The following is a 111,553-nucleotide window of genomic DNA, read 5'->3' on the forward strand; positions in this document are numbered from 1 at the left end:
CTGCTGCACTGGACCCGCCGCATGATCGAGATCCGCAAGCAGAACCCCGCCTTCGGCCTCGGCACCTACACCGAACTCCCCTCCTCCAACCCGGCTGTTCTGGCCTATCTCCGGGAGTACGAGGACGACTTGGTGCTCTGCGTGAACAACTTCTCCCGCTTCGCCCAGCCCACCGAGCTGGACCTGCGGGCCTACGACGGACGCCATCCCGTGGAGCTCATCGGCGGGGTGCGCTTTCCCGCCATCGGTGAACTGCCCTATCTGCTGACCCTCGCCGGGCACGGCTTCTACTGGTTCCGGCTCACCCGAGTCGCATCCCGCATCGGCCACCGGTCTTGAGCGTGAGCCGAGGAAAGGACGCGTCGCCATGACGACGAAGACCGCATCGCTGAGCCCCAGACGCAGTGTCGTCACCGGGCCCATGGCCTCGCTCGCCGGGCTGCTGCGCACATGGCTGCCGCGCCAGCGCTGGTTCGCCGGCAAGGACCGGCCCGTCACGGACCTCGCTCTGCTGTCCTTCACCGAGCTCTTCCCGGGCTGTCTGCATCTCCTGGTGCACGCCGGTCAGTCCGGAGTGCCCGTCCCCAGTGGTGCCGCGCCCGTCGGAGACTGCTACCAACTGCTGCTCGGCGTACGCAAGAACCCCTCGCCGAGGCTCGGACGCGCCCTGATCGGCCGGGCCGAAGTGGGGCCGCTCGCCGGTCTGCTGGTGTACGACGCGCTGCAGGACCCTCGTTCCGCGCAGCTCCTCCTGGAGCGGCTGCGGCAGCCCGGTGCGGCCGGCCCCCTGCGCTTCGAGGCGAACCCGTCCGTGCGCGTGCCCGCGGGCCTGGTGCCGCGGGTGCTGGAGGCCGAGCAGTCCAACTCCTCGCTCGTGTACGGCGACGAGTTCATCCTGAAGGTCTTCCGGCGCATCCAGCCCGGCGTCAACCCCGACCTGGAGGTGCCGGAGGCGCTGGCCGCGCAGGGGTGCGGCCGGGTGCCGGCGCCCGTGGCGTGGTTCCGTACGACGCATCCGCAGGAGGCGACGCTCGGCGTGCTGCAGCCGTTCCTGCCCGGCGCCTCGGACGGCTGGGCGCTGGCACTGCACGCGCTCGCCTCCGGTGACGACTTCACCGTGCAGGCCCGCGAGTTGGGCCGGGCCACCGCGGACGTGCATGTCGCGCTGGCCGCCGCGTTCCCCGCCGGGACCCACGACGAGAACGGGCGGACGGCGGCGGCGATGACCGAGCGCCTGGTCTCCGCGGCGCACTGCGTGCCCGCGCTCCAGCCCTATGTGGCGGGCCTGCGCTCCGCCTTCGGCGCGCTGATCACGTGCGACACCGGGCCGTCCGCCCAGCGCATCCACGGAGACCTGCACCTTGGACAGGTGCTGCGAGCCGGCCGGGACTGGTTCGTCATCGACTTCGAGGGCGAGCCGTCCCGCCCCCTCGCCGAACGGCGCAGCGCCCAGTCCCCGTTGCGGGACATCGCGGGCATGCTGCGCTCCTTCGACTACGCAGCGCGGCAGCGCCGCCCGTGGCGCCCGGAGTGGGCGCGCCGCTGCCGCGAGGCGTACTGCGCGGGCTATGCCGACCGGGCAGGTTGGGACCCACGCAAGAAACACGCGCTGCTGCGCGCCTACGAGACCGACCGAGCCGTGTACGAGGTCCTGTACGAAGCCCGGAACCGACCGGACTGGCTCCCCGTACCGATGGCGGCGATCGAGCGTCTCGCCGTGAGAGGAGGCTGAACCCCGTGGCCCTGCGTGACACCTCACTTCCCGAGCCGTCCGGCCCGCCGACCACCGGATGCGGGATCGCGCCCGCCCTGGATCCGGGCGACCGCGAACGCCTGCTCTCCGGCCGCCATCACGATCCGCACGCCCTGCTCGGCGCCCATCCGGTGCCGGGCGGCATCGCCTTCCGGGCCCTGCGCCCGTACGCCCGCGCGGTGTTCGTCGTCGTCGACGGCGAGCGGCAGACGCTGGTGTCGGAGGGCGACGGTCTGTTCTCCGGTGTGCTGCCACTCGGCTCGATCCCCGACTACACGCTGGTCGTGCGGTACGCGGACGGCGAGCACGAGACGGCTGACCCGTACCGCTTCCTGCCCGCGCTCGGCGAACTCGACCTGCACCTCGTCCGCGAGGGCCGGCACGAGGAGCTGTGGAAGGCGCTGGGCGCGCACCCGATGACCCACGACGGCGTGACCGGCACCCGGTTCACCGTGTGGGCGCCGAACGCCCAAGGCGTCCGGGTGGCCGGGGAGTTCACCTGCTGGGACGGCACGGCGCTGCCGATGCGGTCCCTGGGCGCGTCCGGGGTGTGGGAGCTGTTCGTGCCCGGCATCGGCGAAGGCGCGCGCTACAAGTTCGAGATCACCTCGCGGTACGGCGGCCGCTTCCTCAAGGCCGACCCGATGGCCCGCCGTACGGAGGTGCCGCCCGCGACGGCGTCCATCGTGACGTCCTCGGACTACGAGTGGAGCGACACCGAGTGGATGGCGCACCGCGGGGACACCCCGGTGCACGAGGCGCCCTTCTCGGTCTACGAGGTCCATCTGCCGTCCTGGCGACCGGGACTGACGTACCGTCAAATCGCCGACCAGCTGCCGGAGTACGTCAGGCGGCTCGGCTTCACCCATGTCGAGCTGATGCCGCTCGCCGAGCATCCCTTCGGCCCGTCCTGGGGGTATCAGGTCACCTCCTACTACGCACCGACCTCGCGGCTCGGCACCCCGGACGACCTCCGGTACCTGATCGACTCCCTGCACCGGGCCGGCATCGGCGTGATCATGGACTGGGTGCCCGCCCACTTCCCCAAGGACGACTGGGCGCTGGCGCGGTTCGACGGCGATCCGCTGTACGAGCCCGGGGACTCGCGGCGGGCCGAGCATCCCGACTGGGGCACCTACGAGTTCGACTTCGGGCGCGTCGAGGTGCGCAACTTCCTGGTGGCGAACGCCGTCTACTGGTGCGAGGAGTTCCACATCGACGGCCTGCGGGTGGACGCCGTCGCCTCCATGCTCTACCTGGACTACTCGCGGGACTCGGGCCAGTGGGTGCCGAACGTGCACGGCGGGCGCGAGGACCTGGACGCGATGAAGTTCTTGCAGGAGATGAACGCGACGGTGTACCGGCGGGCGCCCGGTGTGGTGACCATCGCCGAGGAGTCGACGGCGTGGGGCGGCGTGACGCGCCCCACCGACAGCGGCGGCCTGGGCTTCGGGCTGAAGTGGAACATGGGCTGGATGCACGACTCGCTCGGCTACGTCGAGCACGAGCCGGTGCACCGCAAGTACCACCACAACGAGATGACGTTCTCGATGATGTACGCGTACAGCGAGAACTACGTCCTGCCCATCTCGCACGACGAAGTCGTGCACGGCAAGCAGGCGCTGGTGTCGAAGATGCCCGGCGACTGGTGGCAGCAGCGGGCCAACCACCGCGCCTACCTCGGCTTCATGTGGGCCCATCCGGGCAAGCAACTCCTCTTCATGGGACAGGAGTTCGCCCAGGGGTCCGAGTGGTCCCAGGAGCATGGGCCCGACTGGTGGCTGGTCTCCCCCGGTTACGGCGCCGAGGCCGACCACCGCGGGGTCAGGGACCTGGTCCGCGATCTCAACTCGGTCTACCGCGGCACTCCGGCGCTGTGGCAGCGGGACACCGACCCGGGCGGCTTCCAGTGGGTGCTGGGGGACGCCGCCGAGGACAACGTCTTCGCGTTCCTGCGGTTCGCCGCCGACGGCGCCCCGCTGCTGTCGGTCTCCAACTTCTCCCCCGTCGTCCGCCACGGCTACCGCCTCTGGGCACCCGACGCCTTCCCGGCCTGGCGGGAGGTCCTCAACACGGACGCCGCCTGCTACGGCGGCGGGGGCGTCACCAACCCGGAGGACATCAAGGTCGAGGAGGAGCGGATCACGCTCACCCTGCCGCCGCTCGCCACCGTCTGGTTCACCCCGTTCCAATGACGATCAGCGGGGTACCCGGTGACATCGCAGCGGTGTGATGTCACAGGGAGGCAGCTTCGGTGCGGACCGTCGGCGTGGAGGAGGAACTTCTCCTGGTGGACCCGGAGACCGGTGAACCAAAGGCACTGTCGGGCGCGGTGCTGGCCCGGGCGGAACAGGACGACCCGGACCAGGAGGTGTTCGAGAAGGAGCTCTACGGCCAGATGCTGGAGTTCGCCACGCATCCCCAGGCCGAGATGGCGGAGTTGAGCGCGGAGATCGTCCGCTGCCGTAAGGAAGCGGCCCGGCACGCCGGGGAGATCGGGTGCACGGTGGCGGCCCTGGCCAGCTCTCCGCTGCCGGTGAACCCGTCCGTCGGAAAGGGCAGCCGGTATCAGTGGATGGCGGAGCAGTACGGCCTCGCCGCCCAGGAGCCGCTGGTGTGCGGCTGTCACGTGCATGTGGCCGTCGACTCCGACGAGGAGGGCGTCGCGATCCTCGACCGCATCCGGCCCTGGCTGTCGGTCCTGGCGGCGCTCAGCTCCAACTCCCCTTACTGGCAGGGCAAGGACACCAGCTACCACAGCTACCGCAGCCGGGTGTGGCAGCGCTGGCCGTCGTCCGGTCCGACCGAGGTGTTCGGCTCGGCCGAGCGCTACCACCGGCGGGTGGCGCACATGGTCGCGAGCGGGGTGATCCTCGACGAGGGAATGGTCTACTTCGACGCCCGGCTCTCGCAGCAATATCCGACGGTGGAGATCCGGGTGGCCGACGTGTGCCTGCACGCCTCGACCGCGGTGCTGATCGCCATGCTCGCCCGGGGGCTCGTGGAGACCGCGGCCCGGGAGTGGCGGGCCGGGCAGGACCCGGTGGACCACAGCGTGAGCCTGCTCCGGATGGCCGCCTGGCGGGCGGCGCGCTCCGGGCTCGCGGAGGAGCTGCTGCACCCGGCGACCATGCGCCGGCTGCCCGCCGAAACCGTGGTGGAGGCGCTGCTGGAACACACCGGGCAGGCGCTCGCCGACAGCGACGACCTGGACCGGGCCCGGGTGGGTTGCGCCCAACTTCTCGACGGCGGCACGGGCGCGCAGCTCCAGCGGGGGCTGCTGGAGCAGACCGGGAGTCTGCGCGAGGTCGTCACGGCGTGCGCGCGGCACACCCAGGCGTGACGCGATGAGCTCAGTGGGCCCGTTATTGACGGGAGTTCACATTCCCGGTACATCCCGAGATCATCACGGGTGTGCAACTTCACAAGTTCTGGTCACCATCCGCTCTGAGCTGGGCTAGATTCGAGCACCGTCGACAACGGAAATCGTCGGCGTGCTCACCCTCCGTACAGTCCAGGAGCAGCGCATGCGCGACTTCGCCCTCGCTCCCCCCACCGTCTCGTCCCTGACCGGCGGCCTGGCCGACAGCGTCTTCGAGACGGCGGCCCGGAACCCCACCCTTCCGCTGCTCGCACGCCGTACGGACCCCACCTCCACCACCTGGGAGGAGGTGACCGCCGTAGAGGTGCGCGACCAGGTGGTCGATCTGGCGAAAGGCCTGATCGCGTCCGGCATTTCACCGGGCCACCGCGTGGCGATCATGGCGCGGACCCGTTACGAGTGGACGGTGCTCTCGTACGCGCTGTGGGCGGTGGGGGCCGAGATCGTCCCGATCTACCCGACGTCCTCGCGCGACCAGGTGGAGTGGATCCTCAGGGACTCCGGCTGCGTGGCCGTGGTGGTGGAGGACGAGCAGGCGGTGATGACGGTCGGCTCCGTGTGCGGAGTGCTGCCGCAGTTGCGCCACGTCTGGCAGTTGGACGCGGGGGCGATGAAGGAGCTGGTGGAGCGCGGCGCGTTCATCCCGTTCACCACGGTCGATTCGATGCGCCGCATCGTGCTGCCGGACTCGACCGCCGCCGTCACCTACACCTCGGGCACGACCGGCCACCCCCTGGGCTGCGCGCTCAGCCACCGCAACCTGGCGAGTCCGTGCGACACCCTGCTCGCGGGCTGGGGCCACACGGTGATCCCGCCGGGCGCGCAGCAGGGGACGGTCCTCGCCTTCCTGCCGTTCTCCCACGTCTACGGTCTTCTCGTCCAGGGTCTGTGCATCCGCGGCGGCATGATGCTGGGTCATGAACCCGACCTGAGCGAAGAGGCGCTGGCCGCCTCGCTGAAGTCCTTCCGGCCCACCTACATCTGTGCGGTGCCCTCTCTCTTCGAACGGATCTACAAGAACTTCCTGCGCGCCGCCCAGGAGACCGGCCGGGGCGCGCTGTTCGAGCGGGCGGCGGACACGGCGCGGGACTACGCCGCGGCTCTCGAACGGCACCGGCTGGGTGGCGGCTCGGGCCCCGGTTTCGATCTGCGGCTGCAACACGCCCTGTTCGAGCGGACGGTGTACCGCAAGCTGCGCGCCGCGCTCGGCGGCCGGGTGTGCCGCGCCTCGTCCGGGGGCTCGACCCTCAGCCGCGAACTGTCCCTGTTCTTCGAGGGGATCGGGATCTACGTCAACGACGGCTACGGGCTCACCGAGACCGGGGGCGGCGTCACTGCGCAGCCGCTGGGCCGGGAGATGTCGGGCACGGTGGGACAGGCTCTGCCCGGCACGGACGTCATGGTGGCCGACGACGGCGAGATCCTGGTGCGCGGGCCGTCGGTGTTCCAGGGCTACGTCAACGACGAGCCGGCGACGCGGGCGGCGCTGCGCGGCGAGTGGCTGGCCACCGGAGACCTGGGGCGGCTGGACTCCGAGGGCTATCTGACGATCACCGGCCGCAAGAAGGACATCATCGTCACCAGCGGCGGCAAGAGTGTCGCCCCGGCCGCCCTCGAGCAGCGGCTGAGGATGCATCCGCTGGTCCACCAGGCGGTCGTCGTGGGCGACAACCGCCCCTGCGTGGGGGCGCTGATCACCCTGGACCCGCAGTTCCTGGCGTACTGGCGCGGTTCGCTGGCCCTGCAGAGCGACACCCCGAGCCGGGAGGCCCGCGAGGAGAACGCGCTGCGGGAGGAGATCGGGCGCGCCGTGGCCGCCGCCAACAGCGCGGTCTCGCGCACGGAGTCGATCCGGGTCTTCCGCGTGCTCCCGTCGCAGTTCGACATGGCGAGCGGACTCATGACGCCGTCGATGAAGCTGCGCCGGGACGCGATCGTGCGCCACTACGCCTTCGAGATCGACGCCATGTACCAGGCCCGTACACACCCTCCGCGGCGGAGCGTTCCGGACGAGTTGTCGAGCTGGGACGATGGGGACAACGTGTTCCGGTGAGCGAGTGTTTCCGTGAGCGTGTGTGACGTTCCGTGTCGGATACAGCGGCAATGCTTCAGCGGATGCGTAGCCCTCACCGACTTGGGAACGTGGACACTCCCGAAACACAAGTGCCCACGACGACAGGGCTGTAGACACGGGGTGGAAAGGTGAGATGCCGACCGAGCCGCGTTGGAACATGACACTCACACCAGGGGAGATCCCGGAACGGGTCACTCGCTTCCCCGGCGAGCTGAGCGATGTGACGGACGCCCGCCTCGACGCGGAGCGTTTCCTCGACGACCTCTCGGAGGTGACACCTCCGGCCACGCCGGAGCACTGGGACGACATATTGCTGGTGGTCACGGAACTGGCCGCGAACGCGATCCAGTACGCACCGGGCCCCTTCGAACTCAGGATGCGCAGGACCTTCGACGGCATTCACGTGGTCATGCACGACACGAGCCAGGTTCCGCCTGCGCCACGCCCCTTCCATCCCGACGGCGGGGGCGGCGGGGTGGGCTGGCATCTGCTCCATGCGCTGTGCGAGCAGATCAGCGTCGCCACGAGCGAGAGCGGGAAGGACATTCACGTCTTCCTACCCTGGTGAGACACCGGTGCCTCACGCCGGCTGCTCGGCCTCCGCGGCGGAGCGCCGGTCCGTGGCCTTCAGGGGGACCAGCATGCTGATCGTCTTGCCGCCCACGGGGCGTCTCTCGATCGAGATCTCCCGCGCCAGCCGGATGATCAGCGGCCAGCCGTAGCCGTTGCCCGCGTGCACCACCGGCAGGGCGCCGGATCCGTACGCCGTCTCCGGCACCAGGTCGCTGTTGTCCTGGACGCGGATCCGCAGACCGCCCAGGGCCGGTGCGACCTCGAACCCTGCCAGGCCGTCGCCGTGCCGGATCGCGTTGGTGACGAGTTCGGACACGACGAGGAGCAGATCGATGAGATCTTCCTCGCGGGCCGTGCCGTACGCCGTCTCCCACTGCTCACGTACCACCGACCGCGCGTGGGCGCGTGCCGCCGCCGCGGTCGTCACCTGGACCGTTGCCCGGGTCCCACCGGGCCGGCTCACCACTCCTCCACCTCAAACTGCCTTCCATGCCTTGGCCGAACGGTCCCGCCCCACACAGTGAGATCGGCTCCCTGTCCCACAGCAGCAGTTACCCGATTCGCACGATCACATTCGGTCCGGCTTTGTCACAGGAGTGCAGCAGGTGACCTGGTGCATGGCGAGCGCGATCAGGGGTAATCGCGCAGCGCTGTCGTAGCACCCGTCGTTTTGGAGGAAGTCGTGTCCATTGCCCAGAACCCCCTGTCCGTCGAGGTCACCCTGCCCGCCCAGGACGTGGCCGTGATCACCGCCGAGGGCTACTTGGACGTCGACACCGCGACGGAGCTCCAGCACCATCTGGCCAACCAGCTGCACCACGGCCGGCGGCACTTCCTGCTGGATCTGTCGAAGGTGCCGTTCATGGACTCCTCCGGGATGAGCATCATCCTGCGCGCCTATCAGGAGGCCCGTGATCTGCCTGGGAGCGTCCACATCATCTCGCCCACGCCCGCCGTACGCCGGATTCTCGACCTCACGGGCGTCAGCATCACCGTGCCGGTGTCGGAGAGCGTCGAGGAGGCGATGGCGCGCATCATCCAGGAACAGGGGTGACTCGGGTCATCGTCTGCCCGGAGGGAAGCAGGCGGGGCAGGGGGTGCGGCTGCCGGAAGGGATCATTGGGCCGGACGGGGCCCCGGGCCGCCCCGGACCATGGTTAAGGTTGTCGTCCGGCAAGGGCTTCACCCCCGCATCCTGCGGCGGGTTCGCCCGACGCGACAAGGACGACTCGGACGAGGAGTGAACAGAACAGGTGCCGGATCACGAAGCGGCTGGAACGAACGGATCGCCCACGGGACAGGTCGCGGAGTTCCTCCGCCGCCGCCGCGAGCAGCTCGCCCAGCGCTGGGCCGACGAGTCCCTGTTCCGCACCGTGTTCACCGTGTCCAGGGACGAGGCCGTCGAGGCGGCGCGGCACGTCCTCGACGCGCTGGCCGATGTCGCGGACGCCGAGCGGATGCACGACACGGACGCCGCCGGATTCACCGTGGTGCGCGAGCAGTTGTCCCGCATGGGCGCCTCCCGCTCCCGTGCCGGGTACACCACCGCGCATGTCTCGACCGAGGTGGACGCCCTGCGCCCGCCCACGGCGAACCTGCTGCTCGCCGATCTCGCGGATGCACCCGCCGAACGGGCGCGGGAGTCCGTGATGGCACTGACCGTGCTGATGGGGACGCTGCGGCTGGTCGTCCTGGACACGGCGCTGACGGAGGGCCACGCCCTGATCGAGCGGCAGCAGCTGCAGCTGCTCGAAGTGGCCACCCCTGTCATCAAGTTGTGGGACGGCATCGTGGCCGTACCCCTGATCGGAACGCTCGACAGCGCGCGCAGCCAGGTCGTGATGGAGACGCTGCTGGAAGCGATCGTCGAGCAGCACGCGCGGTTCGCGATCCTGGACATCACCGGCGTGCCGACGGTCGACTCGCTCGTGGCGCAGCACCTGATGAAGACCGTGGCGGCAGCCCGGCTGATGGGCGCCGAGTGCGTCGTCTCCGGCATCCGCCCCGCGATCGCCCAGACCATCGTCCATCTCGGCCTGGACCTCGGCACCGTGATCACCCGGTCCAGCCTGGCCGACGCCCTGCGGTACGCCCTGCACGAGCTGGGTGCGGGCATCGTCAACGCGCCTGCGGACGGTGCGGGTTCGCGGTGAGCGACTTCGGCCATTACGCCTCCGCCCATGTGCCGGTGCTCCGGCTGGGCAACATCTTGCTGGTCACCCTGCAGGGAGACCTGTACGACAGCACGGCGCAGCAGCTGCAGCAGGACATCGCCGACACCATCTCGAGCAGCGGGGTGACCGGGGTGGTCATCGACATCTCCGGCATGGAGATCGTCGACTCCTTCCTCGGACGCGTACTGGCGGAGATCGCGGCGCAGTGCTCGCTGCTGGCCGCCCGGACCGTGGTGGCCGGCATGCGCCCGGCGGTCGCGATCACGCTGGTGGAGCTGGGCCTGACGCTGCCCGGACTGCTCACCGCCCTGAACACGGAAGCGGCCATGGACCTGCTCGGCCGCCAGACGCCCGCGTCCCGTCCCGGCCCGCAGTCCGCGGAGCCTCGATGATGCCGACCTCCGCAGGCGTGGAGGCCTGCCTGCCGATCCAGTCCGACATGGACCTGGTGTGGGTCCGGCAGCACGTACGACAGGCCGCAGGCTTGCTCGGATTCGGCCTGGTGGAGCAGACGAAGCTGGTGACCGCCGCCAGCGAGCTGGCCCGCAACACCCTGGTGCACGGCGGGGGCGGCCGGATGGACTCGTCCCGGGAGACCCGCGGCCGGGCGGTCGGCCTGCGGCTGACCTTCTCCGACAAGGGCCCCGGCATCCTCGACCTGGAACGGGCCCTGAGCGACGGCTACACGTCGAGCGACGGGCTGGGCATGGGGCTCGGCGGAGCCAAGCGCCTGGTGCACGAGTTCTCCGTGGAGAGCGCACCGGGCGAGGGCACCGCGGTGACGGTGATCTCCTGGCCGTCCGCTCCGCCGCGGCAGCGCAGGGGGATCTGATGCCCCGTGTGTGGGACGTACCGGTGCACGACTCGACCCGGGTGCGTGACGCCAGGGTCGCCGCGGAAGCCGCGGCGACCCTGGCCGGGCTCGACTCGGCGCGCACGGCGGCCGCCTCGCTGGTGGCCACCGAGCTGGCCACCAACCTGCTCAAACACACCGGGGGCGGACAGCTCCTGGTCGAGATCGTGCCCGCGCCGGCTCCGGCCGACGCCCGCTCCCCCGTGTGGTTCGTGCAGATAGCGGCGATCGACCACGGTCCCGGTATCGCCGACGTCCCCGCCGCCCTCAGCGACGGGTTCTCCACGGCGCGCTCCCTCGGCGCCGGCCTGGGCACCTGCCGGCGCGTGGCGGACGACTTCGCGCTGCACAGCCTGCCGGGACGGGGCACTGTCGCCCTGGCCCGGGTCGGTGCCCGCCCGCGGGCGGTCGTGCCGCACGGACTGCGCGCCGGCGGGGTCAACGTGCCCTTCGGCGGCGCGGAGACCTCCGGCGACGCCTGGGCCTGGGTCCGGTCGGGCGAGCGCGCCACCCTGATGCTGGCCGACGGACTGGGGCACGGGCCGGAAGCCGCACGCGCCTCGACGGCGGCGGTGGACGCGCTGCACGCCTCGGCCCACCTCACCCCCGCCGAGTGTCTGCGGCACCTCGACACCGCGCTGAAGGGCACCCGCGGGGCGGCCGTCGCCGTGGCCCAGGTCGACAGCGGCGCGGGGCTCCTCCGCTTCGCCGGTATCGGCAACATAGGGGCCCGGCTGCAGGTCGGAGACACCTGGCGCGCCCTGCTGTGCCGCCCCGGCATCGTCGGCGTCCACCGGCCCGGGACCCTGCGCGAGGACCGGATGCCCTGGGCGGCCGGCCAGCTGCTGATCATGCACAGCGACGGCCTGCCCAGCCGCTGGACGCCACCGGCCGATCCTGGTGTGCTGTCGGCCGACCCGGCCGTCGTCGCGGCGGTGACCCTGCGCGACGCGGGCAGCGCCGCCCGACCGGTCCGGGACGACACCGCCGTGGCCGTACTGGCCCCGACACCACGGGACCGCCGATGAAGCGCACCTGGGACATCACCACCGTCACCGACGCCGCCCGGGCCCGTATCGCCACCGCCCGGCTGGCCGCCGCGTACGGTGTCGCCGCCCTCGACCGCACCCGTCTGACCACCTCGCTCAGCACCCAGCTGCGCCAGTGCCTGACCAAGGGCGGCACCTGGCGGCTCACGATGGACCTCGTCACGGACGAGGCGGAGCCGAGGGCGCTGCATCTGTCGCTGGCCGCCCGCGATCCCGCGGAGTCCGCCGCCCACGCCCCGTGGCGGGCCTCGGTCGTCTGCCCCGAGCCGTCGGCCGCTGCGGCCGGCACCACGCCGCCGGACGCCGCGGCGGAGCTGGCGGAGTCCCTGCTCGGTGCCGACGAGGACACGGCCCTGGTGCTGGAGAAGCTGTCCGACCAGGAGGAACTGGTCGCCTTCCACCGCGAGGAGCTGCACCAGACCAACCAGGGCGTGGTGGCCCTGCACGCGGAGCTGGACGCGGCCGGAATCGCCCAGCAGGAGGCCTTCGCCGCCGAGCGCAAGGCCCGCACGGAGGCGGAGAGCGCCCGCCGCCGGCTGACGTTCCTGGCCAACGCGAGCGCGGTCCTGACGTCCTCGCTCAACCACGACGAGATCGTGCGCAGGCTGCCCGAGCTGCTCGTGCCCGAGTACGCGCGCAGCGTCGACGTCTGGCTCTTCGACGGCGACGACGAGCAGGCACCGCCCTCGCCCCACCCGGCCGCCGCGGTCGTGGCGGCCCGCACCGGCCGCCCTCAGTACGCCGCGCGCCGCCCGGGCGGGCTGCCCGGCGTCGACGACCAGCCGCCGTCGGCCCTGGATCCCGAACTGCCCCTGCTGTGCATCCCGTTGCCGACCCGCCGGGCTCCGCTGGGCGTGCTCACGCTGGCTCCGCCCGCCGGCGACGGCTGGGACCCGGACGACGCGGTCATGCTGATCGAGATCGCCCGGCGGGCCAGCATCGCCATAGACAACGCCCGGCGCTTCGAGCACAACCGTGACATCGCCGAGACGCTGCAGCGCGCCCTGCTCACGGACCTGCCGACGACACCGGGCCTGCGGCTCGCGGCCCGCTATCTGCCGGCCACCCACGGGCTGAACATCGGCGGTGACTGGTACGACGCCTTCCGTCAGCCCGACGGCGGCCTGATCGCGGTCATCGGCGACGTCACCGGCCACGGGCTGCACGCGGCCGTGATGATGAGTCAACTGCGCACCGCGCTGCGCGCGTACGCGGTGGACGGCGGCAGCCCCGGCACGCTACTGACCCGGCTGCACACGTTCCTGCACCATCTCCAGCCGGATCTGTACGCCACGGCCGTCATCGCCCGCTTCCACCCGGACGAGACCACGCTCACCTGGGCCGCGGCCGGGCACCCGCCGCCCGTGCTGCGCACGCCGGACGGGCAGGTGCACACGCTGGACGCGAAGCCCAGCGCCATGCTCGGCATTCCGCTCAGCCAGCAGATCCACGACCACACGATGGAGATGCCGCCCGGTTCGACGCTGGCGCTCTATACGGACGGTCTGGTCGAGCGGCGAGCCCTCGGTATAGACCCGGGCATCGAACGCCTCGCGCAGGCGCTCGGCTCCCTCGGGCCGGCGCAACTGGAACTGGACCTGGACGGTTCGGCGGACCGGATCCTGGACCCGATGCTCAGCGACTCCGAACGCGACGACGACGTCTGCCTGCTGCTCTGCCACATCGCGGCGGACCGCGGCTAGTTCCGCGACCTCGATCGAATTCTTTCCCTTCTCCCGGTGCGTTTGGGTACCCGGGCGGGCATGGTGGTGCTCAACGCGTTCGTCTGCCTGCCGCACCCAGCTGGCGGAACGGCTGGAGGCACGGTGGGATCGGTGTGGTGCACACAGCGATCCAGGGCATGCGAGAGGCGTTGGATGCACACCGCCTGGAGCCGCAGAGAGGGATGGACACCGTGACACGACCCAGGATCCTGGTGGTAGGCGCGGGCTTCGCCGGCGTTGGATGCGTACGCCGGCTGGAGCGGAAACTCGCGCCCGACGAGGCGGACGTCACCTTGGTGACGCCGTTCTCCTACCAGCTCTACCTGCCGCTGCTGCCACAGGTCGCCTCCGGCGTGCTGACTCCCCAGTCGGTCGCCGTGTCACTGCGACGCAGCAAGAGGTACCGCACCCGGATCATTCCGGGCGGAGCGATCGGCGTCGACCTGAAGTCCAAGGTCTGCGTGATCCGCACCATCACCGACCAGATCATCAACGAGCACTACGACTACATCGTGCTGGCCCCCGGCAGTATCACCCGCACCTTCGACATCCCGGGGCTGACCGAGCACGCGTACGGGATGAAGACCCTTGCCGAGGCCGCCTACATCCGCGACCACGTCATCTCCCAGCTCGATCTGGCCGACGCCAGCGACGACCCGGCCGAGCGGGCCTCGCGCCTGCAGTTCGTGGTGGTGGGCGGTGGATACGCCGGCACCGAGACCGCCGCGTGTCTGCAGAAGCTGACGCACGCCGCGGTCAAGCGCTACCCGCGCATCGACCCGGGGCTCATCAAGTGGCACCTCATCGACATCGCCCCGAAGCTGATGCCCGAACTGGGCGACAAGCTCGGCCGCAGCGCGCAGGAGATCCTGCGCCGGCGCGGCATCGAGGTCTCCCTCGGCGTCTCCATCGCCAAGGCGGGACCCGAGGAGGTCACCTTCACCGACGGCCGCGTGGTGCCCACCCGCACCCTGATCTGGACCGCCGGCGTCGTCGCCAGCCCGCTCATCGCCACGCTCGGCGCGGAGACCGTGCGGGGCCGGCTCGCGGTGAACGCCGAGATGAACCTGCCGGGCCACGACGGCGTCTTCGCGCTCGGCGACGCCGCGGCCGTGCCCGACCAGGCCAAGGGGGACGAGGGCGCCGTCTGCCCGCCCACCGCCCAGCACGCCATGCGGCAGGGCACGCACGTCGCCGACAACGTCGTGGCTACGCTGCGGAACAGGCCGGTGACGCCGTACGTGCACAAGGACCTCGGACTCGTGGTCGACCTCGGCGGCACGGACGCCGTCTCCAAGCCGCTGGGCATCGAACTGCACGGCCTGCCCGCCCAGTTCGCCGCCCGCGGCTACCACTGGTGGGCGCTGCGCACCAACGTCGCCAAGGTCCGCGTGGCCACGAACTGGACGCTCAACGCGATCGCCGGCGACGACTTCGTGCGCACCGGCTTCCAGGCGCGCAAACCCGCCCGGCTGAAGGACTTCGAGTTCACCGACGCCTACATGACGCCGGAACAGGTGCGGGCCCAAGCCGAGGGGACGGACCGCAAGGAAGTCTGAGCCGGTGCGCACGCTCCGGACGCGTCATGCGATCCTGAGAGCCTGATCATGACGTGAAGCGGGAGTGAGTACGGCAGCGTGAGGGCAGCGGGTGGGTCGGTCCGGGATCGGCTGAGCGATCGCGTCGCGGCGTCCGATCCCGGACTGCTGCGGCTGGCCGCGGGCCTGAGAACGGTGAGCTCCATCGCCTTCACGCTGCTCGTGCTCTCCCTGTTCGGCGCCGACGTACGGCTGCTGGTGGCGGGTGCCATCGCGGCCATGGTCTCCACCTTCGCCATCCGTGAGAAGCAGCGCGCCCAGCAGGCGGTCACGCTGGCGCTCGGCCTTCCGGTGGCGCTGGCCTCCGTGTCACTTGCCGCGGTCCTGCACTCCCGGGTGGTGGGCGGCGACCTTTTCTTCGTCGTCCTCATCTTCTGCGCCGTCTACGTCCGCCGCTTCGGCGACCGGGGCACCGCGCTCGGCCTGATCGGCTTCCAGGTCTACTTCATGGCTCTGTTCGTCGGCGCCAGTGTGTCGACGCTGCCGACGCTGTGGGGGGTGGTCGCCGCCGCCTTCGCCTCCAGTGCCGTGGTGCGCTTCGCGCTCGTGTACGAGACGCCCGCGGGCATCCTCGAGCGGCTGCGCGAGGCCTTCCGCGCGCGGCTGGCGCAGCTGGTGACTGCTCAGCTCGCCCTGCTCGACGCGGGTCCCGGCGAGATCGACAAGGCGCTCGAGGATGTACGTGACGGAACCTCACGCCTGCACGAGACGGCCATGATGATCCAGGGCCGGCTCGACGAGGGAACCGCGGACGAGGCCACTGCGCGGCTGGTACAGCGCCGCATCGCGGACGCCGAGATCGCCGCCGAGCGCCTCGGACTGCTCCTGCTGAACGCCCGCAGCGCCGAGCGTGCGGACACGCTGACCCTGCATCTGCCGGGCGCGCCGGTCCCGCCGGGCGGTCATCTGCCCGTTCGGGACGAGGCGAACGTCACGCTGCGCCGCGATCTGGAGGCGCTGCGCCTGCTGGTGCTGCGGCCCGTGTCCGCCGGAACCGGGACCGGCCTGGCCCAGGTGCGCAACCGGCTGCTCGGTTACCGGGACGAGGAGAACCTGCCCAAGGCCTCCCCCGCCGTCCAGGACGTCTTCCGCGGCATCGGCGAGGCGGCCCGCGCGGTACTGGGCCTGCGGATCGCGCTCGGAGCGGCGCCGGACGACACGGACGACAGCCCCTCGACGGCTCGTTCGCGCGAGGAGCTGGACGCCGAGGACGCGGCGATCGACGCGGGCGAGGAGGCCGCGGAGGAGCCGCGGGCGGGGCTCGAGCGACCCACCACGCGCGCCGCCGTGCAGGTCGCGGTGGGGTCCTCACTCGCCATCATCGGCGGGGAGTTCCTCTCCAGCCAGCGCTGGTACTGGGCGGTGCTGACCTGCTGGATCGTCTTCATCAACACCGCCTCGACCGGCGAGATCCTGGTCAAGGGCTACCGGCGGCTGCTGGGCACCGTGCTCGGCGTGGTGGCCGGTCTGCTGCTCGCGGGCCTGGTCGGGCACCACACGTGGACGGCGTTCGCGCTGGTGCTGCTGTGCGTGTTCGCGATGTTCTACACGGCCCCGCTGTCGTACACGCTGATGTCGTTCTTCGTCACCGCCGCGCTGGGCGTGCTCTACACCCTGCTGCACACCTACAGCCTGTCGGTGCTGGTGCTCCGTGTGGAGGAGACGGCGCTCGGGGCGGCCTGCGGAATCATCGCGGCGGCGTTCGTGCTGCCGGTACAGACGGACAGCCGTACGAACGAGCTCCTGGTCACCGTGCTGGACCGGCTCTCCGACGTCACCGAGGCGGCCGTCGACCAGCTCAGCGGCGGCGACCCGGCCGACCTGCTCGACAAGGCGCGCGATCTGGACCAGGCGCTCGCCGACCTGCGGGCCGCGACACAGCCGCTCACCCACCCCGTCACCCCGATGCGGACGCGACGCAACACCGCGCGCTACGTCGTCGCGCTCCTGGAGACCTGCGCGTACCACGCACGCTCGCTGGCCGCCATGGCGGAACTCCTGCCCACGCACCCCTCGATCGCCGCGGATCCACGGCTCCGGCGGGCCGGACAGCGCATTCTGCGCAACATCGAGACCATCTCGGCACGCGTCGCGGACGAGCGGGCCGCCGTCGAGGTCCAGACGGGCGCGAGCATCGCCGCGCTCCTGGAGACCGACCAGCCCGGCACCTCGCGCTACGGCCGCATCACCGACCGGGTGCTCAGGCATCTCCAGCGCCTGGACGAGGCGGTGGTGGGCCTCGCCCGGCCGCTGAAGGTGCCGGTGGCGCAGCCGAAGCGGTGACCACCCTCAGAAGTCGGTGGGCAGTCCGCTCGCCTCGGCGATACCACGCAGCTCCTCGTCCTGGCGATGGCGTTCCTTGATGTAGTCGGCGATCTCGCCCAGCCGTTCCGGGTCCGAGGCGGTGTCCGCGTCGGTGATCACCCTGACCGGACCACTCCCCTCGAGGTCGATCTCGACGACCTCGTTGTCGAGGCGGCCGGTGACGGCGGCCGCGATGACCAGCGCGGCCTCGTCGCGGACCTCCTGGGACAGGCCTTGCCCGTCCTCCCCGTCCAGTGCGAAGTCGACGGCGGGCAGGCGGTGTTCTTCCAGCGCTCGCAGGACCGGTTCGACGACGTCGAGCAGTTGCCGGTAGTCCTCCGTGTCCATCCGGGCGCGCAGGAGACCGAGGTAGAGGTCGACGGGCCGGTGCTCCGGTTGAAACTCGGATTCGCTCATCCGGACCGTGTTCCCCGTCCCGCGCGGCTCAGACGCGACACCACCTCGCCAGTGCGAAGGAGAACAGGCCGAACAGGATGAGACCGGCCGCGACGCAGGCCAGCAGCGAGGGGCCGAGCGGGGTGTGGGCGAAGGAGCGCAGGGTGTCGTCCATGCCCTTGGCCCGGTCGGGCTGGTAGTCGACCGCCGCCCGCACGGCGAAGGCACCGGCCGCGGTGAAGACCAGGCCGCGCGCCACACCGCCGCCGACGCCGGTGACGTCCACCAGCCGCCGGCTCCACCGCGACATCGCGCCCAGCTTGAGATCCTCGTGGTACTTGCGCCGTACGGACTGGACGGCGATCCACACGCCCGCCACGACGACGCCGGCCCCGACCGCGCCGACGAGCCACTGCCCGGCGGGCAGGCCCAGCGCCCGCGCCGTGACGTCACGGGACTGCCGGTCGCTCGATCCGCCGCCGCTGTGCGGGCCGACCGCGAAGCTCAGCACGGAGTACGCGACGCACGCGTAGAAGACGCTGCCGCATGCCGCCATGAGCCGCTTGCGCGCCTTGCGGCCGTCCGGCCCGACCGAGCCGAAGACCGCCACCGACAGGCGCCACACCGCCATGCCGGCCAGCCCCGCGCCGAGCGCCCACAGCAGGACCACGCCGAGGGGCTTTCCGGCCAGCGTTTCGAGGGCGCCGCCGCGGTCGGCCTGACGGTGGGTGTCGCCGAAGGCGACCTGCAGGGCTAGTACGCCGACCAGCAGGTAGATCGCGCCGCGCGCGGCGAGTCCCATCCGGGCCGCGCCCTCGGTCACCGAACCGCGCGCGGCCCGCTCGGCTCCCAGCCGACCGGACCGCGGCATGGCGTTCGCGTTCATCAGCACCTCCCCAAGGCCGTACGGCCCGGCTGCCACCGGGCCGTACGACGCGCTGTCATTGCCTGCGCAACCTTGTGCCCCGCATCCGGCGGCCGACTCCGTGCAGATGTTCCAGCGCGTCCACCACGACCGTGCTGTCGTGCCACGCGAGCCACCGGCCGCCGTCGGCGCCCACCACGTCCAGTGCCTTCAGCTGGGTCTTCGTCAGCCCCTGGAACGTGCGGTCGAGGTGGGCGGAGACCATCCCCACGCACCGGCCCGACGTGGTGGTGAGCGGGACGCTGTGACAGGCCCTGCTGCCCGCCGCGAGGATCGCCGCCCGGGCGGGCTCGTCGAAGACGGGGTCCGTCTCCACGTCACGGACGGTGACCTGGACACGCTCGCGTGCGGCTTGGGCACAGGCGGTGCCGTCCGCACCGACGTAGGCGAAGAACTCGACGAAGTCGACCGGCAGACCGGTGTGCTTCTCCAAAACCAGACCGCGGCCCGCCCGGTCGGTCACCTGGACGTTGCCCATCCCGGTGCCGACCACGGCGAGCGTCTGGCTCAGTACGGCACCCAGGACTCCGCCGCGGTTGTGCGTGTCCGGCCGGTGTTCGGGCTCCAGACGCAGGTCCGGCTCCGGCTGCCGCAGTCGTCGCGGGAACCACAGCTGTTCCCGTGGGTCCGGGCCCGGCACGGTCGCGACGAAGTCGGCCAGCGTGCGCATCCTGATGTTGAACCGCTGCGAGGCCCGCTGCATCAGCACGAAGGCGCTGTCCGCGTCGGGCAGCCGGTAGCGCTCCTGCACGATGCCCTGCGCCTGCGAGATCAGCGGGTAGACCCGGGCGCGGGCGCGCAGGTCGCGCGCCTCGGCCCGGAGCCGCTGGAGCTCGTCGCGCTCCGCCTCCTCATCCCCGGTGCAGTGCCCCGGATCCGTCATGGAATTGCGATCTCGGTCGTGTCCGGACGGACGGCGGGTGCGCTCGGCGTGCGTGGCCCCGGCGTCTCCGGGCCGGCCACGGACATCGCGGTGAGCATCCGGCGCGCCGCCCGCAGGGCGTGGCTCACATCGCGCGTGCCGGTCGACACGCACAGCGTGTACGCCAGATCCTGCGCCCGCGTGCTCGCCCGGGCCTTGCCCGTCTCGGCGTCCTCGGCCACCACGGCCTCGTACTCCTCGACCAGCCTGCGCAGCACGGCGGGATGAGGTATCAGCATCCTCTGTCTCTCCTCGTTGACTTGTGGCCGCTCAAGCCGAGGTGTTCCGGCGGCGGGTGTTCCGCTGGCCCATCGCCTCCGCCCGTACCCGGGCGCAGCTGCGGCTGATGAGACGGGAGACGTGCATCTGGGAGATGCCGAGCTGGTCGGCGATGCGGCTCTGCGTCATGTCCTCGAAGTAGCGCATGTAGAGGATGGCGCGCTCCCGCTCGGGCAGGTGCCGCAGGCCCTCCTTGGCGGACTCGCGGTCGATCACGATGTCGAACGAGGAGTCCGAGGAGCCGAGGGTGTCCGCGAGGCTGTAGCCGTCCTCGTCGCCGGAGAGCTCGGCGTCCAGGGACAGGGTGCTGAAGCTCTCCAGGGCCTCCAGTCCGGTCTTCACCTCGTCCTCGGTGAGTCCGGTGTGGGCGGCGATGTCCGCGGCGGTGGGTTCGGGGGTGCCCGGTGTCTGGATGAGGTCCCGGCGGGCCACCCGGACCTTGTTGCGCAGTTCCTGCACCCGGCGGGGCACCCTGAGCGCCCACATCCGGTCGCGGAAGTGACGCTTGACCTCGCCGGTGATGGTGGGAACGGCGTAGCTCTCGAAGGCGCCCCGTTCGGGGTCGAACCGGTCGATCGCCTTCACCAGGCCGAGCGCCGCGACCTGGCGGAGGTCCTCGACGGACTCTCCGCGGTCGCGGAAGCGGCCTGCGATCCGGTGGGCCATGGGCAGCCAGGCCGTGACGAGTTCGTCGCGTACCGCCTCCCGCTCCGGGCCGTCCTCCAGGACAGCGAGCCGAGCGAAGAGGTCGGCCGTGTCGGGGGCGTCGTCGTGCCGCCGCCCCGAGGGGGCGGCCGTGCGGGTTTCCTGCGTGCCGGGGGCGCTTGCAGACGTGTCGATGAGCATGCGGAATCGCTCCTGAACGTGGGTTTCAGGGACATACCGCGGGACCGTCGACGCCCGGACCGACTGAGGGCCCGGGGAGCCATACCGCTCCCGCTGGCGCGCCTCCGGTCCGAAGCACGAACCTCCGTATGCCCTGACCCCGCCGGGCCAAACACCGGTGAGCACGAGGAGAAAAAGGATTTCAGCTGAAGGGGACCACGGCAGTGATGCACTTGCCGCCCGTGGGCAGCTCGACCACGTGGACATCACGGGCCAGCCGGCACACGATGGGCCAGCCGTGGCCGCCGATGCGCTGGCGCCGTCGCAGATCCGTGGCGTTCCTCGCGACGGGCAGCCGGTCACTGCGGTCGCACACCGAGACGCTCACGTTGGTGTCGACGACGTCGACGCGGAAGTCGGTGACCCCGCCGCCGTGCAGGATCGCGTTGGTCATCAGCTCCGAGGCCACGAGCAGAGCGTCGCCGAGGGCGGCCGGATCGCAGGGGATGTGCGTGGTCCGGCAGCGTTCGGTCACCGCTCTCTCGACGGCTTGTCGCGCCTCGGCGGGTTTGCACGAGCGTGACGGGGTGGTCCGCTGCGCGCCCGGCCGCTCGTGGACGGATGGGGTCCTGTGCTCCTCGCACATCGCCTGGCTCCCTGGTCGGTGAAGCTCCGGCCTCCACGTGCGGGGGGAGGGAGGCCGGATCGGTCACACCTGCGGTCGCCGTGTCCGGGCGGAGCCTCGCCGACACGGCCTTCCCCCGCCCGTTTCGCGGCGATTCCACCGTCCGCCGCGCGAGCGCCGCAGGTCTCTGTGTTACAGCTCACCTGCCCCGGCCCCCTCAAACCTCCTGCCGGGATCCGGAAGCCGCGGTCATCTCATGGCGCAACGCGGGTACGCGGATCGTATGACCGATGTCGTGGACTCAGACGAGCTGCTGAGGCGCATCCAGCGGGCACGTGCCTGTGCGCAGCAGGAGGAGGAGACATGGCGGGAGCGCGGTGAGGGCCTGCGCGCGACCGATCCGGAGGCGGCACGCGAGGCGGGCGTACGGACACTCGCCTACGAGGTGGTGCTGCGGGTGCTGGACGAGATCCTGAACCCGGGCGAGCGCGCCGCACAGGGCTGACGGCGGGATCACCGCCTTTCACCGGATCCGCCCGATTGACGTCACACGATGCCGGGAACCCGGGTGCGCATGGCTGTCGATCACAATGAAGCACCCGTGCTGGAAGCCCTGGTCGAGTATCACCGCCGCGGGCGGTTGGGGTTCACGCCGCCCGGCCACAAACAGGCACGCGGCGCCGACCCCGCCGTGCGCGAGGTGCTGGGTGACGCGGTGTTCCTGGGTGACGTGCTGGCGTCGGGCGGGCTGGACGACCGGCTCACCCGGGGACAGGTCCTGGAACGTGCCGAGCGGTTGCTGGCCGACGCCGTGCACGCCGACCACACGTTCTTCACCACCTGCGGCAGCTCCCTGTCCGTCAAGGCGGCGATGCTGTCCGTCGCGGGACCGCACGAGAAGCTGCTGATCGGGCGGGACGCTCACAAGTCGGTCGTGTCGGGCCTGATCCTGTCCGGCATCGAGCCCGTCTGGGTCGAGCCGCGCTGGGACCCGCGGCGCCATCTCGCGCATCCACCGTCCGCCGATGCCTACGAGTCCGCCCTCGCCGCCCATCCCGACGCCAAGGGCGCGCTGGTCACCAGCCCGACGCCGTACGGTGCCTGCGCCGACCTGCGGGCCATCGCCGACGTCTGCCACCGCCGGTCCGTCCCGCTGATCGTGGACGAGGCCTGGGGTGCGCATCTGCCGTTCCACCCCGACCTGCCGTCGTGGGCGATGGACGCGGGCGCCGACATCTGTGTGACCAGCATCCACAAGATGGGCAGCGGGCTGGAGCAGGGCTCCGTCTTCCATCTCCAGGGCGACCTCGTCGCACCGGATCTGCTGAAGACGCGGGCGGACCTGCTGGGCACCACCAGTCCCTCGGTGCTGATCTACGCCGGACTCGACGGCTGGCGCCGCCAGATGGCTCTGCGCGGGCGGGAACTCATGGGTGGTGCCCTGGACCTCGCGGCCGAGGTCCGGGCCGCGATCGAGGAGATCGAAGGGATGCACGTCAACGACCGGGACGACTTCTGCGGCCCGGACCTGGCCGACGACTTCGACCCGCTGCCCGGGATCATCGACATCGACCGGCTCGGCGTCACGGGCTTCCGGGCCGCGGACTGGCTGCGCGACGAGCGGGCCCTGGACACCCATGTGGTCGACCACCGCCGCATCGGCGCGCAGATCACGCACGCCGACGACCGCGAGACGACCGGGGAGCTGCTCGCCGCGCTGAAGGACCTGGCCCGTGCCGCGCCGGGGCTCGGATCGGGTCCGCGGGTCGACGTGCCGTCACCGGCCGAACTGCGCATGGAGCAGGCCGAACTGCCCCGGGACGCCTTCTTCGGCCCCACCGCGTACGTGTCGACCGAGAAGGCGGCCGGCCGCATCGCGGCGGAGATGATCACGCCGTACCCGCCCGGTATCCCGGCGGTCCTGCCCGGCGAGCGGCTGACCGAGCCCGTACTGCGGTATCTGCGCACCGGTCTGGAGGCGGGGATGAACCTGCCCGACGCCGGCGATCCCGAGTTCAACACGATCAGGGTGGCCGCCTCAGGCAAGGAGGCCGCAAAGTGAATCAGGTCACTTGACCCGCTTCTGATTGGGCGAAACCCCCGTGGATGGTTTAGCGTTCATGCATACGTGGTGACGGAGTCGACCGTACCGTCCTCCGCCGCCACCGCTTACGGCCCTGGCTGGTCTCCCCCGTCCAGCCAGGGCTTTTTCATGTCCGCGGGTATTTTGCGGGAACTGCCGTACGCCAAGGTGCTCAGGGCGGCCGTAGCGGCTGAAATGGGCGTAGGGAAAGCAGCGCATCCGAACCTCGGCGAGGAGCCCCGCGTCATGACCAAAGCGACGAAACTGCTGACCGCCCTGCCCCCTCCGCAGCGCCGGAGCCTGATGGCGCTCGCGCAGGAGGTCTCCTTTCCGGAGGACACCCGGATCTTCGAGGCGGGCGGCCGGGCGGACCGCTTCTGGGTCATCCGCTCCGGCGCGGTCACCCTCGACCAACGGGTCAACTCGCTGCAACGGGTCACCGTGGCGAGCCTCGGCGCGGGCGATCTCCTCGGCTGGTCCTGGCTGTTCCCGCCGCACGAGTGGGACTTCGGCGCGGAGGCCTTCAGCCCGGTCCGCGCCTACGAGTTCGACGCGGCGGCGGTGCTGCGGCTGTGCGAGGAGGACACCCAACTCGGCCTCTCCCTGGTGCGCAGCGTCGCGGAGATCCTCGCGCACCGGCTGGAGACGACCCGCGGCAAGCTGATGGAGAACGCCCGCCGGGGACGGAGCGTGCTGTAGGGGCGTCAGATCCGGTATCGCCGCAACGCCGGAACCGCCGCCGCCAGCGCCAGCATCACGGCGACCACCAGGACGCCGCCGCCCGCCACCGCCGCACCGGGGCCGAAGGCGGAGCCGGCCGTGCCGTGCAGGACGTCGGCGAGACGCGGGCCGCCTGCGACGACGACGGTGAAGACACCCTGCATACGGCCGCGCATCTCGTCCGTGGCGGCGGAGAGCAGGATGGCGCCGCGGAACACCATGGAGACCATGTCCGCCAGGCCTGCCAGGGCCAGGAACGCCGCAGCGATCCAGAGGTTGCCGCTCAGGCCGAACCCGGTGATCGCGACGCCCCAGGCGACGACCGCGCCGATCACCATCCAGCCGTGCCTGCGGGCCCGGGAGAAGGTGCCGGAGAACAGGCCGCCGAGGACGGCGCCGATGGGGATCGCAGCGAACAGCAGCCCCAGGGCGAAGCCTTCGCCGTAGGACCCGTAGGTCTCGGCGGCGAGCTGCGGGAACAGGGCGCGCGGCATGCCGAAGACCATGGCAACGATGTCGGCGAGGAAGGACAGCAGCAGCACCTTGTGCATGGAGATGTAGCGGAAGCCCTCCACGATCTCGCGGACGCCGGCGCGGCGCTTGGCGCCGCTCGCGAGCGGCGGCAGGGCGGGCAGCTTGTAGACGGCCCACACCGTGACGCACAGCGCGAGCGCGTCGATCAGGTACAGCTCCGGGAGACCGATGACCGGTATCAGCACGCCGGCCAGCAGCGGTCCGACGACCTGGCCGGTCTGCATGACGGTCGAGCCCAGGGCGTTGGCTGCGGGGAGTTGCGCCTCGGGCACCAGGCGGGCGATGGAGGCCGTGCGGGCGGGCGCGTTCAGACCCCAGAACGCCTGCTGCATCGCGAGCAGGACCATCAGCGCGGCCACCGACTCCAGGCCGGTGAACGCCTGGACCCAGAACAGCAGCGAGGTGACGGCGATGCCGGTGTTCGTGATCAGGAGCAGCTTGCGCCGGTCCATGCTGTCGGCCACGGCCCCGCCCCACAGCGCGAACACGATCAGCGGCACGAGCCCGGCGAGGCTCGCGGCGCCGACCCAGGCCGAGGAGCCGGTGATGTCGTAGATCTGCTTGGGGACCGCGACCGCGGTGAGCTGGCTGCCGACGGCCGTGACGATCGTCGAGGACCACAGCCGGCGGTAGGCCGGGATGCGCAGTGGCCGGGTGTCCATGGCCCAGCGGCGCCACCCGCTCCGGGGCGGGTCGGCCACGACGGGCCCGGGCTCCGGTGTCTGCGGTTCCGTGCTGCTCTCGCTGGTGTCCACGACCGTCCTGGTTGCTTGCTACATCTACAGAGTTTCAGCGTCCACTATGGCAGCACCGCCAGGGAGTTCGGTACGGGGCCGGTCGGTTCTCACAGCTCATGCGCGGACGGCTCATGCCCGGACGGCCAGCAGCGTGCCGAGCGTGATCATCGTCGCGGCCACCAGTCCGTCCAGCACCCGCCAGGCCGCGGGCCTCGCCAGGAAGCGGCCCAGCGCCCGTCCCCCGAAGCCGAGCGCCGCGAACCAGCAGAGGCTGGCGAGGGCGGCGCCGAGGCCGAACGTCCAGCGCAGCTCGCCCCGGTGGGCGGCGATCGACCCGAGCAGGAACACCGTGTCGAGGTAGACGTGCGGGTTGAGCCAGGTCAGCGCCAGGCAGGTGAGCACGGCCCGCCGGCGCGAGCCCGCCGCCTCGCCCTCCGTGCGGAGGGCGGCGTCGCCCGGCCGCAGCACGCGCCGGGCCGCGAGGACGCCGTAGCAGAGCAGGAAGGCGCCGCCGATCCAGCCGACCGCGGTGAGCGCCTGCGGGTACGCCACCACCACCGCGCCGACCCCGCCGACGCCGAACGCGATGAGCAGGGCGTCGGACAGGGCGCAGATGCCGACCACCGCGAGGACCGCGTCGCGGCGGATGCCCTGGCGCAGGACGAAGGCGTTCTGGGCACCGATGGCGACGATCAGCGAGAGGCCGGTGCCGAATCCGGCCGCGGCGGTGGTCAAGGCGTTTGTCATGCCATTGACGCTAAGCAAGCGCCCTTCTGACGTACAGCTAAAGATTCTTACGTATCCTTAGCCCTCGTGAAGTCTGAGCTGACGGAGCTTCCCCTCGACCAGGTGCGGACGCTGCTCGCGGTGGTGGACGAGGGCACGTTCGACGCGGCGGCCGCGGCGCTGCAGGTGACGCCTTCGGCGGTCAGCCAGCGGGTCAAGGCGCTGGAGCAGCGCACGGGACGGGTGCTGCTGATGCGCACCAAGCCCGTGCGGGCCACCGAGTCGGGCGAGGTCGTCGTGCGGTTCGCCCGCCAGCTGGCGCGGCTGGAGCGCGACGCGCGCGCCGAACTCGGCATGAGCGGTGCCGGGGAGCCGACCCGGGTGTCGATCGCGGTGAACGCGGACTCCCTCGCCACCTGGTTCCTCCCCGCGCTCACGCGGGTCGGGCAGGAGCCGCGGCTCTGTTTCGAGCTGCGCCGCGAGGACGAGACCCGCACCGCGAGCCTGCTGCGGGAGGGGCTGGTGATGGCCGCGGTCACCTCGTCGCCCGAGCCTGTGACGGGCTGCTCGGTGCGGGCGCTGGGGAAGATGCGCTACGTCCCTGTCGCCCACCCCGACTTCGCCCGCGAGCATCTCGGCGGACCGCTGCGGGAGGTCCTCGCCACGGCGCCGACCGTGGGCTTCGACCGCAGCGACGACCTCCAGGACGCCTTCGTCCGCCGGCTGCGCCAAGACCGGGTCGGCGCGAGCCGCGAGCGGCACTACGTGCCGACCTCGGAGGGCTTCGCGGAGTCCGTCGCCGCGGGTCTGGGCTGGGGTCTGGTGCCCGAGGTACAGGCCGAACCCCTGCTCAACGCCGGCCGCGTCGTCCTCCTCGCCCCGGACCTGGCCCTGGACGTACCCCTGTACTGGCAGCAGTGGAAACTCGACTCGCCGGCACTGGCTGCGGTGGCGGAAGCGATACTTATGGCTGCGGCGGAGGCGCTGAGGTGACTTGAAGCGCGGGGCGGCCGGGTGTGGGTGGAACGCCACCTGGCTCGTCCCCGTGCAGGGCCGCGCTCGGCAAGGTCGCGGAGCCTGCCCCTCAGCGCAACGGCTCCAGCTGTGCCGCCGCGCTGTGCTTGGCGCGGAGCAGGCGGGCACAGGTATAGCCCGCCCCATGGCTCCCTCCGCGGGCGGCGCCGCGCTCGCCGAGGCCAGGGCGGCGAGTTCAGAGCGCCGAAGGCGGAAGCGCTCGCGTGACCTCGAGCGGAGCCTGCCCCTCAGCGCAGCGACTCCAGCTGTGCCGCCGCGCTCTCCAGCAGCATTTCCAGGGCCGTCGGGTAGGCGCTTGTGGTCATGCGGGTCGCCAGGAGGGGGGCCGCCTCGGCGATGCGGGGGTGGGTGGTGCGGGGCAGGCGGGCGTAGGTGGAGCGCCACATGGCCTCGTCGGCGTGCAGGGCCGCGCTCGGCAGGGCCAGGGAGGCGGCGTCCAGGGCGGCGAAGGCCAGGGTCTGGTCGATGAATGCGTGGTAGATGCGCACCGTGTCGGGGAGGGGGAAGCCCGCCGTGCGCAGGACGTCCAACACCGCCTCGTCGGCGGCGAGTTCGTTCGCGCGGCCCGTGACGCGGCTCGTGGTCAGTACCGCCGCCTGCGGGTGGCCGACGTAGGCGGCGTGGATACGCAGGCCGACGGAGCGCAGGTCCGCGCGCCACTCCCCCGTCGGGCGCCAGCCGTCCAGGGCCTGGCCGATGAGCGCGTCTCCGATGGCGAGGGTGAGGTCGTCCATGCCGCGGAAGTAGCGGTAGAGCGTGCTCGGATCGGCGTCCAGGGCGAGACCGAGGCGGCGGGCGGTCAGGCCCGCGCTGCCGTGCTCGCGCAGCATGCGCAGCGCGGTCTCGACGATCAGGTCCTCCGACAGCACCGTGCCGCTCTTCGTGGGCCGGCGCCTGCGCCGCTTCTCCTCGGGGACCACCGGTTTGGGCACGACACGCCTTTCGCCTTATGCCAACGCCATTGACCTTACGTGACCCGCGGCGTTGTATCTGCGGCGGGGCCCCTCGTCACCGATCCTCAGATCAGGGAGATCTGTCATGCGTGTACTGCTCGTGGGTGCCGGCGGCGTCGGCACGGCCATCACCCGGATCGCCGCCCGGCGGCCGTTCTTCGAGGCGATGGTGGTCGCCGACTACGACCCCGCGCGCTCCGAGGCGGCGGTCGCGGCGCTCGACGACGACCGTTTCAGCGCCGAGCGCGTCGACGCGGGCGACGAGGCCGCCGTGGCGGGCCTGTTGCGCCGGCACGAGTGCGACGTGCTCCTCAACGCCACCGACCCGCGCTTCGTGATGCCGCTGTTCCGCGCGGCCCGGGCCGCCGGCGCCACCTATCTCGACATGGCGATGTCGCTGTCCCACCCACACCCCGAGCAGCCGTACGGCACCTGTGGCGTCAAGCTCGGAGACGACCAGTTCGCGCAGGCCGAGGAGTGGGAGAAGGCGGGTGCGCTGGCCCTGGTCGGCATGGGCGTGGAGCCGGGTCTGTCGGACGTCTTCGCCCGGTACGCCGCCGACGAACTCTTCGACGAGATCGAGGAGATCGGCGTCCGCGACGGCGCGAACCTCACCGTCGACGGCTACGACTTCGCCCCGTCCTTCAGCATCTGGACCACCATCGAGGAGTGCCTGAACCCGCCGGTCGTCTACGAGGCCGACCGCGGCTGGTTCACCACCGAGCCGTTCAGCGAGCCGGAGGTGTTCGACTTCCCGGAGGGCATCGGCCCCGTCGAGTGCGTGAACGTCGAGCACGAGGAGGTGCTTCTCGTCCCGCGCTGGGTGAAGGCGGACCGGGTGACGTTCAAGTACGGCCTGGGGCGGGAGTTCATCGAGACGCTCAAGACGCTGCACCTGCTGGGCCTGGACCGCACCGAGCCGGTGACCGTGCCGAGCGCGGCGGGACCGGTGCGGGTCTCGCCCCGCGACGTCGTCGCCGCGTGCCTGCCCGACCCGGCGACGCTGGGCGAGCGGATGCACGGCAAGACCTGTGCGGGCGCCTGGGTGCGCGGCGTCAAGGACGGTGCGCCACGTGAGGTGTACCTGTACCACGTGGTCGACAACCAGTGGTCCACGGCGGAGTACGGCAGCCAGGCGGTGGTGTGGCAGACCGCCGTCAATCCGGTCGTCGCCCTGGAACTCGTCGCCACCGGCGCCTGGTCCGGCTCGGGCGTGCTCGGCCCCGAGGCGTTCCCGGCCGGTCCGTTCCTGGATCTGCTGACCGCGTACGGCTCACCGTGGGGTATGCGCGAGCAGTGAAAGGGGCGCCCGGCGGTCTTCTCAGAACTCCGTTGTTTCACTCACGCATCGACAGGTGACCCGCAATCGAGTAAGCCATCCGCGAGGGCACGTACGAATTCGATCGCAGGTGACATTGATGGACGACTGGCGAGACCACGCCGCGTGCCGCAACGAGGACCCCGACCTCTTCTTCCCGATCGGCACCTCGGGCCCGTCCCTGATGCAGACCGAGAAGGCGAAAGCGGTGTGCCGGCGCTGCCCGGTCCTGGAGGAGTGTCTGCGCTGGGCGCTGGACACCACGGAGTGCATGGGCGTCTGGGGCGGCACGAGTGAGATGGAACGGCGCGCGCTGCGGCGGAGGCAACGCGCGTCGGCACGCCACTGACGACCCGGACCCGGGCGCGAACACTCAGCCCTGTGGCTCCGGGACGCCGGGCATGCGCAAGGTGAACTCGGCGCCGGAGCCGGGTTCGCAGGCCGCCACGGCGCTGCCGCCGTGCGCGGCGATCAGATGACGGACGATCGGCAGGCCGAGCCCGCTGCCGCCGGTGCGGCGGCTGCGGGACTTCTCGGCGCGCCAGAACCGTTCGAAGACGTGCGGCAGGTCCTCCGGGGCGATACCGGTCCCGGTGTCCGCCACGGTGAAGACGACCTCGTCGCCGTCGCGGCGGGCCGCCAGGGTGACCGTGCCGCCCGCGGGTGTGTGCCGCAGCGCGTTGGAGACCAGGTTGCCGAGCGCCTGCCGCATGCGCACCGGGTCGGCGTCCACCCATGGCTTGCCGCCGTCCTCGGTGCGTACGGTGACGCCGGCCGCGTCGGCGGCGACGCGGTGGGCTGCGGCGACCTGGTCCAGCAGGTCCTCGGCGCACACCGGTTCGCGGTGCAGATGCAGGGTGCCCGCGTCGGCGGCCGCAAGATCCTGGAGGTCGTCTATGACGCGCTGGAGCACCAGCGCCTCCTCGTGCAGCGAGGCGAGCAGCGCGGCGTCCGGTTCGACGACGCCGTCGCGGGTGACCTCCAGCCAGCCGCGGATGTTGGTGAGCGGGCTGCGCAGTTCGTGTGCGATGTCGCTGACCATGGCCTTGCGCTGGGACTCCAGGCGTTCGCGCCGCTCGGTCAGGTCGTTGAACGCCTCGGCCAGGATGCCGGTCTCGTCCCGTGTGGTCACCGGCACCCGTACATGCATGTCGGGCGGTTGCTGCGCGGCCTCGGTCAGCGCCCGCAGGGGCCGTACCAGCCGGGTGGCGACGACGGCCGTCACGACGACGGTCACGGCGAGCACGAGACCCGCGGCGCCGACGATCTTCGCCTTGTTGGCCGGGGACATGTCGAAGCGCGGCGGGGCGGTCTCGTCGTCCCCGAGGTAGAGCTCGGCCACGGGTGCGACGTAGGGGTCTAGTTGGGCGCGCAGGGCGTCGTCCGCGCAGCTCTGCGCGGTCTTCATGGCCGAAGTGTCGCCCATCTTGGCGTACTTGCCGATGACGTACCGGCTCGATGCGGCCCTCCCGTTGGGATTGAGCATGAGGTACAGCGGTCCGTCGGAGCCGAGGCCCTGGCGGTCGAGGCAGCCGCGGGCCCCCGTGGTGAGCGCGTCCAGGGCCTTGGTCTCGGTGCGGGTGGGGGTGGCGACCTGTCCGTAGCCGCACTCCTCGGGCACGTAGTCGGGGGCGGTGGTCCCGTCCGGATTGAGGATGACGGGGCGGCCGCTCGGCATCGTCTCGATCTTCGTGTCGATGCTGAACCGGGAGTAGCAGGACCGCTGCTTCTCGGCGATCGCCCGCAGCCTGTCGCGTTCGCCCGCGGTGAGCCGGTACGGGCCGACCGCCCGCGGATCGATGCCGGTGAGCTGCGCGCCGGACTCGCTGTAGGTGTCGCTGTGCAGGGGGTCGACGGTGGCTGCCGCGCCGAGCGGGAGGGCGGTGCCCTTGCGGGCCGAGTCGGCGATCGGCGTGCGGTCGGCGGTCGTCAGCGCGATGCGCCGGCCGGTCCGCGCGGCCAGGTCGCGGACGAGGGGCTGGACGCCGTTCCACCGGGGGTGCGTGGCGGCGTAGCCGCTGAGCTCGGCGAGGATCTTCATGTCGTCGGCGAGGTCCTGCCCCTGTTCCTCGCGCAGGGCGCGGGTGGTGGTCTCCACCGCGAGCCAGGCCGTCGCCGCCACGGAGCACACCGCGATGAGGACCGACGCGATCAGCAGCCGCACCAACAGCCGCTTGCGCAGCGGGATACGGCGTTTCACGGCCGGCCGCCGCTGAGCTTGTAGCCGACCCCGAACACGGTCAGCAGCCGCACCGGGCGCCGCGGGTCGGCCTCGATCTTCCGGCGCAGGTTCATGATGTGCACGTCGACGGCGCGCTCGGTGGAGGCCCGGTCGAAGCCGCGGGTGCACTGCAGCAACTGCCGCCGGGAGAAGACCCGTTCGGGCTCGGCCGCCATGGCGAGCAGGATCTGGAACTCGGCCGGCGTGCACTCCACCGGAGCGCCGTCGCAGCGCACCTCGTGCCGCTCCGGGTCGACGGCCAGCCCGGCCGCCCGCACGACGGGGTCCTCCCGTACGCCGACGGCACGGCCGCTGCGCCGCAGCACCGTGCGGATGCGGGCCATCAGCTCGCGGGGGCTGTACGGCTTGGTCATGTAGTCGTCGGCGCCCAGTTCCAGACCTAGCAGGACGTCGTCCTCGTCCGAGCGCGCGGTCAGCATCAGCACGGGGATGTCACCGTCGGGCTGGTCGGCGCCGCGCAGGACCCGGCAGACCCCGAACCCGTCGACGAGGGGCAGCATCAGGTCGAGGACCACGAGATCGGGTCTCAGCCTGCGGGCCGCGTCCAGCGCGGCCGCCCCGTCGTGGACCACCGTGGCCGTGTGTCCCTCCGCCAGCAGCGAGCGGCGTATGAGTTCGGCCTGCATCTCGTCGTCCTCGGCGACCAGCACATGTGCGCACACGCGGCGGATCCTAAGCGGTCAGCGGGCCAGGGACGGAGCGTCGCCCATGACGACGACGGGGTGGAGTCCGGGGTCCAGCGTGTGCAGGAGCTCCTTCATGTGCTGCTCGGAGATGCTCACGCAGCCGTGCGTGGGGCCGCCGTGGTCGACGTGGAACCATATGCCGCCGCCGCGGTTCGGTCCGAGCGGGCGGGTCCAGTCGAGGGGTGAGGTGCCGGCCTTGCGGTTGTAGTTGATCGCGACCACGTAGTCGAAGGCACCCGCGAGCGGTTCGCCCTCGAACCCCGTGCCGGGTGAGGTGAATCCGCCGGAGTGGTGGTACGGGAGCCGCGAGCCGGGGTCGCGCAGGAGGCCGCCGGCGTCGGTGAGGCCGAAGACGCCGATGGGCGAGCGCAGGTCGTTGCCCACGTGGTGCTCGGACCAGCCCTTGAGCGCGTTGTGCGCGGGCCAGGCGGCGCCGGCCTGCCAGCCCTCTTCGGTGCGGCGGTACAGGACGGCGGTGGACTGCGGGGAGTTCTTGCCACGGCCGGTCACGACGACCGCCTGGCGGGCGTCGGCGGGGATCTCGGCCAGGGTCTTCGGCCCCAGGCCGGGCAGGTGCAGCGGAGCGCCCTGGGCGGACATCTCGGGCGAGGCCGAGACCGGTGAGCCGGCGGCGGGAGCGCTCGACGGCGGCACGGCGCCCGGCCCGTGGCCCGGCGACGCCACGGCCCCGCCGCCGCATCCCGTGAGGAACAGGGAGGCGGCGAGCAGGGCGACACGGGGTCTATTCATGATCACGGATCGACTGTGACCGACACATGTGAGGAACTCGTCAGGTTTTAGGTGTTGTTCGACCGCCCCAGACCCTACATCCACGTGGTGAACAGCGAGTTGAGCCCGACACCGGTACGGCTGGGGCCCGCGGGGCGCCCTGCCACAGGTGCCCGCGCGCCCCCGGGCCATTCCTCGTTCGGGCCATGTCACGCTGCGTCACGCGACACCGCCGCTCTACGCTCGACAGCATCTGTTCTCCATGGGAAGGACCGGTCATGAGCGTGCGCGTGCGGCGTGTGTACGAATCGCCCGAGGCGGACGACGGTGTCCGCGTCCTCGTCGACCGGCTGTGGCCGCGCGGGCTGTCGAAGGACGCGGCGCACGTGGACGAGTGGCCGAAGGCACTCACCCCGTCGACCGACCTGCGCCGCTGGTTCCACGCGGGCGAGGGCTCCTACGAGGAGTTCTCCGACCGGTACGAGGCGGAACTGGACGTCCCGGAGGCGGCCGAACTCCTGGCTCACGTCCGGGAGTTGGCCGCCAAGGGGACCGTGACGCTGCTGACCGCCTCCAAGGAGCCGGACACCAGTCACGCCGCCGTGCTCGCCCGTCTGCTGGATGACGGTTCGAGGTAGTTCTCGGTGACGGCCAGCGCGGCCGCCATGATGCTGAGCTGCGGGTTCACCTCCGGACACCCCGGCAGCACGGACGCGTCGACGACGAGGACCCCGTCGACACCACGCAGCCGTCCCTCGGGATCGGCCGGCGCCCGCAGCGGGTCGCCGCCGGCGGCGACGGTGCCGGTCGGATGGAAGGCCGACAGGTGCAGATCGCGGGGGGTGATCCCGGCGAGCAGAGCATCGAGTTCGTCGAGGGTACGGGCGCGCGGCGCGCACGGGATGCCGGTGAGGACCTCCTGGGCGCCCGCGGCGAACAGGACGCGGCCCATGGCCTGTACGGCCGTCATCAGCCGGTCGCCGTCCCGGGGGTCCAGGCGGTAGCGGACGAGGGTACGGTCGCGGCCCAGTACCCGGCCCGAAGGCCGGTCGGCGATCATGGCGCCGAGGACCGCCAGCCGGTCGGCTCCCTCCAGTTCGCGGCGCAGGGAGCGACCGAGGCCGGGCAGGACGAAGCTGCTCATCCCGGGCGGGCTCGCGGTCGCCTCGATCAGGATGCCACGGTCGTGCAGCTCCTCGACTCCTGCGCTCTGCAGGACGCCCTCCCAGGAAGTGACCGGTTCCTCGAAGCGGCCCGCGACGCTGGTGGCCGGGTGGACGCTGAGGTTGCGGCCGAGACGGGGATGGCCGCCGAGGCCGGAGCGGCGCAGCAGCGGCGGGCTCTGCAGTGCGCCCGTGGCCGTGACGACGAGGGGGCTGAGGATCTCCAGCTCGCTGCCGTCCGCCCGGCACGCCAGGACGCCGGCCGCCCGCGGCGGGCCCGGCCGGGCGGGGTCGAGCAGGATCCGCAGGACCCGGGCGCCGGTGACGATGCGCGCCCCGTCGGCGCAGGCCTCCGGCAGGACGGAGAGCTGCACGCTCTGCTTGGCTCCGGTGGGGCAGCCCACCACGCACTGGCAGGAGCCCTTGCAGCCCGGTGCGTTGCGGCGCAGCGGCCCGGCCCGCCAGCCGAGCCGCTCGGCACCGGCCAGGGCGAGCAGGCCGTTGCTGCCGAGGACGTCGAGGGGCTGGGTGGCGACGCGCAGCGTGCGTTCGATCTCGTCGAGCCGGGCGGGGAATCCGTCGGCCAGGTGGAAGCCGTGGCGGCTGCTCCACCGGTCGAGGACGTGGTCCGGAGTGCGGTAGCAGGTACCGGAGTTGACGACTGTGGTGCCGCCGACGGCCCGCCCGACCGGCAGCAGGAGGGGCGGGTTGCCCACGGCGGCGGTCGCGCCGCCGTCCCGGTACAGGTCGGTGAAGCGGTCCAGTGGGGCGCGGCGCCCGAAGGACGCCGTGGTGTGATGCTCGCCCTCCTCCAGCACGACGACGCAGAGCCCGGCGCGTGCCAGGGTGCGCGCGGCCACCGCTCCCCCGGCGCCGGAGCCCACCACGACGGCGTCGGCGGTGGCGCGGTCGGGCCACTCCCCGGCGGGCGTGCAGTCCAGCGGCGGGTCCTCGGGGGCGCGCGGCGCCCGTGGGGCCGGGCTCCGCTCGGTGGCCGCGGCGAGCAGCACGGGTACCTTGAGGAGGTCGAGCGCCGGTACGAGTCCGGGGCGCGCCGCGAGCGAGCCGAGCACCGTCTCGCGCTCGTCCGGGGTGAGGCGGGCCAGCCGGCGCCCGCTGTGCAGGACGGCGTACGCGTCCACGGCGGTGGCGGCGGCCCGCACTCCGGCCCGCACGGGTGCGGGCAGTGCGGACAGGAACGTGTCGAGCCTGCCGGGCACGCGCCTGAGCCACTCCTCGTCCCCGGTGTCGGCGAGCAGGGCGGCCACCAGTCCGGGCGCGGTCACCGGTTCCCCACCTCCGCGTGCGCGGTGCCCTGCAACGTCCATGAGGCTTCGCTGCGCCAGCGTCCCCACCAGCGCTCCAGCAGGACCGTCGCGTCGGCGCTCTCGCTGTTGCGGCACACCGCCTCGGCGCCGTCCGGGTCGCGGTAGTCCAGGGTGAGCGTGCGGTCCCCGGGCTGGGTGACCTCGATGCGGATACGCCGCAGCAGCGTGCGGCCGGTCACCGACCAGAGGGGCAGTCCGATCCGGGCCCGGAACCGGCCGATCCCGAGCAGGCCGACCGCCGAACGCTCGGCCCGCCGCGGCCAGGTGCGGCCCCGGTGCCGTAGCCGCAGGAAGACCAGCGGGGGCAGGCGCCGCAGCACGGGCCGTGTCGACACCGCGGCGACCACCTCCAGGACGTCGGAGTCGCCCAGGTCGGCGTGGAGCCAGGCCCAGCGGTGGGCGTTGCCATGGCCGTGGATGCGGGCGGAGGCGCCGGGGGCGGCGCGCAGGGTCAGGGTGTTCCTGCCGTCGCTGAAGGTGCCGTCGTACGTGGCGCGGGCGGCCGGGAGCATGTGGGCGGCGGGCAGGAGGGGGCGCTGCCAGGACCAGCGGGGGAAGGTGAACAGCGGCTCGGACAGGGGCTGTTCGGTGAGGTCCCAGTCGAAGTCACCGGCGCTGCCGGTCAGTCGTCCCGGAGAGGCGTCGACTCCGGCTGCCGAGAATCCGTGCGCCGGTTCGTTCCAGGGCGCCGGTCCGAAGCGGACATGGCGGACCTCCCCCTCCGGCGGGAAGACGGCCGCCCAGCCGTGGGCCACGGGCGTCGATCCGTCGGTGGGCGCGACCAGTTCGTGATGCAGCCAGATGCCCGTGCGCGTCGCGGGGTCGGTGAGGGTCGTGTACCAGACCTCGGTACGGCCGGGGGTGCCGTCCCAGCGCGGCGCGGCGTACTCGGCGGGGTCCTCACGGCGGGGGAAGCGGAAGCTCAGCAGGAAGGGCGCGAGACCGGTCGTGACGGGAAAGCGGAGGGTGCCCTGCCCGGCCCTCGTGCCGTCCTCGTACAGCGTGAACGGCAGCACGGTCATCGACTTCACCGGATGGCGCGGGGTCACCGACTTCCAGCCGTCCAGGGTGAAGGAGCGGCCCCCGGCGGTGAAGGCCAGCCGGTAGCGGATGCGGCGGCGGGCGAGGGGCGAGATCTCCAACTCGCCCGTGGCGTCCGGGTCGTCGGCGAGACCGGTGATGCGCACCCGGCCGCCGAGCCGGGCCTGGGTGGTGCGGTGCGGCCGCAGGACCTCGTCGGACCCGGCGCGCAGGTCGAGGCGGATCCGGCGGACCCGGTCCCCGCCGTCGAGCCGAACCGTGCCGAGCATGATCTCCGTGAACGTCGTACCCCTCATGCCAGTCCCCCCAGCATGACCTTCTCGGTGTCGCGCAGATAGGCGTCGGCGGCGGCGTGCGCCCGGCGGGCGTCGCCGGACGTCACGGCCTCCACGACGGGGGCGAGTCGACGGTGGGCGGCCTCGGGATCGGTGAAGGGGCCGCGCAGGGCGGCGCGTACGGGGAGGTAGGCGTTGAAGAGCGTGTTGGTCAGCAGGACGTACACGCGATTGCCGGTCGCCCGGGCGAGGGCGCGGTGCACCTCGACGTCGGCGAGCTGCACGGCGTCGGCGCCGTCCGCCTCCCGTACGGCGTCCAGGAGGCGGCCCAGTTCGGCGTGCTGCTTGCGGGTGGCCCGCGCCGCGGCCCGCTCGGCTATCAACGCGCCCACGGAGCGCCGTACTTCGAAGATCTCCCGGACCCATTTCGCGTCGTGGCGCACCAGCATCGGCAGGAGGTCGGCGCCGCCCAGGCGGGTGTAGTCGCGCACCTTGGTGCCGACACCGTGCCGAGTCTCCAGGAGGCCGGCCTGGACGAGGCGTCCGAAGGCGTGCTTGAGGGTGGTGCGGGTGACGCCGTACCCGTCGGCCAGTTGGCGCTCGGGGGGCAGGTAACTTCCTGCCGGATGGCGTCCGTCGAGGATGTCGTCGCGCAGCTTGGCTTCGAGGACGTCCACGATCGTCTCGCGGGGCAGTGCCTCCACGGATGCCTCCTGAGGGGGTGGATGAGTGGCTGAGCCACTCAACCAGCGGCTGCCACCGGCGGTCAACCCCCGTGCGGCGACGGGTTGTTCGCACGGCGACGTGGGGGGGGGGGGGGGGGGGGGGTCGCCCCCCCCCCCCCCCCCCCCACGTCGCCGATCAGCAGGTCAGGCGCTCTGCCGCGCCGCCGCCCGTCCGGCCGCCCGGCCCGAGAAGAGGCAGCCGCCGAGGAAGGTGCCCTCCAGCGCGTTGTAGCCGTGGACACCGCCGCCGCCGAAGCCGGCGACCTCGCCCGCCGCATAGAGACCCTCGATCGGGTCGCCGTCGCCGCCCAGGGCACGGGAGTCGAGGTCGGTCTGGATGCCGCCGAGGGTTTTGCGGGTGAGGATGTTGAGCTTGACGCCGATGAGCGGGCCCGCCGCCGGATCGAGGATGCGGTGCGGGGCGGCGACGCGGCCGAGGCGGTCGCCGATGTAGCGGCGGGCGTTGCGGATGCCCTGGATCTGGGAGTCCTTGGAGTACGGGTTGGCCATCTGGAGGTCGCGGGCCTCGATCTGGCGGCGCAGTTCGGCCGCGTCGAGGAGCGGCTTGTCCGTCAACTCGTTCATCTTCGTGACCAGTTGCTCCAGCGTCGGCGCGGTCACGAAGTCGGCGCCCTTGCGCAGGAAGGCGTCGACCGGTCCCGGCGCGCCCTTGCCGAGGCGGTTCTTGAGCACCGCGGCCTTGTCCTTGGCGGTGATGTCCGGGTTCTGCTCGGAGCCCGACAGCGCGAACTCCTTCTCGATGATCTTCTGGGTGAGGATGAACCAGGAGTGGCCGTAGTCGGCGATGTCCTCGGTGGTGCGCAGGTACTTGAGGGTGCCCAGGGTGTCGTAGCCCGGCAGGCAGGGGTCGGGCAACCGGCGGCCGAGGGCGTCGAACCACAGCGAGGACGGGCCGGGCAGGATGCGGATGCCGTGCCCCGGCCAGATCGGGTCCCAGTTGCGCAGGCCCTCGGTGTAGTGCCACATGCGGTCGCGGTTGACCAGCCGCACGCCCGCCCCGGCACTGATGTCGAGCATGCGGCCGTCGACGTACGCGGGGACGCCGGTGACCATCTCGGCGGGCGGGGTGCCGAGGCGCTCGGGCCAGTAGCGGCGGACGATGTCGTGGTTGGCGCCGATGCCCCCGGTGGTGACGACGACGGCCTGGGCGGTGAGCTCGAACTCGCCGACGCCGTCGCGGTTGGAGGCGACGCCGCGGGCGGAGGTGTCCTCGGCGAGGACCGTGCCGCGCACCCCGCGCGCCGCACCCTCCTCGATGACCAGCTCGTCGACCTGGTGGCGGTGGTAGAAGGTCAGCAGTCCGTCGCGGGCGGCCTTCTTGGCGTGGTCCACGAAGGGCTCGACGACCCCGGTGCCGGTGCCCCAGGCCACATGGAAGCGGGGCACCGAGTTGCCGTGCCCGTCGGCCCTGAGGTCTCCGCGCTCGGCCCAGCCGACCGTCGGCAGCAGCTTGATGCCGTGCCCCTCGAGCCAGGACCGCTTCTCCCCCGCCGCCCACTCGACGTACGCACGCGCCCAGCGCACCGCCCAGGAGTCCTCGTCGTCCGTGCGGTCGAAGCGGGCGCTGCCCTGCCAGTCGTTCCAGGCCAGGTCGAAGGAGTCCTTGATGCCCAGGCGCCGCTGCTCCGGGGTGTCGACGAGGAAGAGGCCGCCGAAGGACCAGAAGGCCTGGCCGCCGAGGTTGGCGGCGTTCTCCTGGTCGACCAGCGCGACCCGTCGGCCCCGGCTGGTGATCTCGTGCGCGGCGACCAGGCCCGCGAGCCCCGCTCCGACGACGATGACGTCCGCATCCATGGCGACCGATCCTTCTCTCAGTGAGGGTCAGGTTGGGGGGAGCTGCCGTCGGTCAGCAGCGCCGTGAGCAGTTGCTTGAGCCAGGCGCGGGCGCTCTCGACGTCCTTGTCCAGCAGCAGTTGGGTGGTGACGCCGTCGTAGGCGGCGACCACGGCGTGGGCCGCGCCGTCGACGTCGCCGAGCACGGCGGGCAGTTCCCCGAACCCCCGTGCCCGGCCGAGCCGTCGGGCGATCGCCGAACGCAGCCGCGCCCGATGCTCCAGCAGTGTCCCGGCGACCCGCTCGTCGCGGGCGGCGTGCACCAGGAAGTCGGTCTTCACCAGGAGCCAGTCGAGGTCGAGGAGCAGCACCTCGGTGACGCGGTCGACGGCGGCGGGCACGTCGAGGTCGGGGCCGTCCTGGGCGAGCGCCCCGGCGACCTGGTCCGCGATCAGGTCGGCGCGCTGCCGGTAGAGGGCGAAGAACAGCTCGTCGAGGCTGTCGAAGTTGGAGTAGAAGGCGCCCCTGCTGTAGCCCGCGGCGACGCAGACCTCCTCGATCGAGACCCGCCCGAAGCCCTTGGCCGCGAACACGGCGAAGGCGGCGTCGAGGAGGTTGACCCGGGTGCGGACCCGGCGCCGCGTCACGCGCCGTTCCGTTCGCTCCTCGACCGCCATGACCGCTCCCTCGTTCGATACGCGAATGTATCCGATACAGCGATGTATCGAAAGAGTCCGCGGAAGCCTCGCAGCGATGGGAACACATTTTCGAATAGAGGAGTACGCTGGTCTCATGACCACGCACCTCCAGGGCTCCCTCTTCGACCAGACCGACCAGCTGCGGCTCGGGTCCCTCGACGGGATCCGCCGGACGCGGCTCGGCCTCGGTGCCTGGATCGACGTCCTGCCCGGGTGGCTCGGCGGCTCGGACGGCCTGTTCGAACAGCTGGCGGCCGAGGTGCCGTGGCGTGCGGAGCGACGCAAGATGTACGACCAGGTCGTGGACGTACCCCGGCTGCTGGCGTTCTACGGGGCGGGCGACGTCCTGCCGCACCCCGTGCTGGACGAGGCCCGCGCCGCGCTGTCCGCGCACTACGCCGGCGAGTTGGGCGAGCCCTTCACCACGGCCGGGCTCTGCCACTACCGCGACGGACGCGACAGCGTCGCCTGGCACGGCGACCGGATCGGGCGGGGCGCCCGCGAGGACACGATGGTCGCGATCCTCTCCGTCGGCGCACCCCGCGATCTGCTGCTGCGTCCGGTGCGGGGCGGCGAGAGCGTCCGGCGCCCGCTGGGGCACGGCGACCTGATCGTGATGGGCGGCTCCTGCCAGCGGACCTGGGAGCACTGCGTACCGAAGACCACTCGCGCCGCGGGACCGCGCATCAGCGTCCAGTTCCGCCCGCACGGCGTGCAGTGAGGCGGAGAGGCGGCCGCTTCGGCTGCGCGCAGGGGGCTGCCTCCGGCGGACGGTGCCGGAGGCAGCCCTTCCCTCTGTGCGCGGTGCGCCGGACACCGTGCCCGGTGCGCCGCATGCGCCTACTGTTCGGATTGCGCCCCTGAGCTCCCACATTGGCCCGGACCCGCCGCCTCCGCCGCGGTCCGGGTCTGCTTTGCTGGTGCCGTCGGGCAGGGACCACATCACCACGCGGGGCAATCATGCGGGCAAACGTGCGGCAAGTCGCGGACAGCATCCACCTGGTGCACGGCAGCAACACCAACTGGGTGATCCTCACCGAGGGGAACGAGATCACCCTCATCGACACCGGCTACCCCGGCGACCGCGAGCAACTGCTCGCCTCCCTGGAGGCGGTGGGCGGTGCGCCCGAGGCGGTCGCGGCGGTGCTGATCACGCACGCGCACAACGACCACCTCGGCTCGGCCGAGTTCCTGCGCTGCACCTACGGCACGCCCGTCTACCTCCACCAGGCCGAAGTACCGCACGCCCGGCGGGAGTTCCTGCACCAGGTGAGTATCGGGCAGGTGCTGAGGAACAGCTGGCGGCCGGGCGTACTGCCCTGGTCGGTGCATGCCCTGCGCTCCGGCGGCACAACCCATGTGCCGGTCGCCTCGCCCGAGCCCTTCCCCACGGTGGGTCCGCTGGACCTGCCCGGCCGGCCCGTGCCGGTGCACACCCCCGGCCACACCGACGGGCACGCGGCCTTCCATCTGCCGGGCGCCGGGGTGCTGATCTCGGGCGACGCCCTGGTCAGCGGCCACCCCACCTCGCGGATCGAGGGACCGCAGCTGCTGCCCGACATGTTCCATCACGAACGCGTCCGCGCCGTGGCCTCGTTGGACGTCCTGGCCGCGCTCGACGGCGATCTGATGCTGCCCGGACACGGCCCCGCACACCGCGGTCCGGTGGGTGACGCGGCACTTCTGGCCAAGGAACGCGCCCTTTAAGGTGAGGTGACGATCACCGCGAGGGCAAGGACACGCGAGCCATGGCACTGCAGATCAGCGCGACCAACCCGGAGCATCCCGCGCTCCTGCTGGCCCTGCCGTGGCAGCTGCCGCTGGAACAGTGGCCGGACGAGTACCTGGTCCCCCTGCCGCGCGGCATATCCCGGCACGTCGTGCGCTACGCCCGCGACGAGCACCGGAGGTGATCGCCGTCAAGGAACTCGCCGAACGGCCCGCCCTGCGCGAGTACGAGCTGCTGCGCGACCTGGACCGGCTCGGCATCCCCGCGGTCGACCCGCTCGCAGTGGTCACCGGCCGCGTCGACGGCGAGGACCAGCCGCTGGAACCGGTGCTGATCACCCGGCACTTGCGCGGCTCGCAGCCGTACCGCTCGATGTTCGAGACGACGATGCGGCCGGCCACCATGCACCGCCTCATGGACGCCCTGGCCGTCCTGCTGGTCCGGCTGCACCTGGCCGGGTTCGCCTGGGGCGACTGCTCACTGTCCAACACCCTCTTCCGGCGCGACGCGGGCGCCTACGCCGCCTACCTGGTGGACGCCGAGACCGGCGACCTGCACGCCCGACTCAGCACCGGACAGCGGGAGTACGACCTCGACCTGGCCCGGGTGAACATCAGCGGCGAGCTGCTGGACCTGGAGGCGTCCGGGGCGCTGCACCCGTCCGTGGACCCGATCGAGTTCGGCATGGAGATCTGCGCCCGCTACCGCGGTCTGTGGGAGGAGCTGACCCGGACCTCGGTGTATCCGGCGGGCAAGTACCAGTACATCGAGCGCCGGATCCGCCGGCTGAACGACCTCGGCTTCGACGTGGCCGAGATGCAGATCGGGCACTCCTCCAACGGCGACACGGTCACCTTCGTGCCCAAGGTCGTCGACGCCGGCCACCACCAGCGCCAGCTCCTGCGCCTGACCGGACTGGACGCCGAGGAGAACCAGGCCCGGCGGCTGCTGAACGACCTGGAGAGCTGGATGGCCACCCAGGACGACTACGCGCCCGGCGACCCCCTGGCCGCCCGCCCCGAGGTGCTGGCGCACCGGTGGGTCCGGGACGTCTTCCGGCCCACCGTGCGCGCCGTACCCGCCGACCTGCGCGGTTCGATGGATCCGGCGGAGATCTACCACGAGCTGCTGGAGCACCGCTGGTACCTCTCCGAGCGCGCGCAGCACGACATAGGGCTGGACACGGCGGTCGAGGACTACATCACCAACATCCTGCCGAAGGCCCGCGAGACGCTGCAGCCCACCTCCGCCGAGTGACTCAGGTGTGCGGGACCACGGCGACCGGGCAGGGCGCGTGGTGCAGCGCTCCGTGCGCGACCGATCCGATGCGCGCCCCCACGGCCGTACGGCGTGCGCGCCGGCCGACGACCATCAGCTGGGCCCGCGCGGCCACCGACAGCAGCACCTGGCCCGCGCTGCCGATCTCCACGTGCTCGACCACGGGCACGTCGGGGAACTGCTCCCGCCACGGCTGCAGCGCGGCGGCGAGCGACTTCCTCTCGAACGGCTCCAGACCGCGCGCCTCGTCGAGCAGCGCCATCGAACCCGGGCTGTAGGCGAACACCGGCGGCAGCGACCAGGCCCGCACCGCCCGCACCCCGGCGTCGCGGGCGGCCGCCGTCTCGAACGCGAACCGCAGAGTGTCGGCGCTGTCCTCCGGCTCGCCCTGCTGGCCGACGACGATCTCGCGGCCGGCCGCCTCCGCCGTCGGCTGGTCCCCGGCGCGTACGAGCACCACGGGCCGCGTCGACCCGGCGATCACCTGCCGGCCGACGGAGCCGAGCAGGAAGCCCACGACGGGGCCGTGCCCGCGCGAGCCGAGCGCCAGCATCTCCGCCTCCGCGGCCGCCGCGACCAGTGTCTCGGCCGGGTCCCCCGACACCACGTCGGTGACGACGTCCAGGTGGGGATTGCGCGCGGTGACGCCGCGGACCGCCTCGTCGAGCGCGTCGCGCACCCATCCCGCCTGGGTGTCCGGGTCGGCCGCGTCGATCGCCTCGTACGGCTGGTAGCGCCAGGCCTGCACCACGCGCAGCGGCAGCCCCCGGCGGACCGCCTCCCGGGCCGCCCAGTCCAGTGCGGAGAGGCTCTCCTCGGTTCCGTCGACTCCCGCGGTGATCGGGCGCGTCATGGTGGGTGCCTCCCAGTGGCGTGGTCACGTCGCTCGGGAGCAGTCTTCACTACGCTGCTGCCATGGCCTTGGAATGGGAGCAACTCAATGTCGACGCCGCCGACCCCGTGGCGCTGGGACAGTGGTGGACCGAGGCGCTCGGCTGGGTCGTGGTGAACGACGCGGCCGACGAGTACGAGATCCGGCCGGACAAGGACCGCCTGCCGGGCCTCCTCTTCGCCCCGGTCCCGGAGGGCAAGACGATCAAGAACCGCCTCCACCTGGACCTGCGCCCCGACGACCAGGAGGCCGAGGTCGCCCGGCTCCTCGCGCTCGGCGCGCGGCACGTGGACGTCGGGCAGGGCGACGTGACATGGGTGGTGCTCGCGGACCCCGAGGGAAACGAGTTCTGCGTGCTCTCCTCACGCCGCCGCTGACCGGGCGCCTGCCTTATAGCGGAGCGAAGCGGGACGATCGAACATACGATGGGCGGGAGCCGGCGCGGCGACCGCCTCAGCGACAGGGCTCGTCGTGCCGTCGGTCCGACCACTCGGGGTGGAGACGTATGGCACAGGCGTCCGACGCAGCGCGGACCGTCATCATGACCGTGGACGACGATCCGGGCGTGTCCCGAGCCGTCGCCCGGGACCTGCGGCGCCGCTACGGCGAGTCGTACCGGATCGTCCGCGCGGAGTCCGGGGAGTCGGCGCTGGACGCACTGCGGGAGCTGAAGCTGCGCGGTGATCTCGTGGCCGTGATCCTGGCCGACTACCGCATGCCGCAGATGAACGGCATCGAGTTCCTGGAGCAGGCCCTCGACGTCTATCCGGGCGCGCGCCGGGTCCTGCTGACCGCGTACGCGGACACCAGCGCGGCGATCGACGCGATCAACGTCGTCGACCTCGACCACTACCTGCTCAAGCCCTGGGACCCGCCCGAGGAGAAGCTCTACCCCGTCCTGGACGACCTCCTGGAGGCCTGGCGGTGCAGCGACTTCCGCCCGGTGCCCAGCACCAAGGTGGTCGGGCACCGCTGGTCGGCGCGCTCCTCGGACGTGCGGGAGTTCCTGGCCCGCAACCAGGTGCCCTACCGCTGGTACTCCGCCGAGGAGCCCGAGGGGCAGCGGCTGCTGGCCGCGGCCGGGCAGGACGGGCAGCGGCTGCCGCTGGTGATCACGCCGGACGGGTCGCCGCTGGTCGAGCCGGAGGCACCCGAACTCGCCGCGCGCGTGGGCCTCGCGACGACTCCCGCCGCGGACTTCTACGACCTCGTCGTGATCGGCGGCGGGCCCGCCGGGCTCGGCGCCGCGGTGTACGGGGCGTCCGAGGGGCTGCGCACGGTGCTCGTGGAGCGCTCCGCGACCGGCGGCCAGGCGGGGCAGAGTTCGCGGATCGAGAACTACCTCGGCTTCCCGGACGGCGTGTCCGGCGCGCAGCTCACCGACCGGGCCCGGCGGCAGGCGGCGAAGTTCGGCGCCGAGGTCCTCACCGCGCGCGAGGTGACGGGCCTCGAGGTCAACGGAGCCGCGAGGACGGTGCGGTTCTCCGACGGCTCCGCGGTCGCCGCGCACAGCGTGATCCTCGCGACGGGCGTCTCCTACCGGCAGTTGGAGGCGCCGGGCTGCAACGACCTGACCGGGTGCGGGGTGTTCTACGGCTCGGCCCTCACCGAGGCGTCCTCCTGCCAGGGGCAGGACGTCTACATCGTCGGCGGCGCCAACTCCGCGGGGCAGGCGGCCATGTACCTGTCCCGGGGCGCGAAGTCGGTGACGCTGCTGGTGCGCGCCTCCGACCTGTCCGCGTCGATGTCGTACTACCTGATCCAGCAGATCGGCGAGGCGCCGAACATCTCCGTCCGTACGCGCACCGTCGTCGAGTCCGCGCACGGCTCCGACCACCTGGAGCAGCTCACCCTGCGCGACATGGACACCGGGCAGACCGAACTCGTCGACGCGCAGTGGATGTTCGTGTTCATCGGCGCGGCCCCGCTGACCCACTGGCTGGACGGCACGGTGCTGCGCGACGACCACGGGTTCATCCTCGCGGGGCCCGACCTCACCGCGGACGGGCGGCCGCCCGCGGAATGGGAGCTGGACCGGCCGCCTTATCACCTTGAGACCAACATTCCCGGCGTGTTCGTGGCGGGCGACGCACGCGCCGAGTCCGCCAAGCGCGTCGCGTCCGCCGTCGGAGAGGGAGCCATGGCCGTGATGCTCGTCCACCGGTATCTGGAGCAGTCGTGAGCGGGCAGTTGATGCCCTGCAGCCCGCAGGAGATCAGTTCGCTGTTCCTGTTCGAGAAGCTCACGCCCGAGCAGCTCGGACGGCTGTGCAGCGAGGGGCGGGTGGAGCAGTTCGAACCCGGACCCGTCTATACGGAGGGGGACCCGGCCACCTGCTTCTACGTGATGGTCGAGGGCACCGTCGTGCTGTCCCGGCGGGTGGGCGCCGACGACGTGGAGGTCACCCGCACCTCGCAGCCCGGGGTGTACTCGGGGGCCATGCAGGCCTACATCGGGGACCGGGTCCGCCAGGTCTACAACAACTCCATGCGCGTCACGGAGCCGACGCGGTTCTTCGTGCTGCCCGCGGACACGTTCGCGGCCATCATGCAGGAGTGGTTCCCGATGGCGGTCCACCTGCTGGAGGGGGTGTTCTTCGGTTCGAAGAGCACGCAGCGTGCCGTCGGCCAGCGTGAACGGCTGCTGGCGCTCGGCTCGTTGTCCGCCGGACTCACGCACGAGCTCAACAACCCGGCCGCCGCGGCCGTACGGGCCACCGCCACGCTGCGGGAACGGGTCGGCAAGATGCGGCACAAGCTCGCCATCATCGCCCAGGGCTCGTACACCCCCGAGGTGATGGCCAACCTCATCGACATTCAGGAGCGCACGGCCGAACGCGTCGCCAAGGCACCCACGTTGAGCCCGCTCGAGGCCTCGGACCGGGAGGACACGCTCTCCGACTGGCTGGACGACCACGACATCCAGGATGGCTGGCGGATCGCGCCCACCTTCGTGCAGGCCGGTCTCGACGTCGACTGGCTGGACCAGGTCGCGGCGGCCGTGGACGAGGAGCTCCTGCCGAACGCGATCGGCTGGCTCAACTACACCGTCGAGACCGAGCTGCTGATGGACGAGATCAACGACTCGACCACCCGTATCTCGCATCTCGTGGACGCCGCCAAGCAGTACTCGCAGCTCGACCGCGCCCCCTACCAGAACGCCGACATCCACGAACTCCTCGACAGCACCCTGCTGATGCTGTCCGGCAAGATCGGCTCGCGCATCGAGGTCGTCAAGGACTACGACCGCACGCTGCCGAAGGTCCCGGGCTACCCGGCGGAGCTCAACCAGGTGTGGACCAATCTCATCGACAACGCGGTGTCGGCCGTCAACAGCGTCGGCGGAGAAGGCACGTTGACGGTCCGCACGGCGCTGGAGCGCGACATGCTGCTCGTCGAGTTCCGCGACACCGGACCCGGCGTGCCGCAGGAGATCCGCGGCCGTATCTTCGACCCGTTCTTCACCACCAAGCCGGTGGGCGAGGGCACGGGGCTGGGGCTGGACATCTCGTGGCGGATCGTCGTCAACAAGCACCACGGCAGCCTCCAGGTCGAGTCCGAACCCGGCGACACCCGCTTCCAGGTCCTGCTCCCGCTGACCGCCCCGGCCGACGAGACCCCCGAGGAGCCCGCATGACCAGCGCCAACGGAATCGACCCCAGCGTTCCACCGAGCGGCGCCGGATGCGTCGAGTGCGACGAGGCCGGCGGCTGGTGGTTCCATCTGCGGCGGTGCGCCCAGTGCGGCCACATCGGCTGCTGCGACGACTCCCCCGGCAAACACGCCACCGCCCACTACCGGGCCACCGGCCACCCTGTGATCCAGAGCTACGAGCCGGGCGAGGGCTGGTTCTGGGACTTCGGCAGCTCGCAGCTCTACGACTCCGGCCCCGGCCTCGCACCGCCGGAGAGCCATCCGGCGGACCAGCCCGCACCCGGCCCGGCCGGGCGGGTACCGGCTGACTGGACGAAGACGCTGCGGTCCTGAGGGGCTGACCGACAGGTGCGTCACCGGGCGGTGCGGGGCCCCGCACCGCCCGGTGACGCGTGCCGACAGCTCTGTCAGTGCTCCGTGGAAGGATGAATGCGTGTCCGAAACCCCGCTCACCACCCCTCTGGTCGGCCGCCGCGAGGACCTCGCCCGACTTGCCGACGTGCTGCAGCGTGCCCGCGGCGGCGAGGCGGCAGCAGTACTGGTGGCGGGGGACGCGGGAGTGGGCAAGACGCGTCTGCTGGACGAGGCCGCCCGGCGGGCAGCCGGCGCCGGCATGACCGTGCTGACCGGGCACTGCGTCGACCTCGGTGACGTGGGCCTGCCGTATCTGCCCTTCACCGAGATCCTCGGTCTGCTGGCGGGTGACGAGCGGTTCGCCCCGGTGCTGGCCACACATCCCGCGGTGGACCGGCTGCTCGGCTCGGGGACGGACGCGGCGCGGGACCCGGGCGGGCGGCTGCGGCTCTTCGAGGGCATGGCCGGGCTGCTGGCCGACGTCGCCGACGCAGCTCCGCTGCTGCTGGTCCTGGAGGACCTGCACTGGGCCGACCAGTCGTCCCGGGACCTGCTGCGCTTCCTGCTCAGCCGGGGTGTCCTGCAGCGACCGGCGGGCGGCGCCCCCACCCACCGTCTCGCCGTCCTCGCCTCCTACCGCGCGGACGACCTGCACCGCCGTCATCCGCTGCGCCCGCTGCTGGCCGAGCTGGTGCGGCTGCCCGCCGTTGAGCGGCTCGAACTGCGGCCGCTGGCCGACCGGGAGGTGACCCGGCTGGTGCGGTCCCTCCAGGACCGCCCGCTGCCGGACCTCACGGTCCGGCGCATCGTCGAGCGCGCCGAGGGCAACGCCTTCTACGCGGAGGAACTGCTCGCCGCCACCGACCCGGCCGCGGGCGGCGTGCCCAGCGGGCTGGCCGACGTGCTCCTCATCCGCGTGGAGCAGCTGTCCGAGACCGCGCAGCAGGTGCTGCGTACGGCAGCGGTCGCCGGGCGTCGCGTGGAGCACGACCTGCTGCGGGACGCGGTCGGCCTCCCCGAGGACGAACTGGAGGCGGCGCTGCGCGAGGCGATCGGCCGCCAGCTCCTCGTCCCCGGGGGCGGCGACACGTACGCCTTCCGGCACGCGCTGGCCCGGGAGGCGGTGTACGCGGACCTGCTGCCGGGCGAGCGGGCCCGGCTGCACGGCGCGTTCGCCCGCCTGCTCGCCGAGCGCGGCCGTTCCGCCGAGAGCGCGGCCGAGCGCGCCCATCACTACCGCGAGAGTCACGACCTGCCCGAGGCGCTGGCCGCGTCCCTGGAGGCGGCCGACCACGCCCAGCGGGTGGGCGCACCCGCCGAGGAGCTACGGCACCTGGAGACCGCCCTCGACCTGTGGGCGTCGGTCGAGCCGGCGGCGCGGCCCTCGGGCGACGGCGTCGACCGGGTGACGCTCACACTGCGCGCCTCGGCTGCGGCCGCACACGCCGGCGAGTCGCACCGGGCGGTGTCCCTGACCCGCTCCGCGCTCGCGAGCACCGGCCAGGACACCGACTTCGAACTCGGGGCCCGCGTCCGCTACACGCTGGCCGGCAACCTCATGAGCGTCGACAGCCTGACGGCCGCGTTCGCCTACAGCAGCGAGGCGCTCGCCATGATCCCCGCCGAGCCGCCGACCCGGACTTGGGTGTGGGCGGCGGCCACCCATGTCCTTGCGGCCCGCCACATCGGGGAGAACGAGACAGCACGCCGGGTCGCCCGCCAGGCCCTGCGCGTCGCCGAGCAGTTGCGGGTCACGGACGCACAGGCCGACCTCCTGATCTCGCTTGCCGTCCTGGAGAGCGGCGGCCGGCGCAGCGCCCGGGGCCGGGAGCTGCTGACGGAGGCCCGGGAGCTGGCGAGGCAGGCGGCGAACGCACCGGTGGAGATGCGCGCCCTGTTCAACCTCGCCGTCGGCACCTTCGAGGCCGGCGATCTCGAGGGCTGTCTGCCCTGGGTGACCGAGGGCCTGGACCGCGCCCGCCGCGCCGGGCTGCTGTCGTCGCCGTATCCGCTGGAGATGCGCTATCTGCATCTGCTGGTGCTGTACACGCTGGGCCGCTGGGACGAGTGCGCGCGGGCCGCGGCGGCCGACGAGGCCGTGCTGCCCGCCGCGGGCGGTTACACCGTGGGGCCCGCGCTGTATGTGGCGCTGGCCCGCGGCGACCTGCGCGCCCTCGAGCGGGCCCGGCGTCTGCTGGAGGGTCCCTTCGACTGGATGGCGACGCTGGTCGCGGGCATCGCGCTGACCGAGGCCGCCGTGCTGCGGGGTGAGCCGGAGGCGGCCGTGGAGCGGACGCGCGCCACGATGGACGCGCTGACCGACGACGCGGGCCACCGCCCCGACCTCACCGTCCGGCTGGCGGCGCTCGCGCTGTCGGCGGTCGCCGACGCGGCTGTGGAGCTGCGGACGGCCGGCGGCGAGGCCGGCCGCTGGAAGGACACCGCGGACGAACTGGTCGAGCTGGCCCGGGAGACGGCCCTGCGCGACGACGACGGCAACCCGCAGGGGCCCGAGGGACTGGCCTGGCTGGCCCGCGCCGAGGCGGAGTGGCTGCGCGCGGTGTCCGGGCCGGACGCGGCGGCCTGGGAGAAGGCGGTGGCCGCATTCGGCTACGGCGATGTGTACGAGCATGTGCGGAGCCAAGTGCGGTTCGCCGAGGCGCTGCTGGTGGCCGAGCGGCGTGAGGAGGCGGCCGTCCAGGCGCGCGAGGCGAGAGCGGTGGCCGAGCGGCTCGGCGCGGTTCCCCTCCTGGAGCGGATCGACGGCCTGATACGCCGCGGCCGCCTCGCCGACACCCCGCCGGACCGGGAGCGTGCCTCACCGCTGACCGCCCGCGAGCAGGACGTGCTGCGGCTGCTCGCGCGCGGCCGCAGCAACCGGCAGATCGGCGAGGAGCTGTTCATCTCGGGCAAGACGGCCAGCGTCCACGTCTCCAACATCCTGGGCAAGCTGAGCGCCGCCAGCCGTACGGAGGCGGTGGCGATCGCCTACCGGCAGGGTCTGATCGCACCGGAGCCGACGACGTCGGGCTGACCTCAGCGGCCGGCGCAGTCGAGACTTTTCAGGTCGACGGCGTCGGCCATCGCCTGCATACCCTTGTCGTCGGGGTGCAGATGGTCGCCGCTGTCCAGGGCGGGCAGCATGCGCTCGGGGTCGTAGGGGCTGCGCAGGATGTGATCGAGGTCGGTGACGGCGTCGAAGTCCCCACTGGTGCGGATGAACTGGTTCACGTCCTGGCGTACCTCCTCGCCGGCCGCGTCCCATTCCGACCAGCCCTTGTACGGGCCGACGGTGGCGGCGACGACGCACTTGCCGGCCGCGTGGACCCGCTCCGCGATCTGCCGGTAACCGGCGATCAGGTCCTGGGCGGTGGCCCCGGGGTGGGCCTTGATGTCGTTGACGCCCTCGAAGAGGAAGACGGTACGGACGCCGGGCTGGGACAGCACGTCGCGCTGAAGGCGCTTCAGCGCGCTCGGTCCGCCGCCGTCCGCCAGGACCTTGTTGCCGGAGATCCCCTCGTTCGCCACGCCCTGCACATCGGTGTCGGCCGAAAGGAGCCGGCGGGCGAGGTAGTCGGGCCAGCGGCGGTTGAGGTCGCTGGAGGACGCCCAGCCGTCGGTGATGGAGTCCCCGAGGGCGGCGACGGCTCCGGTTCCCGCGAGCGTGCGCACGGAGACGGCGTCCAGGTAGAACCAGGAGCCGAGCACCTCCGTCCAGGGTTCGCCGCCCTCCTCGGCGGTGTGGTCGCCCTGGGCGGCGTAGGACGTCTGCATGGCCATCCAGTGTCCGGTCGCGGGGCCCGCCGCGTCCGGGGAGTGGATGCTGACGACGAGGTCGGTCGCGGCGGGGAGCCGGCCGGGCAGGGGGTCGCTCAGGGTGGCGCCGCCCGCGGGGACGGTGACGGAGCGGGCGCCGTCGAAGGTCAGCGGGCGGTTGCTGCCGTGGACCAGTTCGGCGCCCTGCTTCTGGACGCCGGCGTAGACGCTGTCGAAGGTCACCGGCCGGTCCCCGAAGGCGTTGGAGAGCCGGATCCGCATGTCCCTGCCCGCCGCGCTGGTGTGCACGACGAGCCGGTAGGCGCGCCCGGCCACCGCCGCGCCCATGCGGTCGGCGCTCGCGGCCCAGGTGACGACGTCACGCCGGTCCACCGGCGCACCGGTCACCACGAACTTGGGGTGATCGGCGGACGCGTGCACCGGGGTTGCCTGGACGGCACCGGCCAGCAGCAGGAGGGCGCCGAGGCGGCCGGCACGGGCGAGACGGGCCGTCACCGGGCGAAGTCCCTCAGCGTGACGGAGCCGCCGGGTTCCAGGGTGACGGACCTGGAGGTGCCGCCGTGGGCGACGGTCGTGGTGCGGCCGCCGACGCTGCGGATGCGCGCCTCGGTCGGCTTCCCGTCCCGCCAGCTCAGGTCGACGACGAAGCCGCCGCGGGCCCCGACGCCCCGCACCGAGCCCGACGCCGCCCAGGCGCCTGGCAGCGCCGGCAGGAGTTCGAGGTGGCCCGGGCGGGAGTACAGGAGCATCTCGGTCACGGCGGCCGGGGTGCCGAAGTTGGCGTCGATCTGGAAGACGCCGTCGCCCGGACCCAGTTCGTAGATGTCGAACAGGTTGGGGGCGGTGCCGTTGCTCCCGCCGGACGAGGGGCGCAGGTTGTTCACGATGAGCTGGTAGGCCTTGTCGGCGTTCTTCAGGCGGGCCCAGCACAGGCTGCGCCAGGCGTTGGCCCAGCCGAAGCTGTTCATGCCGCGCGCGGTGAGCAGGGCGGTGGCACCGGCCACGATGTCGTCCGGGGTGGAGCCGTCGGGGCGGATGCGGTCTCCGGGGAAGAGCCCTACAAGGGGCGAGAGGTGACGGTGGGTGGTCTCACCGAGGTTGTCGGGGCTCATCCACTCCTCCAGCCAGCCGGTCTTCGGGCTCACCTGCGGAAGGTACAACCGCTTGCGGAGGCCGGAAACCGTCGCCGCATACCTATTGTCACACTTCAGCTCTGCTGCCGCAGTGCAGAAATGGCCGAACAGCGCCCACACGAGTTCCTGGGCGTAGGTGATGCCCTTGGCGTCCAGCGGGCCCTGTTCCGGCGACCAGTCGCTGTCGGCGATCAGGACCTCGCGGGAGCTGCCCGGGAGGGTGGTGGTGAGCAGCCGCGCCTCCCAGAACTCGCAGGCGCCCTTGAGGAGGGGATAGATCCTCTTCAGATGGGCCCGTGACTGCGTGTACTCGTAGTGCTCCCACAGGGTGTTGCACAGCCAGGCGTTGCCCGCCGGGTGCCACCACCAGCCGCCTCCGCCATAGGGATTGGTGGAGATGGCGAGGGTCCAGCCGGCGCTCCTGCCGCTGGAGTTGCGGTAACGGTTGCGGGAGTCGTTGAACAGGCGGCGGGTCAGGTCGGTCCAGGACGGGAGCTGGGCGACGCAGTAGTCGGTGAGCGCGTCGAAGCAGGGGGACAGGCCCGCCCGGTCGGCCATCCAGTAGTTCATCTGGATGTTGATGTCGGTGTGGTAGTCGCCCATCCAGGCCGGGTCGTTGCCGTCGAGCCAGAGTCCCTGGAGGCCGAGCGGCAGGCTGCCGCGCGAGCCGGAGATCATCAGGTAGCGGCCGAACTGCACGTAGGCGGCCTCGAGTTCGGGGTCGGGATCGCCCGTCTCCGTACGTGCCCTGATCCGCTCCCAGGTGTCCAGGGCACGCTGCCCGGTGGACGACGTGCCGAGCGCGATGTCGAACTGCCCGAACAGGGCGCGGTGGTCGGCGACATGGGTGCGCAGCAGGGTGTCCGCCGAGTGGGCGGCGGCGTCGCGGACCTTCGTGCGCGCCAGCCGCTGGGGGTCGTGGGAGGGGGCGCGGAAGCCCTTGGCCGCGTCCGGCGCGTAGTTGGTGCCGCCACTCACCACCACGGTGAGGTCCTTGCAGCCGGTGAAGCCGATCTGCGCGCCGGCGACCGTGACGCGGCCGCCCGTACCGTGGGCGGTGACGGCGGCTCCGTACTTCAGGCCGTTGGGCAGCGCGGCACCGAATGCGGTCGAGGCGCCCTCGCCGTGCGTGCCCTCCAGCGTGACGGTCCCGGTGTAGCGGCCGCCGCCGCTCTGCGTGAAGTGCAGGACGAGCACGTCGTCGGGGCGGCTGGCGAAGATCTGCCGCTCGTACGTCACGCCTGAGCGGACGTAGGAGGTGGTCACCACGCCCCGCGCGAGATCGAGGGTGCGGCGGTAGCCGGAGACGGCGCCCAGGTCGTGGTCGGGGATGTCCACCGTCAGCCGGCCGAGGAGCGTGAAGGACCCGAAGTCGTCGCGGCCGTAGGGGAATTGACCGTCCGCGTCCAGCTCGTCGTTGAGGCCGCCGGTCCACATGGTGGCGTCGGTGATGAGCAGCAGCTCGCGTCCGGAGTCGTTGCTCGCGAGGGCGCCGAGGCGGCCGTTGCCGACGGGTAGCCCCTGCTCGATCATTGAGTTGTCGTCGGCGGGTGCCTGCCACCAGAGCGTGTCGCGTGAACTGCTCGTGTTCGAGGCCGAGTTGTCGGGACGCTCCGGTGCGGCGTGGGCCGTGAAGGCGGGCAGGCCGGCCAGGGCCAGGCCGGCGGTCGTGGCGAGGGCGAGCAGGTCGCGTCTGGGCAGCGGATGGGACGGATCGGTGTTCATGGCGGCTCCTACGAAGGGGGTCAGGAGGACTTCGGTACGTCGATCCGGTCGATGTCCGGCGCGTAGCCGCTGCCGCTGTCGAAGGTGATCGTGTTGGAGCCGGCCTCGAGGGTCAGCGGGATGCTCACCGTCTCGGCGGTTCCCCAGTCGCCGGTCGACGGGAACTTGTGGTCCGTCCCGCCACCGTCGTTGGCGGAGACGGCCACGGAGCGGGCGTCGCCGCTGACGTAGGCGATCTTCACCTGGTAGGTGCCCGCCTTGGGGACGGAGATGTCGTTGAAGGTGAGCTTGCCGCCGAGGTAGAGGTTGCCGACCTTCTTGGCTCCGGAGCAGGCGGCGCAGTCGGCGACGGTGGCGTTGCCCGCGAGGGTGTTGGCCGAGGACTCGGCCTCGTAGCCGGTGAAGTCGAGGGCCTGGCCGCGCGGGGTGACGGTGAACAGGCGCGAACCGTGGGCCGGCAGCGCCTCGGTGACCTTGTCCTTGAGGGTGCCGAGGCTCTCGTGGTTCCACAGGTCGCGCACGGCGGCCTTGCCGGTGAAGCCGAGGGAGGCCCAGGGGGCGGAGACTGCCGCGGGCTTGCCGGCGAGGTTGAACAGGGCGACGGTGTAGCTGCCGTCGGGGTTCTTCGCGGCCCACACCTGCTGCGGGTCCGAGGGCGTGATCGGGCGGGCGGGCGGGCTGTCGCCCTGGTCGACGGCGATCACCTCCTTGTTGGTGAGGAGGGACAGGCCGTAGGAGTCGAGGCGGGTGAGGTCGTCGCCGGTGAAGAGCGGGGACTTGGCGATGGCCCACAGGGTGGCGTAGCTCTGCCGCTCGGCCTTCGTCAGGCCGTCCATCTCGCCGCTGCCGACGTCGAGGGAGTCAAGGTCGTTCCAGCCGCCGGGGCCGGCCTGCCGGGTCCAGCCGGGGGTGTCGTCCCAGCGGTCGTCGACGGAGTTCTCCCAGCTGACGAGGGTGTTGCAGTAGCACTCGACGTCGGTGTCGATGCGCCAGCCGTTGGAGTACTTCTTCCAGTCGGCGGCGTGGCCGATGTCGAGGGACCAGGAGAGTTCCAGGTGGATCGGGCGGCCGGTGGCGGCGATCGCCTTGTTCCAGGCGGCCACGTCGGCAACGTTGTCGTACTGGTCACCGCTCTTTCCGGAGCCGGGGCCGACACCGTCGAGCTTGAGGAAGTCGTAGCCCCAGCCTGCTATCAACTGCGCCTGGGAATCTATGTACTTCTGCGTGCAGGGGCGGGAGAAGTCGAGCTTGTAGGAGCTGTCCCAGCCGTTGGTGGTGCGCAGGTCGCCGTAGACGATGTCGGCGGTGGTGCAGCCTTCGGCGTTCCAGATCGGCGACCTGCCGTCGTTGTACGCCTCCTTCTCCAGGCCGGCGGGCAGGTAGATGCCGGCCTTGAGACCTTTGGAGTGGATGCGGTCGGCGACGGGCTTCATGCCGTCGGGGAAGCGCTTCGGGTCGGCCTTCTGGCGGCCGTACTCGTCGTATTCGGGCTTCCAGCCGTTGTCGCGCCACCAGCCGGCATCGATGTTGACGTACTCGTAGCCGTACTTCTTCAGCTTGGCGGCCAGGGCGTCCGTCTGCTTGGCGACGTTGGCCTCGGTGAGGTAGCTGTAGTCGCCGTCCGGGTTGAGGCCGGGGTACTTGGACGACTGCATGCTCCAACTCGACCAGCCCATATAGGGCTTGGCGGCGAGAGCTGCCGGCGCCGAGGGCACGGTGGTCTCGGCGTGGGCCGTGGGGACGGCCGCGACGGCACCGGCGGCGAGGGCCAGGACCACCAGGGCTCTCAGGGTGCGTGCGGGCATGGCGGAGTACGAGGATGACCGCATGGGTCGTACCTCCAGGGGGAGTCGGTTCAGCGGCTCGGGGGCGGGTCGTCGGGGGTGATGAAGGACTGGATCGCGGTGGCGGCGGCCCCGCGTGCCCACTCCTCGAAGGCGAGCGGGCGGGTCTGTACGTCACAGTGGGCGGCGGAGCCGAAGGCGGCCGCGGCGAAGGAGTCGCGGATCTGCCCGGCGAACAGGTCGTAGGCGGCGAGGCCCTCGCCGGAGATGATCACGCGTTGCGGGCCGAACAGGTTGGCCACGGTGGCGATGCCGCGGCCGATCGCCTCACCCGCCCTGGCGTACGCCTCGCGGGCTCCGGCGACTCCCCGGTGGGCCAGCGCCACGGCCTCGGTGGTGCCGGCGACCTCGGCTCCCGTGGTCTCGCGGATCCGGCGGACGATCGCGGCGTCCCCCGCGATCGCCTCCACGCAGCCGCGGTTGCCGCAGTGGCAGGGCGGTCCGGCCGGGTCGACGGTGACATGGCCGATCTCGCCTGCCACACCGTGCGCGCCGGAGACCACGCGGCCGTGCACCACCAGTCCGCAGCCGATACCGGCGCCGACGGTCACCACGGCGAAGTCGGACAAGCCGGCGCCGGCCCCGAACCACTGCTCGGCGACGGTCAGGGCACGGACGTCGTTGTCGACGGTGACCGGCAGCCCGGTCTCCTTTGCGGCGAGTTCGGCGAGGGCAACGTCCCGCCAGCCGAGGAACGGCGAATAGCGCACGACCCCTTCGGCGCGGTCGACGTCGCCGGAGACGGCGACACCGAGGCCGAGGACCGGCGCTCCGAAGTCCTCCGCTGCGGTGTGCAGTTCGTGCACGAGCTTCGTCATCGAGGCCAGTACGGAGGTGTCCTGGCGGTCCGTCAGCGAGGTGCGCAGGGCCAGGCGGATGCGGCAGCGCAGGTCCGTCAGTACGCCGATGAGCTCGCCCGCGGTCACTTTGACGCCGATGAACAGGGCCCGGCCGTCGTTCACCTGGACCAGGTTCGCGGGCCGTCCGAGGGTCGGGGGTGCCTCCTCGGCGGCGGTCTCCACCAGGTAGCCGGCCGCCAGCAGCGGACGGACCGCCTTGGTGACGGCCGCCGCCGACAACCCGGCCCGCCGGGCGGCCTCCAGCCGGGTCAGCGGGCCCTGGGACAGGACCGTGGTGAAGATCTGCGAGGCGGCCGGCGTGTGCGCCGGGAACGTCTCGGCAGGCGGGGTCGAGCGCATGGCTCGGGAACCTATGGCCCTTAATTTCCGCTGTCAATAAAAGAGACAGGATTCGCCTGAAGGTCACCTGTGAGGTTCCGGTGGCCTTCCCGTGCCGTCAACTGCCCCGCGCAGTAGGCGATCAGCGGTTACACCTGCCCTCCCGCGGCACGGCGTCCACCGTGCCGCGGGAGTCGGCTGCCGCCCGGTCAGTGATGCGCGGCCGGGGTGTTGGCGGTGGTGACGTCGACCGCGGACCAGGCCTGGTCGACCGTCTTGTACTCGGTGCTGCTCTGCCCGTAGAGGTCCTTGGCCGCCTTCAGCGTCGCGACGCGCGCGCCGTGGAAGTCGGTCGTGGAGACCATGTAGCGGGTCAGGGCGCGGTAGAAGATGGCGGTGGCCTTGGTACGGCCGATGCCCTTCACCGTCGAGCCGTCGAAGGTCGGCGAGTCGTACTTGACCCCGCCGATCGTCTTGTGGCCGCTGCCCTCGGCGAGCAGGTAGTACGCGTGCGAGGAGACACCGGAGCCGGCGTGCACCTCGGCGTCGTAGACCTGGGGCGACCAGTAGTCGATCGTGCCCTCGAGCTTGTCCAGCGACGGGTGGTCGAGACGGCGCAGGAACTTCTGGTCCAGGCCGAGCTTCTCGCCGATGAGGTAGTCCGGCTTGTCCTTCGCGTTGTTCGTGAAGAACTCGACGTTGGAGCCGAAGATGTCCGCCAGCGACTCGTTGAGCGCGCCCGGTTCACCGTATTGGTTGCCCTGCGCGTCGACGCGGGTGGGCTCCAGTTTCGCGGTGGCGTCCACGACGCCGTGGGTGAGTTCGTGGCCGGTGACGTCGAGGACGACGAGCGGCTTCTTGAACATGTCACCGTCGCCGTCGCCGTAGAGCATGCAGTCGCAGGTGGAGTCCCAGAACGCGTTGGCCACCTTCTTGCCGAAGTGGACCATGGCGTGGGCGCCCTTGCTGTTGTTCTCGATGCCCTTGCGCCCGAAGGTCTTCTTGTAGAAGTCCAGGGTCTTGGTGACGCCGTACTGGGCGTCGGCTGCGGCGCTGTTCCTGCTGGTGGTGGCGCCGTTGCCGAAGACGTCGTTGCTCGTGGACATCTTCTTGCCGCGACCGAAGCTCTCCAGCTCCTGGCCCTTGGCGTCCCGGGTCTCGGTGCCCCAGTGGGTGGGGTCCTTGAGCAGGTAGCTGGTGCGCGCCGTCCGGGTGGTGGTCAGCGGTATCTGGCCGACGAAGAGGGACTTGCCGGTGCCGTGGGCCGTCGACGGGTAGCGTGCGGCGGCGGACGCCGACGACGACGCCAGAACCCCGGCGGCCTGCGAGCCGGCGCCGGTGGCGGGGTCGAGCTTCTCGCCGTGCTGGCGCAGCTTGTCGAGCAGTCCGGGCGACATGAACGCGTCGCTGTCGGGCGTGTTGCTGCGCACCTTGCCGGTGACGGCGTCGATGACGACGGTGCTGGAGCCGCCGCTCTCGGTGTCGGCATCGCTCACGCGCACCTGGTAGGCGAGCGCGGACCCGCCGTCGCGGGCGTCCACGACGAGTTCGGCGGTTCCGGCATCGCCCTTGGCGGCCGCAGCCGCCTTCTGCTGGGCCTGGCCGGCCGACAGCTTGGCGGAGGTGGCGGCAGTCGGCTTCACGGTGTGGCCGGCGGCGCGGGTGACACCCGCGTACGCCAGCTTCTCGGTGAGGTGGACGACGAGGTCGCCGCCGAGGACCGCCATGCCCTGATGGGTGCGGGTGAACCGGACGTGCCGGGCGCCCTCCGGGTCGATCATGACGTCCTCGGCCTGCAGTTCGTCGCCCTGGGCGACACCGGTCGCCGAGGCGTGGGCGACTGCGGCGGCTCTCGCTGCGGACACCACGGACGCGTCGGAGGCGTCGGCGGTGGCGGCATGGTTCGTCCCCGTGGCGGGGCCCGCGAAGGCGGTACCCGCCAGGCCGGTGGCGGCCGTCGTCACGGCGACGGCGACCGCCACGTTGCGTATATGCGGCCTACGCACAGATGAGGGTCCTTCCTTGCAGGGCGGCCGGGTTCGCCAACCGCCCTGACGCATGGCGCCGTTGAGCACCATGGGGGCTGGTCGGGCCCCGTACGAACCCTTTCGGACGCGTCATGTCCATGTAAAGACTAAAAACCTGGTTTCCGTGCGATACATGGCAATACTTCGCAAATCCCTGTCGATCGGTGATCAGTGAGTGACCAACCGTGCGTCGACTGTGGAGATGTGACGGGACGGAAGAAAGTTGCCTCGTGTGAATGTGACCCATCTCGCATCCAAGGGCGCGCTCCTCGGAACGGTCGTGCTCTCCCTCCTCGCGGCCCCGGCGCACGCCGCGCCGGCCCAGACGATGCCGAAGCCCGACCTCAACGGCCTCAAAGACGTGCTGCGTACCGCGCTCAAGCAGGGCGCACCCGGCGCGACGGCCCGGATCGACGACCACGGCTCGGTCGCCTGGGCCGCCGTGGGCGTCGCCGACCGCAAGAGCGGACGGGCCATCAGCAACGCCGACCGGTTCCGCATCGGCAGCGTCACCAAGACCTTCTCGGCCGTCGTGCTGATGCAGCTGGCCGACGAGGGCAGGCTCAGGCTCGACTCCTCGGTCGACCGCTATCTGCCTGGTCTGCTGCCCGACCGCACGATCACCGTGCGCCAGCTGCTGGGCCACCGCAGCGGTCTGTACGACTACACCAACGACATGTTCGCGAGCGCGATCCCCGGCTTCGAGGCGGTCCGCTCCAAGGTCTTCACCTACCGCCAGCTGGTGGACCGTTCGCTGCGGCACAAGCGCACCAACGCGCCGGGCGCCGCGTACGCGTACTCCAACACCAACTTCGTCGTCGCCGGAATGCTCATCGAGAAGCTGACCGGCCACTCGGTGAAGACCGAGTACCAGAACCGCATCATCGAGCCGCTGAAACTGCGTGACACCCTCTACGTCCACCCGGACAAGAAGATCCCCGGCCGCCACGCCGACGGCTACCTCACCCCGGACAAGGCGGGCGCACCCCTCGTCGACGCGACCGACCAGACGGTGTCCTGGGCGCAGAGCGCGGGCGCGGTCATCTCCAGCACGCGGGACCTGAACACCTTCCTCTCCGCTCTGCTCGGCGGCCGGCTGATGTCTCCCGCGCAGCTCAAGCAGATGGAGCGCATGGTGCCCGTCAACAGCAGCCAGTCCTACGGGCTCGGACTGCGCAGCCGCCATCTGTCGTGCGGCGTCTCGGTCTACGGGCACACAGGGGCCGTGCAGGGCTACTACACGTACGCGTTCGCCACGAAGGACGGAAGGCGGAGCATGACGGCGCTCGCCAACGTGTCCAACAACGGCCGCGTGCTCAACACGATGCTGGGCACGCTGGAGTCCGCGTTCTGCGGCAAGAAGGCGAAGGACGTACGGCCCACCGCGGCGCCCGACGAACGCCAGGAGGCGGGCACTCCCCGACTCGCCCGGGACTGACCGGCGGGTTCCCGGCCGGCACCGGCCTGCCGGGAACCCGGCCGCCCTGGCGGACGTTGTCCGGACGAGCCCACCGAGGCGGGACGACGACACCAGGGTGGCGCGATGAGCGAGTTGGTCTCCGGGGGCAACATGCCCCTTCCGGACGGTGCCGTGACCGTCCGGGTGCCCGGCCCCTTCGACGTGTGCGCGCTCATCACGGACGACGGCGGCAAGGTCGGGAGCGACGCCGACTTCGTGTTCTACAACCAGCCGTCCGCCCCGGGCGCCCGGCTGGACGGTGACACCCTCACCGTCGACCCGCCCAGGCTCCGCCCCGGGGCCACGAAGGTCACGGTCGTCGTCAGCCCGGCCGACCCCGCCACTCCCCTGGGCCGGCTCCCCGCCCCGATCCTTCAGGTCTCGGCTCCGGGCGGCCCCTCCCTGGCCCGGTTCGCCCCACCGCGCCCGCGGCAGGAGACGGTACTGCTGCTCGCGGAGATCTACCGGCGCGGCGGGGCCTGGAAGCTGCGGGCCCTCGGGCAGGGGTACGCCGACGGACTCGCCGGTCTGGCAAGGGACTTCGGCGTGGACGTCATCGACGACGCGGCTGCCGGGGCGGCGTCGACGCAGCACGCGCACGTGCCGGGCTCGCCGCCGGCCCACGCGCCTGCCTCGCCGGCTCCCCCGTCGCCCACGAGCCGATCCGTCCTCCCTACGCCCACGCTCGTCGACCTCCACCCCGCCGGCCCGGCACCTGCGACCGACCCCGACGGCTTCCTCGCCCTGGTCAACTCCGCCCGTACCAGGGCCGGTTCGCCACCCGTCCTCCCCGACACCCGTCTGGCGTCCGCGGCCCGTGCGCATGCCTCCGCCATGGCCGCCGCAGGGCAGCTCGGCGTCGAAGGTGCGGACGGTGTCTCCGTCTACCAGCGCCTGACGGCCACCGGATACGCGTATCTGACCGTCGGCGAGCACCTGGTCTCCGGCCCGCGCACGCCCGCCGACTTCGTCGAGTACTGCCTGGGCGACGAGAAGGCGCGCCGCACGCTCTGCGACCCGGCCTATACGCACGCGGGCCTCGGATACGTCGGTGACGGCCGCTTCGGCGACCTGTACTGGACCGCGCTGTGGGCCAGGCCGTTCACGCCGGGCGACCTGGCGCGGACGGCGGCCGAAGTCGTCGACCTCACCAACCGGGAGCGTGCCAGGGCCGGTCTGCCCGCGCTGGCCGCCGACGCGCCGCTGACCACCGCCGCGCAGGCGCACAGCGCGGACATGGTGGCACGCGCCTTCTACTCGCACACCTCGCCGGACGGCAGCCGGCCCTGGGACCGGGCCGCCGCCGCGGGCGCCCGCCGGCGCTCGGTCGGCGAGAACATCGCCTGCGGCCAGCGCTCCCCCGCCGAGGTCGTCGACGGCTGGATGAACAGTCCCGGCCACCGGGCCAACATTCTGGGGCCCGACTTCACGCACATCGGGATCGGCCTCGCGGGCGGCGGCGCGGCGGGCACGTACTGGACCCAGCTGTTCGGCGCCTGACCGACCGGAACCAGGCGGAGATCGCCCGCCCCGCGATCTTGGCGGAACGCAATCTTCCGGGACAGGATGCCCGCATGAAGGGTTCCCTCTTTTCCAGCGACCACATGGTCCAGCCGGCCACCGAACCGGGTATGACCGTCGAGAACGCCAAATCCATCAAGTACGCGGTGAACGGCGAGATGCTCGCCCGCCAGGGCGCGATGGTCGCCTACCGCGGCAACCTCCAGTTCGAGCGCAAGGGCCAGGGCATGGGCGGCATGCTCAAGCGCGCGATGACCGGGGAAGGGCTGCCGCTGATGGCGGTGCGCGGAACGGGCGAGGCCTGGTTCGCGCACGAGGCGCAGAACTGTTTCATCGTCGAGGTCGACCCCGGCGACGAGTTCACCGTCAACGGCCGCAACGTCCTTTGTTTCGACGCCTCGTTGTCGTACCGGATCTCGACGGTGAAGGGCGCGGGCATCGCCGGCGGCGGCCTGTTCAACAGCGTCTTCACCGGCCAGGGGAGACTTGGCCTGGCGTGCGAGGGCAACCCGCTGGTCATCCCGGTCTCGGCGCAGTACCCGGTGCACGTCGACACGGACGCGGTGGTCGGCTGGACCGCCGGTCTCCAGACCTCGCTGCACCGTTCGCAGTCCATCGGATCGATGCTGCGCGGCGGCTCCGGCGAGGCCGTGCAGCTGATGCTCCAGGGCGAGGGCTACGTCGTCGTACGGCCGAGCGAGGCGACGCCGCAACGGGCTCAGCAGCACTGACTCCCGGAAGTGATCTGCGCCTCAGGAGCAACCTCCCCTGCGGCCACGACGTCTTGATCCCCAACAGGTGATGCCCTGGCCCTTCGGGCCGGGGCGTATTTTCGACACGCTATACACGCTATGTATACACAGGCTGTAGACCCATCGCGTATACACCAAGCGTATACACGGCGTGCATACGGACCGAAAGGGATCCATGTACGGCAAGGCATTCGCCCCGGAGTACCAGGGCGCGCTCACCACACTCTCCGTGAACTCCTCGCTGACGGACGTACTGGCCGCCGGCACCCGGGAGTTGAGAGCGGCGGAGCGCTCCGGACAGCACGGGGAGGCGGCCCGCTCCGGGCTCGCGGTCGCCGAGGCGCACCGCAGGCTCGGGCAGGTCGGGGAGGCCGAGCAGGCATGGAAGGCGAGCTACCGCGCGGCCCGGGAGGCCGGGGACACCGCGGCCATGGCGTGGGCGCTGTGGAGCGGCGGCACCCTGGCCCGGCAGCGGGGCGCCTTCCCGCTGGCCTGGCGGCTGCTGGGCCTCGCGGCCGAACTCGGCGAGCGCGGCGGCGACGTCGTCGTGCGCGGCTACTCGCTCGCCGGACTCGCCGAGACCGGCCGCATCCAGGGCGACTACGAGGCCGTCCGCAGGCTGCACGAGCAGCTGCTGGCCGAGGCACGGCGGCGCGGCGAGGCGCGGCACACGGTGTGGGCGCTGGAGGGCATCGCGCAGATCCATCGCAACACCGGCGAGTACGACACCGCGTTCGCGTTGTTCGAGGAGGCGGCCGGGATAGCGGCGCGGGCCGAGGACCGGCGCGGGCACGCCTGGGCGCTGCGCGGTCTCGCCGACATCGTGTCCGTGCGGGACGGCGACGCCGAACGGGCACTCGGGCTGCTGTCCGAGGCGGAGACGAGCTGCCGGGCGATGAAGCTGTCGAGCGCGCTGGCCTACAACCACAAGATGCGCGGCAACGTCCTGTACCGGGCCGGGCGTTACGCCGAGGCACGCGACCTGTACGAGCAGGCGCTCGCGGAGTTCCGTGCGATGAGCGAGCGGCGCGGGGAGGCCCTGTCCCGGCTCGGCCTTGCCAAGTCGCTGGCCCGGCTGGGCCGCGGCCGCGCCGAGACCGCGGCCGAGTTCACCGTGCTGGCGGGCGAGTTGGAGCGGATCGGGCTGCGGCACGCGCGGGAGATGGTGGCCCGCGCGCAGGAGGAGTTCGGTCTCGTCGCGGAGGTGGCACGGTGACGTCGCCTGACTCGGCGCTCCGGGCGCCGGCCGACGCCGCTCACGTCCTCGCCCGCTGCCGCGACGTGGTGCGGCCCGCACTGACGGAGGCCGTCGGGCGGATGCACCCGTGGGTGGGCGAGATGGCCGCGTACTCCTTCGGCTGGTGCGAGGTGGGCGGTACGCCGGCCGTGGCGTCGGGCGGCAAGGGCGTACGGCAGGCACTGGCGGTGCTCGGGGCGGAGGCGGCGGGTGCGCCCGGGCGGGCCGGGGTGCCCGCGGCGGTGGCGGTGGAGCTGGTGCACACCTTCTCGCTCCTGCACGACGACATCATGGACGGGGACGCGGCGCGGCGCCGCCGCCCCACCGTCTGGAAGGCCTACGGCACCGGGCCCGCGGTCCTCGCGGGCGACGCGCTGTTCGCCCTGGCCGTCGAGACCCTCGCCGCCGGGCCTGGCGGCCCGCAGGGCGTGCGGGTGCTGTCGGTGGCGCTGGGCGATCTGGTGCGCGGCCAGGCGGACGACCTGCTGTTCGCGGGCCGCCCGTGGACGGGACCGTCGCGGGTGCGGCCGGAGCAGTACCGGACGATGGCCGAGCACAAGACGGGTGCGCTGCTCGGCTGTGCCGCCGCGCTCGGCGCCCTGCTCGGCGGCGCGGCGCCCTCGCTCGTCGACGCCCTCGACCGCGCGGGGCGCCACCTCGGGATCGCGTTCCAGATCGTCGACGACGTCCTGGGCATCTGGGGCGACCCCGCGGTCACCGGCAAGCCCGTATACGGCGATCTGCGCGAGCGGAAGAAGACGTACCCGGTACTGGCCGCCCTCGACTCGGGCGGTCGCGCCGTCCGGCGGCTCGCCACGCTCCTTGACACGGGCGAGGACCCCGAGGAGGCGGCCGCGCTGATCGAGACGGCGGGAGGCCGGTCGGCGGCCATGGCCGAGGCACGCCGCCACCTCGCCGCGGTGGAAGCGGCTCTCGCCGATGCAGCCCTGGACGCCCGGGCGGTGGACGACCTGCGGGCCCTGCTGGAGTACCTGGTGCGGCGGGACGTGTGACGCGGTGGGGCGGGGTCCCGGGCCGTGCTCCCCCGCCCCGCTGTCCGAAACAGTTTGACCTGGGCCCTCTCCCGCGTAAGGGTGCGAAGCGGTGCGGACCGTCACCCGCGCCGAAAGGGTGAGTGCCTTGATCGGGATCTCCGAAGTCGAAGCCGCCGCCGAGCTCATCGCCGGGCATGTCGTGCGGACGCCGACGCTGCCGAGCCCGGGCCTGACCACGCTGCTCGGTGCCCCGGTCACCGTCAAGCTCGAACTGCTCCAGCGCACCGGCTCGTTCAAGGCGCGCGGGGCGACGGCGAAGCTGCTCTCGCTGAGCGACAAGGAGCGGGCCGCCGGCGTCGTGGCGGTCAGCGGCGGCAACCACGGGATCGCCCTCGCGGTCATGGCCGCGGCCCTCCATGTGAAGGCCACGGTGGTCATGCCGCGCTCGGCGCCCGCGCGTGCCGTCGAGATCGCGGAGGCCGCCGGAGCCTCGGTGCGGGTGACGGACGACATGGCCGGGGCGTTCGCGCTCATGGCGCAGTTGCAGGACGAGGGGCTGACGCTGGTGCACCCCTTCGACGACCCGCTGGTCATCGCCGCACAGGGCACCGTCGGGCTGGAGTTCGCCGCCGACGCGGGCGAACTCACCGACGTCCTCGTCAGCATCGGTGGCGGGGGCCTCATCGCCGGCGTCGCGGCGGCGCTGCGGGCGCTGCGGCCGGACGTGCGGATCTGGGGCGTGGAGACCGAGGGTGCCGAGGCCATGTCGGGGGCGCTGGCCGCGGGCGGGCCGGTGCCGGTCGACCTGTCGTCCCTCGTGTCCACGCTCTGCGCGCCCGCCGCGTCACAGCTGACGTACGACCATGTGTCCGCGCTGGTCCACGAGGTGCTCGTGGTGCCGGACCGGGAGGCGGTGCAGGGCACGCTCGACCTCGCCGACCACGCCAAGGTCTGGGCCGAGCCCGCGGCCGGCTGTCTGCTGCCGGGGGCCCGGCAGGTCCTGGAGCGGGTCGGCGAGCAGGCGCGGCTCGGGCTGGTGGTGTGCGGGGGCAACGCGACCACCGGTGACGTCATGGGCTGGGCCGAGCGCTTCGGGTTGCGCTGATTCTGTGCGGCCGTCCGCGAAATGCGGTCGTTTGAATTCCGGTCAGCTAAAGAGGGCTTCACCGAATTCACCCGACGGCACATGAACAAATGGGCACGGGTGCCATTGATTTGCGGATCCTTTGAACACATCCCGCCGTACCCCCCGTACCTCTGTGAAAGGTGAGACGCAGGGTTTGGACGAGGGATGACCATGGTCAAGGCGCATGTCTTCACGCACGAGTTGGTCGCCGGAAGGTACCGGCTCGTCGACGTCGTCCACCAGGAGACCAACCGCGTCAGCTGGTACGGCAAGGACGTCAACGCCCAACGCCCTTATCTCCTCACCCAGATCGCCCTTCCGTACGACCCGGACGGCGAGGCCGCACCGCGCGCGGCCGCCCGCATCATCCGCATGTCCGAGACCCTGGGGCTGATGTGCCCCGGGGCGGTCGCGACGGTCGTGGACGCCGTGGAGCAGGACGGCACCCTGTGGATCGTCACCGAGTGGATCGACGGGAGACCGCTCGGTGAACTCATCGCCCAGCAAGGCACGTTCAACTATGTGCGGGCCGCCCGGATCGGCCTGGGGCTGCTCGACGTACTGGAGGCGGCCCACCGCGAGGGGATCACCCACTGCGAGCTCAGCCCCGGCCAGATCTACGTGCGGGACCGGGGCTCGGTCGTGGTCACCGGCTTCGGGCTGGCCGGCGCGACCCTGGCACCGCGGCTCACCGCACCGTCGTTCGCCTCCCCCGAGCAGGCCCGCGACGAGCGCATCGGACCCGCGGCGGACCTGTGGGCGCTCGGCGCGATCCTCTACACGATGCTCGAGGGCCGCCCGCCCTTCAGGGACCGGGACCGGCCCGAGGCCACGCTGAAGGGCGTCGACCGGCTGCCGCTGCGCTCACCGGTGCGGGCGGGCCCGCTCACCCAGACCGTGCAGGGACTCCTGCGCAAGAACTCCCGGGAGCGGCTGACCCGCCAGGTGGTCCGCGAGGCCCTCACCCGCGCCGTCACCGAGGACCCCGAGGCGACGATGAGCGCCGCGCCCCGGCCCCGGCTGCGGGGCGTCTCCACCGCCGCCTGGCACTCCGCCCCCACCTGGACCCGGCGCACCATGGCCGCGGGCACGGCCCTGGCCGTGGTCACCGTCGTGGTCGCCACGCTCGCCGCCACCGGACTGCTGCCCGGCTCGGGCACCAGCACGTCCGGGACCGGCGCCGCGTCCCGCCCCTCGGTGTCGGCCGCCCCGCCCGGCGGCCGGCCCGACGGCCGCAGCGCCACGCCGTCCGCGTCGCCCACGCCCACGCCCACCGCGTCTCCGACACCCTCGGCCTCAAGTACCGCGCTGCCAGAGGGGTTTCGCCGCTACAGGGCGCCCGAGGGCTTCTCGATCGCCCTGCCGAAGGACTGGGGCCGGGTGGAGACCCAGCGCGCCGGCGACAAGTCGTACCGCGTGACCTTCGGCGCGGACGGCGATCCCCGCGCACTCGCCGTCACCTACAGCACCGTCGTGGGCCCGGACCCCGTCGCCGTCTGGCGCGACGACGTGCAGCCCGCGCTGGCGAAGGAGGACGGCTTCCGGCGGATCGGCACGATCCGGGCGACGACGTACCAGGGCCACAAGGCCGCCGACATGCAGTGGCTCACCGAGGCCGACGGCACCAAGGTGCGCACTTTCGGACGCGGTTTCCTGCTGGGCGACGGCCGGGGCTTCTCGCTGCGCTGGACGACTCCGGCCGCCGACTGGAACGACTCGCCGAACCAGCAGGCCCTGCAGACCTTCCTGCGGACCTTCCGCACTCCGTCAGGCTGAGTGGCGCGGCGCGCGCATCGCCCGCAGCGGAGGGTTGTGCAGCGGAGTCGTCGCCCACTGCGCGGTGAACGTCCCGTCCGGCAGCGAACAGGCCACGCTCAGGCGGTGCGGTGTCTCCAGGAACTGGATGTCCACGGCGAGGGTGTCCGCGTCCGCCCAGCCGCCGCTCACCGCCGTGGGCAGCGGCTCGTCGGTGACGGTCCACCCCGCCCGTCCGACCGGCACGTCGAGGTGGTGTCCGGCCTCGAGCCGCAGGGTCCAGCCGTCGGCACCGGACGTCACCGCGACCCCGGTCAGCTCGGGCTGCTCCGCGCAGACTCCTCCGGAGGGGGTGAACCGGGCCCCGGACCAGTCCTGCGCCCGCTCCGGCGGCGCGGGCTTGCCCGGCGACGGGGGCAGGGTGAGCCCGGCCATGCGCTCCCGCAGCGCCCGGTCCGCGTCCTGCCGGTCCGGCAGCGGACCGGGTCGGAACGCCGGCAGCAGATGCCGCCAGACCAGGTTCAGCAGCTCCTGCATCTGTACGGTCGCCGCGGTCGTGGCGATCACGGCGTCGTGCTCGGGCAGCACCAGGCAGAACTGACCGTAGGCGCCGTCGCCGCGGTAGCCGTGCCGGGAGTTCCAGAACTGGAAGCCGTAGCCCTGCTGCCAGTCCGACCGGGAGCCCTCCCGCGTACCGTCGCCGTTGTCGATGTGCGGGCGGGAGGCCTCGGCCACCCAGCCCTCGGGCAGCAGCCGTTCGCCCTCCCACACGCCGTCCTGCAGATAGAGCTGCCCGAGCCGCGCGACGGCGTCGGTGGCGGCGTGCAGCCCGCTGAAGCCGAGTTCGCGGCCTGCCCGGTCGCGCAGCCAGGCCGCCTTCCCGATCCCGAGCGGGTCCAGCAGGCGCGGGCGCAGGTACTCCGTCAGCGGCTGCCCCGTGACGCGCTGCACGATCGCGGCCAGGCTGTACGTGGTGGGCTGGTTGTAGGCGAAGACGGTGCCCGGCTCCCGCTCCGGCGGCAGCAGCAGAAAGCCGCGCACCATGTCCGCCCGGTCGGTGGCGAGCGCCCGCGGCAGGGTCTCGGACTCGTGTCCGCTGGCCATGGACGCCACGTGCCGCACCAGCATCGCGCGGCTGCGCGGATCGGTGATGTCGGCCTCGAACTCCGGGAAGTAGGAGATCACCGGGTCGTCGAAGCTGAGTAGCCCCTCACCTGCGGCGATCGCCGCGGCCGTCGCCGTGAAGCTCTTGCTGAGCGAGTACAGCAGGTGCGGGCGCCCGGCGGTGTACGGCCCCCACCAGCCCGACGCCACGAGACGGCCGTGCCGCAGGATCATCAGGCTGTGCGGCTCGATGTCCGGAGCCTCTTCGAGGGCGTCGAGAAGGGCGTGGACGCCGGCGGCGTCGACACCCTGGGCCGCGGGGTCGCTGGAGGGCAGGGGGCGGGCACTCATGCAGGCATCCTGCCCCGGTGATCCACGGTGCATGAGGCCGTTTTCCGCCGCCCGGTCAGGGGACTCGGCGGTTATGGTGCAAATCGGATACACGATGATGACCGAACAGGCCGGCCCCCGTGAGCTGGTCGGACATCTGGTGCGGGCCGAGGAGGCCGGTTACGACTTCTCGGTGACCTCGGACCACTACTTTCCGTGGCTGCGCTCGCAAGGCCACTCGCCGTACGCGTGGAGTGTGCTGGGAGCGGCGGCCCAGGCCACCTCGCGCATCCCCCTGATGACGTACGTGACCTGCCCGACCCGCCGCTACCACCCGGCTGTCGTCGCGCAGAAGGCCGCCACGATGCAACTGCTCTCCGAGGGCCGCTTCCGGCTCGGGCTCGGCTCCGGGGAGAACCTCAACGAGCATGTGGTGGGCGGTGGTTGGCCCTCGGCCGACGTACGTCACGAGATGCTCGAGGAGGCCGTGGAGATCATCCGCGCCCTGTTCGGGGGCCGCCACGTGAACCGTCGCGGCAAGCACTACGACGTCGAGTCGGCCCGGCTGTGGGACCTCCCCGACAAGCCGCCGCCCATCGGTATCGCCGTCTCCGGCGAGCAGTCCTGCACGGTCGCAGGCCACCTCGCGGACCTCGTCATCGCCACGGAGCCCAAGCCGGAGCTGCTGGAGGCATTCGACCGGCACGGCGGCGGGGGCAAGCCCCGCGTGGGCCAGCTGCCGGTCTGTTACGACCCCGACCGCGACGCCGCCGTGCGGCGCGCCCACGAGCAGTTCCGCTGGTTCGGCAGCGGCTGGAAGGTCAACTCCGAGCTCCCGCACCCCGATGCGTTCGAGGCCGCGACCCAGTTCGTCACCCCGGACGACGTCGCCGCGTCGATCCCCTGCGGCGACGACCCCGACGACTTCGTCGAGGCGGTGCGGCCGTACGCCGAGGCCGGGTTCGGTGAGATCGCGCTCGTGCAGATCGGCGGCGATTCGCAGCCGGCCTATCTGGACTGGGCGGAGAAGACGCTGCTGCCGGCGCTGCGCGAGGCCTTCGACTGAGCGTCGCGAACGGTCCGTATAGGCTGCCGGTCTGCACTTTCGCCGTGCGTACCGCTGCAGTCCGACCAGCCCAGGAGAGTCGTCCGTGACCCTAGCGATCGTCCCGTCCGAGCCGTCCCCCGTCCCGTCGTCCGACCTGGTCGCGCGTGACGCACGCGAGTTCGGGGTCTACGCGCGGACCGGCGGATGGGCCTTCGGCCTGATGGTGGCGCGCAGCGTACGGCCCGGGGGCCAGGGCGCGGACGAGACGCCGAAGGTGTCGGCGAAGGAGTTCGCGGAGCTGGCCGGCTGCTCCCCCGAGCGCGTCATGCGCTACTACAAGGCCTGGGACCGCGCGGCCGACGACGGTCTCGTCCCGCAGTTCGAGGCGCTGGCGCCGGGCCAGGACGTGGAGCTGCCGGACGCCGACGTGTGGCTGAGCTACTACGTCTCCCGCAACAGCGCCACCTCCGAGCGCGGCACCGCGATCGCCGAGGCCGCCGAGGCGGAGGGCATCCGGCCGACGAAGGCGCTGGAGGTCGCCGAGAACCCCACCGCCCTGCGCGCCGCGATCCTCGCCGACCCCTCCACCGCCCGGGCGGCGCGCCAGGCGCTCCTGGACCGCGTCCGTGAAGACCCGGAACTCCAGTCGGAGTTGGCACGAGACGTCGTGCGCACCGACGACCTGAAGAAGGCCGTCGCCACCGAGAGCCGCGCGGCCGACCGGATCGGATACGTGCGCCAGATCGCCGAGTCGGGGCAGGTCAAGACCCCCGCCGGGCAGACCATCGAAGCGCCTGCGGACCTGCGCCAGGAGGCCGAGCGGCATCTGTCGCTCATCGACGAGCTCGACGAGGACGAGGACGCCGGCGAGTGGGCCGGCGAGGCCTACACCACCATGAAGTCGCTCGTCGCCGAGACGGTGGACGCCGATCCCGAACTGCGCGTCCAGGAGCGGCGGACGAAGTTCTACAGCAGCCTCCAGCGGGCGACGAAGGCGTTCGAGGAGCTGACCTTCGACGACGTGCAGGACTTCGCCGAGGACGACATGGTGCAGCAGCTGGAGGAGCTCCAGCACGCCATCGCCACCTGCCTCACCGCGCTGCGCGGCCCGCAGGACTGATCGTCGCGGTACCCGGGCGGGGCTGAGTAGCCGTACTCATGCCGCCGCCCACCCGCTCGGCCAGCATGGGGGCTCTCACGAGAAGGAGCCCCCATGACCGCTGTCGTGCATGCCGCCGCACCGCGCCGGCATCTGCCCGCCGTACTCGTCGCCGTCGTCGTCGCGGGCATGGCCGTCTCGGCCTGGGCTGCCCGCGACCGCACCACCTGGTTCCTGGAGACCGTGTGGGTCCTGGTCGGACTGCCGCTGGTGGTGCTCACCCGGCGACGCTTCCCGCTGACGGACCTGCTGTGCTGCCTGCTGGCCGCGCATGCGCTCGTCCTGGCGGTGGGCGGCCACTACACCTACGCACAGGTGCCCCTCGGCGACTGGGTGCGCGACACCTTCGGCCTGTCCCGCAACCCCTACGACCGCTTCGGCCACCTCATGCAGGGCTTCGTCCCGGCGGTCCTGGTACGGGAGCTGCTCAGCCGCACCTCCCCGCTGCGCGGCAGCCGCTGGCTGGCGCCGCTGACCGTGTGCGCATGCCTCGCCTTCAGCGCCGTCTTCGAGATGCTGGAGTGGCTGTCCGCGGTGGTCGGCGGGCATTCCGCGGACGCGTTCCTGGCCACTCAGGGCGATGTGTGGGACACCCAGTGGGACATGCTCTGCGCGCTGATCGGCGCCACGGTCTCCGTGCTCGTGCTCTCCCGCCTGCACGATCGCCGGCTCGACGCGCTGGGCATCACTCCGTCGTATGACGGCGCCGGGCCCACAGCGGGACGACGTACCAGCACAGCGCGTACCACGCGACCACTGCCGTGACGATCCAGGGCACCACGCCGTTGTGGGTCGCGACCCGCAGGATCAGCACCAGCGAGGAGGTCATGGTGGCGAGGAGGAGCGCCAGGCCGACGAAGGTCATCCGGGAAGCCAGCTCGACGGCCTCCGCCTTGACCCGCCGCCCGGACACCAGGCGGTGCAGCGAGACGGGCCCGATGAGGGCGCCGGTCGTCGCGGCACCGAGGACGACCGTCACGATGTAAATGGTCTTGTCCGTCTGCGGCAGCGAATCGTACTTCTGCTGGAACACCACGGTGAGCAGGAAGCCGAACAGGATCTGCACCCCGGTCTGGGCGACCCTGACCTCCTGGATCAGTTCGCCCCACTTCCGGTCGGCTCTCTCCTCCTCGGTCTCGTGCCGCCCCCACTCGTTGATCTCTCCACCGCTTTTCGTGGCCGGCACGGTTCCTCCCGGCTCGCCTCGACCTGACACCTTCCCTGACCGTGTTCCCCGTTCACGCCGGATTGAGCGGGCCATGCTCGAACGGGCCGCTGTTTGGGCGACGGGCGGGGGGTTACACGGAGCGGCATGGTGTACGACGATCATCCGAGGAGTCAGACGGACATGCCCGGCACCGAGCTCACGGTCACCGTCAGCGGCGGCACGGTCGCCGACGCACGTGCGGTCGTGCAGGTCCTGGAGCCCGCCTTCGGCAGCCCCCAGGAGGACCTTCCGGCCGGTGACGACGTCACGGTCCACACGGCTCGGTTCGCACACGATCCGGCGCACGCGCCGTCCGGGTCCGGGCACTCCGTGGCGGGCCGGCTGTCCGGCGCGGTGACGCTGACCGTGCAGGGGTCGCCCCAGGCGGTGGCGACGGCGCGCGAGACGCTCACCCATGCCTTCACCACGCAGGACCAGGGCTCGGTCTCCGGCGACCAGGAGCAGGAGTGGCAGCTGCTCCTGGAGCCGTGAGCGGGCCGCTCGGTTACCAGCGGGCCTCGACCTGGTCCTTGACGCGGCGGTCGTAGAGGTCGCGGATCGCGGTGTGGGTGCCGTCGCCGAGCCCCGGAAGCCGGGCGGCGTCCGTGTTGGCGCGGGCCTGCTCGGGCGAGCGGGCGCCGGGGATCACGGTGGTCACGCCGGGCTGCTCGACGATCCAGCGCAGGGCGAGCTGGGCCGGCGTGTACCCCTCGGGCGCGAGGGCCGAGAACTCGGCGGCCGCCTCGACTCCCGTCGCGTAGTCCACGCCGGCGAAGGTCTCGCCGACGTCGAAGGCCTCGCCGTGCCGGTTGAAGTTGCGGTGGTCGTTGTCGGCGAAGACGGTGTCCTTGGTGTACTTGCCCGTCAGCAGGCCGGAGGCGAGCGGGACGCGGGCGATGATGCCGACGCCGGCCTCCCGCGCGGCGGGGAGCACTTCGCGCAGCGGCTTCATGCGGAACGGGTTGAGGATGATCTGCACGCTCGCCACGTTCGGCCGCGCGATCGCGGCCAGCGCCTCCGCGCAGGTCTCCACGCTCACCCCGTACGCCGCGACCCGCTCCTCCTCCACCAGGGTGTCCAGGGCGTCGAAGACCGCGTCCGTGGAGTAGACGGCGGTGGGCGGGCAGTGCAGCTGCACGAGGTCGATGCGGTCGACGCCGAGGTTGCGGCGGGAACGGTCGTTCCAGGCGCGGAAGTTGTCGAGGACGTAGTTCTCCGCGATCTGCTCGACCCGGCGGCCCATCTTGGTGGCGACCAGCACATGCAGGTCGGGGCGTCCGGCGAGGAAGGCGGCGATGCTCTGCTCGCTGCGCCCGTCGCCGTAGACGTCGGCGGTGTCGAAGAAGGTCACCCCCGCCTCGGCCGCGGCCTCCAGGACCGACAGGGCTTCCTTGTCGTCGACGTCCCCCCAGTCCGCGCCCAGCTGCCAGGTACCGAGACCGATGACGGATGCGTGCTGATCAGACCTACCGAAAGTGCGCTCGTCCATGGCGTCAGTCTTTCATCCGCCGTCGGCCGGGGTGAGATGCGCCTGCACCGCGGGCGCGTACCGGTCCACGACGTCCTCCGGCGCGGCGCCCCGCACATGGGTGCTGCGGGCGATGCCGAACATCACCCCGAGGCCGAGCAGGCCCGCGACGGCCAGCTCCGCGCGCAGGCCCGCGTCGGGGCCCTCCAGACGTGCGGTGAGGCGTTCGGTCACCTGAGTGCGGAAGTTGGCGCGCAGGATGTCGCCCTGGGCACCGTGCAGAGGCGCGAACACGATGCGCAGAAGCGGGTCGGCGCCCTGGCGCGTCTGGCTGACCAGCACGTGCCGGACCATGTGCCGGCCGAGCTCGTCCAGTGGGGCGTCGAGCAGCGCGTCGGCGTCGGCCTCGAAGGACATGACGCGGGCGAAGAGGGCGTCCTTGTTGCCGAAGTACTTCAGGATCAACGGCGCGCTGACACCGGCGCGTTCGGCCACCGCCTTGAGCGTGATGTCGCCGTGCGCGTGCCGGGCCAGCAGATGGCGGGCGGCCTTGAGAATGGCCGCCTTCGTCGCCTCGGCGTCACGGCGGCCGGGGGCGGAGGTGGAGGTGGACGCGGTGGGAGGAGTGCTCACGGCACTCATGCTCCCTCCAGCGCCTCGTCGCGGTGCTCGCGGATGCGGCCGCGGGCCCGGCGTGTCGCGCCTGTCCCGTGGTCGCCGGGGATGCTCAGGGCTGCCGCGCTCGCGGCCAGGGCGACCGCGCAGGCCATCCCGAAGGCGAGCAGATAGCCGTGCAGGGTGGGCACGAGGGCGCCGCCGACCGGGCTGGTGTGGTGGACGAGGACCGCGGCCACGGCGGCACTGGAGGTGGCCTGGCCGATCGTCCGCATCAGGACGTTGACGCCGTTGGCGGAGGCGGTCTGCTCGGCCGGGACGGCGCGCAGGATCAGGGTCGGCAGCGCCGAGTAGGCGAGGGTGGTGCCGGTCGACACCACCGTCGCGCCCAGGATGATCATCCAGAGGTCGCGGCTGTCGGCGATGCGCACGACGTAGCCGCAGGCGATGACGGCGGCTCCGAGGGCGAGCGTGATGCGGGGGCCGCGGGACGCGGAGATACGGGCCGACAGGGGCGAGAAGAGCAGCATGGTGACGCCGCCCGGGAGCAGGCAGAGGCCGGTCTCCACGATCGACAGTCCGAGGCCGTAGCCGGTGGCCTTCGGCGCCTGCACCAGCTGGGCGGTCACCAGGGAGTTGGCGTAGAAGGCGAATCCGGTGAGCAGGGCCGCCACGTGGGAGAGGCCGACCCGGGGCCGGGAGACGAGGCGCAGGTCCACGAGGGGCTTCGCGGTGCGCAGTTGCTGCCACCACCACAGACCGAGGATCACGACGGTGGCCGCGAACAGGCCGAGGACCCGTGCGCTCCCCCAGCCCCACTGGCCGCCCTGGGACACGCCGAGCAGGAGGCACACCAGCCCGGCGGCCAGGCCCAGCGCGCCGAGCACGTCGAACCGGCCGGGCTCGCGCACGGGCGACTCCTTGACCGCCCACCACACCGCGGAGACGCCGAGCGCGCCGAGGGCGCTGGTCAGCCAGAACATGGTGTGCCAGTCGTAGTACTGCACGACCAGCGCGGCCAGGGGCAGGCCGAGCGCGGCGCCGATGCCGACGGTGGAGCTCATCAGCGCCACCGCGGAACCCCGGCGCTCGGGGGGCAGTTCGTCGCGCAGGATGCTGATCGACAGCGGCACCACGGAGGCGGCGGCGCCCTGCAGGGCACGGGCCGTGATGAGGACGGTGATGTCGGACGACAGCGCGCACATCACCGAGCCGATGGTCATCAGGACGAGCGCCGAGGTCAGTACCCTGCGCTTGCCGTACATGTCGCCGGCCCGGCCGAGGACCGGGGTGAGTACGGCGCCCGAGAGCAGGGTGGCCGTGACCGTCCAGGAGACCGCACCCGGGGACGCTCCCGTCAGCCGCGGCAGGTCCGGCAGCAGCGGCACGACCACGGTCTGCATGACGGCCATGAGGATGCCGCCGAACGCCAGCACCGGAATCGTGAGCCGGTCGCGCAGGGGCGCCGCCGCCTCGGTGGTGCGGGGTCTCGGTCCTGGCTGATCCATCGGCGCTCCAGCGGTGCACGCAGAAAAGGTGAATTGCCATTCACCTTACTCAGTGAATACCCATTCACCCAATTCGTTCACCACTGGCCCGCGTGATCGCCGGCAGGGGCCCGGACGGCCGGAACGCACCGGTTTGCCCTACAGGCCGTGGGTACCCGCGACCGACGCAACCGACGTATGGACGAAGGAGTGGTTCACCCGTGTCGCAGGTCGAGGAATCCATCGAGGTCGACGTTCCGGTGCACACCGCCTACAACCAGTGGACGCAGTTCGAGTCGTTCCCCGAGTTCATGGACGGCGTCGACCGCATAGAACAGCGCACCGAGACGCTCACCCACTGGGTGACGAGCGTGAACGGCGTGCACCGGGAGTTCGACGCGGAGATCACGGAGCAGATCCCGGACGAGCGGGTCGCCTGGACGACGATCGCGGGCGAGGCCCGGCAGGGCGGAGCGGTGACGTTCCACCGCCTGGACGACAGCCACACCAAGGTCATGCTGCAGATGGACTTCCAGCCCGACAGCATCACCGAGAAGGTCGGCGACAAGCTGGGGTTCGTGAAGCGCCAGACCAAGGGTGACCTGAAGCGCTTCAAGAAGTTCATCGAGGAGCGCGGTCACGCCACCGGCGAATGGCGCGGCGCGATCACCTGACCATGCACGTGGGCGTACGGCGGAGGTCCAGGTGCTGGGGCGCGGGAGGCGCTAGCCTGCGGCCTCCGTCGTACGGCATTCCGGGTGTCCCCAGCCCTGGGCGTTCTTGGCGATGGGCTCGCCGGCGCCGTAGGAGCGGCCGCACAGGCAGCGGCCGGGGAACTTCGCCTTGATGGTCCGGGACGAGGAGCCTGCGCCCTGCCGGGACGCCGCGGCCTTGCGGCGCGCGCCGGCCGCCTTCACGGCGCCCGACTTCGGGGTGTCCTCGGAGGCGGGCGGTTCGGCCGATCCGAGGGCGCTGCCCGCGGGCTCCTGGATCTTCGCGGCCTGGCTGGCGGCCCGGTCGGCGAAGTCGTTGAGCCGGTCGCCGTCGACCTGGTGGGCGGGCACATAGCGGAAGTCGACCGAGCGGCCGTCGAGCAGGGCGTCGATGCGCACGACGAGTTCCTGGTTGGCGACCGGCTTGCCGGCGGAGGTCTTCCAGCCGTTGCGCTTCCAGCCGGGCAGCCAGGTGGTGACCGCCTTCATGGCGTACTGCGAGTCCATCCGGACCTCGAGCGGGACGCTCGGGTCGGTCGCCGTCAACAGCCGCTCCAGCGCGGTGAGTTCGGCGACGTTGTTGGTGGCCTTGCCGAGCGGCCCCGCCTCCCAGCGGGCCGGGGTCTCCGTCTCGTCGGCGACGACCCAGGCCCATGCCGCCGGACCGGGGTTTCCCTTGGAAGCCCCGTCGCACGCGGCCACAACACGTTCACGCATGCGCCCGATCATGCCATGGCCCGGCGGACCACTCGGCCCGGGTTCAGGAGACGTCGGTGGTCTGCGGCATCTCCCCGGCCGTCGTCGTGATGTCGATGACCGAGAAGTTGGCGCCCTGCGGGTCGCTGAGCGCCGCGAACCGGCCGAAGGGGCTGTCCATCGGCCCGAACCGCAGCACACCGCCGAGCTTGGTCGCCCGGGCGACCGCGTCGTCGCAGTCGGGGACGGTGAAGTAGACGTTGATGTAGGGCGGCACCTCGGGCGGGAAGTCCTCCGTCATCTGCATCCTGCCGAGCACCGTGTTCCCGCCGAGGTCGAACATGCGGAAATTGATCGCGTCGTCCTGCAACTGCTTGGCGTCGTAGCCGAAGACCGACGTGAAGAAGCCGTCGGACTTGGCCGGTTCGCGGGTGAAGACCTCCGCCCAGCAGTACGCCCCGGGCTGCTGCGGCTGCGCCTCGAACCCTTCGTGGGTCCCGCCCTGCCACACGCCGAAGACGACGCCGCTGGGGTCGCGGCCCAGGCACATCGTGCCGAAGTCGCCGACCTGCATCGGCTCCATCAGCACCTCGCCGCCGTTGTCACGGATCTTGGCCGCGGTGGCGGCGGCGTCCGGGGACGCGAAGTACAGACACCACTGCGACTGGCCCTCCTGCCCGGACATCGGCGGTACGACGGCGGCCGCCGCCCTGCCGTCCGCGTAGGCCTGGGTGTAGTTGCCGTACTCCGACGACGACTCGCCGAAGGTCCAGCCCAGGACGTCGCCGTAGAAGGTCTTGGCTCCCTCGACGTCGCCGAACATCGCGTCCGCCCAGCAGGGGGTTCCCTCAGGTTGTACGGCCATGACTCGGCCCTCTCCCGAATAGGTGGAATCTGGTCCGCTTCCTCACGCTAGCCATCCCGCCGCCGAAGCGCGCGCCGGACGCCGGGGTCCGTTCCAGACTGGGATGAGGGCGCCCGGAGCACGGGATACGGGCCCCCACGGCGCGGGAAACGGACGGCGACGGGACGGGCGATGACGGACGGGACCATGCGGGCGTGGTCGGTTCAGGTACCTGGGCCGGTCGAGAAGGGCGGGCTCCGGTTCGTGGAGAAGCCGGTTCCGCGGCCCGCGGACGACGAACTGCTCGTGCACGTGCGCGCGTGCGGGGTGTGCCGCACCGATCTGCATGTCACCGAGGGCGACCTCCCGGTGCACCGGACCGGTGTGACGCCGGGGCACGAGGTGGTGGGCGTGGTGGCCGGGTCGGGGTCCCGGGTGCGGGGCTTCGAGACCGGTGAACGGGTCGGGGTGGCGTGGCTGCGGAGCACGGACGGCACGTGCGCGTACTGCTCACGCGGGGCCGAGAACCTCTGCCCGTCCTCGCGGTACACCGGCTGGGACGCCGACGGTGGTTACGCGGAGTACACGACCGTCCCCGCCGGATTCGCGCACCGGCTGCCCGGCTCCCTGGACGACGTGGCGCTCGCACCGCTGCTGTGCGCCGGGATCATCGGACACCGCGCGCTGCGTCGGGCGGCGCTGCCGCCGCGCGGTCGGCTCGGCCTGTACGGGTTCGGGGGCAGCGCGCACCTGTGCGCCCAGGTGGCCCTGGCCGAGGGCGCCACGGTGCACGTCCTCACCCGCGGGGCGGCGGCCCAGCGGCTGGCGCTCGACCTGGGCGCGGCCTCGGCACGGGACGCGTACGCGATGCCGCCCGAGCCGCTGGACAGCGCGATCCTGTTCGCGCCGGTCGGCGATCTGGTGCCGGTCGCGCTGCGCGCCCTCGACCGCGGCGGGACGCTCGCGGTGGCCGGCATCCACCTCAGCGACACGCCGCCGCTGCACTACGAGACCGAGCTCTTCCACGAGAAGCAGATCCGCAGCGTCACCTCCAACACCCGTACGGACGCGCGGGAGTTCCTGGCCCTGGCGGCCCGGCACGGCGTGCACGCCACGACGCACGCCTATCCCCTGTCGCGGGCCGACGAGGCGCTGCGGGATCTCAAGGCCGGCCGCTTCGACGGAGCCGCGGTCCTGGTGAACGACATGTCCTGAGCGCGCCGGAGGACCGGAGGGGAGCGCGCGCCGCGCGATGCCTCTGGGACGGTCGTGCGCCCTGTACGCCGGAGTGGAGAGGGGAGATCACCGGCGTGCGATCACGTCGTCGACGCTCCGCTGCCTCACCGGCGGAGTTTGCGCCTCCGGGCCGTGAAGCCGCCCCCCTCGCGCCGTACCGCGTCGCGATCACAACTGTTTGGCTTTTACATGCGGTTCGTACCCGTCGGCCGCCACGAAGCCGCCTTCCTCTCCGACCACTCCGTTCACCCCTGTACCTCGCCATGTGCATCCCCAGGGAGGGAATGTGTCCGCCCCCGAAAGCGCCTCCGGCCCCGCCACCGAGGAACCCGTCCCCGAACCGGACGGTCAGGCGCAGCTCACCAGTCTCAGCACCCAGGCGGCGCGCCAGCTCACCACGACGACCAAGTCCGAACCGCAGATGCAGGCCATCAGCTCGCGCTGGCTGCTGCGGGCCCTGCCCTGGGTGGACGTCAAGGGCGGCACCTACCGGGTCAACCGGCGGCTGCAACTGCGCATCGGGCGCGGGCGCGTGCAGTTCGAGCAGAACGGCGCCGACGACATCAAGGTCATCCCGGAGACGCTCACCGAACTGCCGGTGCTGCGCGGCTACTCCGAGACCGACGTCCTCAAGGAGATCGCCACCCGCTTCCGGGTGCGCGAGGTGCGGGCCGGGCAGGTGCTGTTCGAGGCCGGGCAGCCGGTCACCGAGGCGTATCTCGTCGTGCACGGCAGGTTCACCCGCTACGCCGCCGGAAAGTACGGCGAGGAGGAGATCATCGGGGTCGTCGCCGACGGCGACCAGATGGGCGACGAGGCCATCGGGCAGTCCGACCCGCTGTGGCTGAGCTCGGTGCGCGCGGAGACGGCCGGCGTGGTGCTGGTGCTGCCCTGGGACGTGGTGCGGGAGTTCACCGAACGGGTGCCGTCGCTCGCCGCGCACCTGACGGCGTTCGCGGAGCGGCAGAAGCTGCCGATGAACCGCAAGGGCGAGGCCGACGTGCCCGTGCAGGCCGGCCATGTCGGCGAGCACACGCTGGACGGCGGCTTCGTGAACTACGAACTCGCCCCGCGCGAATACGAGTTGTCCCTCACCCAGACCGTGCTGCGGGTGCACACCCGGGTCGCCGACCTCTACAACGACCCGATGAACCAGACCGAGCAGCAACTGCGCCTGACCATCGAGGAGATCCGCGAGCGCCAGGAGTGGGAGCTGGTCAACAACCGGGAGTTCGGGCTGCTGGCCAACGTCGACCACGGTCAGCGCGTCAGCACCTTCACCGGTCCGCCCACCCCGGACGACATGGACGAACTGCTCGCCATGCGCCGTAGGACCAAGGTCTTCCTCGCCCATCCCAAGGCGATCGCCGCGTTCTTCCGGCAGTGCAACCGGCGCGGTCTGGTGCCGGGCACGGCCACCGTCGAGGGGCACGAGATCCCGGCCTGGCGCGGGGTCCCGATCTTCCCCTGCAACAAGATCCCGATCAGCCCTCAGCACACCAGCAGCATCATCGCCCTGCGCACCGGGGAGAGCGACCAGGGAGTGATCGGCCTGTATCAGACGGGCATCCCGGAGGAGTACCAACCGGGCCTGAACGTGCGGTTCATGGGCATCGACACCGCCGCGATCATCCGCTACCTGGTGACCGCCTACTACTCACTGGCCATCCTCGTGCCGGACGCCGCGGGGATCCTGGAGAACGTCCAGCTCGGCCGGACGGCCGATTGAGGGTGGAGCACGCGATGAGTACGCCCGCTTCCTCGGCCTCGCTGCCGGGGCCGCCCGACCTGGCCCGCACCGTGCGCGCACGCCGCACCGGGGCGATCCCCGGTCTCAGACACCGGCCCGTGGCCCCCGCGGACCCGGCCAAGGTCGAGGAGGTCGACCACAGGCTGGAGGCCTGGGCCCACGGCCTCGACCTGTTCCCGAAGGCATGGTCGGGGGACTTCTCGGGCTTCCAGTTCGGCCGGGCCGTCGTACTGCAGCATCCCGCGGCGGCCGACCTGGAGCGGCTGACCGCCGCGGGCAAGCTCCTGCTGGCCGAGAACCTGGTCGACAGCTGCTACTGCGAGGAGGACGAGGGCAGGGGCGGTGCCCGCAGCGGCCTCGGCGGGCGCCTGGTCCTGGCCCAGTCGGCGCTCGACCCCTTCCACGGCACTCCGGCGCTGCAGGAGCAGTGGGCGCAGGGTGTGCAGGCCGACGGTCCGCTGCGCTCGTACCACTGGGCGCTCAAGGACTACGCCGCCGTCGCCACGCCCAGCCAGACCGACCGCTTCGTGCACGACATCGCCCGGCTGCACCTCGGCTATCTCGCCGAGGCGGCCTGGGCGGAGATCCGTCATGTGCCGCAGGTGTGGGAGTACCTGGTGATGCGGCAGTTCAACAACTTCCGCCCCTGTCTGTCGATCGTCGACGCCGTGGACGGCTACGAACTGCCCGAACCGGTCTACGCCCGCCCGGAGATTCAGCGCATCACCGCCCTCGCCTGCAACGCCACCACCATCGTCAACGACCTGTACTCCTTCACCAAGGAGCTGGCGAGCGACCCCACCCACCTCAACCTGCCGCAGGTCGTCGCCGCCAACGAGCGGTGCGGGCTGAAGGCCGCGTATCTGAAATCCGTCGACATCCACAACGAGGTCATGGAGGCGTTCGAGGAGGAGTCCGCCCTCCTGTCCGCCACCTCACCGCTCGTGGAGCGCTACGCCCAGGGCCTGTCCGACTGGGTGGCCGGCAACCACGAGTGGCACGCCACCAACACCCATCGTTACTCCCTGCCCAACTACTGGTAATACCCGCACTGCTGACGCTCTGTCAGACGCACTACAAGGAGTCTTCTGTTGACCATCGCCCCCGACGCCGACATCACGACGGCACCGGTGCCGACCCAGTCCAGGTACCAGAACCGCGTCGCCGACTACTGGAACGCCGAGGAGAATCCGGTCAACCTCGAGCTGGGCAAGCTCGACGACCTCTACCACCACCACTACGGCATCGGCGACGCCGACCGCTCCGTGCTCGACGAGGCCGACCCCGTACGGCGGCGGGAGCGGATCACCACCGAACTGCACCGCCTGGAACACGAACAGGCCGAGCTCCTGGCCGGCCAACTCGGTCCGCTCTCCCCCGCCGACCGCGTCTTCGACGCCGGCTGCGGGCGCGGCGGCGGCAGCGTCGTGGCCCATCTGCGCCACGGCTGTCAGGCGGACGGCGTGACCATCTCGGCCAAGCAGGCCGCGTTCGCCAACGAGCAGGCCCGCAAGCGGGGCATCGACGGCAAGGTGCGCTACCACCACCGCAACATGCTCGACACCGGCTTCGAGACCGGCGCCTACGCCGCCTCGTGGAACAACGAGTCGACCATGTACGTCGAGCTGGAGCTGCTGTTCGCCGAGCACGCCCGGCTGCTGCGCCGCGGCGGACGCTATGCGGTGATCACCGGCTGCTACAACGACGCCTACGGCCGGGCCTCCCGCGAGGTGTCGCTCATCAACGCCCACTACATCTGCGACATCCATCCGCGCTCGGAGTACTTCCGGGCGATGGCCCGCAACCGCCTCGTCCCCGTCCACGTGCAGGACCTCACCGCCGAGGCCATTCCCTACTGGGAGCTGCGCCGGCAGGCCGACCATCTGGTCACGGGCATCGAGGACACGTTCCTCACGGCGTACAAGAACGGCAGCTTCCAGTATCTGCTGATCGTCGCCGACCGGATCTGATCCGTCGCCGGCACACCCGGGGCGCATGTGCGCCCAGGTGAAGCGCGTTCCGGCACGGGCTTGTGCGATGTATGTGGCATCCCCGCATCGCACGAGCCCGCGCCGGAACTCCCCCGGGCGGCTCCCCCTTGAACCGTGGGCATTTACTGTTCTACCTTCGCCACATGGTCGGGACATCAACGCCCGCTCACCAGGTGCACAACAGGCGAGCGGCAGATGGGCCGGGTGATGCGGAATGCGTCCGCACCTCGCTCTGATCGAGGACGACCCCGACTTCGCACTGATGTGCCGTTCCTATCTCGAGCGCGCGGGTTTCACGGTCACCTGGGCCATGGACGCGCGCGCCGGAAAAGCCGCCCTGTACGAGGGCGGCGTCGACCTCGCCGTCCTCGATCTCGGGCTGCCGGACGGCAGCGGCCTGGAGCTGCTGCGGGCGCTGCGGTCCACGAGCCGGCTGCCGGTCATCGTCGTCACGGGTCGCGGCGCGGAGGCCGACCGGGTGGCGGGCCTGGAGATCGGCGCGGACGACTACCTGGTCAAGCCGTTCTCGCAGCGGGAGCTGGTGGCCCGCATCCACGCCGTGCTGCGCCGCTCCCAGCCGCCGGAGATGCCGAGCGTGCTCCAGGCGGGTGCGCTGCGCATCGACTCGGCGGCCCGTCAGGCGTCCGTCGGCGGCGCCCCGCTCACGCTGCGCCCCAAGGAGTACGCGCTGCTGGAGATGCTGGCCGCCGCGCCGGGCCGGGTGTTCTCGGCCGAGCAGCTGCTGGAGCGGATCTGGGGCTTCTCCTGGCAGCACCCGGCGACCGTCGTGGAGCACGTGTACCGGCTGCGCGGCAAGCTCGCGGAGTCGTCCGGGCAGGCCCCGCAGATCACCACGGTCCGCGGCTACGGCTACCGCCTCGATCCCTGAGTGACCGCCTCGGACGCGGAGGTCCGCCCATGCCCGACGCCCCGGACTTCCGGAGCCTGTTCGACGCGACGCTCTCCCCGCTGCTCATCCTCGACCCCGATTTCACGATCGTCGAGGTCAACCGCGCCTATCTGACGGCCACCCGCACGGACCGGAGCATCGTCGGCCGCCTCATCTTCGACGCGTTCCCCGACAACCCGGACGACCCCTCGGCCGACGGCGTCGCCAATCTGCGCCGTTCGCTGGAGACGGTGGCGGCGAGCGGCCGTACCGACACGATGGCCCTGCAGCGCTACGACATCCCGAGCGGCGAGGAGGGCGGCTTCACCGAGCGGTACTGGAGCCCGGTCAACACGCCGGTCCTCGGCGACGACGGGCGGGTGCGGTACATCATCCACCGGGTGGAGGACGTCACGGACTTCGTGCGTCAGCGCCGGGCCGGGCGGGAGCAGCAGCGGGCTGCGGCCGAGGCGCAGATGCGGGCCGAGGGCATGGAGATCGACCTGTTCGTACGGGCACGGGAGATCCGCGAGGTGAACGAGCAGCTCAGCCGGGCCAACGCCGAACTCGCGGCGGCGGGGCGCAGGTTGCGGGAGGAGCAGCAGGCCAAGGACCGGTTCATCGCCACGCTCTCGCACGAGCTGCGCAACCCCCTCGCCGCGGCGACCGCGGCCACCGAGCTGCTTGCCCTCGACATGCCGCAGGGCCATCCGGCGCTGTCCGTCCTGGAGCGGCAGCTGGGCATCCTGGCGCGGATGAGCAACGACCTGCTGGACGGCACCCGAGCGGTGACCGGACGGCTGGAACTGGTGCGGGACCCGGTCGACCTGCGCTCCGTCGTGCACGGCGCGTGTGCCGACATCAGGGGCCTGTTCGGGCACGAGGGCCGCACGCTCGGCGTCGTGCTGCCGGCCGAGCCGGTGCTGGTGGACGGCGACCGGCTGCGGCTCGCCCAGGTCCTGACGAACCTGCTGTCGAACGCCCTCAAGTACACCCGGCCGGGCGGCCACACGGAGGTGGGGCTGACGGCCGCGGACGGCCGGGCGCGGCTGACGGTGCGGGACGACGGCATCGGCTTCGAGCCGGCGCGGGCCGAGGAGCTGTTCGGGGTGTTCATGCGGGCGGCTCCGGCCGGCCCGGAGACCCCCGAGGGCCTGGGTCTGGGCCTGGCGGTGGCGCGGACGATGGTGGAGCTGCACGGCGGCCTGATCAGCGCGCACAGCGACGGGCCGGGCAAGGGCGCGGACTTCACGGTGCTGCTGCACACGACCGGCTCCGCGAGCCCCCGGCACCCCCGCCCGCCGGCCATTTCGACTCCGCCCCGCCGGCTGGGTCTGCTGATCGTCGAGGACAACGCCGACCTGGCCGAGACCTACCGCACGCTCCTGGCACGCCAGGGCCATGACGTCACGGCGGTGCACACGGGCCACGACGCCCTCGCCGCCACCGAGGCCCGCGCCTTCGACGTCGTGCTGTGCGACCTGGGTCTGCCGGACATCGACGGGTACGCGGTGGCGCGCGCGATCCGCGCCCGGCCGGAGGGTGACACGCCGCGGCTGATCGCGGTGTCGGGGTTCAGCCAGGGCACCGACCGCGCCCTTTCCCGGGCGGCCGGGTTCGACGCCCATCTGGCCAAACCGCTGCCCCTGACGGACTTGCTGGAGCTCCTGGAGCGGCTGGACGTCCTGAACTCACGTCTGTGACTTCCGCGTTGAGCCCGTCTGTGCTTGCCTGGTGAGCCGTTTTCGGTCGCCGGTGCAGGAGTCGCCGTATGCGGAAGCCGTGGATCGTGGGGTCGCTGCTGAGCGGAGTGCTGCTGCTGGGCGCTTGCAGCGACCCGTCGGGGCCGGAGGCGGCGCCGCCCTCTCCCGCGCCGCCGCAGGTGTCCGCCACGACGACCCATCAGCGGGCCCCAGCCTCCCCGAGCGGGCCGGCCGTGAGGCCCCGGGTGCTGTATCTCGGGGACTCCCTCGCGATGGAGGCCCAGAACGTCCTCGGCCGGCAGCTCCGCACGGACCTGGCGGCGACGTACACGAGCGCCCCGTACTCGGGAACCACGCTGTGCGACTACCTGGAAGGCACCGGGAAGCGTTCCCTCGTGCCGGACGCGGACAAGGCGGCGGCCCTGGTGCGCGCCCGGCATCCCGACTACGTGGTGCTGCAGTTCTGGGGCAACGCGTGGGGCTACACGTGGTGCATGGACGGGATCACCTACGCCGCCTCGCAGCAGAGGTACTTCACGCGCTACCGCGCCGACCTGCGCCGGCTCACGGAGCAGATCGCCGACGCGGGCGGCAGCCGGCGCCCGAAGATCGTGTGGGTGCTCCAGGGACCGGACCCGATCACGCCCGACCGGGTCCGGCGGGTGAACGGGATGTACGAGCAACAGGCCGCCGCCTCGGGCGACATCGTCTCCGACGCGGGTGCCACGGTGAGCCCGGCCGGGGCCCGCTACACCTGGGCCCAGGACCTGCCGTGCACCGCCTACGAGCATCAGCACGACGGCTACTGCACCGAGCCGGGCCGCGACCGCACCGCACTCCACTACGGCAAGGACTACCTGCACTTCTGCCTGGCGCCGACCACCCCCACGCCGAGGCCGTGCCCGGCGCGCTCCCCCGGCATCCTGCGGATCGCCCGCGCGATCACGCAGACGATCGCGGAACGAGTTCGCGCTCGATGAGCCTGTTGAGGTGACGGCGGGCTTCCTCGGTGCTCAACGGGTGCGCCTGGCGCAGCCGTTGCAGGGCCAGTCCGTCGGCGAGGGCGGCGAAGCGCACCGTGAAGCCGTCGAGGTCGCGGGAGGCGAACTCCCCGTCGGCGACGCCCCGTTCGGCCAGGTCGTGGATCTGCCGGTGCCAGGCCTGGTACCGCTGGGCCTGGCCGCGGGCGAAGGCCTCCCGGCGGCGGCCACGTCGCGCACGCCGACCGATGTGTGGCCGGGCTCGGCGATCAGCGGGACGGCCGCCTCGACGATGAGACGCCGGCGCACCACGGTGGGCTGCCGGGTCCGGTCGGCGGCGGCGACGGCGCGGGCCCCGCGCGGTCTGCCGCCCCTCCAGGCGCTGTTGACATCACACGGCGGACGCCTAGCGTGTCCTGCGCACAGCATGTCGCACAACATTCGGCATTTCGAACAGGATTGGGCGGGCGGAGGGACACCGCCGCCTCAGCTCTCCGACATGCGAAGGATTTTGGTCATGACCCCACCCCTCGGCAGACGCCAGTTCCTCGCGGTCACCGGCACCGCCTCGGCGGCCCTCGCCCTCACCGGCCCGGGGCCGGCGTACGCCGCCGCCGGAACCGCCCCGTCCGCCACGCCCCGGGTACAGCCGTTCCCGCTCACCGCGGTGACCTTGCTGGACAGTCCGTTCCGGGACAACCAGCGACGCAACTCGGCCTATCTGCGCTTCGTCGACCTCGACCGGCTGCTGCACACCTTCCGCACCAACGTCGGGCTGCCCAGCGACGCCCAGCCGTGCGGCGGCTGGGAGGGACCGGACGTCGAGCTGCGCGGCCACTCCACCGGCCATCTGCTCTCCGGACTCGCCCTCGCTCACGCCAACACCGGCGAGACGGCGCTGCGCGACAAGGGCCGCACGCTCGTGGCCGAACTCGCCAAGTGCCAGGCCGCCTCACCGGCCGCGGGCTTCGACAAGGGCTATCTGTCCGCCTATCCGGAGAGTTTCTTCGACCGGCTGGAGGCCGGGACCGGGGTGTGGGCGCCGTACTACACGATCCACAAGATCATGGCCGGACTGGTCGAGCAGTACCGGCTGTCCGGGAACGACCAGGCCCTGGACGTGGTGCTCCAGCAGGCGCAGTGGGTCGACGCGCGCACCTCGACGCTGTCGTACGAGCAGATGCAGCGGGTGCTGGAGACCGAGTTCGGCGGGATGAACGACGTGCTCGCCGATCTCCACGCCCTCACCGGTGACACCCGGTGGCTGGACGTCGCGGAGCGCTTCACGCACGCCCGGGTCTTCGACCCGCTGGCCCGGGGCGAGGACCGGCTCGCCGGTCTGCACGCCAACACGCAGATCCCGAAGATGGTGGGCGCGCTGCGGCTGTGGGAGGAAGGCCTGCCCGAGCGCTACCGCACGATCGCCGCGAACTTCTGGCAGATCGTCACCGGCCACCACTCGTACGTCATCGGCGGCAACAGCAACGGCGAGGCCTTCCACGAACCGGACGTCGTGGCGGGCCAGTTGTCCGACAGCACCTGCGAGAACTGCAACAGCTACAACATGCTGAAGCTGACCCGGCTGCTGCACTTCCACACGCCCGAGCGCACCGAGTTGCTCGACCACTACGAGCGCACCCTGTTCAACCAGATGCTGGGCGAGCAGGACCCGGACTCCGCGCACGGCTTCAACATCTACTACACCGGATTGGCACCGGGCTCCTTCAAACGCCAGCCGTCCTTCATGGGCACGGACCCGAACGCCTACTCCACCGACTACGACAACTTCTCCTGCGACCACGGCACGGGCATGGAGACGCACGCCAAGTTCGCCGACACGATCTACACGCACGGCGACCGCGATCTCCTGGTCAACCTCTTCGTCCCCTCGCAGGTCGTCTGGCGCGAGCGGGGCATCACCTGGCGGCAGACCACCGGCTTCCCCGACGCCTCCACCACGACGCTGACGGTGACCGCCGGGCGCGCCGCCCACCGTCTGCGGATCCGCATCCCCTCCTGGGCCTCGGGCGCCCGCGCCACCCTCAACGGCCGTGCCCTGCCCGACCGTCCCGCTCCGGGCAGCCGGCTCACCCTCGACCGCAACTGGCGCACCGGCGACCGGATCGAGGTCTCCCTGCCGATGCGCACCGTCGTCGAGGCGACCCCCGACGACCCCGACGTCCAGGCGGTGCTGCACGGCCCGGTGGTGCTCGCGGGCGCCTACGGCGACCGGGCGAACCCCTGGCTGCCCCGCCTCGACGCCGGCTCCGTCGAGCAGCAGTCCGCCGCCCCGCTGCGCTTCACCGCCCGCGCCGACGGCGAGGAAGTGACCCTGCTCCCCATCGCCCGCGTCCACCACCAGCACTACTCGGTGTACTGGCTCACCGGCGAACCCCCTCCCCTACCCCCGGAGTTCGCCGCCTGGCACCGCTTCGACGAGACGTCCGGCACCGTCGCCGCGGACGCGACCGGCAACGGCAGGAATGCCCAACTGGGCGGCGGCGCCTCGTGGTCGGCGTCCGGGAAACTCGGCGCAGCGGTGGCACTGGACGGGACGGACGGCCATGTCGCCCTCGCAGAGGACCTGTTGGCCGGAGCCTCCGCCTACTCCCTCACCGCATGGGTACGCCTGGACGGCAGGCCGGGCGCCTGGAGCCGGATCTTCGACCTCGGCACCGGCGTCACCGCCAACCTGTTCCTGACCCCGCTCAGCGGCGACGGCACGCTGCGGTACGCGATCACCGCGGGCGGCGCGGGCGCAGAACAGCGCATCGACGCCGACCCGTTGCCCACCGACCGCTGGGTGCACGTGGCGGTGACCTACGGCGGCGGGACCGCCGTCCTCTACGTCGACGGCGCCGAGGCGGGCCGCAACGCGAACGTCACCGTGGAGCCGCGTCACTTCGGCAACCACATCCGCGCCGGGTACGTCGGCAGGTCGCAGTACGCCGACCCGTATCTCAAGGGCTCGGTCGACGACTTCAGGGTGTACGGCAAGGCGCTGAGCGCCGCCGAGGTGGCGGCGCTGGCTCAGGCGTCCTCCGCCTAACACGCGGGCGGACACGGCCGGTCCGCCCGCCACACGGAGGCGGACCGGCCGTTACACCGGTGCGGGGGCAGGGCGTCACTCGCCCGCGTACGCCTTCTCCAGGGTCGCGATGTCGAGCTTGCCCATGGACAGCATCGCCTGCATCGCGCGCGACGACTTCGCCGTGTCGGGGTCGCTGATCATCTCGTCCAGCAGCTCGGGGATGACCTGCCAGGACACGCCGTAGCGGTCCTTGAGCCAGCCGCAGGGGCCGGGCTCGCCGCCGCCCTCGGTGAGCTTGGTCCAGTAGTAGTCGATCTCCTCCTGGTTCTGGCAGAACATCTGGAAGGAGATCGCCTCGGTGAACTTGAACTGGGGGCCGCCGTTCAGGGCGACGAACTTGTGGCCGTTGACCGTGAACTCGACGGTCAGCACCGTGCCGGCCGGCTGCATGGCGCCCTCGGTGTAGTGGGACACCCTGCCGATGCTGGAGTTCTTGAAGACCGAGACGTAGTAGTGGGCGGCTTCCTCGGCCTGTCCGTCGAACCAGAGGCACGTGGTGAATCCGTCGGTGGTCATGTGTTCTCCTCCTGGGGGCGCGGAACGCGGTCACCTGTACCGACTGATCCTTGCCGCGGAACTCATCGGTGGGACGTCTGATTAATCCGGATGGCCCTGGCGCTACCGGAACTACGCTCCGTACATGACGTCTTCGCCTGCCGGTACGGCAGAGAACGCAGAGCCCTCCGCCGGCATCCGGCCCTTCCGCCTCGACATCCCGCAGAGCACCCTCGACGATCTCCAGCACCGCCTCGACCGCACCCGCCTGCCCGACGAACTGCCCGGCACGGGGTGGTCGTACGGCGTGCCCGGCGACTACCTGCGTGAGCTCGTCACGTACTGGCGTCACTCCTACGACTGGCGGGCCGCCGAGGCGGAGCTCAACCGGCTGCCGCAGTTCACCACCACCATCGACGGCTCGAACATCCACTTCGCCCACATCCGCTCCCCCGAGCCAGACGCCACCCCGCTGATCATCACGCACGGCTGGCCCGGCTCGATCGTGGAGTTCCTGGACGTGACCGGGCCGCTCACCCACCCCGCGGCACACGGCGGCGACCCGGCCGACGCCTTCCACCTCGTCGTACCGAGCATCCCCGGGTTCGGGCTGTCCGGGCCGCCCGCGGACACCGGCTGGGAGGCGGGCAGGGTCGCCGACGCCTGGGCCGAGCTGATGCGGCGGCTCGGCTACGAGCGGTTCGGGGCGCAGGGCGGCGACTGGGGCGCCGCGATCTCCCGCGAACTCGGGCGGGCGCATCCCGACCGGGTGATCGGCGTACATCTCAATCTGCTGCCGGGCGGGCAGCAGCTCACCGAGCCGACGCCGGAGGAGCTGGACGAGCTCGGCACGGAGGAGCAGGAGCGGGCACTGCTGTCGTGGCGGCGCTGGAGCGAGTGGTCGCGGGAGGGCACCGGCTACGCGATCCTGCAGTCCACCCGCCCGCAGACCCTGGCGTACGCGCTGGCCGACTCGCCCGTCGGCCAACTCGCCTGGATCGTCGAGAAGTTCCAGGAGTGGACGGACTCGCAGCTGCTGCCCGAGGAGGCCGTCGACCGGGACCGGATGCTCACCAACGTGATGCTGTACTGGCTGACCGGGACGGCCGGTTCCGCCGCCCGCATCTACTACGAGCGAGCGCACGCCACGGGCCGCCAGGCCCTGCCCACCGAGCCCTCCGCCGCACCCACCGCGCTCGCCGTCTTCCCGGCCGAGCCGCAGCTCCCGCTGCGGCACAAGGCGGAGCGGACCGAGAACCTGGTGCGGTGGACGGAGTTCGACCGCGGCGGGCACTTCGCGGCGATGGAGGAGCCGGACCTGCTGGTCGGCGACGTGCGGGCGTTCTTCCGGCAACTGCGCAAGAAGGACTGACACCGGATCCGCGCGGGGCCGACGGCGGGGCTCTGCCCGTGGCGAATCTGCCGCGGGCAGAGAAACCGCATCGGCGGGCGCGGGCGGGCCAAGAGTGGAGTCGACGGCAACACCGCCCGACGCTCGACAGGAGAGACCATGACCCCACTCACCGCCTTCTCGCCCCGCGCGGAGGAGGGCGACACCGCGCCCAGCCGGTTCGACGACCATCTCGCGGCCCAACTCCTCGGCCAGCGCATCGTGTTCCTCGGCACCCAGGTCGACGAGGTGTCCGCGAACCGGGTCTGCGCACAGCTGCTCCTGCTGTCCGCCGAGGACCCGCGCACCGACATCAGCCTGTACGTCAACAGCCCCGGCGGTTCGGTGCACGCGGGCCTGGCGATCTACGACACGATGCGGCTGATCCCGAACGACGTCTCGACCCTCGCGATGGGCTTCGCCGCGAGCATGGGCCAGTTCCTGCTGAGCGTCGGCGCGGCGGGCAAGCGGTACGCGCTGCCGAATGCCCGGATCATGATGCACCAGCCGTCGGCGGGGATCGGCGGCACCACCGCGGACATCGAGATCCAGGCCGAGAACCTGGAGCACACCAAGCGGACCATCGAGCGGATCACCGCCGATCACACCGGCCAGAGCCCGGAGACCATCTCACGCGACGGCGACCGCGACCGCTGGTTCACGGCCGAGGAGGCCGTGGAGTACGGCATGGTGGACCGGGTCGTGGATTCCCTCGCGGACGTCCGCCCGACCGCCACGAAGCGACGGATGGGGCTCTGACATGGGGAACTACACGATTCCGTACGTCACGGAGCGGACCGCGCACGGCGAGCGCTCGGCGGACGTCTTCAGCCGGCTGCTGTCCGAGCGGATCATCTTCCTCGGCACCGAGATCGACGACGGCGTCGCCAACGTCGTCATCGCGCAACTCCTCCATCTGGAGTCGGCGGCTCCCGAGAGCGAGATCGCGATCTACATCAACTCCCCCGGTGGATCGTTCACTTCACTGATGGCGATCTACGACACGATGGCGTTCGTGCAGGCGCCGATCTCGACGTTCTGCGTCGGCCAGGCGGCCTCCACGGCGGCCGTGCTGCTGGCCGGCGGCGATCCGGGACGGCGGTTCGTGCTGGAGCACGCACGCGTGCTGCTCGGGCAGCCGGCCAGCGGCGGCCGGCAGGGGACGGTCTCCGATCTCGCCCTCCAGGCCAAGGAGATGGTCCGGATCCGCTCCCAGGTCGAGGAGGTGCTCGCCCGCCACACCCACCACGACATCGCGACCCTGCGCGCGGACATGGACCGCGACAAGGTCTTCACGGCGCAGGAGGCGGTGACGTACGGCCTGGCGGACGAGGTGGTGAGCCGCCGTCTGGTAACGGTCTGAGACGCCGGCTCCAAAGGCCCGTCAGGCCACCAGGCACAGTCCGTTGTTCCGCGAAGTAGAGCTGGTCCGGCTGTGGTTGGGGCGGTGGCTGCGGCTGCTGATCCGGACGAGTTCGCCCTGGACCTGGGACAGCAGGTCGCCCAGGCCGAGGCCCAGGGCGTGGGCGGCGGCCGCGAGGACCTCCGACGAGGCCTCCTTGCGGCCCCGCTCCACCTCGGAGAGGTACGGCATGGAGATGCGGGCCTCGTCCGCCACGTCCTTCAAGGTGCGTTCCTGGGCGAGGCGTTCGCGCCGCAGGACGTCGCCGACCAGGTCGCGCCAGAGGGGCTCTCTGGGCGGCCGGTGCTCAGGAGGAGAGGCGACGGGGCGCGCACCCTGCGAGGGGCGCAGCTCGATGACTCGGGCTTCGTTCGGCGCTTGGCTGCTCACCTGTCCAGCCTAAATTCCGTCGCCCCGATGGGAAGAGATCGGCATTCTGCCCTGGGTGGAATCGCGAAGGGCGGAGGATGCGGTGACGGCGTTGCGGGAGACGTTCAACGAGGATGCCGAGCGGTACGACCGGGCACGTCCGCGGTACCCCCGTGCCCTGGTCGGCGAGCTGGCCCGCGCGGCCGGACTCGGTCCGGACAGCCGCGTCCTGGAGATCGGGCCTGGCACCGGCCAGCTCACCCTTGCGCTGGCGGAGTGGGGCTGCCGCATCACCGCGGTCGAGCTGGGTGACGCGATGGCGGGCGTGGCCCGGCGGCGGCTGGCAGCCTTCCCGCGCGTGGACGTGCGGGTGGCGGAGTTCGAGAGCTGGGACCTGCCCGCCGAGCCGTTCGACCTGGTGGTGAGCGCCACCGCATTCCACTGGGTCGACCCGGCCGTACGGCTGGTCAAGGCGGCACGTGCACTGCGCCCCGGCGGGCATCTCGCCCTCGTCCTCACGGAGCATGTCGCGGGCGGCAGCGTGGAGTTCTTCGCGCGGGCCCAGCGCTGCTACGAGCGCTGGGATCCGGACACACCACCGGGCCTGCGTCTGCGGCCGGCGTCCGAGATCCCGTCGGGCACCGGGGAGCTGGAGGACTCCCCGTTCTTCGAACACGTCGTGGCGACCCGGCACACCCAGGACATCCCCTACACCACCGACCAGTACATCGACGTCCTGCTCACCTACTCGGGCCACCGCGCACTGGACGAGAGGTCCCGGCGAGGCCTGCTGAGCTGCCTGCGCGAGCTGATCGACTCACGGCACGGCGGGAGCATCACCAAGCGCTATCTCCACGAACTGATCGTGGCCGAACGTATCCAAGAGTGACTTTTCGGTGACCGCAGGTGACCAACAACCGCCCCCGTCGTTCGATTTGAGCCGACGGGGCCTCCGAGGGCATGCTTCGGCGGTTGCCGGGTACCCGCTCCACGAAGCATCAGACGCAGAAACACTCGATGTGGACAGATGCGGACAGATGTTGACACCGTGACTTCGTGGGAGAGGGAATGGACACCGCCGTGGAACGGTCGGACGCCAAGGTGGTCGTGGGGGCCGCCAGGACCAGCACGGGTGATGGACCACTGCCGGGGATCGAAGAACCGAGGGCCGTGGCGCCGCGTGACGCGCGGGCACTGTCCCGGCAGTTCTTCCAGCGCCTGAGTGAACTCGAAGAGGGCACACACGAGTACCAGTACGCGCGCAACACCCTGATCGAGATGAACATGTCGCTGGTGCGGTTCGCCGCCGGACGCTTCCGGGGGCGCGGCGACGACATGGAGGACGTCGTCCAGACGGGGATGATCGGCCTGATCAAGGCGATCGACCGGTTCGAGTTGTCCCGCGAGGTCGAGTTCACCTCGTTCGCGCTCCCGTACATCGTCGGCGAGATGAAGCGCTTCTTCCGTGACACCACCTGGGCCGTGCACGTGCCGCGGCGGCTTCAGGAGCTGCGGGTCGAACTGGCCAAGGCGCGCGAGGAGCTGGCCAGCCGGCTGGACCGCGACCCCACGGTCCCCGAACTCGCCACCTTGATGAACATCCCGGAGAACGAGGTCGTCGAGGCACAGATCGCCTCCAACGGCTACAACTCGTCCTCTCTGGACGCCGCGCTCACCGGCGACGGCCCCGAGAACGGCGAGGCGGTGCTCGCCGACTTCATCGGCGTGGAGGAGGACGGGCTGCGGCTCGTCGAGGACTTCCAGTCGCTCGCCCCGCTCATGGCGGAACTCGACGACCGGGACCGGCAGATCATCCACATGCGGTTCGTGGAGGAGGCCACGCAGGCGGAGATCGGCGAACATCTCGGCTGCTCGCAGATGCATGTGTCGCGGCTGATCAAGCGGATCATCACGCGACTGCGCGAGGGGATGCTGGGCGAACTCGGTTGCGCCTGAGGGCGGCACTGGCGGACGTGACCGCCGCAGTCGTGGGCGCAGGCGCCTCGGCGGTCACCCGCGGATCAGCTTCACCACCGCGCACACCCGCTTGCCGACCGGGACCCGTTCCACGGTGACGCGTTCGGCCAGGGCGTGCACGATCTCCAGTCCGTGCCGGCCGACGCGCTCGGGATCGCGCGGGTAGCGCCGCGGAAGAGCCGCACTGCTGTCGTAGACCCAGATGCTGAGCGACGCGTCCGTGCCCTCGAGTTCGAGGATGTACGGGCCGTTGCTGTGCCGGTCGGCGTTGGTGACGAGCTCGCTCACGACGAGCAGCACCTCCTCGACGGCACGGTCCTCGATCCTTGCGCACCACTCGGTCCTGAGCTGGTCCACGAAGTGCGCGGTGAAGGAACGTGCCTCGGCGATACATCCCTGTTCGCCGGTGTAGTGCGCCGCCCGCCGCAGCGGTTCGACGGGCACGTCGAAACCAGTCGGTATCACTGCCCCGCCCACGTGCTCGATCATGCATGTCTCTCTCGGAAGCCGGCCAGGCCGGACGCTGCTGCAACATGCTCGTACCCCGAGGCGCGTCCCGCAGTCCCCCTTCCGGCCGTTGTGTCCCCCAAGGCTCAGGACGCCGGTGGTGCGGAAGAGGTTGCGGGAGTGTCCGGAGGACTCGTGACGGGCGCGGAGGAAGGCGGCTCGGAGCTCGGTGCCGAGGAGGACCCGGACGGGGCTGTCGACGTGGCGGGACAGGGAGTTGGGCCGTTGTCCGTTCCCGGCGAGGAGCCGCACCCGGACGGGGACGACGGCGACGAGGGCGCCGTCGGCGTGGACTCGCTCACCGACGGAGAGGGCTTCGCAGGGGGCCGGGTGCGGTGGTCGTGGTGGCCCGTATCACCCCGGTGCCGGGCGATCCACTCGCCGTGGCCGGGGTCGTAGAGGACGAAGACGTCGATGATCTGCGGGGCGGGGGCGACCACGACGACGTTCGAGGGGCGGTACGACGGCCAGGTGTCACCGGTGGTCTTCGGTGTGGTCTTCAGGGCGACCGGCGGGGTCAGCGGGTTGCCACAGGCACAGCGCACGCGGGGCACGCCGCGGCCGTCGACGAGGACGGCCGTGCCCGCCTCAAGGACCGCCTGGTAGCCGGTGGCGGCCCCGTTGCGGTAGCCGTGGTTGGTGACGCGGGTGTCCATGCGCAGCTGTACGGGGGTGAGGGCGCGCAGGTAGGCGGGGACCTTGGCCAGGGTGATGCCCTCGACCGAGGCGAACGCCTTGTTCTTCGCCGGGTCCGCTCCCAGTGCCTTGATCTGCTGCTCGACGTCGCAGCTGGAGAGGTTGCGTGTGCCGCCGTAGAGTCCGGGCGCGCCGCCGTCGACCTGGCGTACCGCGTTCGCGGGGGCCGAGCCGGTGGCCGGGGAGGCGGAGACGGGCGAGGCGGAGCTGTTCTCGGCCGTGGATCGCGTGAACGGCTCCGGGCCGGACTTGCCCGCGGCCTGGAGGAAGAGCTCCCCGCCCTGCCCTGAGCCGTCGGGCCGGGTGAGCAGCACGGCCAGGACCACGGCGGCGACCACCGCGGTGGCGAGGACGGCGAGGCGTGGCGCGGACTTCCACCAGGGGCGGCGGGGCGGCGGCGAGGGCGTGCCGCCGCCGCTGCCGGCGCCATCACTGCCATCGCCCTCGCTGCCGGAGCCGCCACTGCTGCCCGGCGGCTGCGACGGCGGGCCCGACGGTGGCTCGGACGGGCCCGAGAGCGGGCCGGACGGTGGCCCTGTGGGGCGGCCGGAGGACGGCGGTTCGACGCTCACGAGCTCTCCCGACGCGGCTTTCGTGCGGCATGATCCGAGATGAGCCGCTTTATTACCTTTCGAACCCATTGTGTGTCGGGTCCCCTTGCCGCTCGCAAGCCGACGCGGACGGACCTCCCGGCGGGCGGGGCGGGCGGGCGCTGCTTAGCGTGGCGAGCGTGAGCCCGCGAACCCCCTCCCCGGACGTCGCCCGCCATGGCTGGCCGCAGGCCCTCGGCGCGGTGCTGGCCGCGCTGATCGCCATGTGGGGCATCGCCGCCCTGGGGTTGTTGGCGGCCGGAGCGGGAGGTCTGCCGGACGGCGCGTTCCCCCGGGTCGTCACGGCGACGGTGGTCACGGCGGTCGGCGGCACGATCGAGCTGTCCGGGAACGCGGGTGCGCTGGCCGAGTCCGCGGCCGGGATCACGGTGATGCCGCTGTCCGTCACGCTGGCGGGAGCCCTCGTCCTGGCGGCGGGATTCCTGCGCCCGCTGCGGCACCGGGCGGTGGCCGGCGCCCCGGAACTCGCCGGCTGGGCCGGCAGGATCGCGGTGCTGTGGGTGCTCGCGCTGCTCGGCATGGCCTTCGCCGCCCGTCAGACCTTCGCGGTGTCCCTCGGCAGCGGGGCCCTCAGCGACCTCGGCGACGTGTTCGGCCTGTCTCCGAAGGTGGGGTTCACCACCGATGTGCCGCTGACCGTGCTCTTCGGTGTCCTGTGGCTGGCCGGTGTGCTGGTGCTGGCCCTGCTGGTCTCCCCCGCGGCGCCGCTGCCGGGGCGGCTGCTGCGGTTCCAGGAGTCGGTGCGGCCGGCCGCGTACGCGATGGTGGCCCTGCTGCTCGCGTTCGTCGCCGTGGGCGTCGTGATCGCATTGATCGTCGCGGCGACCCGCGGGCACGCCGCGGAGACTCTCGCGGTGATCCTGCTGGGCCTGCCGAACCTGGCCTGGCTCGCGCTCACGCTCGGCCTCGGCGCCACCTGGACCGGCCGGGTGCAAGGACCGTTCGGGCTGCCCCTGCCGCACGTCCTCGACGAGGTGCTGCGGACCAAGGACGTCTCCACGCTCAATCTGCACACCCTGGCCCACTACGACGGCCGGGTGTGGTGGCTCCTGGTGGTCGACGCGGTACTGGTGCTGGCCTCGGCCTTCTCGATGGCCGCCCGCTCCCCGGCCCGCATACGGGCCTGGCAGCACGCCCTGCACATGGCGGTCGCCCTCGCGCTGACCGTCCTCATGATCTGCCTCGTGGGCCGGATCTCCGCCCACTACGGGCTGTCGCTGCTCGGTATCGGGGACCTGGGCGGTGGTCTGTCCGGTGAGCTGTTCCTGAAGCCCGAGGTGTGGACCGCGCTGGGCTTCGCCCTGCTGTGGGGCCTGGTGACCGGCTTCCTCGGCGCCCTGCTGGCGAGACCGGTACGGCGGCGGGGCGAGACCGGGGTCGGGGACGACGCGTGAGGGCCCCCTAGAGCCGGTTCCGGAAGACCGGCTCGGCCCAGCGCGGCGGCGGCTCGGGCCCGTCCTCGCTCGCGTGCGGGAGCTGCAGGTCCACCTCGGTCGGCGGGTGATCGGTCGGCGGGATGCCCGTCATGGCCGTGCGCAGGGCGGTGACGAACGCTCGGCAGGAGTCGTGGCGCTCGTCCGGGCTCTTGGCCAGCGCCCTGATGAACACGGCATCGGCCTCGGGGGCCAGGTCGGGCCGGAACTCCGTCAGCGGGGGCGGCTGGTCGTACTGGTGGGCCCAGAGCAGGGCCATGTCGTCGTCGCGCCGGAAGGGCGGGCGGCCGGCCAGGGACTCGTAGACGACGCAGCCGAAGCCGTAGACGTCGCAGCGTCCGTCGACGGGCCGCCCGGAGATCTGCTCCGGGGCCACGTAGTCGAGGGTGCCGACGAACTGGCCGACGGAGGTGAAGCCGGTCAGCGACAGCGACTTCTTCGTCAGGCCGAAGTCGGTGAGGTAGGCGTGCTCGGGGTGGTCGCTGTCGGTGCCGCGGGCGACCAGGATGTTGCCGGGTTTCACGTCCCGGTGGACGAGGCCGTGCTCGTGCGCCGCGTCGAGCGCGGAGGCGACCTGCGCGGCGATGCGCAGCGCGACCTCGGGAGCGAGCGGGCCGCGCCGGTCGAGGAGGTGGCGCAGGTCGCTGCCCTCGACGTAGCGCATGGCGATGTAGAGGACGCCGTCCGTCTCGCCCGCCTCGAAGACCGGCACGATGTGCGGGTGGTCGATGGCGGCGGCCGCCCGGGACTCGTGGGTGAAGCGGAGCCGGAAGGTGTCGTTGCGGGCGAGTTCGGGGGCGAGCAGCTTGAGGGCGACGGTCCGCTCCAGGCGCAGGTCCTGGGCGCGGTAGACGACGGCCATGCCGCCGCGCCCGATCTCGCGCTCGATGCGGTAGCCCGCCACCTGCCGGCCGATCAGGTCGGAGGGGCGGCCCGCGAAGACGCTCGCGTCACGGACCATCGGGTGTCACGACCTGGGTGGGTGCGTGGCCGCCGTCCGGGGCCGCCGCGCCCGGTGCGTCGTCGTCCGTGGCGTAGGTGCCCGCGCGCGTCCCGTCGCCGTAGACCCATCGGCCCTGCTCGGTGTCGTACAGCCAGACGTTCTCGCCGTCGACGACTATCCCGACGCGCAGTCCCCGCGTACGGCCGCGGAAGGACTCGCCGTCGAGGGTGCCGCCGGCGCGTTCCTCCACGGCGGCCCGGTAGCGCGCGAGGTTCTGTTCGGTGCGGGCGAGCAGGGGGCGTGGGTCGGCGGTGCGGGCCTGGGGGCCGCCGGTGGCGGGCGGGTCCTGGGGCACGGCGACCAGGTGGCGGCCGTCGACCCACGCCGACCAGCCGTTGGAACACACCACGTGCGCCCAGTCGCCGCGCCGCTCGGCGAGCTGCACGGGCAGCAGCGGGTCGAGCGGGACCGTGGGGCGGCCGGGGTCGGGGGCCTCCCAGGCGGGCATGCCGTGCCGGGGGACGACGTGGGTGGGCCGGAAGCCGGGGTTCGTCATCGCTGGGGCCTACTTCCGCATCACGACGGGTTCGTGCCGGCGCAGCAGCCGGGAGACCAGGAACCCGAAGAGCACCGAGAGCACCACCAGCATGGCGATGTTCAGCAGCCACACCCCGGCCGAGTGCCTGAACAGCGGGTCGCCGGTCAGGTCGCCGGGCACGATCCGGGCCAGTCCGACGGTGCCCGCCATCGCGCCGAGCGCCCACCGCGAGGGCACCAGCCACGACAGCTGCTCCAGACCGGGCACGCCGTGAAGCTTCAACAGGGCGCCGCAGAAGACGACTTGGACGATGGCCAGCAGCACGAGCAGCGGCATCGTCACCTCTTCCTTGCGTACCAGCGCGGAGACGAGCAGGCCGAGCATCATCGCCGTGAAGGCCAGCAGGGCCACGGCGACGGTGATTTCAACAAGGGGCGGCATCAACACGCCCTCGCCGCCGGGTGCGTTGAGGTCGACACCCAGCAGGGCGACCAGGGTGAGCACCACGGCCTGGAGGACGGTGATCGCGCCCAGGACGACGACCTTCGACATCAGGTACGCCGATCTGGACAGGCCAACGGCCCGCTCGCGCTGGTAGATGGTGCGTTCCTTGACGAGCTCGCGCACGGCGTTGGCCGCGCCGGTGAGGACGCCGCCGACACACAGGATGAGCAGGGCGTTCATCGCGGTCGTCTGGGTCAGTCTGCTGCCGGCCAGGGCGCGGGCCATGGCGCCCATCACGAACGGCAGGGCGATCATGATGGCGAGGAAGGTGCGGTCGGCGCTGAGCGCCGCGGCATAGCGGCGCACCAGCGTGCCGAGTTGGGCGCCGCGGCTGCGGGGCCGGGGCGGCGGGGTGACGGCCACCGGGCCGGAGTCGGGCACGCGGGGCTGTGCCGTCGCGTCGGCGACGTAGCGCCGGTGCGAGGGCGAGTGGCGGAAGTCGCCCGCCCAGTCGCGGTCGCGGTCCCGTTCGAAGGACTCGAAGGCCTCCGGCCAGTGCTCGAAGCCGAAGAAGGCGAGGGCTTCGTCGGGCGGGCCGTAGTAGGCGATGGTGCCGCCGGGTGCGAGCACGAGGAGCCGGTCGCACACGTCGAGGCTCAGGACGCTGTGGGTGACCACGACGACGGTTCGGCCGTCGTCGGCGAGGCCGCGCAGCATGTGCATCACCGAGCGGTCCATCCCGGGGTCCAGGCCCGAGGTCGGCTCGTCGAGGAAGAGCAGCGAGGGCTTGGTCAGCAGCTCCAGGGCCACGCTGACCCGCTTGCGCTGCCCGCCGGAGAGGCTGTGCACATGCTGTCCGGCCCGCTGGTCCAGGCCCAGTTCGCGGATGACCTCCTCGACCCGGGCCCGGCGCTCGGCCTTGGCGGTGTCCTGCGGGAAGCGCAGTTCGGCGGCGTAGGACAGGGCGCTGCGGACGGTCAGCTGGGCGTGCAGGATGTCGTCCTGCGGGACGAGGCCGATGCGCTGGCGCAGCTCGGCGTAGTCGCGGTAGAGGTCGCGGCCGTCGTAGAGCACCGTGCCGTGGTCGGCGGGGCGCTGGCCGGTCAGGGCGTTCAGCAGTGTGGACTTGCCGGCGCCGCTCGGGCCGACGACCGCGAGCAGGCACTTCTCCCCCACCGGGAACGACACGTGGTCGAGCAGGGTCTTACGGCCGCGGTCGACGGCGACGGTGAGGTCCTGCACGTCGAGGGAGACCTCGCCGGTGTCGACGTACTCCTGGAGCTGGTCGCCGACGAGGCAGAACGCCGAGTGGCCGATGCCGACGATGTCGCCGGGGCCGACGGGCGCGGCGGTGACGGGCGAGCCGTTGAGGAAGGTGCCGTTGTGGCTGCCCAGGTCGGCGATCTCGTACGTCCCGTCGGGCAGGGCGCGCAGTTCGGCGTGCCGGCGCGAGACGATCAGGTCGTCGATGACGAGGTCGTTCTCGGCTGCGCGCCCGATGTGGACGGTGCGGGTGGGCAGCGGGCGGACGGTGGTGGGGCGGCGGTAGGTGGCGGTCAGTCCGGGCATGGAGACCGCCGACGGGCGCTCCGGGGGTCTCGGCGCAGGGCTGGTCAGCACGGCGCACGGGCCGTCGGCGGGGTTGCCGAAGTGGATCACGCTGCCGGGGCCCACGCCCCACTCGTGGACACGGCGGCCGTCGGTGAAGGTGCCGTTGGTGCTGTTCTCGTCCTCGAGGGTCCAGTGGTCGGCGTCCGGGCGCAGCACCGCGTGGTGCCACGAGACCCGTACGTCGTCGATGACGATGTCGCTCAGGGGGTCGCGTCCGACGTGGTAGTCACGGGCCGGGCTCATCACCGTGGAGCCCGCATCGGTCTCCAGGACGAGTTCGGGCGCAGTCGGCGCGAAAGACCGCTCTGCCATGACCAGGATTCTACCGATTCACCCTGATACGCGCCCGGCGCGGCGGGCGTCTCCGGCGGTCAGCCGACCGGCAGGAAGAGTGCCGGGATGGTGCGCTGCATGCGGAGGGCGTCGACCGACTCCGCGAGGAGTTCGTACTCGGTGGTGTCGTCGTTCATGGCGATCCGCACCAGCCGCCCGGCGGCCAACTGCTCGGCCACCAGCTCCTGTTGATCGTCGTCGGCGCACCATGACCGCAGCACGGCCGGCACGTCGGGGACGCTTCCGGCGACGGGGACGAGCGAGCTCGGCGGGAAGTGCTCGGCCTCGGGCTGGGGGTCGAGACGGTCGGCGATCCAGTTCGCACGGTCCCGCAGCCACCACAGGGCGAGGGCGAGGGTGGGGGCCCGGTAGGACCCGAGCGGCACGCCGATCCGCTGTCCTGCGCAGGTGCCGTACGCCGTCACGTGGCATAAGAACTCGTCGTGCACGTCCGCTCCCCCGTTGCTCGTTCGACTGTCGGCCGTCCTCGCTTTCGGTGCGACTCATGTGCAGTTTTCGCGCGATCATGTGCTGTGCGTGATCGCTTCTTCGCTCGCCGTGAAGCCCCTTGACTGTTGAGTATGTTCACCGCTGAAACAGAGTCACCACGACTTTCCGGCCACTCTCCTGGCATATTCACAGGGGCAGTTGGCCGAAATCCTGCGAGCACCTCCGTGACGGCCCCCATTACCCGAGGAGTAATCGACGGCGCGCGGCACCGCGGGCATGGTTGCCCTACCGGGTCGCCGGAGCGCGAATCCGGGACCTGACCAGCAACGACCGTCTCGATGGAGGCTGATCCGCCATGTCCGCGAACACCGATCGTTACGAGAACGCCGTCGCCCGTTACTTCGAGGCCTGGAACGCGGCCGAGCCCGAGGAGCTGACCAAGGCGGTGGCCGCCGCCTGGACCGCCGACGGCAGCTACACGGATCCGCTCGCCGACGTCGCCGGGCACGAGCAGATCGCGGCCGTGATCGCCGCGGCCCACGAGCAGTTCCCCGGTTTCACCTTCCGGCCGGGCGGCACCGTGGACGGCCACCACGACACGGCGCGCTTCTCCTGGGAGCTGGTCGCCCCGGACGGCTCGGCGCCCGTGGCCGGCTTCGACGTGATCACCCTGGCCGAGGACGGCCGCATCCGCGCCGTGCTCGGCTTTCTGGACCGGGTGCCCCCCGGGGCCTGAGGGGCGCGATGAGTTTCGCCGCCCGCGGTGGTCTCTCCTGTAACCGACCACCGCGAGCGGAGGAACCCGCCATGACCACGACCGCACACCTCGACGTGGAGTTCACGGCCGTCCTGATCAAGAGCCCGAACGAGGGCGGCTGGACCTATCTCGTCTGGCCGAGGAGCGTCGCGTTCTTCGGCACCCGCGGACTGGTCAAGGTCCGCGGCACCATCGACGGACACCCCTTCCGCAGCTCCTTCATGGCCCTCGGGGACGGCACGCACAAACTGCCGGTCAAGGCCGACCTCCGCACGGCCATCGGCAAGGGAGAGGGCGACACGGTGACCGTGCGCCTGGAGGAGCGCCTCAGTTCCCAGCGGTCTCGCGGTAGCGGCGGGGTGCGACGCCGACCGCCCGTTTGAAGGCGTTGCTGAAGGCGCTCTCGGAGGTGTAGCCCACGGAGCGGGCGAGCGCCGCGACCGGGACCGTGAACTGCCGCAGGGCGCGGGCGGCCATGCTCATGCGCCAGTCGAGCAGGTACGTCAGCGGCGGCACCCCGGCCGCCTCCTTGAACCGTACGGCGAAGCTGGTGCGGGACATCGCGGCGGCCCGGGCCGGCTCCTCCAGCCGCCAGGGGTGCCCCGGGTCGCCGTGCATCAGGCGCAGGGCCGGGGCGAGCCGTTCGTCGGCCAGGGCGCACAGCCACCCGGGCGGCAGACCCGCGGCGTCGGTGAGGCAGACCCGCAGGACCTGGACGAACATCAGCCGGGCGAGCTGGTCCGCGGCGAACTCCCCGCCGGCCCGGCGGGTCCGCACCTCGTCGGCCGGCTGCCCGGTCAGCCGGCGCAGCATCGGCGCCTCGGCCGCGTCGGCGCCCACGTGGACCAGCTCGGGCAGCGCCCGGCGCAGCAGTTCGCCGCTGTCCCTGCTGAGGTCGATGTGCCCGGAGATGCAGACGACGTCCTCGCCCTCACCCAGCTGTGCTGTACGGGTCGCGGGGTCGACGGTCACATCGCGGGAGTTCAGCGGATCGACGCCGAGTTCGCCGCACAGCACGTACGGCTGCCTCCCGTCGGAGACGACGACGTCCCCCTCGGTCAGTTTCAGCGGCTCCCCGCCGTCCTCGCGGACCAGCAGACAGGCGCCCCGCACCACGGCGTTGACCTTGAGCTTGTCGCGCCCGTGCAGCCGGATCGCCCACGCCCCGCCGGCCCCGGCGGCTACTCCGGCATCGGCCTGGAGACGGCGCGCGTCCTGCGCTCCGCTGGCGCCGAGGTCGTAGTACCGGCACGCGACGAGGAGCGGGCGCGGGCCGCGCTGAGGGACGTGCCCGGGGCCGAGGTCGCACATCTGGACCTGCTGGACCCGGCCTCGATCGACACCTTCGCGGAGAAGTTCCTGGCCTCCGGACGTCCGCTGCACATCCTGGTCGACAGTGCCGGGATCATGGCGACCCCTCTGACCCGGGACGCGCGCGGATACGAGGTGCAGTTCGCCACCAACCACCTGGGCCACTTCCAGCTGGTGCAGCGCCTGTGGCCGGCGCTGGCCGCGGCCGGCGGCGCGCGGGTCGTGTCGGTGTCCTCGCGGGGCATCCGCTTCGCCGGCGTCGATCGACGACCTGCATTTCGAGCACCGGGACTACGAGCCGTTCGTCGCCTACGGCCAGTCGAAGACGGCCAACGCGCTCTTCGCCGTGGAGCTGGACCGGCGCGGACAGGGTGAGGGCGTCCGGGCGTTCTCGGTGCACCCGGGCACCATCATCGACACCGGACTCGCCAAGCACCTCCCGGCCGAGGCGATCCGCGCGGCCGGTGCCGTGGACGCCGAGGGCCGGCCCGTCCGGGACGCGGCCCGGCAGCTGAAGACCGTGCCGCAGGGAGCGGCCACCGGCGTCTGGTGCGCGACGAGCCCGCGGCTGGCCGGGCTGGGCGGGGTCTACTGCGAGAACAGCGACATCAGCCCGCTGGTGACCTCCGCGGGCGAGGCCGCCTGGCGGGCCGGCGCCGAGATCCCCGGCGTCCTGCCCTACGCCGTGGACCCAGAGGTGGCGGCCCGCCTCTGGGACGTCAGCGAACGACTGATCGGCGCTTAGGACGCGTGCGAATCAGCGCTTGAACGGACGACCGGTCACGGCTTGACGATCGCGTCGATACGGGCCAGCTCCTCGGCGTCGAAGTCCAGGTTGCGGGTGGCCGCGACGCTGTCCTCGATCTGCTGCGCGCTGCTCGCACCTACCAGCGCGGAGGTCACCCGGCCGCCGCGCAGCACCCAGGCCAGGGCCAGCTGCGCCAGGGTCTGGCCGCGGCCCTTGGCGATCTCGTCGAGGGACCGCAGCCGCCCGACCAGTTCCTCGGTGACCGCGTCCGAGTTGAGGAACGGGCTGTCGCTCGCCGCCCGCGAGCCCTCCGGAATGCCGTCCAGGTAGCGGGCGGTGAGCAGGCCCTGCTCCAGCGGGGAGAAGACGATGGAGCCGACCTGGAGCTCGTCCAGGGCGTCCAGCAGGCCCTCGTCCTCGGGGCGGCGGTCGAGCATCGAGTAGCGCGGCTGGTGGATCAGCAGCGGGGTGCCCAGCTCGCCGAGGATGCGGGCGGCCTCGCGGGTCTGCTCCGCCGAGTAGTTGGAGATGCCGACGTAGAGCGCCTTGCCCTGCTGGACCGCCGAGTGCAGAGCGCCCATCGTCTCCTCGAGCGGGGTCTCCGGGTCCGGGCGGTGCGAGTAGAAGATGTCGACGTAGTCCAGGCCCATCCGGTTCAGGCTCTGGTCCAGCGAGGACAGCAGGTACTTGCGGGAGCCGAACTCGCCGTACGGGCCGGGCCACATCAGGTAGCCGGCCTTGGTGGAGATGATCAGCTCGTCGCGGTGGGCGGTGAAGTCCGCCCTGAGCGCGTCCCCGAGGGCGGACTCGGCGGAGCCGGGCGGCGGGCCGTAGTTGTTGGCCAGGTCGAAGTGGGTGACGCCGAGATCGAAGGCCCGGCGCAGGATCGCCCGCTGGGTCTCGACCGGGCGGTCTGGCCCGAAGTTGTGCCACAGGCCGAGCGAGATCGCGGGGAGTTTCAGGCCGCTGCGTCCGGTGCGCCGGTAGGGCATGTCCGCGTAGCGGTCGGGGTGTGCGGTGTACAACGCGACTCCAGAGGGGTTGGCACACGAATGTCCGGTTTACGGGAACTGCAAGAACCCAGCACCCACTCTGTCGCGACCTGCGGCCAGTGGTCCAACAGGAGAATGCGATGGAACTCAGCGGCTAGGCTTCTCAATCATGGAACTCCGCCATCTCCAGCACTTCGTCGCGGTCGCCGAGGACCAGCACTTCACCCGGGCCGCGGAACGGCTGATGGTGTCCCAGTCGGGCCTGTCGGCCTCGATCCGGGCGCTGGAGCGGGAGTTGCAGACCCCCCTGTTCGTCCGCACGACCCGCCGGGTCACGCTGACCGAGGCCGGACGGGCGCTGCTGAGCGAGGCGGAGCGGATCCTGGCGCAGGTGCGGTCCGCGCACGAGGCGGTCGCCGCCGTGCAGGGCGTGCTGCGCGGCACGCTCTCGCTGGGCACCGAGCAGTGCATCGCGGGGGTGCATGTCGCGGGGCTGCTCGCCGCGTTCCGGCGGCGCCACCCGGATGTGGAGATACGGCTGCGGCAGGCGGGCTCGGGCGAACTGGCGGAGGAGGTCGCGGCCGGGCGCCTCGACCTGGCCTTCGCCTACCGCACCCAGGCGGACACCGACCAGCTGCGCTCGGTGTCGCTGACCGGCGAGCCGATGACCGTGCTGTGCCACCCCACCCACCCGCTGGCGACCGGCGGCGCGGCGGTCACGCCGGACGACCTCGGCGGGGAGGTGTTCGTCGACTTCCACCCCGACTGGGGACCGCGCCGCACCACCGACGCGGCCTTCACCGCGGCGGGCGTACGGCGCACCGTCGCGTTGGAGGTCAACGACGTGCACAGCCTGCTGGACCTGGTGGACGAGAACCTCGGCATCGCCGTCGTGCCGCGGCACTTCCGGCACAAGCGCGAGGCGCTCACCGCCCTGCCCGTGAAGGGCACCGGCGAGACGGTCTACGAGACCGTGGCCCTGCTGCCGCCGCAGCAGGCGACCAGCCCGGCGGCGCGGGCGCTGATGGCCCTTCTGGAACAGGGCACGCACGAGGAGCCGTAATGCGCGATGGTGGATGCATGCATGCCAAGGACATCCTCATCGACGCGTACGACCGCATCCAGGAAGAAGTCCACGCCACCGTCGAAGGACTCGGCCCGGCCGTGCTCAACGCCCGGCCCTCCCATGACGCCAACTCCGTCGCCTGGTTGATCTGGCACCTCACCCGCGTCCAGGACGACCACATCGCTCACGCCTTCGGGCTCGACCAGGTGTGGCTCACCCAGGACTGGCAGAAGCGCTTCGGCCTCGACCTGCCGCGCCAGGACACCGGCTACGGGCACAGCTCCACCAAGGTCGCCAAGGTGCAGGTCGACTCCGGCGACCTGCTGACCGGTTATTACGACGCCGTCCACGAGCAGACTCTCGGCGCCCTGCGCGGCCTGGCCGCCGCGGATCTGGAGCGCGTCGTCGACGAGCGCTGGGATCCGCCGGTCACCTTGGGCGTACGGCTGAACAGCGTCCTGTCCGACGACCTCCAGCACGTCGGACAGGCCGCCTACGTCCGCGGACTGGTTCAGAGCGCGGCCGCGTAGCCCGGCAGGACGACGTCCTCCAGGAGGGCCTTGCGTTCGTCGAACGGGAGGAACGCGCTCTTGACGGCGTTCACCGTGACGGTGCGCAGGTCCTCCACCGTCCAGCCTGCCTGCTCCACCAGCAGGGACATCTCGCGGGTCATCGTCGTGCCGGACACCAGACGGTTGTCGGTGTTGAGGGTGACCCGGAAGCCGAGGTCCTTCAGCTCCGTGATCGGGTGGTCGGCGATCGAAGTCGCCGCGCCCGTCTGGAGGTTGGAGGTCGGGCACATCTCCAGGGCGACACGGCGGTCCCGGACCCAGGCGGCGAGCCGCCCGAGCTTGCCGTCGACGATGTCCTCGGTGATGCGCACACCGTGGCCGATGCGCTGGGCGCCGCACACCTGAAGAGCCTGGTGGATGCTGGGCAGGCCGTACGCCTCGCCGGCGTGGATGGTGAACGGCACGCTCTCGTCGCGCAGGTGCTGGAAGGCGTCGAGGTGGTCGGCGGCCGGGAAGCCGTCCTCGGCGCCGGCGATGTCGAAGCCGACGACTCCGGCGTCACGGAAGGCGACGGCCAGGTCGGCGGCCTCGCGCGTGCGGCCGAACATCCGCATGCCGCACAGCAGGGTGCCGACGCGGACCGGCGTGCCCGCGGCAGCCGCCTTCACCATGCCCGCCGCGAGCCCCTCCTGGACGGTCTCGACGACCTCCGGCAGGGTCAGGTTGCCCGCGAGCATCAGCTCGGGGGCGTAGCGCACCTCGCCGTACACCACGCCGTCCGAGGCCAGGTCGAGGACGTACTCCTCGGCGGTGCGCAGCAGGCCCTCGCGGGTCTGCATCACGGCGAGGGTGTGCTCGAAGGTGCCTATGTAGCGCACCAGGTCACCGGAGTTGGCGGCCTCGAAGTACCAGGCGGCCAGCTCGTCCGGGTCGGTGGTGGGCAGGGTGTGGCCGACCGCGTCCGCGAGTTCCACCACGGTGGCGGGGCGCAGGCCGCCGTCGAGGTGGTCGTGCAGGACGGCCTTGGGGAGGCGGCGGAGCACATCAGTGTCTACGCGCGTAGCATTCATGGCGTGGTCTTTCGTGGAGCGGAGCGGTTCGAAGGTCAGCCGGCGGGCTGGAGCAGGTCCCAGCGGTTGCCGTACAGGTCCTGGAAGACGGCGACCGAGCCGTAGGACTCGTGGCGCGGCTCCTCCAGGAAGGTCACGCCCGCGGCGAGCATCCGGGCGTGGTCGCCGGCGAAGTCGTCGGTGTGCAGGAAGAACCCGACGCGCCCGCCGGTCTGGTCGCCGACCCTCGCGCTCTGCTCGTCGCCCTTGGCGCGGGCGAGCAGCAGCGCGGTGCCCTGGTCGCCCGGCGCGACGACGACCCAGCGCGAGCCGTCGGGGCGCGCGGTGTCCTCGACCAGCCGGAAGCCGAGGGCTTCGGTGTAGAAGCCGATCGCCTCGTCGTAGTCGTCGACGACGAGGGTGACCAGGGCGACGTGTCTCATCGGGGCCTTCCAGGAGGGGCGATTGACGGGAGAGGTTATACGTAAAACCCTCGGGATGCCAGTCGTCACCCGGACCTAGGACCCGCGCACGAGCGGGAGCGGGACCCGAGGCCGAGGCGTCGCCCCGCACCGACCGGCGTCCCGGCCATGAAGATCGACACGTCACCGCGCGAGCCGCGTCGGCGCAGGCAGGACGTGCTGCGGCGACTGGAGCAGGAGATCGACATCTGGGTCGCCTCGGCGGACACGGACGGGCTGCCGTGCCTGGTCCCGCTCTGGTTCGTGTGGCATGACGAGGCGGTGTGGCCGGCGACCCGTACGACGAACCCGACGGGCCGCAATCTGCCCCGAGCGCGAGCCGGGCCCGGCTCGCGCTCGGGGACACCCGGGACGTGGTGCTGATCGACGGTGACGTCGAGACCTACGCCCTGCGCGACGTACCGGCCGCGGCCGCCGAGGCGTCCCTCGCCAGGACGGGCTGGGATCC

At 71.8% G+C, this 111,553-nt stretch carries 104 protein-coding genes and 2 pseudogenes (1 of these 106 cut by a window edge); 62 read left to right on the forward strand and 44 right to left on the reverse strand.

Annotation, left to right across the window (positions count from 1 at the left end; translation table 11 throughout):
* From ACGFYN_RS10235 to ACGFYN_RS10260, 6 genes are all read left to right on the forward strand, one after another.
* Positions 1-339, forward strand: a 339-nt coding sequence (locus ACGFYN_RS10235) for an alpha-glucosidase C-terminal domain-containing protein (RefSeq protein ID WP_393865339.1), incomplete at its 5' end; no start/stop codon positions are given.
* Positions 340-367: 28 nt separating this feature from the next.
* On the forward strand, positions 368-1,732 hold the full coding sequence (locus ACGFYN_RS10240; RefSeq protein WP_393865340.1) for a maltokinase: 1,365 nt from the start codon (positions 368-370) through the stop codon (positions 1,730-1,732).
* Between the two features lie 5 nt (positions 1,733-1,737).
* Positions 1,738-3,948: a 1,4-alpha-glucan branching enzyme gene (gene glgB / locus ACGFYN_RS10245; protein ID WP_393865341.1), complete on the forward strand. Its 2,211-nt coding sequence runs from the start codon at positions 1,738-1,740 to the stop codon at positions 3,946-3,948.
* Between the two features lie 59 nt (positions 3,949-4,007).
* Positions 4,008-5,096 carry a glutamate--cysteine ligase gene (locus tag ACGFYN_RS10250; RefSeq protein WP_393865342.1) on the forward strand — a complete coding sequence of 363 codons (1,089 nt, stop codon included), beginning with the start codon at positions 4,008-4,010 and terminating at the stop codon, positions 5,094-5,096.
* A gap of 184 nt (positions 5,097-5,280) precedes the next feature.
* Entirely contained in the window at positions 5,281-7,188 is a 1,908-nt protein-coding gene (locus ACGFYN_RS10255; protein WP_393865343.1) for an AMP-dependent synthetase/ligase, read from the forward strand.
* A gap of 154 nt (positions 7,189-7,342) precedes the next feature.
* The gene (locus ACGFYN_RS10260) at positions 7,343-7,777 is read left to right on the forward strand and encodes an ATP-binding protein (protein WP_393865344.1); all 435 of its coding nucleotides are present in this window, start codon (positions 7,343-7,345) and stop codon (positions 7,775-7,777) included.
* 12 nt (positions 7,778-7,789) lie between these two features.
* Here the strand turns inward: ACGFYN_RS10260 and ACGFYN_RS10265 are convergent, their stop codons facing one another.
* Positions 7,790-8,245: an ATP-binding protein gene (locus tag ACGFYN_RS10265; RefSeq protein ID WP_393865345.1), complete on the reverse strand. Its 456-nt coding sequence runs from the start codon at positions 8,243-8,245 to the stop codon at positions 7,790-7,792.
* A gap of 219 nt (positions 8,246-8,464) precedes the next feature.
* Here ACGFYN_RS10265 and ACGFYN_RS10270 point away from each other — a divergent pair, with 219 nt between their 5' ends.
* The 8 genes from ACGFYN_RS10270 (at position 8,465) to ACGFYN_RS10305 (ending at position 17,463) form a co-directional block, all read left to right on the forward strand.
* A complete protein-coding gene (locus ACGFYN_RS10270; RefSeq protein WP_393865346.1) occupies positions 8,465-8,836 on the forward strand; it encodes an STAS domain-containing protein in 372 nt (123 codons plus the stop codon).
* A 199-nt stretch (positions 8,837-9,035) separates the two neighbouring features.
* Positions 9,036-9,935 carry an STAS domain-containing protein gene (locus ACGFYN_RS10275; RefSeq protein WP_393865347.1) on the forward strand — a complete coding sequence of 300 codons (900 nt, stop codon included), beginning with the start codon at positions 9,036-9,038 and terminating at the stop codon, positions 9,933-9,935.
* Entirely contained in the window at positions 9,932-10,348 is a 417-nt protein-coding gene (locus ACGFYN_RS10280; protein WP_393865348.1) for an STAS domain-containing protein, read from the forward strand. The genes ACGFYN_RS10275 and ACGFYN_RS10280 overlap by 4 nt, the downstream gene beginning before the upstream one ends.
* The gene (locus tag ACGFYN_RS10285; protein WP_393865799.1) at positions 10,348-10,788 is read left to right on the forward strand and encodes an anti-sigma regulatory factor; all 441 of its coding nucleotides are present in this window, start codon (positions 10,348-10,350) and stop codon (positions 10,786-10,788) included. Before ACGFYN_RS10280 ends, ACGFYN_RS10285 begins: the two co-directional genes overlap by 1 nt.
* Complete coding sequence (locus tag ACGFYN_RS10290; RefSeq protein WP_393865349.1) at positions 10,788-11,837, forward strand: SpoIIE family protein phosphatase; 1,050 nt, start codon at positions 10,788-10,790, stop codon at positions 11,835-11,837. Before ACGFYN_RS10285 ends, ACGFYN_RS10290 begins: the two co-directional genes overlap by 1 nt.
* Positions 11,834-13,561 (forward strand): PP2C family protein-serine/threonine phosphatase, encoded by a 1,728-nt coding sequence (locus tag ACGFYN_RS10295; RefSeq protein WP_393865350.1) that lies wholly within the window; start codon positions 11,834-11,836, stop codon positions 13,559-13,561. Before ACGFYN_RS10290 ends, ACGFYN_RS10295 begins: the two co-directional genes overlap by 4 nt.
* Positions 13,562-13,764: 203 nt before the next feature.
* Positions 13,765-15,141 carry an NAD(P)/FAD-dependent oxidoreductase gene (locus ACGFYN_RS10300; RefSeq protein WP_393865351.1) on the forward strand — a complete coding sequence of 459 codons (1,377 nt, stop codon included), beginning with the start codon at positions 13,765-13,767 and terminating at the stop codon, positions 15,139-15,141.
* Between the two features lie 78 nt (positions 15,142-15,219).
* The gene (locus tag ACGFYN_RS10305; protein ID WP_393865352.1) at positions 15,220-17,463 is read left to right on the forward strand and encodes an FUSC family protein; all 2,244 of its coding nucleotides are present in this window, start codon (positions 15,220-15,222) and stop codon (positions 17,461-17,463) included.
* Between the two features lie 6 nt (positions 17,464-17,469).
* Here the strand turns inward: ACGFYN_RS10305 and ACGFYN_RS10310 are convergent, their stop codons facing one another.
* From ACGFYN_RS10310 to ACGFYN_RS10335, 6 genes are all read right to left on the reverse strand, one after another.
* Positions 17,470-17,901 carry a hypothetical protein gene (locus tag ACGFYN_RS10310; protein ID WP_393865353.1) on the reverse strand — a complete coding sequence of 144 codons (432 nt, stop codon included), beginning with the start codon at positions 17,899-17,901 and terminating at the stop codon, positions 17,470-17,472.
* A gap of 28 nt (positions 17,902-17,929) precedes the next feature.
* Positions 17,930-18,766 (reverse strand): DUF1206 domain-containing protein, encoded by an 837-nt coding sequence (locus ACGFYN_RS10315; protein ID WP_393865354.1) that lies wholly within the window; start codon positions 18,764-18,766, stop codon positions 17,930-17,932.
* 55 nt (positions 18,767-18,821) lie between these two features.
* A complete protein-coding gene (locus tag ACGFYN_RS10320) occupies positions 18,822-19,688 on the reverse strand; it encodes an ANTAR domain-containing protein (protein ID WP_393865355.1) in 867 nt (288 codons plus the stop codon).
* Positions 19,685-19,966: a DUF5133 domain-containing protein gene (locus tag ACGFYN_RS10325; RefSeq protein ID WP_393865356.1), complete on the reverse strand. Its 282-nt coding sequence runs from the start codon at positions 19,964-19,966 to the stop codon at positions 19,685-19,687. The genes ACGFYN_RS10320 and ACGFYN_RS10325 overlap by 4 nt, the downstream gene beginning before the upstream one ends.
* A gap of 31 nt (positions 19,967-19,997) precedes the next feature.
* A complete protein-coding gene (locus tag ACGFYN_RS10330; protein WP_393865357.1) occupies positions 19,998-20,852 on the reverse strand; it encodes a SigB/SigF/SigG family RNA polymerase sigma factor in 855 nt (284 codons plus the stop codon).
* A 181-nt stretch (positions 20,853-21,033) separates the two neighbouring features.
* On the reverse strand, positions 21,034-21,477 hold the full coding sequence (locus ACGFYN_RS10335; protein ID WP_393865358.1) for an ATP-binding protein: 444 nt from the start codon (positions 21,475-21,477) through the stop codon (positions 21,034-21,036).
* A gap of 262 nt (positions 21,478-21,739) precedes the next feature.
* Between ACGFYN_RS10335 and ACGFYN_RS10340 the strand changes: the two genes are divergently transcribed.
* The 3 genes from ACGFYN_RS10340 (at position 21,740) to ACGFYN_RS10350 (ending at position 24,238) form a co-directional block, all read left to right on the forward strand.
* Entirely contained in the window at positions 21,740-21,961 is a 222-nt protein-coding gene (locus ACGFYN_RS10340; protein ID WP_393865359.1) for a hypothetical protein, read from the forward strand.
* 69 nt (positions 21,962-22,030) lie between these two features.
* Positions 22,031-23,518, forward strand: coding sequence for an aminotransferase class I/II-fold pyridoxal phosphate-dependent enzyme (locus ACGFYN_RS10345; RefSeq protein ID WP_393865360.1), 1,488 nt, complete (start codon positions 22,031-22,033; stop codon positions 23,516-23,518).
* A 267-nt stretch (positions 23,519-23,785) separates the two neighbouring features.
* Entirely contained in the window at positions 23,786-24,238 is a 453-nt protein-coding gene (locus ACGFYN_RS10350) for a cyclic nucleotide-binding domain-containing protein (protein WP_393865361.1), read from the forward strand.
* 5 nt (positions 24,239-24,243) lie between these two features.
* Here the strand turns inward: ACGFYN_RS10350 and ACGFYN_RS10355 are convergent, their stop codons facing one another.
* Positions 24,244-25,548 carry an MFS transporter gene (locus ACGFYN_RS10355; protein WP_393865362.1) on the reverse strand — a complete coding sequence of 435 codons (1,305 nt, stop codon included), beginning with the start codon at positions 25,546-25,548 and terminating at the stop codon, positions 24,244-24,246.
* A 111-nt stretch (positions 25,549-25,659) separates the two neighbouring features.
* A complete protein-coding gene (locus ACGFYN_RS10360) occupies positions 25,660-26,277 on the reverse strand; it encodes a LysE/ArgO family amino acid transporter (RefSeq protein WP_393865363.1) in 618 nt (205 codons plus the stop codon).
* A 66-nt stretch (positions 26,278-26,343) separates the two neighbouring features.
* Between ACGFYN_RS10360 and ACGFYN_RS10365 the strand changes: the two genes are divergently transcribed.
* On the forward strand, positions 26,344-27,249 hold the full coding sequence (locus tag ACGFYN_RS10365; protein WP_393865364.1) for a LysR family transcriptional regulator ArgP: 906 nt from the start codon (positions 26,344-26,346) through the stop codon (positions 27,247-27,249).
* Between the two features lie 269 nt (positions 27,250-27,518).
* Here ACGFYN_RS10365 and ACGFYN_RS10370 read toward each other — a convergent pair whose 3' ends face one another.
* Positions 27,519-28,223, reverse strand: a complete 705-nt coding sequence (locus ACGFYN_RS10370) for a TetR/AcrR family transcriptional regulator (RefSeq protein WP_393865365.1) — start codon at positions 28,221-28,223, stop codon at positions 27,519-27,521.
* 106 nt (positions 28,224-28,329) lie between these two features.
* On the opposite strand from ACGFYN_RS10370, the gene ACGFYN_RS10375 reads away from it, so the two are divergent.
* Both ACGFYN_RS10375 and ACGFYN_RS10380 read left to right on the forward strand, forming a co-directional pair.
* Complete coding sequence (locus tag ACGFYN_RS10375) at positions 28,330-29,544, forward strand: saccharopine dehydrogenase family protein (protein WP_393865366.1); 1,215 nt, start codon at positions 28,330-28,332, stop codon at positions 29,542-29,544.
* A 118-nt stretch (positions 29,545-29,662) separates the two neighbouring features.
* Entirely contained in the window at positions 29,663-29,911 is a 249-nt protein-coding gene (locus ACGFYN_RS10380; RefSeq protein ID WP_393865367.1) for a WhiB family transcriptional regulator, read from the forward strand.
* Between the two features lie 24 nt (positions 29,912-29,935).
* Here ACGFYN_RS10380 and ACGFYN_RS10385 read toward each other — a convergent pair whose 3' ends face one another.
* The 3 genes from ACGFYN_RS10385 to ACGFYN_RS10395 are packed head-to-tail and all read right to left on the reverse strand — an operon-like array spanning position 29,936 to position 33,240.
* Positions 29,936-31,762 carry a sensor histidine kinase gene (locus tag ACGFYN_RS10385; protein ID WP_393865368.1) on the reverse strand — a complete coding sequence of 609 codons (1,827 nt, stop codon included), beginning with the start codon at positions 31,760-31,762 and terminating at the stop codon, positions 29,936-29,938.
* Positions 31,759-32,466 carry a response regulator transcription factor gene (locus tag ACGFYN_RS10390; protein ID WP_393865369.1) on the reverse strand — a complete coding sequence of 236 codons (708 nt, stop codon included), beginning with the start codon at positions 32,464-32,466 and terminating at the stop codon, positions 31,759-31,761. The genes ACGFYN_RS10385 and ACGFYN_RS10390 overlap by 4 nt, the downstream gene beginning before the upstream one ends.
* A gap of 18 nt (positions 32,467-32,484) precedes the next feature.
* Positions 32,485-33,240 (reverse strand): L,D-transpeptidase family protein, encoded by a 756-nt coding sequence (locus ACGFYN_RS10395; RefSeq protein ID WP_393865800.1) that lies wholly within the window; start codon positions 33,238-33,240, stop codon positions 32,485-32,487.
* Positions 33,241-33,497: 257 nt separating this feature from the next.
* Here ACGFYN_RS10395 and ACGFYN_RS10400 point away from each other — a divergent pair, with 257 nt between their 5' ends.
* A complete protein-coding gene (locus tag ACGFYN_RS10400) occupies positions 33,498-33,857 on the forward strand; it encodes a DUF488 domain-containing protein (protein WP_393865370.1) in 360 nt (119 codons plus the stop codon).
* Here ACGFYN_RS10400 and ACGFYN_RS10405 read toward each other — a convergent pair.
* From ACGFYN_RS10405 to ACGFYN_RS10425, 5 genes are all read right to left on the reverse strand, one after another.
* Positions 33,812-35,668: a GMC family oxidoreductase N-terminal domain-containing protein gene (locus ACGFYN_RS10405; protein WP_393865371.1), complete on the reverse strand. Its 1,857-nt coding sequence runs from the start codon at positions 35,666-35,668 to the stop codon at positions 33,812-33,814. The two genes, ACGFYN_RS10400 and ACGFYN_RS10405, sit on opposite strands and share 46 nt — an antisense overlap.
* Positions 35,665-37,047, reverse strand: a complete 1,383-nt coding sequence (locus ACGFYN_RS10410; RefSeq protein WP_393865372.1) for a hypothetical protein — start codon at positions 37,045-37,047, stop codon at positions 35,665-35,667. The genes ACGFYN_RS10405 and ACGFYN_RS10410 overlap by 4 nt, the downstream gene beginning before the upstream one ends.
* On the reverse strand, positions 37,044-37,730 hold the full coding sequence (locus tag ACGFYN_RS10415) for a FadR/GntR family transcriptional regulator (protein WP_393865373.1): 687 nt from the start codon (positions 37,728-37,730) through the stop codon (positions 37,044-37,046). Before ACGFYN_RS10415 ends, ACGFYN_RS10410 begins: the two co-directional genes overlap by 4 nt.
* 165 nt (positions 37,731-37,895) lie before the next feature.
* Positions 37,896-39,566 carry an FAD-binding dehydrogenase gene (locus ACGFYN_RS10420; RefSeq protein ID WP_393865374.1) on the reverse strand — a complete coding sequence of 557 codons (1,671 nt, stop codon included), beginning with the start codon at positions 39,564-39,566 and terminating at the stop codon, positions 37,896-37,898.
* A gap of 17 nt (positions 39,567-39,583) precedes the next feature.
* Positions 39,584-40,222 carry a TetR/AcrR family transcriptional regulator gene (locus tag ACGFYN_RS10425; RefSeq protein ID WP_393865375.1) on the reverse strand — a complete coding sequence of 213 codons (639 nt, stop codon included), beginning with the start codon at positions 40,220-40,222 and terminating at the stop codon, positions 39,584-39,586.
* A 115-nt stretch (positions 40,223-40,337) separates the two neighbouring features.
* On the opposite strand from ACGFYN_RS10425, the gene ACGFYN_RS10430 reads away from it, so the two are divergent.
* The 3 genes and pseudogenes from ACGFYN_RS10430 (at position 40,338) to ACGFYN_RS10440 (ending at position 43,229) form a co-directional block, all read left to right on the forward strand.
* On the forward strand, positions 40,338-40,964 hold the full coding sequence (locus tag ACGFYN_RS10430; RefSeq protein WP_393865376.1) for an alpha-ketoglutarate-dependent dioxygenase AlkB: 627 nt from the start codon (positions 40,338-40,340) through the stop codon (positions 40,962-40,964).
* A gap of 239 nt (positions 40,965-41,203) precedes the next feature.
* Positions 41,204-41,950 (forward strand): MBL fold metallo-hydrolase, encoded by a 747-nt coding sequence (locus ACGFYN_RS10435; protein ID WP_393865377.1) that lies wholly within the window; start codon positions 41,204-41,206, stop codon positions 41,948-41,950.
* Positions 41,951-41,991: 41 nt separating this feature from the next.
* Positions 41,992-43,229, forward strand: a pseudogene (locus tag ACGFYN_RS10440) (DUF4032 domain-containing protein).
* 1 nt (position 43,230) lies between these two features.
* Here ACGFYN_RS10440 and ACGFYN_RS10445 read toward each other — a convergent pair.
* Positions 43,231-44,103, reverse strand: a complete 873-nt coding sequence (locus tag ACGFYN_RS10445; RefSeq protein WP_393865378.1) for a universal stress protein — start codon at positions 44,101-44,103, stop codon at positions 43,231-43,233.
* A gap of 62 nt (positions 44,104-44,165) precedes the next feature.
* On the opposite strand from ACGFYN_RS10445, the gene ACGFYN_RS10450 reads away from it, so the two are divergent.
* The 5 genes from ACGFYN_RS10450 to ACGFYN_RS10470 all read left to right on the forward strand — a co-directional run bounded on the left by ACGFYN_RS10450 (position 44,166) and on the right by ACGFYN_RS10470 (position 51,183).
* A complete protein-coding gene (locus tag ACGFYN_RS10450; RefSeq protein WP_393865379.1) occupies positions 44,166-44,519 on the forward strand; it encodes a VOC family protein in 354 nt (117 codons plus the stop codon).
* A gap of 128 nt (positions 44,520-44,647) precedes the next feature.
* Positions 44,648-46,324: an FAD-dependent oxidoreductase gene (locus tag ACGFYN_RS10455; RefSeq protein ID WP_393865380.1), complete on the forward strand. Its 1,677-nt coding sequence runs from the start codon at positions 44,648-44,650 to the stop codon at positions 46,322-46,324.
* Positions 46,321-47,778, forward strand: a complete 1,458-nt coding sequence (locus ACGFYN_RS10460) for an ATP-binding protein (RefSeq protein ID WP_393865381.1) — start codon at positions 46,321-46,323, stop codon at positions 47,776-47,778. Before ACGFYN_RS10455 ends, ACGFYN_RS10460 begins: the two co-directional genes overlap by 4 nt.
* The gene (locus tag ACGFYN_RS10465) at positions 47,775-48,128 is read left to right on the forward strand and encodes a UBP-type zinc finger domain-containing protein (protein ID WP_393865382.1); all 354 of its coding nucleotides are present in this window, start codon (positions 47,775-47,777) and stop codon (positions 48,126-48,128) included. The genes ACGFYN_RS10460 and ACGFYN_RS10465 overlap by 4 nt, the downstream gene beginning before the upstream one ends.
* A 100-nt stretch (positions 48,129-48,228) precedes the next feature.
* Positions 48,229-51,183, forward strand: a complete 2,955-nt coding sequence (locus tag ACGFYN_RS10470) for an AAA family ATPase (RefSeq protein ID WP_393865383.1) — start codon at positions 48,229-48,231, stop codon at positions 51,181-51,183.
* Between the two features lie 2 nt (positions 51,184-51,185).
* Here the strand turns inward: ACGFYN_RS10470 and ACGFYN_RS10475 are convergent, their stop codons facing one another.
* The 5 genes from ACGFYN_RS10475 to ACGFYN_RS10495 form a co-directional block, all read right to left on the reverse strand.
* Complete coding sequence (locus ACGFYN_RS10475; protein ID WP_393865384.1) at positions 51,186-52,421, reverse strand: SGNH/GDSL hydrolase family protein; 1,236 nt, start codon at positions 52,419-52,421, stop codon at positions 51,186-51,188.
* Entirely contained in the window at positions 52,418-54,784 is a 2,367-nt protein-coding gene (locus ACGFYN_RS10480; RefSeq protein ID WP_393865385.1) for a glycoside hydrolase N-terminal domain-containing protein, read from the reverse strand. Before ACGFYN_RS10480 ends, ACGFYN_RS10475 begins: the two co-directional genes overlap by 4 nt.
* A gap of 20 nt (positions 54,785-54,804) precedes the next feature.
* Positions 54,805-56,613, reverse strand: a complete 1,809-nt coding sequence (locus tag ACGFYN_RS10485) for an alpha-galactosidase D (RefSeq protein ID WP_393865386.1) — start codon at positions 56,611-56,613, stop codon at positions 54,805-54,807.
* 26 nt (positions 56,614-56,639) lie between these two features.
* Complete coding sequence (locus ACGFYN_RS10490) at positions 56,640-57,827, reverse strand: ROK family protein (RefSeq protein ID WP_393865387.1); 1,188 nt, start codon at positions 57,825-57,827, stop codon at positions 56,640-56,642.
* A 188-nt stretch (positions 57,828-58,015) separates the two neighbouring features.
* Complete coding sequence (locus ACGFYN_RS10495) at positions 58,016-59,812, reverse strand: M4 family metallopeptidase (protein ID WP_393865388.1); 1,797 nt, start codon at positions 59,810-59,812, stop codon at positions 58,016-58,018.
* Positions 59,813-60,161: 349 nt separating this feature from the next.
* On the opposite strand from ACGFYN_RS10495, the gene ACGFYN_RS10500 reads away from it, so the two are divergent.
* The 7 genes from ACGFYN_RS10500 to ACGFYN_RS10530 all read left to right on the forward strand — a co-directional run bounded on the left by ACGFYN_RS10500 (position 60,162) and on the right by ACGFYN_RS10530 (position 68,699).
* On the forward strand, positions 60,162-61,271 hold the full coding sequence (locus tag ACGFYN_RS10500) for a serine hydrolase domain-containing protein (protein ID WP_393865801.1): 1,110 nt from the start codon (positions 60,162-60,164) through the stop codon (positions 61,269-61,271).
* 105 nt (positions 61,272-61,376) lie between these two features.
* Positions 61,377-62,792 carry a CAP domain-containing protein gene (locus tag ACGFYN_RS10505; protein ID WP_393865389.1) on the forward strand — a complete coding sequence of 472 codons (1,416 nt, stop codon included), beginning with the start codon at positions 61,377-61,379 and terminating at the stop codon, positions 62,790-62,792.
* Positions 62,793-62,866: 74 nt separating this feature from the next.
* Positions 62,867-63,544: an AIM24 family protein gene (locus tag ACGFYN_RS10510; protein ID WP_393865390.1), complete on the forward strand. Its 678-nt coding sequence runs from the start codon at positions 62,867-62,869 to the stop codon at positions 63,542-63,544.
* A gap of 196 nt (positions 63,545-63,740) precedes the next feature.
* A complete protein-coding gene (locus ACGFYN_RS10515) occupies positions 63,741-64,781 on the forward strand; it encodes a tetratricopeptide repeat protein (protein ID WP_393865391.1) in 1,041 nt (346 codons plus the stop codon).
* Positions 64,778-65,815 carry a polyprenyl synthetase family protein gene (locus tag ACGFYN_RS10520; protein ID WP_393865392.1) on the forward strand — a complete coding sequence of 346 codons (1,038 nt, stop codon included), beginning with the start codon at positions 64,778-64,780 and terminating at the stop codon, positions 65,813-65,815. Before ACGFYN_RS10515 ends, ACGFYN_RS10520 begins: the two co-directional genes overlap by 4 nt.
* Positions 65,816-65,942: 127 nt before the next feature.
* Positions 65,943-66,902 carry a threonine/serine dehydratase gene (locus tag ACGFYN_RS10525; protein ID WP_393865393.1) on the forward strand — a complete coding sequence of 320 codons (960 nt, stop codon included), beginning with the start codon at positions 65,943-65,945 and terminating at the stop codon, positions 66,900-66,902.
* 186 nt (positions 66,903-67,088) lie between these two features.
* A complete protein-coding gene (locus ACGFYN_RS10530; RefSeq protein WP_393865394.1) occupies positions 67,089-68,699 on the forward strand; it encodes a protein kinase in 1,611 nt (536 codons plus the stop codon).
* Here the strand turns inward: ACGFYN_RS10530 and ACGFYN_RS10535 are convergent.
* The gene (locus tag ACGFYN_RS10535) at positions 68,691-70,133 is read right to left on the reverse strand and encodes a serine hydrolase domain-containing protein (RefSeq protein ID WP_393865395.1); all 1,443 of its coding nucleotides are present in this window, start codon (positions 70,131-70,133) and stop codon (positions 68,691-68,693) included. The two genes, ACGFYN_RS10530 and ACGFYN_RS10535, sit on opposite strands and share 9 nt — an antisense overlap.
* 73 nt (positions 70,134-70,206) lie before the next feature.
* On the opposite strand from ACGFYN_RS10535, the gene ACGFYN_RS10540 reads away from it, so the two are divergent.
* The 3 genes from ACGFYN_RS10540 to ACGFYN_RS10550 all read left to right on the forward strand — a co-directional run bounded on the left by ACGFYN_RS10540 (position 70,207) and on the right by ACGFYN_RS10550 (position 73,084).
* The gene (locus ACGFYN_RS10540) at positions 70,207-71,178 is read left to right on the forward strand and encodes an LLM class F420-dependent oxidoreductase (RefSeq protein WP_393865396.1); all 972 of its coding nucleotides are present in this window, start codon (positions 70,207-70,209) and stop codon (positions 71,176-71,178) included.
* An 85-nt stretch (positions 71,179-71,263) separates the two neighbouring features.
* A complete protein-coding gene (locus ACGFYN_RS10545) occupies positions 71,264-72,280 on the forward strand; it encodes a hypothetical protein (protein ID WP_393865397.1) in 1,017 nt (338 codons plus the stop codon).
* Between the two features lie 93 nt (positions 72,281-72,373).
* Positions 72,374-73,084, forward strand: a complete 711-nt coding sequence (locus ACGFYN_RS10550) for a DUF2238 domain-containing protein (RefSeq protein WP_393865398.1) — start codon at positions 72,374-72,376, stop codon at positions 73,082-73,084.
* Here the strand turns inward: ACGFYN_RS10550 and ACGFYN_RS10555 are convergent.
* Positions 73,005-73,505: a DUF6328 family protein gene (locus ACGFYN_RS10555; protein WP_393865399.1), complete on the reverse strand. Its 501-nt coding sequence runs from the start codon at positions 73,503-73,505 to the stop codon at positions 73,005-73,007. The genes ACGFYN_RS10550 and ACGFYN_RS10555 overlap by 80 nt on opposite strands.
* A gap of 162 nt (positions 73,506-73,667) precedes the next feature.
* On the opposite strand from ACGFYN_RS10555, the gene ACGFYN_RS10560 reads away from it, so the two are divergent.
* Complete coding sequence (locus ACGFYN_RS10560; RefSeq protein ID WP_393865400.1) at positions 73,668-74,018, forward strand: hypothetical protein; 351 nt, start codon at positions 73,668-73,670, stop codon at positions 74,016-74,018.
* 13 nt (positions 74,019-74,031) lie between these two features.
* Here ACGFYN_RS10560 and ACGFYN_RS10565 read toward each other — a convergent pair whose 3' ends face one another.
* The 3 genes from ACGFYN_RS10565 to ACGFYN_RS10575 are packed head-to-tail and all read right to left on the reverse strand — an operon-like array spanning position 74,032 to position 77,117.
* The gene (locus ACGFYN_RS10565) at positions 74,032-75,015 is read right to left on the reverse strand and encodes an aldo/keto reductase (protein WP_393865401.1); all 984 of its coding nucleotides are present in this window, start codon (positions 75,013-75,015) and stop codon (positions 74,032-74,034) included.
* Positions 75,016-75,027: 12 nt separating this feature from the next.
* The gene (locus ACGFYN_RS10570) at positions 75,028-75,636 is read right to left on the reverse strand and encodes a TetR family transcriptional regulator (protein ID WP_393865402.1); all 609 of its coding nucleotides are present in this window, start codon (positions 75,634-75,636) and stop codon (positions 75,028-75,030) included.
* Positions 75,633-77,117 carry an MFS transporter gene (locus ACGFYN_RS10575; RefSeq protein WP_393865403.1) on the reverse strand — a complete coding sequence of 495 codons (1,485 nt, stop codon included), beginning with the start codon at positions 77,115-77,117 and terminating at the stop codon, positions 75,633-75,635. Before ACGFYN_RS10575 ends, ACGFYN_RS10570 begins: the two co-directional genes overlap by 4 nt.
* Before the next feature lie 200 nt (positions 77,118-77,317).
* Between ACGFYN_RS10575 and ACGFYN_RS10580 the strand changes: the two genes are divergently transcribed.
* Complete coding sequence (locus ACGFYN_RS10580; RefSeq protein ID WP_393865404.1) at positions 77,318-77,770, forward strand: SRPBCC family protein; 453 nt, start codon at positions 77,318-77,320, stop codon at positions 77,768-77,770.
* A 51-nt stretch (positions 77,771-77,821) separates the two neighbouring features.
* On the opposite strand, the gene ACGFYN_RS10585 is transcribed toward ACGFYN_RS10580, so the two are convergent.
* Both ACGFYN_RS10585 and ACGFYN_RS10590 read right to left on the reverse strand, forming a co-directional pair.
* Entirely contained in the window at positions 77,822-78,538 is a 717-nt protein-coding gene (locus ACGFYN_RS10585) for a ribonuclease H (RefSeq protein WP_393865405.1), read from the reverse strand.
* 31 nt (positions 78,539-78,569) lie between these two features.
* A complete protein-coding gene (locus tag ACGFYN_RS10590) occupies positions 78,570-79,370 on the reverse strand; it encodes a VOC family protein (protein WP_393865406.1) in 801 nt (266 codons plus the stop codon).
* 186 nt (positions 79,371-79,556) lie between these two features.
* Between ACGFYN_RS10590 and ACGFYN_RS10595 the strand changes: the two genes are divergently transcribed.
* From ACGFYN_RS10595 to ACGFYN_RS10625, 7 genes are all read left to right on the forward strand, one after another.
* Positions 79,557-80,564 carry a zinc-binding alcohol dehydrogenase family protein gene (locus ACGFYN_RS10595; protein WP_393865802.1) on the forward strand — a complete coding sequence of 336 codons (1,008 nt, stop codon included), beginning with the start codon at positions 79,557-79,559 and terminating at the stop codon, positions 80,562-80,564.
* Positions 80,565-80,871: 307 nt separating this feature from the next.
* Positions 80,872-82,314, forward strand: coding sequence for a family 2B encapsulin nanocompartment shell protein (locus tag ACGFYN_RS10600; protein WP_393865407.1), 1,443 nt, complete (start codon positions 80,872-80,874; stop codon positions 82,312-82,314).
* A gap of 14 nt (positions 82,315-82,328) precedes the next feature.
* Positions 82,329-83,378: a family 2 encapsulin nanocompartment cargo protein terpene cyclase gene (locus tag ACGFYN_RS10605; protein ID WP_393865408.1), complete on the forward strand. Its 1,050-nt coding sequence runs from the start codon at positions 82,329-82,331 to the stop codon at positions 83,376-83,378.
* A gap of 48 nt (positions 83,379-83,426) precedes the next feature.
* On the forward strand, positions 83,427-84,305 hold the full coding sequence (locus ACGFYN_RS10610; RefSeq protein WP_393865409.1) for a geranyl diphosphate 2-C-methyltransferase: 879 nt from the start codon (positions 83,427-83,429) through the stop codon (positions 84,303-84,305).
* Positions 84,306-84,540: 235 nt separating this feature from the next.
* Complete coding sequence (locus ACGFYN_RS10615) at positions 84,541-85,215, forward strand: response regulator transcription factor (RefSeq protein ID WP_393865410.1); 675 nt, start codon at positions 84,541-84,543, stop codon at positions 85,213-85,215.
* Between the two features lie 29 nt (positions 85,216-85,244).
* On the forward strand, positions 85,245-86,918 hold the full coding sequence (locus ACGFYN_RS10620) for an ATP-binding protein (protein ID WP_393865411.1): 1,674 nt from the start codon (positions 85,245-85,247) through the stop codon (positions 86,916-86,918).
* Between the two features lie 68 nt (positions 86,919-86,986).
* The gene (locus ACGFYN_RS10625; protein WP_393865412.1) at positions 86,987-87,898 is read left to right on the forward strand and encodes an SGNH/GDSL hydrolase family protein; all 912 of its coding nucleotides are present in this window, start codon (positions 86,987-86,989) and stop codon (positions 87,896-87,898) included.
* On the opposite strand, the gene ACGFYN_RS10630 is transcribed toward ACGFYN_RS10625, so the two are convergent.
* The gene (locus ACGFYN_RS10630; RefSeq protein WP_393865803.1) at positions 87,861-88,277 is read right to left on the reverse strand and encodes a TetR family transcriptional regulator C-terminal domain-containing protein; all 417 of its coding nucleotides are present in this window, start codon (positions 88,275-88,277) and stop codon (positions 87,861-87,863) included. The two genes, ACGFYN_RS10625 and ACGFYN_RS10630, sit on opposite strands and share 38 nt — an antisense overlap.
* 138 nt (positions 88,278-88,415) lie before the next feature.
* On the opposite strand from ACGFYN_RS10630, the gene ACGFYN_RS10635 reads away from it, so the two are divergent.
* Positions 88,416-90,947, forward strand: coding sequence for a beta-L-arabinofuranosidase domain-containing protein (locus ACGFYN_RS10635; RefSeq protein WP_393865413.1), 2,532 nt, complete (start codon positions 88,416-88,418; stop codon positions 90,945-90,947).
* Between the two features lie 75 nt (positions 90,948-91,022).
* Here ACGFYN_RS10635 and ACGFYN_RS10640 read toward each other — a convergent pair whose 3' ends face one another.
* Positions 91,023-91,505 carry a VOC family protein gene (locus ACGFYN_RS10640; RefSeq protein ID WP_393865414.1) on the reverse strand — a complete coding sequence of 161 codons (483 nt, stop codon included), beginning with the start codon at positions 91,503-91,505 and terminating at the stop codon, positions 91,023-91,025.
* Between the two features lie 124 nt (positions 91,506-91,629).
* On the opposite strand from ACGFYN_RS10640, the gene ACGFYN_RS10645 reads away from it, so the two are divergent.
* The 3 genes from ACGFYN_RS10645 to ACGFYN_RS10655 all read left to right on the forward strand — a co-directional run bounded on the left by ACGFYN_RS10645 (position 91,630) and on the right by ACGFYN_RS10655 (position 94,237).
* Positions 91,630-92,856, forward strand: a complete 1,227-nt coding sequence (locus ACGFYN_RS10645) for an epoxide hydrolase family protein (RefSeq protein WP_393865415.1) — start codon at positions 91,630-91,632, stop codon at positions 92,854-92,856.
* A gap of 138 nt (positions 92,857-92,994) precedes the next feature.
* Complete coding sequence (locus ACGFYN_RS10650; protein WP_393865416.1) at positions 92,995-93,633, forward strand: ATP-dependent Clp protease proteolytic subunit; 639 nt, start codon at positions 92,995-92,997, stop codon at positions 93,631-93,633.
* Between the two features lies 1 nt (position 93,634).
* On the forward strand, positions 93,635-94,237 hold the full coding sequence (locus ACGFYN_RS10655; protein ID WP_393865417.1) for a ClpP family protease: 603 nt from the start codon (positions 93,635-93,637) through the stop codon (positions 94,235-94,237).
* Between the two features lie 21 nt (positions 94,238-94,258).
* Here ACGFYN_RS10655 and ACGFYN_RS10660 read toward each other — a convergent pair whose 3' ends face one another.
* Positions 94,259-94,666 (reverse strand): helix-turn-helix domain-containing protein, encoded by a 408-nt coding sequence (locus ACGFYN_RS10660; protein WP_393865418.1) that lies wholly within the window; start codon positions 94,664-94,666, stop codon positions 94,259-94,261.
* Between the two features lie 46 nt (positions 94,667-94,712).
* On the opposite strand from ACGFYN_RS10660, the gene ACGFYN_RS10665 reads away from it, so the two are divergent.
* On the forward strand, positions 94,713-95,534 hold the full coding sequence (locus ACGFYN_RS10665; RefSeq protein ID WP_393865804.1) for a class I SAM-dependent methyltransferase: 822 nt from the start codon (positions 94,713-94,715) through the stop codon (positions 95,532-95,534).
* Positions 95,535-95,713: 179 nt separating this feature from the next.
* Positions 95,714-96,601, forward strand: coding sequence for an RNA polymerase sigma factor SigF (locus ACGFYN_RS10670; protein WP_393865805.1), 888 nt, complete (start codon positions 95,714-95,716; stop codon positions 96,599-96,601).
* A gap of 54 nt (positions 96,602-96,655) precedes the next feature.
* Here the strand turns inward: ACGFYN_RS10670 and ACGFYN_RS10675 are convergent, their stop codons facing one another.
* The gene (locus ACGFYN_RS10675; protein WP_393865419.1) at positions 96,656-97,111 is read right to left on the reverse strand and encodes an ATP-binding protein; all 456 of its coding nucleotides are present in this window, start codon (positions 97,109-97,111) and stop codon (positions 96,656-96,658) included.
* A 104-nt stretch (positions 97,112-97,215) separates the two neighbouring features.
* Positions 97,216-98,397 carry a DUF6777 domain-containing protein gene (locus ACGFYN_RS10680; RefSeq protein WP_393865420.1) on the reverse strand — a complete coding sequence of 394 codons (1,182 nt, stop codon included), beginning with the start codon at positions 98,395-98,397 and terminating at the stop codon, positions 97,216-97,218.
* Positions 98,398-98,555: 158 nt separating this feature from the next.
* Between ACGFYN_RS10680 and ACGFYN_RS10685 the strand changes: the two genes are divergently transcribed.
* Positions 98,556-99,830 carry a streptophobe family protein gene (locus tag ACGFYN_RS10685; protein WP_393865421.1) on the forward strand — a complete coding sequence of 425 codons (1,275 nt, stop codon included), beginning with the start codon at positions 98,556-98,558 and terminating at the stop codon, positions 99,828-99,830.
* A 7-nt stretch (positions 99,831-99,837) separates the two neighbouring features.
* Here ACGFYN_RS10685 and ACGFYN_RS10690 read toward each other — a convergent pair whose 3' ends face one another.
* The 4 genes from ACGFYN_RS10690 to ACGFYN_RS10705 are packed head-to-tail and all read right to left on the reverse strand — an operon-like array spanning position 99,838 to position 104,187.
* Positions 99,838-100,830, reverse strand: coding sequence for a serine/threonine-protein kinase (locus tag ACGFYN_RS10690; RefSeq protein ID WP_393865422.1), 993 nt, complete (start codon positions 100,828-100,830; stop codon positions 99,838-99,840).
* Positions 100,820-101,368: a hypothetical protein gene (locus ACGFYN_RS10695; RefSeq protein ID WP_393865423.1), complete on the reverse strand. Its 549-nt coding sequence runs from the start codon at positions 101,366-101,368 to the stop codon at positions 100,820-100,822. The genes ACGFYN_RS10690 and ACGFYN_RS10695 overlap by 11 nt, the downstream gene beginning before the upstream one ends.
* Positions 101,369-101,377: 9 nt before the next feature.
* Entirely contained in the window at positions 101,378-103,717 is a 2,340-nt protein-coding gene (locus tag ACGFYN_RS10700; protein ID WP_393865424.1) for an FHA domain-containing protein, read from the reverse strand.
* Between the two features lie 59 nt (positions 103,718-103,776).
* On the reverse strand, positions 103,777-104,187 hold the full coding sequence (locus tag ACGFYN_RS10705; protein ID WP_393865425.1) for a hypothetical protein: 411 nt from the start codon (positions 104,185-104,187) through the stop codon (positions 103,777-103,779).
* 356 nt (positions 104,188-104,543) lie between these two features.
* On the opposite strand from ACGFYN_RS10705, the gene ACGFYN_RS10710 reads away from it, so the two are divergent.
* On the forward strand, positions 104,544-104,924 hold the full coding sequence (locus tag ACGFYN_RS10710; protein WP_393865426.1) for a nuclear transport factor 2 family protein: 381 nt from the start codon (positions 104,544-104,546) through the stop codon (positions 104,922-104,924).
* Positions 104,925-104,995: 71 nt separating this feature from the next.
* Positions 104,996-105,328: a DUF1905 domain-containing protein gene (locus ACGFYN_RS10715; RefSeq protein ID WP_393865427.1), complete on the forward strand. Its 333-nt coding sequence runs from the start codon at positions 104,996-104,998 to the stop codon at positions 105,326-105,328.
* On the opposite strand, the gene ACGFYN_RS10720 is transcribed toward ACGFYN_RS10715, so the two are convergent.
* Positions 105,273-106,256 carry an AraC family transcriptional regulator gene (locus ACGFYN_RS10720; RefSeq protein ID WP_393865428.1) on the reverse strand — a complete coding sequence of 328 codons (984 nt, stop codon included), beginning with the start codon at positions 106,254-106,256 and terminating at the stop codon, positions 105,273-105,275. The two genes, ACGFYN_RS10715 and ACGFYN_RS10720, sit on opposite strands and share 56 nt — an antisense overlap.
* Here ACGFYN_RS10720 and ACGFYN_RS10725 point away from each other — a divergent pair.
* Both ACGFYN_RS10725 and ACGFYN_RS10730 read left to right on the forward strand, forming a co-directional pair.
* A complete protein-coding gene (locus ACGFYN_RS10725) occupies positions 106,161-106,631 on the forward strand; it encodes an SDR family NAD(P)-dependent oxidoreductase (protein WP_393865806.1) in 471 nt (156 codons plus the stop codon). The two genes, ACGFYN_RS10720 and ACGFYN_RS10725, sit on opposite strands and share 96 nt — an antisense overlap.
* The gene (locus ACGFYN_RS10730) at positions 106,603-107,001 is read left to right on the forward strand and encodes a hypothetical protein (protein WP_393865429.1); all 399 of its coding nucleotides are present in this window, start codon (positions 106,603-106,605) and stop codon (positions 106,999-107,001) included. Before ACGFYN_RS10725 ends, ACGFYN_RS10730 begins: the two co-directional genes overlap by 29 nt.
* Before the next feature lie 35 nt (positions 107,002-107,036).
* Here the strand turns inward: ACGFYN_RS10730 and mgrA are convergent, their stop codons facing one another.
* On the reverse strand, positions 107,037-108,029 hold the full coding sequence (mgrA, locus tag ACGFYN_RS10735; RefSeq protein ID WP_393865430.1) for an L-glyceraldehyde 3-phosphate reductase: 993 nt from the start codon (positions 108,027-108,029) through the stop codon (positions 107,037-107,039).
* Between the two features lie 136 nt (positions 108,030-108,165).
* On the opposite strand from mgrA, the gene ACGFYN_RS10740 reads away from it, so the two are divergent.
* Complete coding sequence (locus ACGFYN_RS10740; protein ID WP_393865431.1) at positions 108,166-109,059, forward strand: LysR substrate-binding domain-containing protein; 894 nt, start codon at positions 108,166-108,168, stop codon at positions 109,057-109,059.
* A gap of 17 nt (positions 109,060-109,076) precedes the next feature.
* Entirely contained in the window at positions 109,077-109,592 is a 516-nt protein-coding gene (locus tag ACGFYN_RS10745; RefSeq protein WP_393865432.1) for a DinB family protein, read from the forward strand.
* Here the strand turns inward: ACGFYN_RS10745 and ACGFYN_RS10750 are convergent.
* Entirely contained in the window at positions 109,574-110,644 is a 1,071-nt protein-coding gene (locus ACGFYN_RS10750) for an adenosine deaminase (RefSeq protein ID WP_393865433.1), read from the reverse strand. The genes ACGFYN_RS10745 and ACGFYN_RS10750 overlap by 19 nt on opposite strands.
* Before the next feature lie 35 nt (positions 110,645-110,679).
* Positions 110,680-111,066 (reverse strand): VOC family protein, encoded by a 387-nt coding sequence (locus ACGFYN_RS10755; protein ID WP_393865434.1) that lies wholly within the window; start codon positions 111,064-111,066, stop codon positions 110,680-110,682.
* Positions 111,067-111,213: 147 nt separating this feature from the next.
* Between ACGFYN_RS10755 and ACGFYN_RS10760 the strand changes: the two are divergent.
* A pseudogene (locus ACGFYN_RS10760) lies at positions 111,214-111,553 on the forward strand (pyridoxamine 5'-phosphate oxidase family protein); it runs 121 nt beyond the window's last position.

It is taken from the genome of Streptomyces sp. NPDC048419, from assembly GCF_043200415.1.
Classification (GTDB): domain Bacteria; phylum Actinomycetota; class Actinomycetes; order Streptomycetales; family Streptomycetaceae; genus Streptomyces.

Excerpts from the sequence above, each read along its gene's own strand:
- ACGFYN_RS10240 (WP_393865340.1), top strand. The coding sequence starts at position 368 with ATGACGACGAAGACCGCATCGCTGAGCCCCAGACGCAGTGTCGTCACC.
- ACGFYN_RS10255 (WP_393865343.1), top strand. The coding sequence starts at position 5,281 with ATGCGCGACTTCGCCCTCGCTCCCCCCACCGTCTCGTCCCTGACCGGC.
- ACGFYN_RS10260 (WP_393865344.1), top strand. The coding sequence starts at position 7,343 with ATGCCGACCGAGCCGCGTTGGAACATGACACTCACACCAGGGGAGATC.
- ACGFYN_RS10285 (WP_393865799.1), top strand. The coding sequence starts at position 10,348 with ATGCCGACCTCCGCAGGCGTGGAGGCCTGCCTGCCGATCCAGTCCGAC.
- ACGFYN_RS10290 (WP_393865349.1), top strand. The coding sequence starts at position 10,788 with ATGCCCCGTGTGTGGGACGTACCGGTGCACGACTCGACCCGGGTGCGT.
- ACGFYN_RS10295 (WP_393865350.1), top strand. The coding sequence starts at position 11,834 with ATGAAGCGCACCTGGGACATCACCACCGTCACCGACGCCGCCCGGGCC.
- ACGFYN_RS10300 (WP_393865351.1), top strand. The coding sequence starts at position 13,765 with ATGGACACCGTGACACGACCCAGGATCCTGGTGGTAGGCGCGGGCTTC.
- ACGFYN_RS10310 (WP_393865353.1), bottom strand. The coding sequence starts at position 17,901 with ATGAGCGAATCCGAGTTTCAACCGGAGCACCGGCCCGTCGACCTCTAC.
- ACGFYN_RS10315 (WP_393865354.1), bottom strand. The coding sequence starts at position 18,766 with ATGAACGCGAACGCCATGCCGCGGTCCGGTCGGCTGGGAGCCGAGCGG.
- ACGFYN_RS10320 (WP_393865355.1), bottom strand. The coding sequence starts at position 19,688 with ATGACGGATCCGGGGCACTGCACCGGGGATGAGGAGGCGGAGCGCGAC.
- ACGFYN_RS10325 (WP_393865356.1), bottom strand. The coding sequence starts at position 19,966 with ATGCTGATACCTCATCCCGCCGTGCTGCGCAGGCTGGTCGAGGAGTAC.
- ACGFYN_RS10330 (WP_393865357.1), bottom strand. The coding sequence starts at position 20,852 with ATGCTCATCGACACGTCTGCAAGCGCCCCCGGCACGCAGGAAACCCGC.
- ACGFYN_RS10335 (WP_393865358.1), bottom strand. The coding sequence starts at position 21,477 with ATGTGCGAGGAGCACAGGACCCCATCCGTCCACGAGCGGCCGGGCGCG.
- ACGFYN_RS10340 (WP_393865359.1), top strand. The coding sequence starts at position 21,740 with ATGACCGATGTCGTGGACTCAGACGAGCTGCTGAGGCGCATCCAGCGG.
- ACGFYN_RS10345 (WP_393865360.1), top strand. The coding sequence starts at position 22,031 with ATGGCTGTCGATCACAATGAAGCACCCGTGCTGGAAGCCCTGGTCGAG.
- ACGFYN_RS10350 (WP_393865361.1), top strand. The coding sequence starts at position 23,786 with ATGACCAAAGCGACGAAACTGCTGACCGCCCTGCCCCCTCCGCAGCGC.
- ACGFYN_RS10360 (WP_393865363.1), bottom strand. The coding sequence starts at position 26,277 with ATGACAAACGCCTTGACCACCGCCGCGGCCGGATTCGGCACCGGCCTC.
- ACGFYN_RS10375 (WP_393865366.1), top strand. The coding sequence starts at position 28,330 with ATGCGTGTACTGCTCGTGGGTGCCGGCGGCGTCGGCACGGCCATCACC.
- ACGFYN_RS10380 (WP_393865367.1), top strand. The coding sequence starts at position 29,663 with ATGGACGACTGGCGAGACCACGCCGCGTGCCGCAACGAGGACCCCGAC.
- ACGFYN_RS10395 (WP_393865800.1), bottom strand. The coding sequence starts at position 33,240 with ATGAATAGACCCCGTGTCGCCCTGCTCGCCGCCTCCCTGTTCCTCACG.
- ACGFYN_RS10400 (WP_393865370.1), top strand. The coding sequence starts at position 33,498 with ATGAGCGTGCGCGTGCGGCGTGTGTACGAATCGCCCGAGGCGGACGAC.
- ACGFYN_RS10410 (WP_393865372.1), bottom strand. The coding sequence starts at position 37,047 with ATGAGGGGTACGACGTTCACGGAGATCATGCTCGGCACGGTTCGGCTC.
- ACGFYN_RS10420 (WP_393865374.1), bottom strand. The coding sequence starts at position 39,566 with ATGGATGCGGACGTCATCGTCGTCGGAGCGGGGCTCGCGGGCCTGGTC.
- ACGFYN_RS10425 (WP_393865375.1), bottom strand. The coding sequence starts at position 40,222 with ATGGCGGTCGAGGAGCGAACGGAACGGCGCGTGACGCGGCGCCGGGTC.
- ACGFYN_RS10430 (WP_393865376.1), top strand. The coding sequence starts at position 40,338 with ATGACCACGCACCTCCAGGGCTCCCTCTTCGACCAGACCGACCAGCTG.
- ACGFYN_RS10435 (WP_393865377.1), top strand. The coding sequence starts at position 41,204 with ATGCGGGCAAACGTGCGGCAAGTCGCGGACAGCATCCACCTGGTGCAC.
- ACGFYN_RS10445 (WP_393865378.1), bottom strand. The coding sequence starts at position 44,103 with ATGACGCGCCCGATCACCGCGGGAGTCGACGGAACCGAGGAGAGCCTC.
- ACGFYN_RS10450 (WP_393865379.1), top strand. The coding sequence starts at position 44,166 with ATGGCCTTGGAATGGGAGCAACTCAATGTCGACGCCGCCGACCCCGTG.
- ACGFYN_RS10455 (WP_393865380.1), top strand. The coding sequence starts at position 44,648 with ATGGCACAGGCGTCCGACGCAGCGCGGACCGTCATCATGACCGTGGAC.
- ACGFYN_RS10465 (WP_393865382.1), top strand. The coding sequence starts at position 47,775 with ATGACCAGCGCCAACGGAATCGACCCCAGCGTTCCACCGAGCGGCGCC.
- ACGFYN_RS10480 (WP_393865385.1), bottom strand. The coding sequence starts at position 54,784 with ATGAACACCGATCCGTCCCATCCGCTGCCCAGACGCGACCTGCTCGCC.
- ACGFYN_RS10485 (WP_393865386.1), bottom strand. The coding sequence starts at position 56,613 with ATGCGGTCATCCTCGTACTCCGCCATGCCCGCACGCACCCTGAGAGCC.
- ACGFYN_RS10490 (WP_393865387.1), bottom strand. The coding sequence starts at position 57,827 with ATGCGCTCGACCCCGCCTGCCGAGACGTTCCCGGCGCACACGCCGGCC.
- ACGFYN_RS10500 (WP_393865801.1), top strand. The coding sequence starts at position 60,162 with ATGCCGAAGCCCGACCTCAACGGCCTCAAAGACGTGCTGCGTACCGCG.
- ACGFYN_RS10505 (WP_393865389.1), top strand. The coding sequence starts at position 61,377 with ATGAGCGAGTTGGTCTCCGGGGGCAACATGCCCCTTCCGGACGGTGCC.
- ACGFYN_RS10510 (WP_393865390.1), top strand. The coding sequence starts at position 62,867 with ATGAAGGGTTCCCTCTTTTCCAGCGACCACATGGTCCAGCCGGCCACC.
- ACGFYN_RS10515 (WP_393865391.1), top strand. The coding sequence starts at position 63,741 with ATGTACGGCAAGGCATTCGCCCCGGAGTACCAGGGCGCGCTCACCACA.
- ACGFYN_RS10530 (WP_393865394.1), top strand. The coding sequence starts at position 67,089 with ATGACCATGGTCAAGGCGCATGTCTTCACGCACGAGTTGGTCGCCGGA.
- ACGFYN_RS10535 (WP_393865395.1), bottom strand. The coding sequence starts at position 70,133 with ATGAGTGCCCGCCCCCTGCCCTCCAGCGACCCCGCGGCCCAGGGTGTC.
- ACGFYN_RS10540 (WP_393865396.1), top strand. The coding sequence starts at position 70,207 with ATGGTGCAAATCGGATACACGATGATGACCGAACAGGCCGGCCCCCGT.
- ACGFYN_RS10550 (WP_393865398.1), top strand. The coding sequence starts at position 72,374 with ATGACCGCTGTCGTGCATGCCGCCGCACCGCGCCGGCATCTGCCCGCC.
- ACGFYN_RS10560 (WP_393865400.1), top strand. The coding sequence starts at position 73,668 with ATGCCCGGCACCGAGCTCACGGTCACCGTCAGCGGCGGCACGGTCGCC.
- ACGFYN_RS10565 (WP_393865401.1), bottom strand. The coding sequence starts at position 75,015 with ATGGACGAGCGCACTTTCGGTAGGTCTGATCAGCACGCATCCGTCATC.
- ACGFYN_RS10570 (WP_393865402.1), bottom strand. The coding sequence starts at position 75,636 with ATGAGTGCCGTGAGCACTCCTCCCACCGCGTCCACCTCCACCTCCGCC.
- ACGFYN_RS10575 (WP_393865403.1), bottom strand. The coding sequence starts at position 77,117 with ATGGATCAGCCAGGACCGAGACCCCGCACCACCGAGGCGGCGGCGCCC.
- ACGFYN_RS10585 (WP_393865405.1), bottom strand. The coding sequence starts at position 78,538 with ATGATCGGGCGCATGCGTGAACGTGTTGTGGCCGCGTGCGACGGGGCT.
- ACGFYN_RS10590 (WP_393865406.1), bottom strand. The coding sequence starts at position 79,370 with ATGGCCGTACAACCTGAGGGAACCCCCTGCTGGGCGGACGCGATGTTC.
- ACGFYN_RS10595 (WP_393865802.1), top strand. The coding sequence starts at position 79,557 with ATGCGGGCGTGGTCGGTTCAGGTACCTGGGCCGGTCGAGAAGGGCGGG.
- ACGFYN_RS10605 (WP_393865408.1), top strand. The coding sequence starts at position 82,329 with ATGAGTACGCCCGCTTCCTCGGCCTCGCTGCCGGGGCCGCCCGACCTG.
- ACGFYN_RS10615 (WP_393865410.1), top strand. The coding sequence starts at position 84,541 with ATGCGTCCGCACCTCGCTCTGATCGAGGACGACCCCGACTTCGCACTG.
- ACGFYN_RS10620 (WP_393865411.1), top strand. The coding sequence starts at position 85,245 with ATGCCCGACGCCCCGGACTTCCGGAGCCTGTTCGACGCGACGCTCTCC.
- ACGFYN_RS10625 (WP_393865412.1), top strand. The coding sequence starts at position 86,987 with ATGCGGAAGCCGTGGATCGTGGGGTCGCTGCTGAGCGGAGTGCTGCTG.
- ACGFYN_RS10635 (WP_393865413.1), top strand. The coding sequence starts at position 88,416 with ATGACCCCACCCCTCGGCAGACGCCAGTTCCTCGCGGTCACCGGCACC.
- ACGFYN_RS10640 (WP_393865414.1), bottom strand. The coding sequence starts at position 91,505 with ATGACCACCGACGGATTCACCACGTGCCTCTGGTTCGACGGACAGGCC.
- ACGFYN_RS10645 (WP_393865415.1), top strand. The coding sequence starts at position 91,630 with ATGACGTCTTCGCCTGCCGGTACGGCAGAGAACGCAGAGCCCTCCGCC.
- ACGFYN_RS10650 (WP_393865416.1), top strand. The coding sequence starts at position 92,995 with ATGACCCCACTCACCGCCTTCTCGCCCCGCGCGGAGGAGGGCGACACC.
- ACGFYN_RS10655 (WP_393865417.1), top strand. The coding sequence starts at position 93,635 with ATGGGGAACTACACGATTCCGTACGTCACGGAGCGGACCGCGCACGGC.
- ACGFYN_RS10670 (WP_393865805.1), top strand. The coding sequence starts at position 95,714 with ATGGACACCGCCGTGGAACGGTCGGACGCCAAGGTGGTCGTGGGGGCC.
- ACGFYN_RS10675 (WP_393865419.1), bottom strand. The coding sequence starts at position 97,111 with ATGATCGAGCACGTGGGCGGGGCAGTGATACCGACTGGTTTCGACGTG.
- ACGFYN_RS10690 (WP_393865422.1), bottom strand. The coding sequence starts at position 100,830 with ATGGTCCGTGACGCGAGCGTCTTCGCGGGCCGCCCCTCCGACCTGATC.
- ACGFYN_RS10695 (WP_393865423.1), bottom strand. The coding sequence starts at position 101,368 with ATGACGAACCCCGGCTTCCGGCCCACCCACGTCGTCCCCCGGCACGGC.
- ACGFYN_RS10700 (WP_393865424.1), bottom strand. The coding sequence starts at position 103,717 with ATGGCAGAGCGGTCTTTCGCGCCGACTGCGCCCGAACTCGTCCTGGAG.
- ACGFYN_RS10710 (WP_393865426.1), top strand. The coding sequence starts at position 104,544 with ATGTCCGCGAACACCGATCGTTACGAGAACGCCGTCGCCCGTTACTTC.
- ACGFYN_RS10715 (WP_393865427.1), top strand. The coding sequence starts at position 104,996 with ATGACCACGACCGCACACCTCGACGTGGAGTTCACGGCCGTCCTGATC.
- ACGFYN_RS10720 (WP_393865428.1), bottom strand. The coding sequence starts at position 106,256 with ATGTGCGACCTCGGCCCCGGGCACGTCCCTCAGCGCGGCCCGCGCCCG.
- ACGFYN_RS10740 (WP_393865431.1), top strand. The coding sequence starts at position 108,166 with ATGGAACTCCGCCATCTCCAGCACTTCGTCGCGGTCGCCGAGGACCAG.
- ACGFYN_RS10745 (WP_393865432.1), top strand. The coding sequence starts at position 109,077 with ATGCATGCCAAGGACATCCTCATCGACGCGTACGACCGCATCCAGGAA.
- ACGFYN_RS10750 (WP_393865433.1), bottom strand. The coding sequence starts at position 110,644 with ATGAATGCTACGCGCGTAGACACTGATGTGCTCCGCCGCCTCCCCAAG.
- ACGFYN_RS10755 (WP_393865434.1), bottom strand. The coding sequence starts at position 111,066 with ATGAGACACGTCGCCCTGGTCACCCTCGTCGTCGACGACTACGACGAG.